Here is a 114,125-nt window from a genome sequence, read left to right on the forward strand (position 1 = left end):
TACCGATTGCAGACAAACGTTCTGCACGGTCAGCTCATGGGTGGAACGTTGATTAGTTGGCATCTTCGGTCTGATGGTTCTCGAGTACTGCTTCGGCGTGGAAAGAGGAGACGGATGAACGGAGATGCTTGGCACGTTGTTGGGTCCTGAAGGTACGGCCGTAAGGTCATGTCTTCAGTGCCGGCCCCAGTGAAGCATTCCTTAGGGAGTGTGTGATGGGTGGCTGGTCGTTGTTTGAGAACTACACAGTGGACGCGAGCATCTGTGGCCAAGTTTTTAAGGGCGCACGGTGGATGCCTTGGCACCAGGAACCGATGAAGGACGTGAGAGGCCGCGATAGGCCCCGGGGAGCTGCCAACTGAGCTTTGATCCGGGGGTGTCCGAATGGGGAAACCCGGCAGTCGTCATGGGCTGTCACCCACTGCTGAACACATAGGCAGTGTGGAGGGAACGAGGGGAAGTGAAACATCTCAGTACCCTCAGGAAGAGAAAACAACCGTGATTCCGGGAGTAGTGGCGAGCGAAACCGGATGAGGCCAAACCGTATGCGTGTGATACCCGGCAGGGGTTGCGCATGCGGGGTTGTGGGAATGAGCTTGATCGGTCTGCCGGCCGGTCGGCGAGTCAGAAACCGTTGATGTAGTCGAAGGACATGCGAAAGGTCCGGCGTAGAGGGTAAGACCCCCGTAGACGAAACATCAGCGGCTTGCTTGCTCATCTCCCAAGTAGCACGGGGCCCGAGAAATCCCGTGTGAATCTGGCGGGACCACCCGCTAAGCCTAAATATTCCCTGGTGACCGATAGCGGATAGTACCGTGAGGGAATGGTGAAAAGTACCGCGGGAGCGGAGTGAAATAGTACCTGAAACCGTGTGCCTACAAGCCGTGGGAGCGTCGCTCATTGGGTTTACCCAATGGGTCGTGACTGCGTGCCTTTTGAAGAATGAGCCTGCGAGTTAGCGGTGTGTAGCGAGGTTAACCCGTGTGGGGAAGCCGTAGCGAAAGCGAGTCCGAATAGGGCGATTGAGTTGCACGCTCTAGACCCGAAGCGGAGTGATCTAGCCATGGGCAGGTTGAAGCGGAGGTAAGACTTCGTGGAGGACCGAACCCACCAGGGTTGAAAACCTGGGGGATGACCTGTGGTTAGGGGTGAAAGGCCAATCAAACTCCGTGATAGCTGGTTCTCCCCGAAATGCATTTAGGTGCAGCGTCGTGTGTTTCTTGCCGGAGGTAGAGCACTGGATAGGCGATGGGCCCTACCGGGTTACTGACCTTAGCCAAACTCCGAATGCCGGTAAGTGAGAGCACGGCAGTGAGACTGTGGGGGATAAGCTCCATGGTCGAGAGGGAAACAGCCCAGAGCATCGACTAAGGCCCCTAAGCGTACGCTAAGTGGGAAAGGATGTGGAGTCGCAGAGACAACCAGGAGGTTGGCTTAGAAGCAGCCACCCTTGAAAGAGTGCGTAATAGCTCACTGGTCAAGTGATTCCGCGCCGACAATGTAGCGGGGCTCAAGCGTACCGCCGAAGTCGTGTCATTGCAGCAATAGGGCCAACGCCCGCTGTGATGGGTAGGGGAGCGTCGTGTGCCGGGTGAAGCAGCAGCGGAAGCTAGTTGTGGACGGTTCACGAGTGAGAATGCAGGCATGAGTAGCGATACACACGTGAGAAACGTGTGCGCCGATTGACTAAGGGTTCCTGGGTCAAGCTGATCTGCCCAGGGTAAGTCGGGACCTAAGGCGAGGCCGACAGGCGTAGTCGATGGACAACCGGTTGATATTCCGGTACCCGCTTTGAAACGCCCAATATCGAATCAGGCGATGCTAAGTCCGTGAAGCCGTTCCGGACCCTTCGGGGAAAGGAAAGTGGTGGAGCCGACGAACCAGACTTGTAGTAGGTAAGCGATGGGGTGACGCAGGAAGGTAGTCCAGCCCGGGCGGTGGTAGTCCCGGGGTAAGGGTGTAGGCCGAGGGGTAGGCAAATCCGTCCCTCATTAAGGCTGAGACCTGATGCCGAGCCGATTGTGGTGAAGTGGATGATCCTATGCTGTCGAGAAAAGCCTCTAGCGAGTTTCATGGCGGCCCGTACCCTAAACCGACTCAGGTGGTCAGGTAGAGAATACCGAGGCGTTCGGGTGAACTATGGTTAAGGAACTCGGCAAAATGCCCCCGTAACTTCGGGAGAAGGGGGGCCATCACTGGTGATAGCACTTGCTGCTTGAGCTGGGGGTGGCCGCAGAGACCAGCGAGAAGCGACTGTTTACTAAAAACACAGGTCCGTGCGAAGCCGTAAGGCGATGTATACGGACTGACGCCTGCCCGGTGCTGGAACGTTAAGGGGACCGGTTAGTGACCTTTCGGGGTTGCGAAGCTGAGAACTTAAGCGCCAGTAAACGGCGGTGGTAACTATAACCATCCTAAGGTAGCGAAATTCCTTGTCGGGTAAGTTCCGACCTGCACGAATGGCGTAACGACTTCTCGACTGTCTCAACCATAGGCCCGGTGAAATTGCACTACGAGTAAAGATGCTCGTTTCGCGCAGCAGGACGGAAAGACCCCGGGACCTTTACTACAGTTTGATATTGGTGTTCGGTTCGGCTTGTGTAGGATAGGTGGGAGACTTTGAAGCAGCCACGCCAGTGGTTGTGGAGTCGCCGTTGAAATACCACTCTGGTCGTGCTGGATGTCTAACCTCGGTCCGTGATCCGGATCAGGGACAGTGTCTGATGGGTAGTTTAACTGGGGCGGTTGCCTCCCAAAGGGTAACGGAGGCGCCCAAAGGTTCCCTCAGCCTGGTTGGCAATCAGGTGTTGAGTGTAAGTGCACAAGGGAGCTTGACTGTGAGACCGACGGGTCGAGCAGGGACGAAAGTCGGGACTAGTGATCCGGCGGTGGCTTGTGGAAGCGCCGTCGCTCAACGGATAAAAGGTACCCCGGGGATAACAGGCTGATCTTCCCCAAGAGTCCATATCGACGGGATGGTTTGGCACCTCGATGTCGGCTCGTCGCATCCTGGGGCTGGAGTCGGTCCCAAGGGTTGGGCTGTTCGCCCATTAAAGCGGTACGCGAGCTGGGTTTAGAACGTCGTGAGACAGTTCGGTCCCTATCCGCTGTGCGCGTAGGAATATTGAGAAGGGCTGTCCCTAGTACGAGAGGACCGGGACGGACGAACCTCTGGTGTGCCAGTTGTCCTGCCAAGGGCATGGCTGGTTGGCTACGTTCGGGAGGGATAACCGCTGAAAGCATCTAAGCGGGAAGCCTGCTTCAAGATGAGTATTCCCACCTCCTTGAGAGGGTAAGGCTCCCAGTAGACGACTGGGTTGATAGGCCAGATGTGGAAGCCCGGTAACGGGTGAAGCTGACTGGTACTAATAGGCCGAGGGCTTGTCCTCAGTTGCTCGCGTCCACTGTGTTAGTTCTGAAGCAACGAACAGTTGCTGGTTTCTAGAGCTAGAACATAACTACAAAGTGTGCTTGTTCGCTCGAAACCGATAGGGTTTCGGTGGTCATAGCGTTAGGGAAACGCCCGGTTACATTCCGAACCCGGAAGCTAAGCCTTTCAGCGCCGATGGTACTGCAGGGGGGACCCTGTGGGAGAGTAGGACGCCGCCGAACAATCTTTCAAAGGACCCTTGGTCCAGCGTTCAACGCTGGACCAAGGGTCCTTTTTTGTTTTTCACCTCTTTACGCCGAAGCGCGGCCATGGGTTGGTTGCGCGAGAATGACTAGCGGTACCCCGAAGACAGGAGTCACACCCATGTCCAACTCTCCCGACGATCGTCCGGAGCGCGAGCCTCGTCGCAACGACGGCGGTGACAGGGGCGGCTACCGCGGGGGCCGTGACGACCGTGGCGGCGACCGTCCCCCGTTCCGTCGTGACGACCGTGGTGCCAGTGGCCGGCCGTCCAGCAGCGGTGGCGGTTTCCGTCGCGATGACCGTGGTGGCCGTCCCTCCGGTGGTGGCGGTGGCGGTTTCCGCCGTGACGACCGCGGTGGCGACCGTCCCTCGTACCCGCGCCGCGATGACGACCGTGGTGGCCGTCCCTCCGGTGGTGGCGGTGGCGGTTTCCGTCGCGATGACCGCGGTGGCGACCGCCCCAGCTTCCCGCGCCGCGATGACCGTGGTGGGGACCGTCCCTCGTACCCGCGCCGCGATGACGACCGTGGTGGCCGTCCCTCCGGTGGTGGCGGTGGCGGTTTCCGTCGCGATGACCGCGGTGGCGACCGCCCCAGCTTCCCGCGCCGCGATGACCGTGGTGGGGACCGTCCGTCCTACCCGCGCCGTGACGATGACCGTGGTGGGTTCCGTGGCGGTCGTGACGACCGTGGCGGCGACCGTTTGTCTTACCCGCGTCGCGATGACCGCGGTGGCGACCGTCCGTCCTACCCCCGTCGTGATGACGACCGTGGTGGGCGTCCCTCCGGTGGTGGCGGCGGCTTCCGCCGTGACGACCGTGGCGGCGACCGTCCGTCGTACCCGCGCCGTGACGACCGCGGTGGCGACCGTCCGTCGTACCCGCGTCGTGATGACGACCGTGGTGGGTTCCGTGGCGGTCGCGATGACCGTGGCGGCGACCGTCCGTCGTACCCCCGTCGCGATGACCGTGGTGGGGACCGTCCCTCGTACCCCCGTCGTGACGATGACCGTGGTGGGTTCCGTGGCGGTCGTGACGACCGTGGCGGCGACCGTCCGTCGTACCCGCGCCGTGATGACCGCGGTGGCGACCGTCCGTCGTACCCGCGTCGTGACGATGACCGTGGTGGGTTCCGTGGCGGTCGCGATGACCGTGGCGGCGACCGTCCCTCGTACCCGCGCCGTGATGACGACCGTGGTGGGCGTCCCTCCGGTGGTGGCGGCGGCTTCCGCCGTGACGACCGCGGTGGCGACCGTCCGTCGTACCCCCGTCGTGATGACGACCGTGGTGGGTTCCGTGGCGGTCGTGACGACCGTGGCGGCGACCGTCCGTCCTACCCGCGCCGCGACGACCGCGGTGGCGACCGCCCGTCGTACCCCCGTCGTGACGACCGCGGCGGCGACCGCGGTGGTTACCGTGGTGGCCGTGACGATCGCGGTGGTGACCGTGGTGGCTACCGTGGTCGCGATGACCGCGGCGGCGACCGCGACTTCCGCGCGGACCGTGACCGGGACCCGGTCAAGCGGCTTCCGATCGACGAGGACGTCACCGGCTTCGAGATCGACGCCGATGTGCGTCAGGAGCTGCTGAGCCTGCCCAAGGGCCTGGCCGAAGAGGTCTCCAAGAACCTCGTCATGGTCGCGCGGCTGATCGACGAGGAGCCCGAGCAGGCGTACGCGTACTCGCGCATCGCCCTGCGGCTGGCCTCCCGCGTCGCCGCTGTCCGCGAGGCCGCCGGCTTCGCCGCGTACGCCACGCAGAAGTACAGCGAGGCCCTCGCCGAGTTCCGCGCCGCCAAGCGCATGACCGGCTCGGTCGAGCTGTGGCCCGTCATGGCCGACTGCGAGCGCGGCCTCGGCCGTCCGGAGCGGGCGCTGGCCATGGCCGGCGAGCCCGAGGTGCAGAAGCTGGACAAGGCCGGTCAGGTCGAGATGCGTCTGGTCGCGGCCGGTGCCCGGCGGGACCAGGGGCAGCTCGAAGCGGCCATCGTGACCCTGCAGAGCCCGGAACTGGCCTCCAACTCGGTCCAGCCCTGGACGGCACGCCTGCGGTACGCCTACGCCGACGCCCTGCTGGCGGCCGGACGTGAGGACGAGGCGCGCGAGTGGTTCGGCAAGACCCTCGAAGCGGACAAGGACGGGGCCACCGACGCCTCCGACCGTCTCGCCGAGCTCGACGGTGTCGAGTTCGTCGACGCCTCGACCGACCTGTCCGACCTCGCCGAGGACGAGGACGACGACGATGAGGACGACGAGGACGCGGCGGAGATCGCCGCGGCCGAGCGCGCCTCCGACGTCGCCGAGTACTACGACGAGGACGACGAGGAGTACGAGCCGCTGGAGCAGTCCGAGGCCGACGCCGACGCCGATGCCCAGGGCGACAAGGCCTGAGGCACGGTGACATGAAGAAGGGCGGTACCCCGACCGGGGTACCGCCCTTCTTCATGTCCGGAAATGGTCAGCCCAAGCCGCGCAGGACCAGGCCGGTGGCCGGTTTCGGGCCGAAGGACGTGGACTTGCGGGGCATGGTGACGCCCTGGCGGGCCAGGTCCCGTACGACTTCCTCGCGTACGGGATGCAGCAGGACCGCCGTGCCGCCGTGCCGCTCGGCCATGGCCACCGTGGACGCGGCGTCGTGGATGTACGTGATCTGGTCCGGCGCGTCCGGGACGTGCCAGAGGGCGTCGAGCAGGGTCGCGTGCAGGACGGTGGCGTCCAACCGGCGCCAGGCCTCGGGGCGGTCGTGGCGCACCGTGGTGTCGAGGAGCGCCAGGTCGGGGTCGGTGACCAGGTGGAAGGCGCCGTCGCCGGCGATCAGGAAGGCGTTGCCGCGTTCCGAGGCGTCCGCGAGGGTGTCCAGGGCCAGCGGGAGCGGTCCGGCGACCGGGCGGACGCGGAAGTGACCGTCGAGGGCAGCGAGGGCGTCCGCCACCGGGAGGCGGCGCAGCATCCGGTGGATGGCGCGGACCTGCAGCGGATAGCGGGCGGTGTCCACGAGGAGGACCAGGCCGAAGTCCCAGGCGGTGGGGGAGTCGTGCTCCTCCTGGAGGCGCAGGTACGTCGCCCAGCGGTGGTGGCCGTCGGCGATGAGCGCCTGCCGGTGGCTGAGGTCCGCCATCACGGTGGCGAGCTCGGCCGGATCCGTGATGGCCCACAGACGGTGCTGGAAGCCGTCCTCGGTGGTGGTCGACAGGAGCGGGGCGAGCTGGGCGGTCCGTTCGACGACCGCGGCCGCTCCCGTGCCGGGGTCGTCGCCCCGGTAGGTGAGCAGGAGGGGCTCGAGGTTGGCGGAAGTGGCCCGCATCAGACCGGCCCGGTCGGTGACCACGTCCGGCATGACGTCCTCGTGCGGCAGGACGATGCCGGCGTCGGCGGTGGACAGGGCGAGGGCGCCGATGAGGCCGCGCTGGAGCAGGCCGGCCCGGCGCTGCTCGTACACGTAGAGCGCGGGCTCGGGGTCGGCGCTGAGGATGCCCTGGGCGAGCCAGTCGTGCAGGGTGCGCGCGGCCTGCTCGTTGCGCGCGGCCGGGGTACCCGCCTGCGGGAGGATCAGGCGGACGATGTTGTGCGGGTCGGCGGATTCGAGGTGGTCGACTCCGTCGGGACGCACGACCACGTCGTACGGCGGCGAGGTGACGGCGGCGAGGCTGCCGACACGCTCGGGGACGTAGCGCAGGCCGTGGAACGGGATCAGGCGCAGCCCGTGCTCCGCAGTACCAGATGTGGTCATTGGTGCATGGTAAAACGCGTCTCGCCATGCGGGATGATCGGGGCAGTACGGAATCGGACAAGGTCGATCTCCCCCCAGCTACCGCTGGGAGTGGCCCCAAGAGGAGCGGACAGGATGACCCGGCAGAGCAGGACCAGTCCCGCGGCGAGTGAGCAGAGCCTGCACCAGGCGTACGACACCGCCCTGCTGGATCTGGACGGGGTGGTGTACGCGGGCGGCGTGGCCATCGCGCACGCGGTGGAGTCCCTGGCCACGGCCCGCGCGGACGGGATGCACCTCGCGTACGTCACGAACAACGCGCTGCGGACGCCGGACGCGGTCGCGGAACACCTGGGCGAGCTGGGCATTCCGACCGAGGCGGCCGAGGTGATCACCTCGGCGCAGGCGGTGGCCCGGCTGATCGCGGAGCAGGTGGAGCCGGGGTCGAAGGTGCTGGTGATCGGTGGGGACGGACTGCGGGTCGCGCTGCGCGAGCGGGGTCTGGTGCCGGTGGAGTCGGCCGAGGAGGAGGGGCTCGCGGCGGTCGTCCAGGGGTACGGGGGTCCCGACCTGCCGTGGGGGCGGTTCGCCGAAGCCTCGTACGCGATCAACCGCGGGGTGCCGTGGTTCGCGTCGAACACCGACCTGACGATTCCGGGTGCGCGGGGGATCGCGCCGGGCAACGGGGCCGCGGTGGAGGTCGTACGGATCGCCACGGGTGCGGAGCCGCAGGTGGCGGGCAAGCCGCTGCCCCCGATGCATCGGGAGACGGTGCTGCGCACCGGGGCGGAGCGGCCGCTGGTGGTGGGGGACCGGCTGGACACGGACATCGAGGGCGCCTTCAACGGGGAGGTGGACTCGCTGCTGGTGCTGACCGGGGTCACGGACGCGGAGCAGCTGCTGCGGGCCGAGCCCCGGCACCGCCCGACCTATGTGGACCGGGATCTGCGGGGGTTGCTGGCCGGGCAGCCGGAGGTGGAGCCGTTCGCCGAGGGGTTCCGCTGCGGTGGCTGGACGGCGGTCGCGACGAACGGCGGCGTGCTGGAGCTGCGCGAGGCCGGAGAGGCCGGACTGGGCGGGGAAGCCGGGGAAGCGGGGGATCCGCTCGACGGGCTGCGGGCGCTGTGCGCGGCGGCCTGGACGGTGGCCGGGGACGGGGTCTGCACCCTCGATGCGGCGAAGGCGCTGGCCAGGCTGGGTCTTTAAGGGCCGTCCGGGGGATCCGCCCGTGCGGAAGGTAGGTTAGCCTAACCTGCGTGTTGGTCGAGAGTCCCCCTGAACCCGAACGGAGCGCGGCGCCCGACGAGGGCGCCGACGCCGCCGTAGCCCGCCCGCGCCATGCCGCGCGCGCCGCCGGTCTGCTCGCCGCTCTCGCGGTGCTGGCACTGATCGCCGTCGTGAGCATCGCCGTGGGCGCCAAGCAGATGTCCCTGGACGAGGTCTGGCACGGCCTGTTCGCCTACGCGGGTACGCCCTCCGACGTGGTGGTGCGGGATCTGCGGATCCCGCGCACCCTGCTCGGGCTGATGGTCGGGCTCGGACTCGGCCTGTCCGGTGCCGTGATGCAGGCGCTGACCCGCAACCCGCTGGCCGAGCCCGGAATCCTCGGCGTCAACGCGGGTGCCGCGGCCGCCGTGGTCTCCGCGATCAGCTTCTTCGGCGCGAGTTCGCTGAACGAGTTCGTGTGGTGGGCCTTCCTCGGAGCCGCCTTCGTCTCGGTCCTCGTGTACGTGCTCGGCGGTAGCCGCAGCGCGACCCCGGTGCGCCTCGCGCTCGCCGGTACGGCGGCCAGCGCGGCGCTCGTCGGCTACATCAACGCCGTGCAGCTGATGGACAGCAAGGCGCTGGACAAGCTGCGCTTCTGGACGGTGGGTTCGCTGGCCTCGGCCAACATGGACACCGTCCGGCAGGTGGCCCCCTTCCTGCTCGTCGGCGCGGTGCTCGCGCTGGTACTGGGCCGGCCGCTCAACGCGATGGCGATGGGCGACGACACGGCGCGCGCGCTGGGCGCCCACCTGACGCGGACCCGGATCGGCGCCATGGTCGCCATCACCCTGCTGTGCGGTGCGGCGACCGCCGCCTGCGGTCCCATCGTGTTCATCGGGCTGATGGTCCCGCACCTTGTCCGGGCCTTCACCGGTCCCGACATGCGCTGGGTGCTCGCGTACTCGGCCGTTCTGTCGCCGGCCCTGCTGCTCGGCTCCGACATCATCGGCCGCGTCGTCACCCGGCCCGCCGAACTGCAGGTCGGCGTCGTGACCGCGCTCATCGGCGGCCCGGTCTTCATCTACCTGGTTCGGCGCAAGAGGATGGCCCAGCTGTGACCGCGACCGCGACCACGACCGTGACCGCGCCCGACACCCCCCGCAAGGGCCGTCGGTCCGGCCCCCGTCCGCTGCGCCTGCCCGGCGGGCTCTCGTTGCGCGTCGAGCGGCGCGCCCTGACCGTCGGGGTGCTGCTGACCGTTGCGGCGCTCGCGATGGCCGTCTTGCTCATCGGCACCGGCGACTTCGAGATCGCGCCGTGGGACGTCGTACAGACCCTGCTCGGCAACGGCACCCCCGCCACCGACTTCATCGTCAACGACCTGCGGCTGCCGCGGGTCCTGGTCGCGCTGCTCGTCGGCGCGGCGCTCGGCATCTCCGGAGCCGTCTTCCAGTCCGTCTCCCGCAACCCGCTGGGCTCCCCGGACATGCTCGGCTTCGGCTACGGCTCGGCGGTCGGCGCTCTCGTCGTCATCATCCTGTTCAAGGGCGGCGCCACCGAAGTGGCCGTCGGCGCACTGGTCGGCGGTCTGCTGGCCGGAGTCCTCGTCTACCTGCTCGCCTACAAGCAGGGCATCCAGGGCTACCGGCTGGTGCTGGTCGGCATCGGCGCCTCCGCCGTCCTGATCGCCGTGATCCAGTACCTGATCACGAAGGCCCAGCTGATCGAGGCCACCCGTGCCATGGTCTGGTTGACCGGCTCGCTGGCCGGCCGGGACTGGGCGCAGGTGTGGCCGCTGCTCGCGGTGTGCGCGGTGCTCTTCCCGCTGGTCCTCGGGCAGGGCCGGGCCCTGCGGATGATGGAGATGGGCGACGACGCCGCGTACGCGCTCGGGGTGCGGGTGGAGCGGACGCGGATGCTGCTGATGCTCGCGGCGGTCCTGCTCACCACCGCGGCGAGCGCTGCGGCGGGGCCGATCAGCTTCGTCGCGCTGGCCGCGCCGCAGCTGGCCCGGCGGCTGACCCGCTCGCCCGGCGGGAACCTGGTGAACGCCGCCCTGATGGGCTCGGTGCTGCTGATGGTGTCCGACTGGGCGTCGCAGCGGGCCTTCGGCTCCGACCAGCTGCCGGTGGGCGTGGTGACCGGCCTCGTCGGCGGTGTCTACCTGCTCTGGCTGCTCGTCACCGAGCGCAAGGCGGGACGTATATGAACCTGATGAGGAGTACCCAAGTGCAGCGGCTGACCGCGGAGAACGTGACCCTCGGCTACGACCAGCGGGTCATCGCCGAGAACCTGTCGGTGGAGATCCCCGACAACTCCTTCACGGTGATCGTCGGCCCCAACGCGTGCGGCAAGTCCACGCTGCTGCGGGCCCTGTCGCGGATGCTGAAGCCGTCCGCCGGACGGGTGCTGCTGGACGGGCAGGCCATCGGGTCGATGCCCGCGAAGAAGGTCGCCAAGACCCTGGGCCTGCTCCCGCAGTCCTCGATCGCGCCCGACGGCATCACGGTGGCCGACCTGGTTTCGCGCGGCCGGTACCCGCACCAGGGGCTGCTGCGGCAGTGGTCGGCCGAGGACGAGCGGGTCGTGAACGAGTCGATGGCCTCGACCGGGGTCGCCGAGCTCGCCGACCGGGCCGTGGACGAGCTGTCGGGCGGGCAGCGGCAGCGCGTGTGGATCGCGATGGCGCTGGCCCAGCAGACGCCGTTGCTGCTGCTCGACGAGCCGACGACGTACCTGGACATCCAGCACCAGATCGACGTGCTGGACCTGTGCGCGGAGCTGCACGAGACGCAGGGGCGGACGCTGGTGGCGGTGTTGCACGATCTGAACCATGCGGCCCGGTACGCCACGCACCTGATCGCGATGCGGGGCGGGGAGGCCGTCGCGGAGGGGCCGCCGGCCGAGGTGGTGACGGCGGAGCTCGTGGAGAAGGTGTTCGGGTTGCGCTGCCAGGTGATTCCGGATCCGGAGACGGGGACGCCGCTGGTGGTTCCGGCGGCGCGCAAGGCCCGTGTGGTGGCCCGGGCGGAGTAGCCTCCGGCCGGGCCGTGGCGGAGGCCGGGTGCGGCGCCGTTGCCGGGGGCGCTGTCCCCGGACCCCCGCGCCTCAAACTCCCCCAGCTACCGCTGGGAGGTATCCCCTGGCGGGGCTGAAAGAGCTGGGGCTCCGCCCCAGACCCCGCGCCTCAAACGCCGGCGGGGCTGGAGGGTGCCGGCGGGGCTGGAGGGTGTCGGCGGGGCTGGGTGGGGGCTAGAGCATGCTCTTGAGGCGGAGCAGGTCGCGGAAGCCTGCTTCCAGGCGGACGCGGCCCGAGGTCCAGGCCTTTGCGAACTTCAGCTCGCCCGCGACCAGGGCCACGAGGTCGTCGCCCGTCATCGCGAGCCTGATCTCGGCCTTCGCCGCGGGCGGGCCCGGGGCGACCGCGTCCACCCGGATCCGGCCCGCGTCGAGGCGGCCCGTGAACGTCTGGTCCAGGTCGGTGATGTGGCAGCTCAGGGAGCGGTCGAACGCGGCCGCGCCGCGTACGCCGCCGTCGGCCCGTGCGAGATTGCCGGAGAGGTTGTCGAGTGCTTCGCGGCACTCCTGGATCGTAGCCATCGTGATCACGACCGTACCGCAGAGCCATGCGTGGTCGCGGGGCGCTTCGAGGTAGCGTCGGGGCATGACCGACGAAGCCGCCGACCCCCGAGTCGATGCCGCCGCAGAACCTGTCGGGCCCGCCGGGCCCGTGGCGCTGGGCATCGTGCGCACGCCCACCGGCCACGCCGGCGTCGACGCGCACCTGGCGCGGCTGGCGGACGCGGACCACCTCGAGGCGGACGGACACGTCGAGGTGTACGAGGATGTCCACCGGGGGCTGCGCGAGGCGCTGACCGCGCTGGACGCACCGCCCGTCCCCGGACCGTACGAAAACAGGAGCTGAACCGAACGTGGCAGGAGTGGCACGCCGCCGCCTGGACGCCGAACTGGTACGCCGCAGCATGGCCCGCTCGCGCGAGCACGCCGCGCAGCTGATCGCCGCGGGCCGGGTGACCGTGGGCGGCACCACCGCGACCAAGGCGGCCACCCAGGTGGAGACCAGCGCGGCCCTGGTGGTCCGCAAGGACGACAGCGACCCCGACTACGTCTCGCGGGGCGGCCACAAGCTGGCCGGCGCGCTGGCGGCCTTCCAGCCGCAGGGGTTGGCCGTCGAGGGCCGCCGCGCGCTGGACGCCGGCGCCTCCACCGGCGGGTTCACCGACGTGCTGCTGCGCTCGGGCGTGGCCCACGTGATGGCCGTCGACGTCGGCTACGGGCAGCTGGCCTGGTCGCTGCAGAGCGACGACCGGGTCACGGTCAAGGACCGTACGAACGTGCGCGAGCTGACGGTGGAACAGCTCGACGGGGTCCCGGTCGACCTGGTCGTCGGTGACCTCTCGTTCATTTCCATCGGTCTGGTGCTGCCGGCGCTGGTGCGCTGCTGCGCGCCGGACGCGGACCTGGTGCTGATGGTCAAGCCGCAGTTCGAGGTCGGCAAGGACCGGCTGGGCAGCGGCGGCGTGGTGCGCAGCCCGGAGTTGCGGGCCGAGGCCGTACGCGACGTCGCGGCGCAGGCCGCGAAGCTGGGGCTGGGCGTCCTCGGGGTGACGGCGAGTCCGCTGCCGGGGCCGTCGGGGAACGTCGAGTACTTTCTGTGGCTCCGGGCGGGGGCACCGGCCCTCGACCCGGCGGATGTTGACCATGCAGTAGCGGAGGGGCCGCAGTGACAGATTCAGCGGGTTCGGCGGGTACAGCGGGTTCACGTATTTCAGGGGAAGGGCGGACGGTCTTCCTGCTCGCGCACACCGGGCGGCCTGCGGCCATCCGCAGCGCCGAGCTGGTCGTGCAGGGTCTATTGAGGTGCGGACTGGGCGTCCGCGTCATGGAGCACGAGGCGGTGGACCTGCCGCTGCCCCCCGAGGTGGAGCTGGTCACCGAGTCCACCCCGGGGGTGCTCGACGGGTGTGAGCTGCTCATCGTCCTCGGCGGGGACGGGACCCTGCTGCGGGGCGCGGAGTTCGCCCGCGCCTCGGGGGTGCCGATGCTGGGCGTCAACCTGGGCCGGGTGGGGTTCCTCGCCGAGGCCGAGCGCGACGACCTGGACAAGGTCGTGGACCGGGTGGTGACGCGCTCGTACGAGGTCGAGGAGCGGATGACGCTCGACGTGATCGTGCGGACGAACGGCGACGTGGTCCATCGGGACTGGGCGCTGAACGAGGCCGCGGTCCAGAAGGTGTCCCCGGAGCGGATGCTGGAGGTGGTCCTGGAGATCGACGGGCGCCCGGTGACCGGTTTCGGCTGCGACGGGATCGTCTGCGCGACTCCTACGGGCTCCACGGCCTACGCCTTCTCAGCGGGCGGGCCGGTGGTCTGGCCGGAGGTCGAGGCGCTGCTCATGGTGCCGATCAGCGCGCACGCGCTGTTCGCGAAGCCGCTGGTGACCTCGCCGACCTCGGTGCTGGCGGTGGAGGTGCAGAACGGCACTCCGCACGGCGTGCTGTGGTGCGACGGGCGGCGCACGGTGGAGCTGCCCGCCGGGGCACGGGTCGAGGTGCGGCGCGGTGCGGTGCCGGTGCGGCTCGCCCGGCTGCACCACGCGTCCTTCACGGACCGGCTCGTCGCCAAGTTCGCGCTGCCGGTGTCGGGGTGGCGCGGCGCGCCGCACTGACGGGATCAGGGGGCGGCGGGTGACCGCGGCCCTTCGAAGCGGCCCCGGGCGAACACGCCGTGCGGGTCGAGGGCGTCGCGCAGCCGCCGGTGCAAGACGCTGTGCGGGGCGGGCAGGGGATGGTCGACGTCCGGCCGGTACGGCAGCCAGCCCCGCGCGGCGAAGGCCGTGTGCAGCTCGTCCAGGGTGCGGTGGGCCCGCCGGGCGGCGACCGGGTCACCCGGGGCGAAGCCGATGGTCACCACGTGGTCGACGGTGTCGGCGTCCAGCACGTTCATCGTGATGCCGGGTGCGGCGGCGTCCCCCGCCGCACCCCGCACCAGTCCGGCCGCCTCCGCCACCACCCCCATCTGCGCGCCACCGTCCTCGACCTGCCCCGGGTCGCCGCGATGGCCCGGGAGAAGGTGGCCGGCCTCGGGCTCTCGGAGGTGATCGAGGCGCGTGACGGCGACTTCCTGCACGACGAGCGACTGCCCGAAGGGCACGACGTCATCCTGCTGAGCATGATCCTGCACGACTGGGACGAGGGGACCGGGCGGCGGCTGCTGGACAAGTGCTTCGCCGCGCTGCCCCCGGGCGGCGCCGTGATCATCTGCGAGCTGGTCCTCGACGACGACGAGCGCGGGCCCGCCCCGGCGGCCCTGATGGGCCTCAACATGCTGGTCGAGACCCGGTCCGGGCACAACTACACCTACGCCGAGTACCGCGGCTGGCTGGCCGACGCCGGATTCGGGCCGGTCACGGTCCTGCCGCTGGACGCGGCGGGCGCGAATGCCGCACTCGTCGCCCGCAAGCCGAATTGAGTCCGAACCGGTTCCGGGCGCCTATCCCCGTCGCACGATGGGGAGTTCGGCCGAGAGAGCATTAATAGCACGTGCGTTCGGAGAGCTCGGGGCGGGTGACGTCACATGGCACCCATGAAACCTCGGTATCGTCGTCCCGTGCTTGAGGAGATGCGGATACGGTCGCTCGGGGTCATCGACGACGCGGTGGTCGAGCTGTCGCCCGGATTCACCGCGGTGACCGGCGAGACCGGCGCGGGCAAGACGATGGTCGTCACCAGCCTCGGGCTGCTGCTCGGCGGTCGCGCCGACCCGGCCCTGGTGCGGATCGGGGCCAAGGCCGCGGTGGTCGAGGGCCGCATCGTCATGCGCCCCGACGCCCCCGCCGCCGTACGCGCCGAGGAGGCCGGGGCCGAGCTCGACGACGGCGCCCTGCTGATCAGCCGGACCGTGTCCGCCGAGGGGCGCTCGCGCGCCCACGTCGGCGGCCGCTCCGTGCCCGTCGGCCTGCTCGCCGAGCTCGCCGACGACCTGGTCGCCGTACACGGGCAGACTGACCAGCAGGGGCTGCTGCGCCCCGCCCGGCAGCGGCAGGCGCTCGACCGGTACGCCGGGGACGCCGTCGCCGTCCCACTGGAGAAGTACGGCTCGGCCTACCGCAGGCTCCGTGCCGTCGCCGTCGAGTTGGAGGAGATCACCACTCGGGCCCGGGAGCGGGCCCAGGAGGCGGACCTGCTGCGCTTCGGGCTGGACGAGATCGCGGCCGTGGAACCGGTGGCCGGCGAGGACGCCGAACTCGCGGCCGAGGCGGAGCGGCTCGGGCACGCCGAATCACTGGCCTCGGCGGCGCAGCTGGCGCACGCCGCGCTCGCGGGCAACCCCGAGGACCCGGAGGCCATCGACGCGAACATGCTCGTCGCGGGCGCACACCGGGCCCTGGAATCCGTACGGTCCCACGACCCGGCCCTCGGCGCGCTCGCCGAGCGGATCGGGGAGCTCGGCATCCTGCTGTCCGACGTGGCGGGGGAACTGGCGGGCTACGCCGACGACCTGGACGCCGATCCGCTGCGGCTGGCCGCGGTGGAGGAGCGGCGGGCCGCCCTGACGCAGCTCACCCGCAAGTACGGCTCCGCGGGCACCGTGGACGCCGTGCTGGAGTGGGCCGAACAGGGCGCGGCACGGCTACTGGAACTGGACGGCGACGACGAGCGGATCGCCGAGCTGACCGCCGAGCACGACGGACTGCGCGGCGAACTGTCCCTGCTGGCACAGGCGTTGACGGACGCCCGGGTGGAGGCCGCGACGCGCTTCGCCTCCGCGGTGACGGCGGAGCTGGCCTCGCTGGCGATGCCGCACGCGCGCGTGACCATCGACGTCCGGCAGGCCGAGGACCCCGACGGAGTGGACGTGGACGGCCGCCCGGTCGCCTACGGCCCTTCGGGCGCGGACGAGGTCGAGCTGCTGCTGGCCCCGCACCCCGGCGCCCAGCCGCGGCCGATCGCCAAGGGCGCCTCGGGCGGTGAGCTGTCCCGGGTGATGCTGGCCGTCGAGGTCGTCTTCGCGGGCTCCGACCCGGTGCCCACCTACCTCTTCGACGAGGTCGACGCGGGCGTCGGCGGCAAGGCGGCGGTCGAGGTCGGCCGGCGGCTGGCGAAGCTGGCCAAGTCGGCGCAGGTCGTGGTCGTCACGCACCTGCCGCAGGTGGCGGCCTTCGCGGACCGACAGCTGCTCGTCGAGAAGACCAACGACGGATCGGTCACCCGGAGCGGGGTCACCGTCCTGGAGGGCGAGGACCGGATCCGCGAGCTGTCGCGCATGCTGGCCGGCCACGAGGACTCGGTCTCGGCGCGGGCCCACGCCGAGGAACTGCTGGCGGCGGCGCGCGCGGACGCGTGAGGCGCCCCGGCGAAGGTCCGGAACGCACGGCGCGTTCCGGGCCTTCGCCGCGCCCGCGCCGGCCCGGAGATAGCCCGTGTGGGTGAGGATGAAGGGCGTCCTGCACCATCTCGTACGGGATCCGCACCCGTATGGTCCCGGAACGCGCGTGCGGACTGGCATCCTTGGCGACGTCTCTGACTCCCTCACCCTGGAGCTTCGGCCCGTGAGCAGCTCCCCGGTTTCCACCTCCCTGCCGGCCCAGCCCTACGGCCGGCCGCCGCTGCGCACCGTGCAAGTACTGGGCGGCGGTGCGGGCGCGAGCAGCAGCGCGCACGTGCGCTCGCTCGCGACCGGCCTCGCCGCGCGCGGGGTACGGGTCACGGTGTGCGCGCCCGTCCAGGCGGAGGGGGAGTACGACTTCACCGGCGCCGGGGCGCAGTTCGCGCCCGACGCGGTCAGCGTGTTGCGGGCCGCCTGCGCCGGGGCGGACCTCGTGCACGCGCACGGCGTGCGCGCCGGAATGCGCGCCGCCCTGGCCATACGGGGGCGCCGGGTGCCGCTGGTGGTGACCTGGCACGGCGAGGGCCCCGCGGCGGCCGGTGCGCTCGGGCGCCTGGGCCGGATGCTGGAACGACACGTGGCGCGGGCCGCGGCGGTGGTGCTCGGGGCCTCCTCGGACCAGGTGGACGCCGCACGGCTGCGGGGCGCCAGGGACGCGCGGCTGGCCCCGGTGGCCCTACCGGTGGGCCCGACGGGTCCGGAGGCGGCGGCCGACCCCGGCAAGGTGCGGGCGGAACTGGGCGCGGTGGAACGGCCGCTGCTGATCGCCGTCGGCAGCCTGGTGCCGCACCGCGGCTACTCCGTACTGCTCGACGCGGCACGGGAGTGGCGCGGTCTGGACCCGACGCCGCTCCTGGTCATTGCGGGGGAGGGGCCGCTACGGGCGGAGCTCGCCCGGCGGATCGAGGCGGAGGGGCTCCCGGTACGGCTGTTGGGGCGCCGCCGGGACGCGGCGCAGCTGCTGGCGGCGGCGGACCTGGCGGTCCTGCCGAGCCGGTGGGAGGCGCGGGCGCTCCTGGCGCAGGAGGCGCTGCGGGTGGGCGTGCCACTGGTGGCCACGGCGGTGGGCGGTGTTGCGGAGCTGGTGGGGGACGGTGCGGTACTGGTCCCGCCGGGGGAGGCGGGCCCGCTCGCCTCGGCCGTGACCGGCCTGCTGGCCGACCCGGACCGCCGGGCCGCGCTGGCGCTCGCGGGACGCGTCCAGGCCGCGACGTGGCCGTCGGAGGACGACACGGTCGCGCAGGTCCTGTCGGTCTACGACGAACTGATGGAACGAACCCGCCGCTAGCCTCCCGGCGGGGCTCAAATCAAGCCCCGCCGGCGATTGAGGCGCGGGTCCGGGCAGAGCCCGGGGAACGGTGGAAGGGCGGGTAGGGGACTGCCCCGCAGGGCACCGGTCCCGTGCGAGCGGCGCGTCAGGAAGCCGTGTGGCGGCGGGCGCGGAGGGCCAGGCTCAGGGAGAGGACCGTCTCGGGGTCGTCCAGGTCCGTGCCCAGGAGTTCCGAGATGCGGGCCAGCCGGTTGTACAGCGTCTGCCGGTTCAGATGGAGCTCGCGCGCCGTCTCCGCCTTGCGGCCCGCGTGGGCCAGGTACGTCTCCAACGTGGGCAGGAGCGGCGGCCGCGACGTCGTGTCGTGCGTGCGGAGCGGCCCGATCGCCCGGTCCACGAAGGCGGCCAGGTCGGGGTGTTCGCGCAGCCGCCACAGCAGCAGGTCGATGTCCAGGCGGCGCGCGTCGTACCAGGGGCGCGCCGGTAGGCCGTGTGCCGCCGTCGCGGTCTCCGCGGCGTGGCGCAGGCCCGCCGAGGCCGCCGCCCAACCGCCCGCCACGCCGACGACCACGGCCGGCGGGGCGTCGGCCCGGTCCAGGCCCGCGCGTTCGACGCCCGCCCGCAGCGCGGCCGAGACCCGGTCCGCCACCGCCGTGCGCTCCGACTCCGCGCGCAGGGAGACCAGCAGCGGCACCCGGCCCTCGACCGGGCGGACGCCCAGCAGGACCGGGACCCCGACGGACGACAGCTCCTCCAGCACCGCACGGGCCAGGACGGCCCAGTTCCCGGACGGTCCGAGGTCCGCGGCCAGCCGCATCACCACCGGCAGCAGCGGACCGCCGCCCGGCTTGAAGCCCAGGACCCGGGCCTGTCCCGGTGCGTCCTCCGCCGAGATGCGGCCCTCCGCCAGGTCCGTCAGGAAGTCGCCGCGGCCGCGCGCCGCCAGCTCCTCCTCCTGGCGGGCCTGCATCAGCACGACGGCCAGGACGCCCGCCGTGCGTTCGGCCGCCATCCGGTGCACCGGGAGCAGCGGGGCCGAGACGCCGACCAGGACGAGCCGGGCCCGGACCGAGCCGGTGCCGTGGCCGCCGCCCGGTACGTCGACCACCACCGTGTTCGTGGCGGGTTCGGCCTCGCGCTGGCCCCGCAGGCCCTCCCACACCTGGAGCGGGTCCGCGCCCGTGTCCCCGGCCGCGCTGCCGGCCGCGTACAGGAGTTGACCGTCGGGGGTCTCCAGGAAGACGGGGTTCCCCGTGAAGTCGGCCAGGATCCGCAGGACCTGGGGGATGCCCCCACCGCCCAGCAGGGCCTCCGTACAGCGCCGGTGGACCTCCTCGGCCCGCTGGAGCAGGGCGTAGTGGTGGTTGACGATCTCGGTGTGGACCTCCTCCGTGACCGCCACGAAGGGGACCTCCCGGTGGAGCTGGACCAGGGGCAGCCCCGCCGACCGCGCGGTCTCCACCAGGGTCGCCGGCAGCCGGGTGAAGCGCGGGCCCAGTTCGACCACGAGCGCGGCGATCCCGCGGTCCGCGAGGCGGCGGACGAAGGCACGCTGCTCGGCCGGCCGGGTGCCGAGGCCCAGGCCCGTGGTCAGCAGCAACTCACCGCCCTTGAGCAGGGAGGCGATGTTCGGCACCTCGCCCGCGTGCACCCAGCGGACGGTCCGGCCCAGGCGGTCGGCGCAGGCCACCACCTCCGGCAGTCCGCCGCGCAGCCCCGGCAGTTCCAGCGCCCGCTGAACCGTGATCCCGCCCTGGTTTTCCATATCGCGGGACGCTACCGGCCGACCCGTCTCCATCGTCAGGCGGGCTGGATGTTGTGGTTGAAGCGGAAGATGTTGTCGGGGTCGTACTGGCGCTTGAGCGCGCCCAGCCGCTGCATGTTCTCGGCCCCGAGGCCCGAGACGACCCGCTCCACGCCCTCGTCCCCGGTGAAGTTGAGGTAGACCGCGCCGGTGCTCCACGGCCGGGCGTCGGCGCGGACGTCCTTGACCCACTGCCGGCAGCGCTCGTCGTCGGCCGCGTCCTCCCAGATCCCGAACGGGTGCACCGCCCACGGCGAGTCGCGGTACGGCACCGGGTAGTCGGCCGGGCCGGAGGCCACGGCGCCGCCCTGCGGGAAGACCAGGTGCTGGGTGCCGGTCGGTACCGGCATGGCCTCGGCGCGGGCGCAGAAGACGTCCACGAACGCGTCGGGGCAGCCGGTGAGGTACTCGGCCGACCAGTAGTTCCGCATGCCCGGCGGGTCGTCGATCATGCATTGGAGGTCGGCGTACGGGATGGCCGTGACGATCTCCGACTCGTGGGGGATCGCCAGCAGCGGCTCGGCCAACGCCCGCATCTCGTCCTCGGGGCCCGCGTACGTCAGCAGCGCCCCGGCCAGCAGCCGCCCGACCAGGTGCTGGGGGACGAACTCCTCGGGCGGGCCGGTGAGGTAGAGGGCGGCGCCCGAGGCCTCGGGCGGCGCGGCCTCGATGACGTCCCGGTACGTACGGACCACCTCGGGCCCGCGCTCCGGCAGGTACAGCAGGAACGCGATCGACATGGCGGGCAGTTCGTACAGCCGCAGGGTCAGGGAGGTGGCGATGCCGAAGTTGCCGCCGCCGCCGTGCAACCCCCAGAACAGCTCCGGGTGCTCCTCGGCGGTCGCGTGGACGAGCTCGCCCTCGGCGGTGACCAGCTCCGCGCCCAGCAGGTTGTCCACGGCCAGGCCGAACTTCCGGTCCAGCCAGCCGCTGCCGCCGCCCAGCACGTAGCCGCCGACGCCGGTGGTGGAGGCACGGCCGCCGGTCGTCGCCAGTCCGTAGGGCTGGCAGGCCCGGTCCAGGTGGCTCATCGTGGCCCCGCCCCCGACGTGCGCCGCCCCGGCCGCCGGATGGACCGTCACCTCGTGCATCCGCCGCAGGTCCACGACGAGGCCGCCGTCGTTGAGGGACATCCCGGCCACGCTGTGCCCGCCGCCGCGCACGGCGATGTTCAGGTCCAGTTCCCTCGCGAACCGCACCGCGGTCACCACGTCGGCCGTGCTCTCGCACTGGGCGATGACGGCGGGTCTGCGGTCGATCATGGCGTTGAAGAGGGTCCGGGCCTCGTCGTACCCCGGATCCTCCGGAGCGAAGACCTCGCCTGACAGATCCTCGCGGAGCGCGGTCAGGGCCGCGCCCGCCTTCGACAGGGGAGCCATGGCTGCCCCTTCCACCGGAGGGAGGGCATAGGACACTTCCAGCGTAGACGCGGACGATCACCGGGGCGCGGCGAGAAAGTCCGCGGCCCCGGCGGGTCGACCGGTATCAGCCGCCGTACGCTCCGCTGGCCGTCAGCCGCAGGGCCGTGTCGATCAGCGGAACGTGGCTGAAGGCCTGCGGGAAGTTCCCGACCTGTCGCTGGAGCCGCGGGTCCCACTCCTCCGCGAGCAGGCCCAGGTCGTTGCGGAGCGACAGCAGCCGTTCGAACAGCCGCCGCGCCTCGTCCACCCGGCCGATCATCGCCAGGTCGTCGGCCATCCAGAACGAGCAGGCCAGGAAGGCCCCCTCGTCGCCCTCCAGGCCGTCCACGCCGGCCTCCTCGCCGGCCGTCGGGTAGCGCAGGATGAAACCGTCGGGCGTGGACAGCTCCCGCTGGATCGCCTCGATGGTGCCGATGACCCGCTTGTCGTCCGGCGGCAGGAAGCCCATCTGCGGGATCAGCAGCAGGGAGGCGTCCAGTTCCTTCGACCCGTACGACTGGGTGAAGGTGTTGCGCTCCTTGTCGTAGCCCTTCTCGCACACGTCCTGGTGGATCTCGTCGCGCAGCTCGCGCCACCGCTCCAGCGGGCCGTCCGCGTCCCCGCTCTCGATCAGCTTGATCGTGCGGTCCACGGCCACCCAGGCCATCACCTTCGAGTGCACGAAGTGGCGGCGCGGGCCGCGCACCTCCCAGATGCCCTCGTCAGGCTGGTCCCAGTGGGTCTCCAGGTAGCGGATCAGCTTGAGCTGGAGCAGCGAGGCGTAGTCGCTGCGGGCGAGCCCGGTCATGTGGCCCAGGTGCAGGGCCTCGGTGACCTCGCCGTACACGTCGAGTTGGAGCTGGCCCGCGGCGCCGTTGCCGACGCGGACCGGGCGGGAGCCCTCGTAACCGGGCAGCCAGTCCAGCTCGGTCTCGCCGAGCTCCCGCTCGCCCGCGATCCCGTACATGATCTGCAGGTTCTCCGGGTCGCCGGCGACCGCGCGCAGCAGCCACTCGCGCCAGGCGCGGGCCTCCTCGCGGTATCCGGTGCGCAGCAGCGAGGAGAGGGTGATGGCCGCGTCCCGCAGCCAGGTGTAGCGGTAGTCCCAGTTCCGGACTCCGCCGATCTCCTCGGGGAGGGAGGTGGTGGGTGCGGCGACGATCCCGCCCGTGGGGCCGTACGTGAGGGCCTTGAGGGTGATCAGCGAGCGGATCACGGCCTCCCGGTAGGGCCCGTGGTAGGTGCACTGGTCGACCCACTCGCGCCAGAAGTCGGTGGTCGATTCCAGGGCCGCTTCGGCGTCGGGGGTCTCGGGCGCGTCGCGGTGCGAGGCCTGCCAGCTGATGCTGAAGGCCCGCCGGTCGCCGGGGCCGACGGTGAAGTCGGAGTACGTCGTCAGGTCCTCGCCGTAGGTCTGCGCGTCGGCGTCCAGCCAGACGGAGTCGGGGCCGGCCACGGCCACGGTGCGCCCGTCGACCCGGTGCACCCACGGCACGACCCGCCCGTAGCTGAAGCGCATCCGCAGGGCCGAGCGCATCGGCACGCGCCCGCTGATGCCCTCCACGATGCGGATCAGCTGTGGCGCGTGATCCTCTCGGGGCGGCATGAAGTCGATCACGCGGACCTTGCCGCGCGGGGTGTCCCACTCCGATTCCAGCACCAGCGAGTCGCCGCGGTAGCGGCGGCGGGTCGCACGCGGAGCCTCGGTGCCCGCCGGGAACGACGGGCCGATCCGCCAGAACCCGTGATCCTCGGTGCCGAGAATGCTCGCGAACACGGCATGCGAGTCGAAGCGTGGCAGGCACAGCCAGTCCACGGCTCCGTCCCGGCAGACCAGTGCTGCGGTCTGCATGTCCCCGATCAGTGCGTAATCCTCGATGCGCCCGGACACGTGCATCTCCAGTCGAACGGCCACGTCCGCCCCGAAGGGCGCTTGCATTGCGCGGTTGCGCGGTCTCCTGTGTGCAGGGATCTCCGCGTGAGCCCATGATTCCGTATATCGGCTCGGTTAGGCCGTCTGACGGACTGCCCGGCGGTGATGTGTGCAATATCCGAGCAGGATATGACGGCACCCTAGTGATCTCCGTGATCCTGTGGAGAATGCGGTTGGGCCGAACGGGTGAGCAGCGGCGATGCCGCCCCGGCGCACTTCGCCGCCCCCGTGCCGGGCGCGTGCGCCGCGTGCCCGGAGGCGGACCGCTCCGGGCGCTGATAGGCTGGTACCCCGTGGACCGGTGGTCTGCCTGTGCGAATCAGGAGCCCCGAAACCGCAGCTTCGGCGCCCCCTGAGACCCTTCCGGATCGACGGTGGCCGGCGCCGGACGCACCTCACTTCGCGACCACGGGAGCCCCCTCTTGGCGATGCCGCCCAAATCCATGACGACCAAGCACATCTTCGTCACCGGGGGTGTCGCTTCCTCCCTCGGCAAGGGCCTGACGGCCTCCAGCCTGGGTGCGCTGCTGAAGGCGCGCGGTCTGCGGGTCACGATGCAGAAGCTCGACCCGTACCTGAACGTCGACCCCGGCACGATGAACCCGTTCCAGCACGGCGAGGTGTTCGTCACCAACGACGGCGCCGAGACCGACCTGGACATCGGCCACTACGAGCGCTTCCTCGACGTCGACCTCGACGGCTCGGCCAACGTCACCACCGGCCAGGTCTACAACACGGTCATCGCCAAGGAGCGCCGCGGCGAGTACCTCGGTGACACCGTGCAGGTCATCCCGCACATCACCAACGAGATCAAGCACCGCATCCGCCGCATGGCGACCGACGACGTCGACGTCGTCATCACCGAGGTCGGCGGCACCGTCGGCGACATCGAGTCGCTGCCGTTCCTGGAGACCGTCCGCCAGGTCCGCCACGAGGTCGGCCGCGACAACGTCTTCGTCGTGCACATCTCGCTGCTCCCCTACATCGGCCCCTCCGGTGAGCTCAAGACCAAGCCGACCCAGCACTCGGTCGCGGCGCTGCGCAACATCGGCATCCAGCCCGACGCCATCGTGCTGCGCGCCGACCGTGACGTCCCCACCTCCATCAAGCGCAAGATCTCGCTGATGTGCGACGTGGACGAGGCGGCCGTGGTCGCGGCGATCGACGCCAAGTCGATCTACGACATCCCGAAGGTGCTGCACACCGAGGGCCTGGACGCGTACGTCGTGCGCAAGCTCGACCTGCCCTTCCGCGACGTCGACTGGACGGTGTGGGAGGACCTGCTCGACCGGGTCCACAACCCCGACCACGAGGTCAAGGTCGCGCTCGTCGGCAAGTACATCGACCTGCCCGACGCCTACCTGTCGGTGACCGAGGCGCTGCGCGCCGGCGGTTTCGCCAACAAGGCCCGGGTCCAGATCAAGTGGGTCACCTCCGACGACTGCAAGACCCCGGCCGGTGCCGCGGCGGTGCTCGGCGACGTGGACGCGATCTGCGTGCCCGGCGGCTTCGGCGACCGCGGCGTCAACGGCAAGGTCGGCGCGATCACGTACGCCCGCGAGAACAAGATCCCGCTGCTCGGCCTGTGCCTGGGCCTGCAGTGCGTGGTCATCGAGGCCGCGCGCAACCTCGCGGGCATCGAGGACGCCAACTCCACCGAGTTCGACGCCTCCACCCCGCACCCGGTCATCTCGACCATGGAGGAGCAGCTGGCCTTCGTCGAGGGCGCGGGCGACCTGGGCGGCACCATGCGCCTGGGCATGTACCCGGCGAAGCTCGCCGAGGGCTCCATCGTGCGCGAGGTCTACGGCGACGAGGCCTACGTGGACGAGCGCCACCGCCACCGCTACGAGGTCAACAACGCCTACCGCGGCGAACTGGAGAAGAAGGCGGGCCTCGTCTTCTCCGGCACCTCCCCGGACAACAAGCTCGTCGAGTACGTCGAGTACCCGCGCGAGGTGCACCCCTACCTGGTGGCCACCCAGGCCCACCCGGAGCTGCGCTCGCGCCCGACGCGCCCGCACCCGCTGTTCGCCGGCCTGGTGAAGGCGGCCGTGGAGCGGCAGCAGTCCGCGAAGTGAGGGCCTGACCGCATAACGTAGGCAGCCGGGGCACGGATCGTGCCCCGGCTGTCGCGTTCTCGGGGAAGGTATCGGCCATGGCCATGGGCAACGACATCGTGGACACACCGGAGTCGTGGGAGGTCGTCGCCTCACGGACCCCGTTCGAGGGCGCCAAGACGGCCGTCCGCTCGGACCAGGTCCGGATGCCCGACAGCTCGGTGGTGCGCCGGGACTACCAGGTGCACCCGGGCTCGGTGTGCGTCCTCGCCCTCGACGAGGAGCAGCGGGTGCTGGTCCTCAAGCAGTTCCGCCACCCGGTGCGGCACCGGCTGTGGGAGCTCCCGGCCGGGCTGCTGGACGTACCCGGCGAGAACCCCCTGCACGCGGCCCAGCGGGAGCTGTACGAGGAGGCGCACGCCAAGGCGGGCGAATGGCGGGTGCTGGCCGACTTCTTCACCTCGCCCGGCGGATCCGACGAGGCCGTCCGGATCTTCCTCGCACGGGACCTGGCAGAGGCCGAGGGGCAGCGGTACGAGGTCTCCGAGGAGGAGGCGGACATGGAGATCGCCCGGGTCCCGCTCGCGGACCTGGTCCGCGGGGTCCTGGCGGGCGAACTGCACAACCCCGGGCTGGTGACCGGGGTACTGGCCCTCGCGGCGACCCTCGCCTCCGAGGGCGGCATCGAGGCCCTGCGCCCGGCCCTCGCCCCCTGGCCGGCCCGCCCGTACGAGGCGTAGGGCACGTCCGCGGAGTCCCTGCCGCGCGCGCCGCGCGAGCGGCGCGTGAAAAATAGGTCCATCTGCTGATCCGATCGGGGGATTTGTCCGCCACGCTCCACCCGGGTCGTCGCTCTGCGTGAACTACGCTCGCAATCCGGTGGCAGGGAGAGGAGCGGATCCGTGGCGGATTTCGTCGGGCGGCGGCGTGAGCTCAAGGAGCTGCGCGAGGACATCGCGCGGACCGGGCTCGACACCCTCTCCGGCCGCAAGGCCAAGGCGCCACGGGCCCGGGTCCTGCTGGTCGCCGGGCGACCGGGCTCCGGGCGCACCGCCCTCGCCGAGGCCTTCGTGCACGAGGTCGCCGAGGAGTACCCCGACGGAGTGCTCCGCACCCGGCTCACCGCCCCCGGCGGGGAGACCGTGGCCACCGAGCGGGCCGTCCGGAGCCTGCTGGAAGGACTGGGGCTGCCCACCCCGCCCGGGGCCGGTGAGGACGAGCTGAGCTCCGCGCTGCGCACCGCCCTCGAAGGCCGCCGGGCGATCATCCTGGTCGACGACGCCGCCGATCCGCAGCAGGTGGACGCCCTGCTGCCGGACACCCCCGAGTGCCTCGTCGTGGTCACCGCCGAGGGGCCGCTCACCGGGATCCCCGACGTGCGGCCCTGCACCCTCGGCGGACTCGACACCCCCTCCGCCGTGGAACTGCTCGCCCAGCGCATCGGCGACACCCGGGTCACCGCCGACCCCCGCGCCGCCGAGGCCCTCGCCGAGGAGTGCGGGGGCCAGCCCGCCGCGCTCGTCCTCGTCGGCGGGTGGCTCGCCGCCCACCCCAAGGCCGCCGTCGCCGACGTGGCCAAGCAGCTCCACGACATGCCCGCCACCACCGGCGGCCCGCTCGCCCGCGGTTTCCGGCTGGTCTACGAGTCCTTGCCGCAGCCCGCCCAGCGGACCCTGCGGCTCCTGCCGCTCGCCCCGGCCGGCATCGTCGACTCGCACACCGCCTCCGCCCTCGCCGGCTGCTCGGTGGCCGCCGCCCAGTCCACCCTGGACGACTTCGCCGGGCTGGGCCTCGTCCGCCCCTCCCGCGACGGCCTCTTCCTGCTGCCCGGCTGCCTCGCGCCGCTGCTCCAGGCCCTCCTGGAGGCCAAGGAACGCCCCGCCGAGGTCCAGCTGGCCCGGGCCCGGATGCTGGAGCGCACCGTACGGCTGCTGCACTCCTGCCGGGCCATGGCCGAGGCCGAGGAGCCCGGGGTGGACGCCGCCGTCGACGACGACCTCCGCGAGCTGCTGGACGGCCTGCCGCGCGCCCTGCGGTTTCCCGACCGGCGGGCCGCCACCACCTGGCTGGACACCCGGCTGCCCGCGCTCACCGCGGCCGCCTCCCTGGCCGTGGCCGACGGAGGGCTGGACACCCTGGCCCGCCGGCTGGTCGCGGCCCTCGTGCGGGCGCTGGCGGACCACCGGGGCACGGCCGGGGCCGCCCCCGAGCTGTACGGGCTGCACCGGCTGGTCCTGGACGTGGCCGAGCGCCGCGGCCTGCACCGGGAGCAGGCCGCCGCGCTGCTGAACCTGGCCGACCTGGACGCATCGACCGGCCGTACCCACGAGGCCCTGGAGCGCTACCGGGCCGCGCTGGACGCCGGACGGGCGGCGAACGATCCGTACGCGACGGGCCGCGCGATGGAATCCGTAGGAGGCGCTTACCAGGAACTGGCGGACTGGCACCGGGCCTCCGACTGGTTCGGCCGGGCGCTCTCGCAGGCCCTCGCACGGGGCGAGCGCGCGGACGAGGCCCGGCTCTACGGGCGGCTCGGGAACGTCCACACCTACGCGGGGCGGTACGGGGACGCGCTGCGCAGCTGGCGGGCGGCCGCCGCGGGCTACCGGAAGCTGGCCGATGTGCCCGGTCAGGCAAAGGCGTTGAGCGAGATGGCGCGGGTCCAGGAGTACGCCGGTCGGCCCGAGGAATCGCTGCACACCTGCCGAGAGGCGGTGGAGCTGGCCCGTAGGGCGGGCGACCAGCGACTTCAGGCCGCACTGCAGGTCCGACTGGCCGACACGCTGGACAGGCTGGGGGACCCCGCAGCTGCCAGGCTGCACCGCTCCGCAGCCGACAGATTGCTGGGAGATGACCCCGCAGCCTGCGAAATCCGTAGTGCTTCCGACTGAGATTATTGGTTTGCAAGGCTAGACAGCGACTCATCCTTCATTAGACTGGGTTCACCGCGGCATCCCGTGGTGCATCCCGTTGCGCGTTCTTGTGGGCGGGTATGTATGGAAGTGCCCCGTAATATCCCCTGAGCCAAGGACCGTGATCGACGATGAAGGTCGGCATCCCCCGCGAGGTCAAGAACAACGAGTTCCGGGTCGCCATCACGCCCGCCGGCGTGCATGAGCTGGTCCGCAACGGCCACCAGGTCTTCATCGAGCAGAACGCCGGTGTGGGCTCCTCGATCACGGACGCCGAGTACGTCTCGGCCGGCGCCGAGATCCTCGGTACCGCCGACGAGGTCTGGGCCACCGCCGACCTGCTGCTCAAGGTCAAGGAGCCCATCGCGGAGGAGTACCACCGCCTCCGCAAGGACCAGACGCTCTTCACCTACCTGCACCTGGCGGCCTCCCGCGAGTGCACGGACGCCCTGCTGGAGTCCGGCACCACCGCCATCGCGTACGAGACGGTCGAGCTCGCCAACCGCGCGCTGCCGCTGCTCGCCCCGATGTCCGAGGTCGCGGGCCGTCTGGCCCCGCAGGTCGGCGCCTACCACCTGATGCGCTCGGCCGGCGGCCGCGGCGTCCTCCCGGGCGGCGTCCCCGGCACCCACGCCGGCGAGTGCGTCGTCATCGGCGGCGGCGTCTCCGGCTGGAACGCCGCGCAGATCGCCATCGGCATGGGCTTCCACGTGACCCTGCTGGACCGCGACATCAACAAGCTCCGCGAGGCCGACAAGATCTTCGGCACGAAGATCAAGACGATCGTCTCCAACGCCTACGAGCTGGAGAAGGCCGTCGTCGAGGCCGACCTCGTCATCGGCGCGGTGCTGATCCCGGGTGCGAAGGCCCCGAAGCTGGTCACCAACGAGCTCGTCGCCAAGATGAAGCCCGGAAGTGTCCTTGTCGACATTGCGATCGACCAGGGCGGCTGCTTCGAGGACTCCCGTCCGACCACTCACGCCGAGCCGACCTTCCAGGTCCACAACTCGGTCTTCTACTGCGTCGCCAACATGCCGGGCGCGGTTCCGAACACCTCCACCTACGCGCTGACGAACGCCACGCTGCCCTACATCGTGCAGCTCGCGAACCTCGGCTGGGTCGAGGCGCTGCGTCGTGACCCCGCGCTCGGGCTCGGCCTCAACACCCATGACGGCCAGGTCGTTTACGGTCCCGTCGCCGAGGCCCACGGCCTCGAGACCCTCGAGCTGAGCACGCTGCTCGGCTGACACGTCAACGACTGACGTCAATCTCACGTATCCGGCCGGACCTTGCCCGCAAGGTCCGGCCGGACGCGTTTGCGCGGTGCCCCAAGACCCCGCTCAACTCGCCTCGAACGTAACCCTTTAACCCTTTCGCACACCCGCGAAACTTCGTAGCGACAGCTCGTGCGCCCTTGACAGAGCGGTGTTCGGTTGCCGACACATCGTGCCGGGTCCGGCGGATTGTGTTGCCGCTGGGCGGTGACACGCCATAGAGTCGCCAACCGTCGGCATGGTGCCACGCTGACCTATCGATAAGTGTCCTGGTCACGTCCGAGGAGGTAAGACGACTTGTGAATGAGTCGACATTTGCTCCTGGGGGTGGTCGAGCAGGGATGCCTGAGCGGGGCCAGGGCCCTACCGGGCTCGAAGCTGTCGGCTCCGTCGCAGTACGCACCTTCGCAAACCACCAGCACATGACGACGCCCCAAAAGAGCATGGACGGCCTAGACGTGAACTCCAGGGCCGGCGACCTGAGCGGCGAAAAGCCCGTGGGTTTCGCCGACTACGACAATGTGCCCGAGGGGCACTTCTACGACCCCGACGCGGAGTACGAACCGGACCCCGAGTACGCGGCCACTCTCGCCCCCGACGCTGCCCGTCAGCGCCGTGAGCGGATCGGCCCGACCGGACGCCCGCTCCCGTACTTCCCGATCCCGGGTCCGCTGACCGACCACGGTCCGGCGAAGATCATCGCGATGTGCAACCAGAAGGGCGGCGTGGGCAAGACCACGTCGACCATCAACCTGGGTGCCGCGCTCGCCGAGTACGGGCGCCGCGTGCTGCTCGTCGACTTCGACCCGCAGGGCGCGCTGTCCGTGGGTCTCGGCGTAAACCCGATGGAACTCGACCTGACGGTCTACAACCTGCTCATGGAGCGGGGCATGTCGGCCGACGAGGTGCTGCTCAAGACGGCGGTCCCCAACATGGACCTGCTGCCGAGCAACATCGACCTGTCCGCTGCCGAGGTGCAGTTGGTCAGCGAGGTCGCGCGCGAGTCGACCCTGCAGCGGGCCCTGAAGCCCCTGATGGCCGACTACGACTACATCGTGATCGACTGTCAGCCCTCGCTCGGTCTGCTGACCGTGAACGCCCTGACGGCGGCTCACAAGGTCATCGTCCCGCTGGAGTGCGAGTTCTTCGCGCTGCGCGGCGTGGCACTGCTGACCGAGACCATCGAGAAGGTGCAGGAGCGGCTCAACCCCGAGCTGGAGCTCGACGGCATCCTCGCCACGATGTACGACTCCCGTACGGTGCACAGCCGCGAGGTGCTGGCGCGCGTCGTCGAGGCCTTCGACGACCACGTCTACCACACGGTCATCGGCCGCACGGTGCGCTTCCCGGAGACCACGGTCGCCGGTGAGCCGATCACGACGTACGCGTCCAACTCCGTCGGCGCCGCCGCCTACCGCCAGCTGGCCAGGGAGGTGCTCGCCCGGTGTCACGCCGAGTGAGTCTGCCCGGAGCCGACGAACTGTTCCGCACGACCGGGGGGATGGCGCTCCAGCCGTCCTCGCCGCGGCGCGGGGTCGAGGAGACGCCCGCCGCAGAACACTCGGCCACTTCGGCCGAGGGCACGGCGAGCGAGGGCCGTGGCCGGGAGGCCGCGGACACCGGCGGGCCCGTCGTGGGGCAGCCCAGGCGACCGCAGGAAGGTTCTGTCGGACCGGCCGGCGGCGTGGGGTCGGCCCCGGCCGGCGCGGGCCGCCGGAGCAAGGGGCAGGGCCGGGGCGCGAACCGGCGCCCCAGCGGCCGCGAGCGCCACGACGAGAAGATCACGGTCTACGTCTCCGCCGAGGAGCTCATGGACCTGGAACACGCGCGGCTGGTGCTGCGCGGGGAGCACGGACTGGCGGTGGACCGGGGCCGCATCGTCCGCGAGGCGGTCGCGGTCGTCCTCGCCGATCTGGAGTCCCGCGGCGACGCGAGCATCCTCGTACGGCGCCTGCGCGGCCGCTGACCGCCCTTCGGGCCCGCTCTCCCGGTGCCGGGCCCGTCCGGGCCGCGCACGTGCCCTGGCTCGACCTGCGGCCCGCCTTCCCGCCGCCCGGGGCCAGGTCCGGGCCGCCTGCGCGCCGCTCGGCCCGCGGCGCGCGCTCCCGGAGCCGGGCCCCGGCAGGCGTCCGCCCGGCGACCGGGCCTCCGGACGATCTGCGGCCCGCCCCCCGGAGCTCCGCCCCGTCGCGGGGAGCCGCCCGCATGGGGCCCGTACGGGCGGGGGAACGCCGGTCCTGCGGTGCGGCGCCGTGCCGGGCGCTGGTCCACCGGGGAGTGCGGGGGAGCCCGTAGGCTGCTGGTGGCCGCGGCCACGGCGCCCGGTCCTCCACGCCGCCCCCCATGCACCTCCTGGACATCGATGCCCCTCCCCGCCGAATCCGGCCGACCGACCCGGCGCGTCCTGGGGCGCGGCCCCGGCGCCCCCGACGCGGCCGGGCGATCGGACGGGCACGACGCAGGAGCGGGGCTCGAAGCCCCTGAGGCGCCCGCTGCGCGCCCCGCGCCGACAGCTGGCGGTACCGAGCCGGAACGTTCCCCCGGGCCCGCAGACGGGCAGCAGGAGCATCCTGAGCCCGGTCCGGCCCCGCACGCCGAAGCCCGGGAAGCCGAGGTCCCTGACGCCGAAGCCCGGGACGCCGAGGGCTCGGCCGATGCTCCGCACCCGCACGCCCCGCGGGCCCGCGAGGCGGCGGCCGGTGATCCTGGCCAGGGCACCGACACCGCGCCCCCCGCGAGCGGCGACGGCCGGTTCACCCTGCGGCTCGCCAACTTCGAGGGCCCCTTCGACCTGCTGCTCCAACTGATCTCGCGGCACAAGCTCGACGTCACCGAGGTCGCGCTGTCCAAGGTCACCGACGAGTTCATGGCGCACATCCGGGCCATGGGGCCGGACTGGGACCTCGACCAGACCACCGAGTTCCTCGTCGTCGCCGCCACCCTCCTCGACCTGAAGGCCGCCCGGCTGCTGCCGGTCGCCGAGGTCGAGGACGAGGCCGACCTCGCCCTGCTGGAGGCCCGGGACCTGCTCTTCGCGCGCCTGCTCCAGTACCGCGCGTACAAACAGATCGCCGAGATCTTCGAGCGGCGCGCCGAGGCCGAGGGCAGGCGGTACCCGCGGACGGTCGGGCTGGAGCCGCACCACGCGGACCTGCTGCCCGAGGTCGTCATCAGCATCGGGCCGGAGGGGTTCGCCCGGCTGGCCGTGAAGGCCATGCAGCCCAGGGCCAAGCCCCAGGTGTACGTGGACCACATCCACGCCCCCCTGGTCAGCGTGCGCGAGCAGGCCGGGCTGGTGGTGCGGATGCTGAAGGCGCGCGGGGAGGCCACGTTCCAGGAGCTCACCGAGGACGCCGGGGACACCCTCACCGTCGTCGCGCGCTTCCTGGCCCTGCTGGAGCTCTACCGGGAGAAGGCGGTCGTCCTCGACCAGGAGGAGGCGCTGGCGACCCTCACCGTGCGCTGGAGCGGCGGGGACGGCGACGGCATGCCGACCGTGACCGACGAGTTCGACCAGATCGTGGAGGCGAAGGATTGAACGGCGACGTGAGCGCGGTGGCGGCGCTGGAGCTGAAGCCGGCCCTGGAGGCCGTGCTCATGGTCGTGGACGAGCCAGCCACCGAGGCGCACCTGGCCAAGGTGCTGGAGCGCACCCCGCGCGAGGTCGGTCAGGCGCTGCGGGAGCTCGCCGACGAGTACACGGCCGCGCGCCGGGGCTTCGAGCTGCGGCTGGTCGCCGGCGGCTGGCGGTTCTACACCCGGGCCGCCTACGCGCCGGCCGTGGAGGGCTTCGTACTGGACGGCCAGCAGGCCCGGCTCACCCAGGCGGCCCTGGAGACCCTGGCGGTCGTCGCGTACCGGCAGCCGGTGAGCCGGTCGCGGGTTTCCGCGGTCCGCGGAGTCAACTGCGACGGGGTCATGCGGACCCTCCTCCAGCGGGGTCTGGTGGAGGAGGCGGGGACGGAACCCGAAACAGGTGCGATCCTGTACAGGACGACGAACTACTTTCTGGAGCGGATGGGCCTGCGCGGCCTGGACGAGCTCCCGGAGCTCGCGCCCTTCCTCCCCGAGGCGGACGCGATCGAAGCCGAGACGCAAGAAGGTGTGCCGTCGTTCGATCCGGACGCACCGGACACCGATGAAGACGACAAGACGACGGAACTTTGATGCGAAGCAGCGGCAACGGCAACGGTGGCGGCAACAGGAACAGCGGCGGCGGCGGAGGCGGCGGGCGCGGTAACGCCCGCGGCGGCTCCTCCAGTGGCGGCGGTGGCTACCGCGGGAGCGGCTCCGGCGGTGGCAGCGGCTCCGGCGGCTCCCGTGGCGGTAGCTCGGGCGGTTACCAGGGCGGCTCCCGCGGCGGCAGCTCCGGCGGCTCCCGCGGCGGTAGCTCGGGCGGTTACCAGGGCGGTTCGCGCGGCGGCAGCTCCGGCGGCTCCCGCGGTGGCAGCTCGGGCGGTTACCAGGGCGGCTCCCGCGGCGGCAGCTCCGGCGGCTACCAGGGCGGCTCCGACTCGCGCGACCGCGACCAGCCGGCCCCCCGCATCCGCAACCCGCGTCCCGAGGAGCGCCGCTACGACGTCGGCCCCGAGGGCGAGCGCAGCGGACGCAGCGGCCCCAAGGCGGGCGGCGGCGGTGCCCGCGGCGCCGCGGCGCGCGGTGGCGCCAAGGGCGGTCCCCGGACCTCCAAGACCCCCGGCATCGGCGGCGCCGGCGGCCCGCGCAGCGGCCCCGGCAGCCGGAGCGGCCAGTCCCGCCCCCGCGAGCTGGACGCGCGGATCGAGGAGCGCGTGCGCGACCGGTACGCCGACAAGCCCGTGGTCAAGACCCCGAAGACCTTCCCGGGTGCCGAGGAGGAGGGTGAGCGTCTGCAGAAGGTGCTCGCCCGCGCCGGCATGGGTTCGCGCCGCGCCTGCGAGGAGCTCATCGAGCAGGCCCGCGTCGAGGTCAACGGCGAGATCGTGCTGGAGCAGGGCAAGCGCGTCCTGCCGAAGGACGAGATCAAGGTGGACGGCCTGACGGTCGCCACCCAGTCGTACCTGTTCTTCGCTCTGAACAAGCCCGCCGGTGTCGTCTCCACCATGGAGGACCCGGACGGCCGTCAGTGCCTCGGCGACTACGTCACCAACCGCGAGACCCGTCTCTTCCACGTCGGCCGGCTCGACACCGAGACCGAGGGCATCATCCTGCTCACCAACCACGGTGAGCTGGCCCACCGCCTCACGCACCCCAAGTACGGCGTGAAGAAGACGTACGTGGCGGCCATCACCGGCCCGCTGCCGCGCGAGATCGGCAAGCGGCTCAAGGACGGCATCGAGCTGGAGGACGGCTACGCCCGCGCCGACCACTTCCGCGTCGTCGACCAGGTCGGCAAGAACTACCTGGTCGAGGTCACCCTCCACGAGGGCCGCAAGCACATCGTCCGCCGCATGATGGCGGAGGCCGGCTTCCCGGTCGAGAAGCTCGTCCGGACCTCCTTCGGTCCGATCGAGCTGGGCGACCAGAAGTCCGGCTGGCTGCGCCGCCTGACCAACACCGAGGTCGGCATGCTGATGCGCGAGGTCGGCCTCTAGTACGCAGACCGGTCGCCGCGCAGGCGGCCGGTCCGATCGCAGAAAACCCGCGGTGCCCCAGGGCGCCGCGGGTTTTCTGCTTGTCGGGGACCCGCGCCACTGTTTATAGTCAGTCTGACCATTAAACAGTGAGGGGGTCGCCATGAGTTGGAGCATGAGCTGGACCGAGGTGCTCGGCTTCGCCACCGGCGCCCTGTGCGTCTGGCTGGTCGCCCGGCAGCACGTGGCCAACTGGCCGATCGGGATCGCCAACAACGTCTTCTTCATCGTGCTCTTCGCCCAGGCCGGCCTCTACGCCGACGCCGGGCTCCAGATCGTCTTCATCGCCCTCGCCGCCTACGGCTGGTGGTCCTGGACCCACGGGGGTGGACCAGGATCCGCCGAGGCCCTGCCGGTGCGCCGCACCACGCGCACCGAATGGGCCGGGCTCGCCGCGGCGGGGGCGGTGGGGGTGCTCGCGCTCACCCTGCTGCTGGGCCGGGCCACCGACTCCACCGTCCCCTTCTGGGACGCAGCTACCACCGGGCTCTCGCTCGTCGCCACGTACGGACAGTGCCGCAAGCTCGTGGAGTCCTGGTGGCTGTGGATCGCCGCCGACCTCGTCTACATCCCGCTCTACGCCCACAAGGGCCTCTACCTGACCTCCGCGCTCTACGTGGGCTTCCTCGCCCTGTGCGTGGTCGGACTCCTCGGCTGGCGGCGCACCCTGCCCGCGCGGGAGACCCGTACGGCGGCGGAGGCGACGGCATGAGGCGCCACGGGCACGGCCTGGTCCTCGGCAAGTTCTACCCGCCGCACGCCGGGCACCACCACCTCGTGCGCACCGCCCAGGACCAGTGCGAGCGGCTGACGGTACTGGTGTGCGCGGCCTCGGTGGAGTCGGTCCCGCTCGCCGACCGCGTCGCCTGGATGCGCGAGGCGCACCCCGGGGCCGAGGTCGTCGGCGCGGTGGACGACATCCCGGTCGACCTGCACGACCCGGAGATCTGGGAGGCGCACATGGCCGTCTTCCGCGGCGCGGTGCCCGGGCGGGTGGACGCCGTGTTCACCTCGGAGGAGTACGGGAGCGAGCTCGCCCGGCGGTTCGGCGCCGAGGAGGTCCTGGTGGACCGGGAACGGACGCTGTTCCCGGTGTCCGGTACGGCGGTGCGCAGGGACCCGGCCGGCTCCTGGGAGTTCCTCGGGCCGGCCGTGCGGGCCGCCCTGACCCGACGGGTCGTCGTCCTCGGCGCGGAGTCCACCGGGACCACCACGCTGTCGCGGGCCCTGGCGGACCACTACCGGCGGCGCGGCGGCGTATGGGCCAAGACGGGCTGGGTCGCCGAGTACGGGCGCCGGTACAGCGAGGAGAAGCTGGCGGCGGCCCGCGCCGCCGACCCGGCCGCCTCCTGGGCGGACGTCTCCTTCACCTCGCAGGAGTTCCCGGTCATCGCGCGCCACCAGGACGCGGACGAGGAGCACGCGGCCCGGCTCGGCTCCCCGGTGCTGTTCTGCGACACCGACTCGTTCGCGACCGGGATCTGGCACGAGCGGTACATGGGCGGCCGCAACGCGGAGGTCGAGCGGATCGCGGACCTCACCCGGCGGGACCTGTACCTGCTCACCGACCACGCCGACGTGCCCTTCGAGGACGACGGACTGCGGGACGGGGAGCACCTGCGGCCCTGGATGACCGAGCGGTTCCGGGCGGAACTGGAGCGCACCGGGAGGCGTTTCCTCGTCGTGCGCGGCGACCGGGCGGTCCGGCTGGAGGCGGCCGTCCGGGCCGTGGACGCGCTGCTGGCCGAGGGCTGGCACTTCACCGACCCCCTTCCGGAGAACCGATGACCGCCGGCTATGACCCGTACGCCTTCGAGCCGTTCGCGGTGACCGTCGACCTGGCCGTCTTCACCGTGCGCGGCGGAGCCCTGCACGTCCTGCTGATCCGGCGCGGCCAGGAACCGTACGCCGGTGCCTGGGCGCTGCCGGGCGGGTTCGTCCTGCCGCGGGAGTCCGCCGAGACCGCCGCCCGGCGCGAGCTGGCCGAGGAGACCGGCCTGCCGGACCGGCTCGTGGCCGAACTCCACCTGGAGCAGCTGCGCACGTACAGCGAACCGGACCGCGACCCCCGGATGCGGGTGGTGTCGGTGGCCTTCACCGCCCTCGTCCCGGACCTGCCGGAGCCGGCGGCCGGGGGCGGCGGGGACGCGGCGCACGCCCGCTGGACCGCGTTGGACGAGGTCTCGGAACTGGCCTTCGACCACGCGGTGATCCTGGCGGACGCACGCGAGCGGATCGGCGCCAAGCTGGAGTACACCTGCCTGGCCACCGGCTTCTGCCCGCCCGAGTTCACCCTCGGCGAGCTCCAGTCCGTCTACGAGACCGTCTGGAACACCAGCCTCGACCGTCCCAACTTCCGCCGCAAGGTCCTGGCGACGCCGGGGTTCGTCGAGGCCGTGCCGGGCGCGGCCCGGCTGACCGGCGGCCGCGGCAAACCGGCCGCCCTCTACCGGCCCGGTCCGGCGACCACCCTCCACCCACCCCTGCTGCGACCGGAAGGATCCACCCGATGACCAAACGAGCCGCGACCGGCGCCATGATCGGCCTGGCCCTGGGCGACGCCCTCGGCTTCCCGACCGAGTTCAACGACGTGCCCTCGATCCTGGCCAAGACGGGCCCCTGGCGCGAGATGAGCCTGCCGCGCCCGGCGATCGTCACGGACGACACCCAGATGACCCTCGCCCTGGCCCGCGGCATGCGCACGGCGGCCGGGCGCGGCCCGGTGGGCCCGCTGCGCCTGACCCGGCCGGTCCGCGAGGAGTTCGTCGACTGGTACCACTCCCCGGAGAACAACCGGGCCCCGGGCCGCACCTGCATGACGGCCTGCCGGCTGCTCGACGCCCCGGACCGGGACTGGCGCGACGCCAGCCAGATCGGCTCCAAGGGCTGCGGCGCCAACATGCGGGTGGTCCCGGTCGGGCTGGTGCCGGACTGGACCGAGGAGGAGCGGGCGGGCGCCGCGCAGCTCCAGTCGGCCCTCACCCACGGGCACCCGACGGCGCTCGCCGCCTCCGACCTGACCGCCCGGGCCGTGTACCTGCTGGCCGAGGGCGCCGAGGTGACCGGGCTCGTCGGGCGGCTGCGCTCGTACGCCCTGGAGAACCGCACCCGCTACCACGAGCGCTGGCTGGGTGACCTGTGGATGCGGACCGCGTCCGACGCCTCTGCGGAGTCCTTCATCGCCCGGGGCTGGGACGAGTGCCTGGCCGTGCTGGACCGGCTCGCGGCCGCCCTGCGGTCCCCCTCCCCGGAGACCGACCCGTGCCTGGCCACGGGCGACGGCTGGATAGCCGAGGAGGCCCTCGCCACCGCCCTGCACTGCTTCCTGCTCTTCCCCGACGAGCCGCTGACCGCGCTGCGCCGGGCCGCCTGTACGCGCGGCGACTCCGATTCCATCGCCTGCCTCGCGGGCGCCTTTGCCGGAGCCCACCTCGGCGCCGACGTATGGCCCCGCGAGTGGGAGGGCCGCATCGAGTACCGGGACGAACTCCTGGCCTTCGGCACCCTCTGGGACGCGTGACCCGTGCTGGACGCACTGAGCATCGACCTGACCCCCGTCGTGGCGGAGCAGCCCGACCCGCTGCTCTTCGCCACGGTCTCCGGCGCGCACCTGTACGGCTTCCCGTCCCGGGACTCCGACATCGACCTGCGCGGCGCCCACCTGCTCCCGGCGCAGGACCTGCTGGGCCTGCGCGAGCCGGAGGAGACCCGGACCCGCATGTGGGACCGGGACGACGTGGAGATGGACCTCGTCACGCACGACCTGCGCAAGTTCGTCCGCCTGATGCTGAACCGCAACGGCTACGTCCTGGAGCAGCTGCTCTCCCCGCTCGTGGTCCACACGACGGCGGCGCACGAGGAACTGATCGCGCTGGCCCCGGGCGTGTTGACCTCCCACCACGCCCACCACTACCGGGGGTTCGCGGGCACCCAGTGGCGGCTCTTCGAGAAGTCCGCCGAACTCAAACCGCTGCTCTACGCGTTCCGGGCGCTGCTCACCGGCATCCACCTCATGCGGTCGGCCGAGGTGCAGGCGCACCTGCCGACCCTGCTGGCCGAGGTGCCGGAAGCGCCCCCGTACCTCGCCGCCCTCGTCGAGGCCAAGGTGGCCGCCGAACACGGGGGCTACGAGGGCCCGCCCGTCGGCGGCGTGCGCGCGGACCTCGAGGCGCTGCACGCCGTGCTCGACGCGGCTCAGGCCGCTTCCGCGCTGCCCGAGCAACCGACGGCGTACGACGCGCTCGACGCGTTCGTCGTACGGCGGCGCGTGCTACGCGGCTGACGCGCGGCGGGTGCGGACCAGGAAGTCCTGCACCCGGGCGTGGTCCGGCTCCGCCGGCAGCACGGTCGAGTCCAGGGCGCGCTCCGTCTCCTCCTGGAGGCGGGCCATCCAGGCGTCGACCTCCTCCCAGGTCAGCTCGCCGCGGCGGACCGCGAGCAGGCGGTCGCGGTGCGGGCCGGCGTCGATGGTCAGCCGTCCGGTGCGCAGCAGGTCACGGCAGGACAGCAGGAGGCGCAGCAGGTGCATGGCGTGCTTCCAGCGCGGTGCGCCGTGGACCCGGACGTCGGCGAGGAGCTTGCCGCGCTGGGAGGCCGCGTACCGGCTGAAGCTGGTGTGGGCCCGGCGGGAGAGGAAGGCCCCGCGGAGGGAGAGGAGTTCCTCGCCGACCGGGGTGACCTCGTGCACCAGGGGGGAGTGCAAGCACTCCAGGATGTTCGGGTTGGCCCGCAGGGCCAGTTCGCAGAAGCGCTCCAGCTCCCAGGAGAACTCCTCGTCCCGCGGGCCCTCCACGTGGGTGGGGGGCTTCTCGAACCGCCAGAACAGCGGCGTCGGGGCGAGGTAGACACCGCGCAGGTCGGTGTCGCTCGCCTCCGTCGCCAGTCCGAACGCCCGGGAGCCCATCACGCACCGGTAGACGGTGTGGTCCCGTACCAGCGTCAGATCGTCCATCCGGGGAGCTTAGGCGTCTGACCTGCCGCTATGCGAGCGAGATATTGCCGTCCGTCGCGACCTTGATCTTCTTCTCCGCCAGCCCCTTGGTGGCCGGGCCCTTGGTCACCGCGCCGTCGGCGACCGCGAACTTGCTGTTGTGGCACGGGCAGTCGATGCTGCCGTCCTCCACCTTGTTGACCAGGCAGCCCTGGTGGGGGCAGACCGCCGTGAAGCATTTGAAGGTGCCGGCCTTGGGCTGGGTGACCACGACCTTCTCCTCCTTGAAGACCTTGCCGCCGCCCACCGGAATGTCCGCCTTCTTGGTGAGGGCCTTGCCGGCCGCGGCGCCCGTGTCCGCCGAGGTGGCGGGAGCCGGGGCGGCGGGCTCGGCGGGCTGGGCGGGAACCTCGTTCGGTTCCCCCGGGGCGGCCTTTTCACCGCCGTCGCTGCCGCAGGCGGTGATCGCGCCGCCGGCCAGGGCGGCCGCGCCGATCGTCAGTACCGTGCGCCGGGCGGTGTGCGTGAGGTCGCTCATGAGTCTCTCCTCGCTTCGTGGCCGGATGGCGTCAGCATCCTGGCCTGCGGCGGGCCTCAGGTGAAGCCTGCCGCGCCGGTTCATCGGCCCGGTTCCCATGGGGCCAGTGAGGCAGGGCTGCCGGGTGTGCGTACGACCTCCCACACGTGGATCACGGCTTCCCGGTTCAGCGGGCCGTGAACATGCGGGTATCGGCCGCCGGAATCACTCTCCCGGCGGACCTCGGCGGTCAGCACGCCCTCGTCGAGCTCCACCGCGAGCAGGATCCCGGGTACCGACCGGTAGTGCGCGTCGACGATCGCGAGTGCCGTGGGACGGTCCGCGGAACAGTGGACGAACCCCTCGGCCTCCAGCGAGGGCGGGGCGTAAGGGAGCTCGGGGGAGACGGCCCAGTCGGCGAGCGGGACGATGTGGAAGATCATGAGGATGGTTCTACCGCAGGGGGCACGGACGTGTGCGCCAGGTGGCGGCACGGTCCGCTATGAGTGACATTGTCCGTGTCTCGAAGCCGGGTGCGGCGCTGTCCGCGCGCCCCGGTCCCTCTGCGAAAGGCACGACGATGGCGGGTAACGACCTCGGCTCCCTTCTCGGCGGTCTCCTGGGCGGGAGCGGCGGTCAAGGCGGGAGCGCCGGCGGGGGTGCCGGCGCCGCCGGCAACGTCCTCGGTGCGCTGCTCGGCGCCCTCATGGGCGGGGTCGGCGGTTCCCAGGCCGGCGGGAGCAACCCGCTCGGCGGGCTGATGGACATGCTGACCAAGTCGGGCCTCGCCGACCAGGCCCAATCCTGGATCGGCACCGGTGACAACCAGGCGGTCAGCGGCGCCCAGATCGCCGGGGCGCTGCCCGACGAGGCCCTGCAGAAGGCGGCCGCGCAGGCCGGCGTCAGCCCGCAGGAGGCCGCTGACCAGATCGCGCAGGCGCTGCCGACGGCCGTCGACAAACTGAGCCCGGAAGGACAGCTTCCGACCGGTTCGCTGGAGGAGATCATCCGGGCGCAGAAGTTCTGACCGACCGAGAGCGCCGCACCAGGGCCCGGCCGCCGTCCCACGGGATGGGCGGTCGGGCCCTCGTGCCGCAGGTGCTGGATACCCTGGCCGGACAGTCCGTCAGCTCGCCTTTTCGCCCCTGGGAGTACCTCGTGAGAACCGCCGTCGTCATCGGAACCGGACTGATCGGCACCTCCGCGGCGCTCGCCCTGTCCGCCCGGGGGATCACCGTCCACCTCGCCGACCACGACCCGGACCGGGCCCGTACGGCGGCCGCCCTCGGGGCCGGCACGGACGAGGCCCCGAAGGAGCAGGTCGACCTCGCGATCGTCGCCGTACCGCCGGCCCACGTGGCCGCCACCCTGGCCGACCTGATCGGGCGCCGGGTCGCGCGCGCCTACGTGGACGTGGCCAGCGTCAAGGGCGGACCGCGCCGGGAGCTGGCGGCGCTCGGCGTGGACGTCACCGCGTACATCGGGACGCACCCGATGGCCGGCAAGGAGCAGTCGGGTCCGCTCGCCGCCACCGCGGACCTCTTCGAGGGCCGCCCGTGGGTGCTGACCCCCACCCGGGACACCGACCACGAGGTGCTCAACCTCGCGCTGGAGCTGGTGGCCCTGTCCCGGGCCGTACCGGTGGTGATGGACGCGGACGCCCACGACCGCGCGGTGGCGCTCGTCTCGCACACCCCCCAGCTGGTCTCCAGCATGGTCGCGGCCCGGCTGGAGGAGGCCGACGAGACCGCGGTCCGGCTGTGCGGGCAGGGCATCCGCGACGTGACCCGGATCGCGGCCTCCGACCCGCGGATGTGGGTGGAGATCCTGTCGGCCAACCCGGGACCGGTGGCCGACGTCCTCGCCGGGATCGCCGCCGACCTGGAAGAGACCGTGGAGGCACTGCGGGGCCTGCAGTCCGCCGACGTGGAGAAGCGGCGCGGCGGCGCCGCGGGCATCGAGGACGTGCTGCGTCGCGGCAACGCGGGCCGGGTCCGGGTGCCGGGCAAGCACGGCGCGGCGCCCACGGTCTACGAGACGGTGGCCGTGCTCATCAGCGACCAGCCCGGCGAGCTGGCACGGATCTTCGCCGACGCGGGACGGGCCGGGGTCAACATCGAGGACGTACGGATCGAGCACGCGACGGGTCAGCAGGCCGGCCTCGTCCAGCTCATGGTGGAGCCGCGGGCGGTGGCCGGCCTGACCGCCGAGCTGCGCGAGCGGGGCTGGGCGCTGCGGCAGCAGTAGCGGGGCGGCCGGGCGGCGGGCGGGGGCGCGCCCCGGGGGCCGGCCGGCCCCCGGAAGATACGGCGGGGACGGGGGCCGCCCGGGGCCGGTAACCTTGGGGAGGGGCGCTTTGCCGCGCCCGGACACGTACGCGCAACCAGGAAGGTGCCCGCACCGTGGAAACCGCAGCTCCGTCCGCCGTGATCGTCGCCATCGACGGTCCCTCCGGCACGGGCAAGTCCAGCACCTCCAAGGCCGTGGCCGCCAAGCTCGGGCTGCGCTACCTGGACACCGGCGCCCAGTACCGGGCCATCACCTGGTGGATGATCACCAACGGCGTCGACACCGACGACCCGCAGGCCATCGCGATCGCGGCCGGCAAGCCCACCATCGTGTCCGGCACCGACCCGGCCGCCCCCACCATCACCGTGGACGGCCTCGACGCCGCCGGTCCCATCCGGACCCAGGAGGTCACCTCGAAGGTCAGCGCGGTCAGCGCCGTCCCCGAGGTGCGCACCCTGATCACCGACCTGCAGCGCTCCATCGCCGCCGAGGCGGCCCAGGAGGCCGACGGGATCGTCGTCGAGGGCCGGGACATCGGCACCACCGTCCTGCCCGACGCCGACCTCAAGATCTTCCTGACGGCTTCCGCCGAGGCGCGCGCCGCCCGGCGCAGCGGCGAGCTCCGCGGCAAGGAGGCCACCGACCTCGCGGCCACCAAGGAAGCGCTGATCAAGCGCGACGCGGCCGACTCCGGCCGCAAGACCTCCCCGCTGGCCAAGGCCGACGACGCCGTCGAGGTGGACACCACCGAACTCACGCTCGACCAGGTGATCGAGTGCGTCGTGACGCTGGTGGAAGAGAAGCGGGTGGGCCGCAAGTGAGCCAAGCGCCCTCCCTCAAGGGTGCGGCGGTCGGCAGGCGCATCGGCATCGGGCTCATGTACGGGCTCTGGAAGCCGCGCGTACTGGGGGCCTGGAAGGTGCCCGCCTCGGGCCCCGTCATCCTCGCCGTGAACCACTCGCACAACATCGACGGCCCCATGGTCATGGGCACCGCGCCCAGGCCGCTGCACTTCCTGATCAAGAAGGAAGCGTACGTGGGCCCGCTCGGCCCCTTCCTCGAAGGGATCGGGCAGGTCAAGGTCGACCGCGGCGGCCCCGACCGGACGGCGATAGGCCGCGCCCTCGGCGTGCTCGACAATGGAGGGGCCCTGGGGATATTTCCCGAGGGCACCCGGGGCGAGGGCGACTTCGCCTCGCTGCGCGCGGGCCTCGCGTACTTCGCGGTCCGCAGCGGCGCCCCCATCGTCCCCGTGGCCGTCCTGGGCAGCGGAGACACCCCGGGGCGGGTCGTCAAGGGCCTGCCCGCCCTCAAGAGCCGGGTCGACGTCGTCTTCGGCTCGGCCTTCGACGCGGGTGACGGCAGTGGCCGCCGTACCCGTACCGCACTGGACGAGGCCACCGTACGCATCCAGGACCGGCTGACCGCCCACCTGGCCGACGCCAAGCGCCTCACCGGGCGCTGAGCGAGACTTGAAACCAGTAGTGGAACCGCGCTGCGCGGGTACCACCGATCACCACGAACGACGAGGAACGGACTTCATGAACGACCAGCACGACCACGGAGCACTTGGCGATGCCGAGTACGCGGAGTTCATGGAGCTCGCCGCGGAAGAGGGCTTCGACCTCGAAGAGGTCGAAGGCGCGATCGAGGAGGCCGGTCACGGCCCGCTTCCCGTCCTCGCCGTCGTCGGCCGCCCGAACGTCGGCAAGTCGACCCTGGTGAACCGGATCATCGGCCGCCGCGAGGCGGTCGTCGAGGACAAGCCCGGCGTCACCCGCGACCGCGTCACGTACGAGGCCGAATGGGCCGGCCGCCGCTTCAAGGTCGTCGACACCGGCGGCTGGGAGCAGGACGTCCTCGGCATCGACGCCTCCGTCGCCGCCCAGGCCGAGTACGCCATCGAGGCCGCCGACGCGGTCGTCTTCGTCGTCGACTCCAAGGTCGGCGCCACCGACACCGACGAGGCCGTCGTACGGCTGCTGCGCAAGGCGGGCAAGCCCGTCGTGCTCTGCGCCAACAAGGTCGACGGCCAGAGCGGCGAGTCCGACGCGGCCTCCCTGTGGTCGCTCGGCCTCGGCATGCCGCACCCGGTCTCCTCGCTGCACGGCCGCGGCACCGGTGACATGCTCGACGCCGTCCTGGAGGCCCTGCCCGAGGCCCCCGAGCAGACCTTCGGCGGCGCCGCCCCCGGCGGCCCGCGCCGCATCGCGCTGATCGGCCGCCCGAACGTCGGCAAGTCCTCGCTGCTCAACAAGGTGGCGAAGGAGGACCGCGTCGTCGTCAACGAGCTGGCCGGCACCACCCGCGACCCGGTCGACGAGCTGATCGAACTCGGCGGCATCACCTGGAAGTTCGTCGACACCGCCGGTATCCGCAAGAAGGTCCACCTGCAGCAGGGCGCCGACTACTACGCCTCCCTGCGCACGGCCGCCGCCGTCGAGAAGGCGGAGGTCGCGGTGATCCTGATCGACACCACCGAGACCATCAGCGTCCAGGACCAGCGCATCATCACGATGGCCGTCGAGGCGGGCCGCGCGATCGTGATCGCGTACAACAAGTGGGACGAGCTCGACGAGGAGCGCCGCTACTACCTCGAGCGCGAGATCGAGACCGAGATGCAGCAGGTCGCCTGGGCGCCCCGGGTGAACGTCTCGGCGCTCACCGGCCGCCACATGGAGAAGCTGGTCCCGGCGATCGAGACGGCGCTGGCGGGCTGGGAGACGCGCGTCCCCACCGGCCGGCTGAACGCCTTCCTCGGTGAGGTCGTCGCCGCCCACCCGCACCCGATCCGTGGCGGCAAGCAGCCCCGCATCCTGTTCGGTACCCAGGCGGGCAGCAAGCCGCCGCGGTTCGTCCTCTTCGCCTCCGGCTTCCTCGAGCACGGCTACCGGCGCTTCATCGAGCGCCGCCTGCGCGAGGAGTTCGGCTTCGAAGGCACCCCGATCCACATCTCGGTGCGGGTGCGCGAGAAGCGCGGCGCCCAGTACAAGAAGAAGAAGTAGTCCCAGCCTGATCAAGCCCCCCACCTGCATCTTCTCCGCAGGCGGGGGGCTTGACGCTTGTCCCGGGCCGTCTGCGGGCCGTCAGGACAAGCGACAAGCAGTCCCGGACCGGTTAGCCGCAATGCCGTTGACGTAGGGCCGGTTCCCGCACCCGCCTCCGCCGCCCGTACGCTCTCCTGGAGGTCAGACGACACGGGGCGGGGACATGGGCGAGGGCCGGGAAGTCGACGGAGGCGGCCGGGACGGCCGCCGTCGGCGCAGGGGGACGGCCGCCGGCGCGGTGGCTGCACTCGTCGGGGCGGCGGGGGTCGTCACCCTGGGGGTGAAGGCCGGCCTGCCCTGGTGGGTGCTGGTTGCCGCGGCCGTGGTGACGGCGGGCTTCGCCGGCTGGTCGGGGGCCCGGATCGCCCTGCGGGAGGACGCCCGCGACGCGATCTTGGAGCCCGGGGAGAACGTGGTCGGCACCTACACCGTCCGGTCCCCGTACACCGAACACACCCCGCCCTCTCCGCACGAGGGCCCGCGCTACCAACTGCGCGTGACCAGCAGCGGGATGCAGATGTGGGAGCGTTGCGTCCTGCTGTGGCGGCACCCGTGGTCGGAGCTGCGCGTGATGACCGACGGGCCCCGGCTGCGCGTCCACCACCAGGGCCAGGAGGCCGGCACGATGCTGCTGGAGCCGCCGGGCGCCGTGCAGGAGGTCCGCCTCGTCGCCCGTCGGTACGGGGCCGGCTAGCCGTGGTTAGCCGGCCCCGTACCGGGCCGTCCGTGGGCCGTCGAACGCCTCCCAATGCTCCGAGGGGTCAATAGCCCCGGCGCGGGGCGGGCGGTAGGGCCGCCGGGATGTGTGCCATCCCGGTCTGGTGCTGTCGCCCGTCGGCGTATCCGGGGCTGCCCGCGTACGAGTACGCCGGCAGCGGCTGCGGTGTGTACGAGGGCTGCCAGCCGTCGACGCGCTGCCAGGCGGAGCCGTTCCAACCGCTGCCGTACGAGGTGCCGCTCGTGTACGAGCCCCCGTAGGCGAAGGCCGTGAACCCGTGGTCCTCCTCGCCCGTACGGTCGCCCGGCAGCGCCCGGAAGGCGCGCAGGTACTCCGAGTACAGCGTGTCGTAGATCGGGGTGTGCGAGACGGCCGGAGGGGTGTCCCGGTCCCGTGCGGGACGCATCGAGGGGACGGTGCTCGGATAGGACGGGGCGCGGGAGGAGTCGTATGCATGCACGTATCAGCCAACGAAACCGGCGCGCTGCGGATGCGGGGTGACAGGGGAGGAAACACAGATCGCCGGGGGTGTGCGGGACGGACCGCACACCCCCGGCGCACGCCGCCCGACCCCCACGGCAGGGGGCTGGGCGGCCGTTCTCGTACCGGCGGGATCAGGCGCCGGGCGTACCCGCCAGCGGCATCGCCGCGGCCACGAGCTTGCCCGCGGCGGCGGCCTTGTCCAGGGCGTCGCGCAGCAGGTCCTCACGGGGCTGCTGGCCGATCGAGCCGACCGGGGCGGCGTAGATGAGCACGCGCTGGGTCTTGTTGACGGCGGCCCGCCAGCCGTCGGTGACCGACAGCGCCTGGTGCGCCTGCCACCAGGCGACCTGGCCGGCGCCGTCGTTGCCCGGCTGCAGGACGGCGTGCAGCTGGCCCGCGGCGAGCAGGACCGACCAGCCGCCGAGGAGGGTGGGGACCTCGGAGGTGTCGGTGACCGGGATGAACCCCTGCTCGATCAGGAGCGGCAGGAAGTCGTCGCCGGGGCCGTCGCTGCCGGGGCGGGCGATGGGCGCGGTCGGCTCGACGACCAGGGCGGGGTGCAGCTCCCCGGCGATGAGGATCAGGCCGCTGGTGATGCCGAGGACGGCCTGGCCGCCGGGCACGTTCTGCGGGGCGGCGCCGGGGCCACCGGCGGAGGCCGGGCTGTCGCCGGTGATGCTGCGGACGGCGCCCTGGAGCTGTTCCTCGGAGACCGAGACCACCTGCGAGGGGATGCAGGTGGCGTGGGCGAAGGCGAGGACGGCGGTCTCCTCGCCGACGAACAGCACCGTGCTGGTGCGGTCGTTCTCGGGGTCGCCCGGGGTGCGGCAGGAGGTGCAGTCGTAACTGCGCGGCGCGTCTTCGCCGACGAGCAGCCTGTCGGCTTCTTCGTCACCGATCTCGGCACGTACCTCATCACTGACGTCGAGCATGCGCGGCACGGGGTGGCTCCTCGGCATAGGTGCGGGTCCGGGAGGCTCCCGGCTCGCCGGGCTCAACGGCCGAGCGGCGGCGGGGGTCACGCCATTTGAGGGAACGGATTCGAACCTGGCCCCCGGAAGGGTGAACCGTCCGACCTTAGCTTCGCTTCCGTGCCAACTGTTCTTTGTTTGTGCTCAGTTGGTGCCCAGGTGTGGTCGTTTGGGGCGGTGGTGGCGGTCGGCCGACCGGGTGGGGTGCGGTGACCTGCCGCGTGGCGGGCCGAAGGGGGTCGCGGGCGGCTGCGTAGCGTGACCCGATGCCCCCTCACCGGACCTGTCGGGCCGTCTCCGGCGGCGCCGTCGCGCTCGCCGCCGTGCTGGCGCTCGTACTGCCCGGCGGAGCCGCGGCCGCGGCTCCGCCGCCACCCGCGCCCGGGCCGGCCGGGGCGGCGCACCCCGGCTCGCCCGGTGTGATCGGGGACGGGCCGGGGGACTGCGGACCGGGCGGGGAGTGGCCCTGGGACTGCGTGGCCGACTGCGAGAGCGGCGGGCGTTGGGCGGTGAACACCGGCAACGGCTTCTACGGCGGGCTGCAGTTCTGGCAACCGACGTGGGAGGAGTACGGCGGGCTGGCGTTCGCGAAGCGGGCCGATCTGGCGAGCCGCGTGCAGCAGATCCGGGTCGCGGAGGACGTCCTCGGCGCGCAGGGCTGGAGCGCGTGGCCCGTGTGTTCCAAGCGGTACGGGCTGGCCGGGCGGATGCACGCGGTGCGCGACGGCGACACGCTGGTGTCGATCGCCCGCAAGCACCGGGTCCGGGGCGGGTGGCGGGCCCTGTACGAGGCGAACCGGGAGCGGATCGGGCCGGAGCCGGAGGCCCTCGTGGTGGGCATGCTGCTGGTCGTCCCCACCGCGGAGCCCGCCGCCCCGCCGCAGGTCCCGCCCGTGCCCGTGCCGGCGTCCGTGCCAGCGCCCGTGCCGGTCACCGCTCCGACCGCTCCGCCACCGGCCCCGCGCCCCTGACCGGGGCGCCCGGGCCGGCCGCGCGTTGCGCGATGCCCTGAGGGCGCTGACCCTGGAAACGACGAGCCGAACGGCTCGGACACCGGTGGTGAGCCAGATGGTCCTGAGCAGACGCCCTCGCGCGCACCCGCGCGCACCCGCACGTGCCGCGGCCTGCACGGCGGCCGCGGTCCTGCTGGCCCTACCGGCGGCCGTGGGATGGTCCTCGCCCGCAGTGGCGGCGGGAGCCCCCGGCACACCGCCCACCGCGGCCCTGGTCCTACCGGCCGCCCCCGGGCCCGCGGACCCCGAGGCGGCCAAGGCGCAGATCGAGAAGAACTGGACCGCGTTCTTCGACCCGAAGACCCCGACCGACGAGAAGGCCGAGCTGTTGGAGCACGGCGACCTGCTCAAGGTGCTGCTGGACGGCTTCTCGGCCGGTGCCGAAGCGGCCAAGACCTCCGTCAAGGTCACCGACGTCACCTTCACCTCGCCCACCGGGGCCGAGGTGACCTACGACCTGAAGGTCGGCGACGAGACGGTGCTGCCCGGCAGCAAGGGGACCGTGGTGTTCGAGGACGGGGTCTGGAAGGTCTCCCTGAAGACCCTCTGCGCGCTCGTAGAGCTCAGCGGCGCCGAGGCGCCACCGCTGCTCTGCTGAGGTCCGGCCGGTCACGGAGCGCTGGCAGACTCTGGGGATGCTCGATACCTCCGCACGACTGCTGCGCCTGCTGTCCCTGCTGCAGGCCCACCGCGAATGGACCGGGGCCGATCTCGCGGACCGCCTCGGGGTCACCGCGCGGACGGTCCGGCGCGACGTGGACCGGTTGCGGGAGCTCGGGTACCCGGTGAACGCCAGTCCCGGGACCGGCGGCGGCTACCAGTTGGGCGCGGGGGCCGAGCTGCCGCCGCTGCTGCTGGACGACGAGGAGGCCGTGGCCGTCGCCGTGGGCCTGCGGACCGCCGCCGGCAACGGGATCGAGGGCATCGGGGAGTCCTCCGTACGCGCCCTCGCGAAGCTGGAGCAGGTGCTGCCGTCGCGGCTGCGCCGCAGGGTGTCCGCGCTCAACGAGTTCACCGTGCCCATGCTGCGCGGCGCCCAGCGGTCCACCGTGGACCCTTCGGTGCTGACCGAGCTGGCCTCGGTCTGCCGGGACGGCGAGCGGCTGCGCTTCGGGTACCGCGACCACGAGGGGAACGTCACCCGCCGCACCGTCGAGCCGCACCGACTGGTGTGCACCGAGCGGCGCTGGTACCTGGTCGCCTGGGACCTGGACCGGGAGGCGTGGCGGACCTTCCGCGCCGACCGGATCGAGCCCAGGCCTCCGCACGGACCGCGGTTCCCCCCGCGCCCGGCGCCCGCCGAGGACCTCGCCGCCTACGTCTCCGAGGGCGTGTCGCAGCGGGTGTACGCGACCCGCGCGGTGGTGCGGCTGAAGGTTTCGGCGCAGGAGGCGGCACGGATCGTCGGGCCCAGCGACGGGGTCCTGGAACCCGTCGACGGGCAGAGCTGTCTGCTGCGCACCGGGGCGGTGAACCTGGACGTTCTGGTGATTCACGTCATGCTGCTCGGTTGTGAGTTCGAAGTGGTCGAGCCGCCGGAGCTGACGGATCGGATCAGAGCCGCGCGGGATCTCTTGGGCAGGGCCGTGGAGGCCGGAGAAGTGAAGGGAATGTAGGGGAGCTGAGGGGGATTCAACTGGTCTGGTCCAAGCGGATCATGGCAATCCCGGACACGAATTCGGCCGTGTTCGACACAAATTCCAAACCGTCTGAACCCCGGGCGTGTCGCGGACCGGTAAACAATTTGCGGCTGTTGATATTCTGTGACACAAGCGTGACCCGGGACGGACGAACGTCCGGGCGTGGCGCTGACGAACGGCGAAGGCGGGCCGGGTCCGAGGACCCGGCCCGCCTTCGTGTGTCGCGGGGAGAGGTGGTGCGTACCGCCCCCGCGGTGGGATGGTCAGCCGCCGGCGACCGGACGGGCCGCGGCCCCCCGGGCGGTGGCCCGTTCGGTGTGCGCCGGGCGGCGGCTGCCGTTCGGCGTGACCGGTGTCCGCTCGGAGCGGATCACGTGCGGGCGGCCGGCCGGGTGCACGGCGGGCCGGGCGGTGGGGGAGTGCGCGGTGGCGGTGGTCGGCGCGGCCGCAGTGGTCGTGACGGGCTGCGGGACCGGCTCCTCGGCGGTGGCGGTGGCGGCCTCGGTGGGGCTCCGCAACTGCCACTTGCCGCCCGCCGAGAGCAGCGGGGTGAGCGCGGAGACGACCGGCGCGGGCATCCGTCCGGTCTCGGCGCGGCGGCGCAGCAGCTCGCGCACGTCGAAGACGTAGGCCTCGGTCCGGGCGATGAGCGGCTCGAACCAGGGGAGGGCCAGCAGGATCAGCAGGCCCGCGGACCACCCGAGCAGGACGTCGCTGACCCAGTGGGTGCCGAGGTACACGGTGGTGGCGCCGACGCTCAGCGAGACGACCGCGGACACCACGGACAACACCCGACGGGTGACCCCGGTGGAGGCCAGGTAGGCCAGGATCCCCCAGGTCACCACGGCGTTGGCGGTGTGACCGGAAGGGAATATATCGCCCCCGGCGAAGAGTTCGGCGGATCCGATCTCCGTGGCGTAGTGCGGACCGAGCCGGCCGAGGCCGAGCTTGACGGACCCGACGGTGATGTTGAGCAGCAGCAGCGCCACGCCGAGGGTGATCAGCGGGCGGAGGGTGTGCTGCCGCCAGGAGCGCCAGCCGAGCCAGGCGGCGACCATGACCGCGGTGGGTCCGCGCTGGCCCAGTACGACCAGGTAGTCGAGGAAGGCGTGCAGCTGCGGCCACTGCTCGTAGGGCCGGAAGAACATGATCTGCCAGTCCAGGCGGACCAGCCAGGAAGTGGTCAGTACCGCGACCACGATTGCGAGATAGAAGGCGAGGGTCGATCCCAGGAGTACGACGCGGTGCCGGCTCATCTGCGGGGTTTGCAGATGAGCCGGTCGCTCTGGTTCCCGGTCCAGCCGGGCGAACACCCGCTCCAGACGGGTCAGGATTTGGTCGGTACGCACTCAATCGACGTTACCGCCCGCCGCTGGTCGGCCCGGGCGAATCGAGCGCTTTGTGATGACCATGTGATGTGGAGTTGGTCTCACGCGAGGCTTAATTCCCGCTATTTCGACAGTGGTTGGTCGCCTCTCGATCCGCGACCTCGGTGAATTGTTTCGGTCGCTTATCCGGACTTTATTGCCGCGCGGGCCATTTCTTTTGCTGAAAGATGGACCGGAATGATCCATTCCGTGATGTGGGGGTCCTATGGAGGACCCGAGCCGTTCAGCCAGAACGCCCCGTAGACCGCCGAGGCCAGCGCCAGCGCGCCCACCACCGAGGCCGCCCGCCCGGTCCGCCAGCGCGCCAGCGCCACCGCCGGCGGCAGCATCAGCGGGAAGGCCGGCAGCAGCAGCCGCGGCTTGGAGCCGAAGTACCCGGACGCGCACAGCGCCAGCGCCACGACGATCCCGCAGTACACGAGCAGCGGCACCGGCTGCCGCTGCCGGACGCACTTCCCGTACAGCCAGAGCACCAGCACGACCCCCGCGATCAACCCCACCCCGGCGAGGAACGCGGACGAGGCCAGCTTCGCCCCGACGAACCGCGCGAACGCCCAGCCGCCGTCGAAGCCGTTGCCCCAGCCGCCCTGCACGTCCAGGTAGCCCAGCAGGCCGCCCCCGGTGCGCGCGCCGACCCACAGCACGTACGCCGCCGCGCCCGCCGGAGCCAGCACCGCCCCCGCGACCGTCCGCCAGGACCGCTCCCCGCGCCGCCAGGCCGTCGCGGCGGCCACCCACACCGCCGCGACCACCGCCGCGCCGACCGGGCGGGTCAGCCCGGCGCCGGCCGCCAGCAGTCCCGCCGTCAGCCACCGTCCGCGCAGGGCCCCGTAGAGCGCCCAGGCGGCCAGGGCCGTGAACAGCGACTCGCTGTACGCCATGGACTGCACGATGCCGACCGGCAGCGCCGCCCAGACCGCGACCGCGAACACCCCGGCCCGGCGGCCGTGGACCAGATCGGCCACCGCGAAGATCCCCCAGGCCGCGGCGAGCCCCGCGACCACCGACACCACCAGACCCGCGGAGCCGTACGAGAGCCCGGTCGGGGCGGACACCACCCGCTCCAGCCACGGCAGCAGCGGGAAGAACGCCAGGTTCGAGTGGACGTCCCCGTTCGGGAGGAGCACCTCGTACCCGTACCCCTCCGCGGCGATGCGGGCGTACCAGAGCGAGTCCCAGCGGGCCGACAGCAGCGTGTGCGGGCTGCTGCCGACCGCCGCGCCCCACACCGCGAGCACGGTCAGCCCGAGCAGCCGCACCGCCGCGCAGGCGGCCAGTGCGGGTGCGGCCCGGCGAAATCCAAGATCTTCCACAGGCACGATTATCGGTGGCGGCGGCCGTACCCCCCCCCAAGGGCCGGAGCCGGGGCGGAAAGCGCGGTGGCGCAGAAACCACGGGCCGTGAGCGCGCGTGTACACGGGGGAAGGATGACGGCGAAGGGAGTGGCATACGCCACACGGGGGCCTCCGCCGGGATGAGAGCTTGACCACGTGTGGGGCAGACGAACTCGCGTACGCTGACCGTTCACTCGCGTGTCGATGCCGGACCCCGTTGGACGCCGCACAGCGCACCACCCCCCGTGGCTCCACAAGACGCTGGTCCGCCGAGCCCGAGGGATCACCTGGGAGGTACATGCATGTCGGGGACGAACGCGGCCGGGGTCCGGACCCCTTCCCCCTGGCAGCGGCTGGGCGCCGCCTCCGGTGGGAGCAACCGCTGGGTCGTCCTGGCGGTGCTCTGCGTCAGCCTGGTCCTCGTCGCGCTCGACGCGACGATCCTGCACGTCGCCGTCCCCTCCGTCACCGAGGACCTGCGCCCCGGTTCGATCGAGCTCCTGTGGATCGTCGACGCGTACCCACTGGTCTGCGCCTCGCTGCTCATCCTCTTCGGCACCCTCGGTGACCGGGTCGGCCGACGCCGCATCCTCCTCCTCGGCTACGGACTCTTCGGCGTGGCCTCCGCGATAGCGGCCCTCGCCGACAACGCCCAGGTGCTCATCGCCGCGCGCGCCCTGCTCGGCATCGGCGGCGCCATGATCATGCCCGCCACCCTGTCGATCCTGCGGCAGGTCTTCCCCGACCGGCGCGAGCGGGCGCTCGCCATCGGCATCTGGACCGCAGTCGCCGCCATCGGCGCGGCCAGCGGCCCGGTGCTCGGCGGCTTCCTCGTCCAACACTTCTGGTGGGGATCCGTCTTCCTCATCAACATCCCGCTGATGGCACTGATCCTGCCGCTCGGCCGCTGGCTGCTGCCGGAGTCCCGCGGCTCCGCCGACGGGCCGTGGGACGTGCTCGGCGCACTGATGGCCGCCGCCGGTGTACTCGGCACGGTGCTCGGGATCAAGCGGCTGGGCGCCGAGCGGCGGCTCCTCGACGCCGAGGCGCTGCTCCCGCTGCTGATCGGCGTGGCGCTGCTCGTGTTCTTCGTACGGCGGCAGAAGCGGCGCGAGCACCCGCTGATCGACATGCGGATGTTCTCGCGCGCCGCCTTCTCCACCTCGGTCGGCTGCATCGTCCTCGCCATGCTGGCCCTGGTCGGCCTGGAGCTGATCGCCGTCCAGTACCTCCAGCTGGTGCTGCACCTCAGCCCGCTGGAGACCGGCCTGCGCCTGCTGCCGCTGACCTTCGCCGCCATGGCCGCGGGCGCCACCGGCTCCTACACCCTGGGCCGGGTCGGGCCCCGCTTGATGGTGTCGCTGGGCTTCGTCCTGACCGCCTGCGCCGTGCTGCTGCTGACGCTCATGGGCCAGCAGGACCGGCCGCTCCTGCTGACCGTCGGCTTCATCCTGCTCGGCTTCGGGTTGCAGACCACGCTGTTCGCCGCGTACGAGTCGATGCTGAGCGAGGCCCCGGCGGCCACCGCGGGCGGCGCGGCCTCGATCGGCGAGACCTCGTACCAGCTGGGCGCGGGCATGGGCATCGCGCTGCTGGGCAGTGTGATGAACGCGGCGTACCGGCCGGGGCTCATGGACGTACCGGGGGTGTCGGCGGCGGATTCGGCGGGCGCGGCGAATTCTCTGGGCGAGGCCTACCAGATCGCCGCGCACCTCGGAGGGCCGGCGGGGGCGTCGCTGCACGCGGCGGCGCGGCAGTCGTTCGTGCACGGACTGCACGTGACGTTGCTGGTGAGCGCGGTGCTGTTGTTCGCGGGCGCGGTGATGGCGTTGAAGCTGCCGCGTGCGATGGAATGCGGGGCGGCGGAGGACGAGGCGGCGGAGGTGCGGTTGCCCGCGCAGGCGAAGGGTGAGGTGCGGGCGGCCCCGGCCTCGGTCGAGCAGGCGGGCTGACGCCGTCCGGTGCCGCCGGGTGCGGCGCCGTTGCCGGGGGCTCCGCGCCTCGAGCTCCGGCGGGGCTGGAAGGGTGGGGGCTGGATTTGCCCGGCCGGGGCGAATAGCTTCGGGCGAGCGCAAAACTTGCGCTGCTAGGTTCTTTCTCAGGCCGCCGGGAGGCCCCGTGTCCGCGTTCCTGCCCCATGATCCGCTCGGGCTCGACGAGCTCCTCGGACCCGAGGACCTCGCCGTCCGGGACACCGTCCGCGCCTGGGCCGCCGACCGGGTGCTGCCGAACATCGCGCAGTGGTACGAGAGCGGCGAGCTGCCCGGGATCCGCGAGCTGGCCCGGGAACTCGGTGGCATCGGAGCGCTCGGGATGTCCCTCCAGGGCTACGGGTGTGCCGGCGCCAGCGCCGTGCAGTACGGGCTCGCCTGCCTGGAGCTGGAGGCCGCCGACTCCGGGATCCGCTCGCTCGTGTCGGTGCAGGGATCGCTCGCCATGTACGCGATCTGGAAGTACGGCTCCGAGGAGCAGAAGCAGCGCTGGCTGCCCGGCATGGCCGCCGGCGAGCTGATCGGCTGCTTCGGGCTGACCGAGCCCGATGTGGGGTCGGACCCCGCGGCGATGCGGACCTACGCCAAGCGCGACGGCACCGACTGGGTGCTGAACGGCCGCAAGATGTGGATCACCAACGGTTCCGTCGCGGCGGTCGCCGTGGTGTGGGCGCAGACCGACGAGGGGATCCGCGGTTTCGCGGTGCCCACCGACACGCCCGGTTTCTCCGCGCCGGAGATCAAGCACAAGTGGTCGCTGCGGGCCAGCGTCACGAGCGAGCTGGTGATGGACGACGTACGGCTGCCCGCCGACGCGGTGCTGCCGCTGGTCACCGGGCTCAAGGGGCCGCTCGGCTGCCTCAGCCACGCGCGCTACGGGATCATCTGGGGATCCATGGGCGCGGCGCGGGCCAGTTTCGAGTCCGCGCTCGACTACGCGAGGACGCGGGAGCAGTTCGGCAAGCCGATCGGTGGTTTCCAGCTCACCCAGGCCAAGTTGGCGGACATGGCCCTGGAGCTCCACAAGGGCATCCTGCTCGCCCACCACCTGGGCCGGCGCATGGACGCGGGCACCCTGCGGCCGGAGCAGATCAGCTTCGGCAAGCTCAACAACGTCCGCGAGGCCATCGAAATCTGTCGCACCGCGCGGACCATCCTCGGCGCCAACGGGATCTCCCTCGAGTACCCCGTCATGCGGCACGCCACCAACCTCGAATCGGTGCTCACCTACGAGGGCACCGTCGAGATGCACCAGCTGGTGCTGGGCAAGGCACTCACCGGTCTGGACGCCTTCCGGTGAGGATCCCCCAGCTACCTCCCCCGGACTCCGTCCGGGAGGGACCCACCAGAGGTGCCCCCGGGCTCAGCTCTGGTTGAAGAAGTCGCGTGAACGGCCGCCCGCTTCGCCGCTGACGATCTGGGTGTCGGCCGGGGTCAGGAGGAAGACCCTGGTCGCCACCCGCTCGATCGAACCGCGCAGCCCGAAGGTCAGTCCGGCCGCGAAGTCGACGACGCGCTTCGCGTCACCCGGGTCCATCGACGACAGGTTGACGATCACCGGGACCCCGTCGCGGAACAGCTCGCCGATGCCCCGCGCGTCACGGAAACCGTCCGGGGTGACCGTCGCGATGCGACGGCCGTGCTCCACGGCCGACTCGGAGGCCACCCGGACCCGGGGGTCGGTGACCCACTGCTCGCCGGGGCCTGCCACCGAACCCTGGGCGGCCTCCGCGTAGTCGTCGTCGTAGTAGCGATCGTCGTCGCTGTCCTCCACGAGACCCAGCCAGGCACTCGCCTTGCGCACCGAACCCATGGACTGCCTCCTTTCACCGCGGTCAGTCTGTCTTCTCTCCGCTGCCCCTATGCTCGTCCATGATGCTGACAACGCGCCAAGTGGATAGTCGCCGCGCACGGGTTTCGTGACGGTACTGGTGCAGAACATCCGTTGCACGTCCAAGGATCCTGGCCGTTACCACTGCTGACTGAGTGAAAATACGACCGCTGCGGCCTTACGGGTGAGCGACGCGGACGTACGGGTGAAACGCGCGGGTCGATACGATGCCCGGCAAGCACGCGTACGACACACGGGGGAAGCAGCTTGTTCGGCATCGTGAGACCTTGCACGCACCGGCTGGGAGAGCGGTTCAAGGCGGAGTGGATGGCCCATCTGTGCGGGCTCTGCCTGGCACTTCGGGGCGATCACGGACAGTTCGCCCGGATCGTGACGAACTATGACGGGCTGCTCGTCTCCGTTCTGACGGAGGCTCAGTCGGGTACCGCGCCCGAGGCCCGGCGCACCGCGGGCCCCTGCCCGCTGCGCGGAATGCGCACCGCCTCCGTGGCCCAGGGCGAGGGGGCGCGGCTCGCCGCCGCCGTCTCGCTGGTGCTCGCCTCCGCCAAGGTGCGCGACCACGTGGCCGACCGGGACGGGCTGTTGGCCCGTGCTCCCATAGCCGCCGCCGCGCGCAAGGTGGCCCGCGGCTGGGACCGGGCCGGAGCCCGCACCGGGGCCTCGCTCGGCTTCGACACCGCCGTGCTCGTCGACGCCGTGGACCGGCAGGCGGGCATCGAGACGCTCGCGGGCCTCGGCACCCCCGTGCTCGTGGTGACCGAGCCGACGGAGACCGCGACGGCCGCCGCCTTCGCGCATACCGCGCAGCTGGCCGGACGGCCAGGCAACGCCGCCGCGCTGGCCGAGGCCGGCCGGTACTTCGGTCGGCTCGCGCACCTGCTGGACGCGGTGGAGGACCAGGGCGCCGACGCCGTCGCGGGCGCCTGGAACCCGCTCACCGCCACCGGGACCCCGCTCACCGAGGCCCGCAGGCTCTGCGACGACGCCCTCCACGGCATCAAGCTCGCGCTGCGCGAGGTCGAGTTCACGGACGCGGGGCTCGCCCACCGGCTGCTCGTGCACGAGCTGCGCACCTCGGTGGACCGGGCCTTCGGCACCGGCACCTGCGGCCACACGGCGACGGCCTCCGCCGGACAGGGCGGCAACCCGTACGCGGGCCAGCCGTACGGTGGCCAGGGCCAGAACCCGTACGGCCAGAACCCGTACGGCGGGGCTCCGTACGGCGGGGCTCCGTACGGTGGGGGAGCGGGTGGCCCCGGGATGCCGCCCACGGGCCCGGGCGGATTCGGGGGCGCGCCGCCCCCGCAGCGGCCGCGCCGCGGACTGCTCGCCGGCTGCGCGGTGGCCATCGGGCTGTTCTGCACCTGCCAGATGTGCTGCACCGAACACGAGGGGCCGTGGTCCCGGAAGAAGCGGGACCCGTGGTGCGACGTCTGTGAGTGCTGCGACTGCTGCAACGGCACCCAGGGTTCCGGCGGCAGCGGCGGCGGCAGCGGTGGGAGCGGCGGTGGCGGTGGCGACGGTTGCTGCAGTTGTGACTGCTGCGGCTGCGACTGCTGAGGTCCTTTCAGATTTCACAGGTCCGGACGGCGTACGCGGGGATTCCCGCCCGGACCGGTGTGGAAGGGTTGAGCGGGATGAGCGACGACGCAGACGACCCGCACGCCGCGTGGCGGCAATGGCACGAACGCAGGGCGGCAGCCGTGTCCGCGCCCTACGGCCCCCTCGCGCTGACCGGAACCTTCTGGCTCGCCGACTACCCGGAAGGTCGAATTCCGGCCGTTCCGGGGCACTGGCGCCGGTCGGAGGGCGGCGCGGCGCTGACCGCCACCGCCGGGGACTCCGTGCGCCTGGACGGCGAGCCCTTCACGGGTGACGTCGTCCTGACCGCCGACGAGGCCCCGCCCGCGCACTCCCGGCTCTCTGCCGGGGAGCTGCGGATCGTGGTGATCCGGCGCGAAGGGGAGTGGGGCGTCCGCGTCTACGACCCCGACTCCGAGGCCCGCCGGGCCCACGCCGGCGTCGAAGCCACCCCCTACGACCCCGCCTTCGTGCTGCCGGGGCGATTTCGGCCGTACGCCGAGGACCGGAGCGTCCAGGTGGAAAACGCCGACGGGCGGGCGCGCGGCCTCGACCTCGGCGGAGAGCTGGTCTTCTCCTTCGGGGGAGCCGAGCACGCCGTCCAGGTCGCCGTCGACGCCGACGACGGCAGCCTCTGGGCAGTCTTCGGCGATGCCACCGGCGGGCGCTCCAGCTACCGCTTCCGCTTCCTGAAGCCCGGCATACCCGACGCGCGAGGCGCGATCGCGGTGGACTTCAACCGCTCCCTGCTGCCTCCCTGCGCCTTCGCGGACCACTTCATCTGCCCTTTTCCGCCGCCCGGGAACACGCTGCCCTTCGAGGTGGCGGCGGGCGAGCGGAGGCTGAAAGCCGCCCTTGCTAGCGGTATCTGACGACAGGACACTCCCGACAGCGCTTGTCAGGGGCACGGCCAAAGTTCGTGCGCCCGCCGTGCCCCCGGCTGCGCCTCACGGGCTCTGGCACCCCCACAACCGCCGTGCCCCCGACCCTCTCCAGGAGGACGAGAAGTGAGGATCAAGCGCATGACCCGTACCAGGCTGCTCGCGGTGGCCACCGGCCTGGCCGCCGCCGCAGCGCTCGCCGTCCCCACGGCTGCGAGCGCGGACCCGCGGGACGGCGGATTCAGCGCCGACCAGCTCGCCTCGGCCGGCGCATCCGTCCTGCGCGCCGACGTGGCGGGCACCGCCTGGCACACCGACCCCGCCACCGGAACCCTCGTGGTCTCCGCCGACTCCACGGTCTCCGACGCCGGTATCGCCAGAATCAAGCGCGAGGCCGGAGCCGACGTCGGAGCGCTGCGCATCGAACGCATCCCCGGAAAGCTCACCAAGCTGGTCTCCGGCGGCGACGCCATCTACGCCACGAGCTGGCGCTGTTCGCTGGGCTTCAACGTGCGCAGCGGCAGCAACTACTACGCCCTGACCGCCGGGCACTGCACCGACGGCGCGGGCACCTGGTGGAGCAACTCCGCCCGCACCACCGTCGTGGGCTCCACGGTCGGATCCAGCTTCCCGACCAACGACTACGGCCTCATCAAGTACGCCAGCAACACGCCGGTGCCCCCCGGCACCGTCGGCAGCCAGGACATCACCAGCGCCGTGAACGCCACGGTCAACATGTCGGTGACCAGGCGCGGGTCCACCACCGGCATCCACAGCGGCCGGGTCACCGGGCTCAACGCCACCGTCAACTACGGCGGCGGCGACATCGTCTACGGCATGATCCGCACCAACGTGTGCGCCGAACCCGGCGACAGCGGCGGCCCGCTCTACTCGGGCACCCGCGCCGTCGGCCTCACCTCCGGCGGCAGCGGCAACTGCTCCTCGGGCGGGACGACCTTCTTCCAGCCCGTGGTCGAAGCCCTCAGCGCCTACGGGGTCAGCGTCTACTGACGATGACTCACGCGCCCCCGTCGCACCCCTGGACGTCCTCCCGCCTTCTGGGAGGATGTTCGGGGCGGCCGTGTCCACGGGGGAGGCTGGTTTCTGCATGAAACGCATCGGCGTGACCGGGCACCGAGCCATTCCCGACTCGGTGCTCGGCCATGTGGAGGACGGTCTGCGGGCAGTCTTGGGCGGCCACGAAGGACCGTTGGAGGCCTTCTCCAGCCTCGCCGAGGGAGCGGACCAGCTGTTCGCCGCCATCGCCCTCGAAAACGGTGCCGACCTCACCGTGGTGATCCCCAGCGGGGACTACGAGGACGCCTTCGAGGGCGCCGAGGCCCTCGCCCGCTACCGGGGCCTGAAGAACAGGGCCACCCAGGAGGTCCGGATGGACTTCGCCCGCTCCACGGACGAGGCCTACTACGCCGCCGGCACCTACATAGCCGACTCCTGTGACCGGATCGTCGCCGTCTGGGACGGGCAGCCCGCCCGCGGGCACGGCGGCACCGCCGAGATCGTCGCCTACGCGCGGGCGCTCGGCAAACCGGTCACCGTCATCTGGCGCGAGGGCGTGACCCGGGACTAGGGACGGCCCGGTCACGCCCTCCCGCCCTCAACTGCTGTGCCGGGCCAGCCAGTCCGTGTGCTGCGGAGACACGTACCGCTCCGTCTCGTACACCGACGAGGGCCACTGCGATTCGGTGATGGTCGTCTGCATCACGACCATCATTGCCGCCAGGTCCTGCTCGATCAGCGTGTGCGCCTCGATCAGCGGATGGTGGCGGCGCACCTCGTTCCAGGCGATCCCGGCCGCCGCCGCCGCGCTCAGCAGCGCGGTCAGCCTCGGCCCGGGACCCGAACCGAACGACCCCAGCAGCGCGAACAGCAACGCCAGGCAGGTCAGCAGCACGATCGTCCACGACCACAGGTTCGTCGCCCGCCGGGACACCTCCGTGCGCCGCCGGTACCAGTTGCGCTGCTCGATCAGCCGGTCCCGGACGTACGTCTCGCGCCGCGCCTGGTAGTCCATCCCGCGCAGTCGCTGCATCGCGCCGGTGATCTCCCCGCCCTCCGGCACCGTCCCCGCGGCCCGGGGATCCTCCCAGCCCATCTTCCGCAGCTCGGCCAGACCCGCCTCCAACCGGGTGCGGTACGTCGCCTCGGGCGCGGCGACCTCACTGCCGAACGGCGCCCCGTGCACCGCGTACCGCCAGGCCAGGGACTTGATGAACTCCGCCGCACTGCGGTTGAGCTGCCACTGCGGGCGGGCCCGGCGCCGCGTCGCCCGCATGCCCACCCCCAGCACCCCCACGTACGAGAGCACGCTCAGCAGCCCGAAGAGGTACATCGAGCCCAGCTTCGGCCCGGCGGGCAGCGCCGCGGCCGCCGCGGCCGCGACCAGCAGCAGCAACTGGGCGCGGGTGGCCTGGGTCGACTCCCGCTGCCGGGAGATCGCCGCCTGGTCGGTGTGGTGGAAGAGGGCCGGCAGGTCCTCGTTTCGAAAGGTCATGCTGTCGGTCACAGCGCCCCCCTGCTGTCGGGTGGCGGGCGGCGGGGCCCCGCGGTCGCGGAGCTCCCGCCGCCCGCCGTCGGATCAGACGGCGAGAGGCTCCAGGTCGCGGTGGACCCGCCGCTCGTCGCGCGCGTACCGGGTCAGGCTGTGGTCCTCGCCGAGCAGCCGGGTCAGCTCGGACACCGCCTCCGCCCGCAACCGGGCCGCCTCTTCCTTGCGGCCCATCGAGTCCAGGCTGACCGCCATGTTGGAGCTGCTCGCCAGGGTCTCGGGATGGTGCGCCCCGAGCGCCTCGCGCAGCCGCATCACCGCGAGCCGCTCCAGGTCCAGAGCGCCTTCCGGATCGCCCAGGTCGGCCCGCGTGTTGGCCAGGTTGAGGTGGGCGAACACGGTGTGCGGGTGGTTGTCGCCGAGCACGTCCCGCATCCCCCGAATGGTCTGGCGCAGCATCGCCTCCGCCGTCTCCGCGGCGCCCGTGCCCCAGTGGAAGACCGCCAGGTTGTTCACGGCCGCCAAGGTGTACGGGTGCCGCTCGCCCGGCACCTTCATGTACTCGTCCACCACCTCCTGCGCCAGGTCCCGCGCCCCGCCCGGGTCCCCGGTCGCGAACAGGTCCGAGGCCAGGTTGAGCTCGCAGGACAGCAGGTCCGGGTTGACGGAGGTGTACTTGGCCCGGTAGCGGGCCCGGGTGGCCGTGGTCAGCCGGAGGGCGTCCTCCAGCTGGCCGGCCCGGCGCAGCGACACCGCCAGGTTCTTCGCCGCCGAGAGGGTGCCGGGGAACGCGCGTCCCAGCGTCCGCTTGTAGGTGTCGTACGTCCGGCTCAGCAACTGCACCGAGTCCTCGTACCGGCCCACCTCGCGCAGGTCGCGCGCCAGGTTCTGCGCCGAGGACAGGGTGTACGGGTGCTCCGGCCCCAGCACCTCGGTGCGCAGGTCGTGCACCTCCTGGTCGATCTCGCGGGCCCTGGTGTACTGACCCACGAGCCGCAGGTTCAGCGCCAGGTTGTTCGCGGCGGCCAGCGTGCGCGGGTGCGCCTCGTGGAAGATCTGGCTGAAGCCCTCGTGCGCGTCGGTCGCCAGCTCCATCGCCTGCCCGTAATGACCCAGTGCGCCCAGCGTGTTGGCCAGACCGCTCATGGTCATGTACGTGTGCGGGTGCGAGGGGCCGAGCACCGCCTTCTGCCGCTCCAGCGTGACCTCGTCCAGCTCCTTGGCCTCCACGAACCGGCCCTGCGAGCGCAGGATGTTCGACAGGTGGAAGCGCAGGTACAGGTACTGCAGGTCGTTGTTGCCCAGCATCTCCTTCCACGCCTCGCGCAGTTCCTCGCCGAGGGCGTACGCGGCCTTGAAGTCGCCGCGCTTCCACAAGTAGCGCACCCGGTCGATCAGCAGCCGGCGCGTCTCCGGTTCCTTGCAGTACCGGGCCTCCGACGGGGTCAGGTGCGACCAGATGGTGTTGAACCGCGGCCACGTCTCCGGATTGTCGATCGGCTCGTCGTCGTCCGGCCGGGCCCCCGCCAGGATCCGGTGGACCGCGTGCCGCGCCTCGCGCTGCTCCTCCTCGCTCAGCTGGGCCCGGATCACCGCCTGCACCAGCCGGTGCACCTGGATGCTGTTGCTGACCTGGTCGACCTTGGCCAGCGCGAACCGGCCGATCTCCCGGATCACCCGGCCCAGCACCAGCTTCTCCTGCAGCGAGGAGTCGTAGGGCTTGAGGGCGTCGATCATCTCCTTGCTGTAGAGCAGGTTCGCGGAGATCGGCTCGGGCGCGAGGAAGGCACAGAGCTGGAGCAGCCGGACGGCCGCGGGGGACCGGGACTGCAGCCGCTCGATGGAGATGTTCCAGGTGGCGGCCACCGGCTCCGGGTAACCGGGCGGCTGGTTCAGGGCCAGGACGCGGGCGGCCTGCTGCGCCAGCTGCTCGATGTACACGGACACCGGCGTCGCCGTCTCCGCGATCCAGGCACCCGCCTGCTCGACGGCCAGCGGCAGGTCGCCCACCGCCACCGCCACCTGCTCGGCGTCGTCCTTGCTGAGCCCGGGGGCCCGGCGCTGGAGGTGCTCGATGGACTCCTCCCGCAGGAACACGTCCACCGGCAGCGCGTCACCGTACTGCGACCAGGACTGGTTGCGGGAGGTCACCAGGACGTGGCCCGGCCCGCCCGGCGGGAAGAACCGCTTGAGCGTCTCGGGATCGTCCGCGTTGTCGAAGACCAGCAGCCAGCGGGAGGAGGGAACCCCGCGCCGCAGCAGGTCGATCGCCTCCTGCGAGGCGGCCGCCATGTCCTCGCCGGTCTGCGCGCCCAGCCGCACCGCCAGCTCCGCGAGGGCCGCGACCACGTCGTCGGTCTGCTCCGAGGAGATCCACCACACCAGGTCGTAGTCGGCCATGAACCGGTGCACGTACTCCAGTGCCACCTGGGTCTTGCCGACGCCGCCGAGCCCGAACAGGGTCTGCGGCTGCGGGAGCACCACGGCCATGCCCCCGCCGAGCTGGTCGCGCATCCGCTCCAGCACGATGCTGCGCCCGGTGAACCCCGGGTTGCGGGGCGGCGCGTTCCAGATCTTCGGGACGGTCCCCGGGAAGCGGGGACCGGGCTGCGAGGCACTGTTGACGCTGTCGGGCAGGGCCATGGGCCGCTCCACCGCACGCAGCAGGGCGGTGGTCGCGTGCACCTCGTCGAGCCGGAAGAGGTCCACCGGGTTGCGGTCGATGTACGGCGTGGAGAGCCGTACGTCACCCACCCTCAGCGGCACCAGCTGGCGCCGGCCCCCGGTCGGGTCCTCGGCGGCCGCGCGCTCCCACACGTCCACGGCCCGGGCCGACTTGAGGTAGGCGGTGGAGAGCAGCACCACGGTCCGGGCGGCCGTGTCGATGCTGATGCCCGCGCCCCCGAGGGTGTCCCCGGCGACCGCTCCCGGTGCCTGCTCGGCCGAGACGTCCTTCGGCACGACCCGGAAACCGGCCCGGGTGAGCACCGACTCGATCCAGTCGGCCCACATCCGGTTCTCGGCGACGTAGGACAGGAACAGGTCGGCGGGCAGGGCCGGGCGGCGCCGGGTGAAGGCGTCCCTGATGCGCAGCCGGACCTCCTCGCCGATGACCGGCATGGAGGTGATGTGGCCCTCGGTGACCACGGCGGTGAGCCGTTCGAAGGCGGAGAGCAGGGAGTTGGTGAGCCCGGCCTCGTCACCGAAGGTGGCCAGGGTCTCCTCGTAGGCGTAGTAGGGGCGGTACGGGATCTCCACCGCGCCCCAGTAGGAGGTGAGCTCGTCCCCGACCAGGCCGTTCGGGAAGCGGTCGAACTTGATCCGGGCCAGCGCCCGGCCGGCGTCGGCCTTCTCCTTCTCGCCCTCGTCGATGCGCATCGGGACCGGGTAGATCTTGATGCCGCGGTCGTTGAACCGCTCGTCGATCTGGCGGGCGACGGACGCGGCGCCGTCGATGGACTGGTCGGACAGGGTGAAGCAGTCCACGAGGACGTCCGGCAGGTGCACGGTGCAGATGTCGGCGATGTCGGACAGGCCGGTGCGGCTGTCGATCAGGACGTAGTCGTAGTTCCGCTTCATGTCGGCGCGCAAGGCGTCGAAGAAGAGCCCGCCGCCGAGCCGGTCGTAGAAGTTGTCCCAGTCGAAGGTGGAGACGGTCGCCGAGTACTCGCGGTTCTGCCGGCCCGCCGAGACGAAGTCCAGGGTGCCCCCGTCCGGGAACTCCCAGCCGTGGGTCTCCGGGGTGAGCGAGACGGCATGCGGCTGTATCCGCGCGTAGTCCTTGTGCCAGTCGTCGGGCCGCTGCACCGGGCTGGTCGCCGCCCACGCGTACTCGCTGATCAGATCGATGACCCCGGTGGTGGCCCCCAGCGTGGAGGGGTCCAGGAAGGGGTGGAAGAAGCGGTGCAGGCCGGGCGCCTCCAGGTCCCAGTCCACGGCGAGGACCCGCTTGCCGTTGGCCGCCAGGATCCAGGCGGTGTTGGCCAGCGCCATGGTGCGGCCCGTGCCGCCCTTGTACGAATAGAAGGTGACGATGCGTCCGTCACGGCTGTCGCTGTCGCCGCTGCTGTCACTGCTCGCTGTCATCCGCGTCCCCCCGGTCGGTGTCGTTGTCGTCGTGGTCGTGGAGGCCGGCCCCCGCCGGCCCGGTCCGGCGCCGATCGGAGTCGGGCGGGAAGGGGACCCGGGGCGATGGCGGCCCTGGCGGCCCGTTCATCCCCATCGGCCCCAGCAACCGGGGCCGTTCGATGGAGGTGTCGCCCTTCGGCGGATAGGGCTGTGCGTGTCTGAGGAACTGCTGGGCGGCCGCCTCGACCACCTGCGGCAGGATCTGGCCGAGGGTCTCCACGTTGGCCACGCCGTTCGCGGCGGCCCGGCAGGCGGCCCGGCCCTGGCTCATGGTCTTGGGCATGGTGGTCTCCAGCCGGTCGGCCAGCTCGTTCTCCTTCGACCGGCTCTGATGGTCGTACCGGTTCCACGGCACGACCACGTTGACCCACGGCCGTGGCTCCCGGTCGAAGGCGGCCAGGCGCCGGCGCCGCTGCTCGTCCTCCACCGCCCACCGGTCGACGATCAGGATCTCCGGCCGGGTCGGCAGCTGCTTGCTGTCGAGGTGCCCGGCCTCGTCGTCGAAGGAGGACATGGTGGTCTGGTAGTTGAGGTTCTTGACCAGGTCCTCGGCGACGTAGGCGATCGGCCGCTGGGCGACCGGATGGTACGGGTTCCACTCCAGGGCGGTGTCCCCGTAGTACTCGGGGGTGCGGCCCTCGGGCAGATCGTGCCGGGAGGAGGCGGCCACGGTCACGTGCAGGGTGCGGGCCGGGCTGCCGCTGGAGCCGAAGGCGCTCGGAACGTTGCGGTAGTCCAGCGGGCGGATGGGGTCCAGGTGGGCGGTCTCGGCGACCTGGACGATGCGCCGGGCGAGCTCGTACACGGCCTGCTCGTACTGGTCGGCGTAGCCGCGCAGTTTGATCAGCCCGTACAGGCCGTCGGTGACGTAGCGCTCGCCGAAGGTGTTGTGGTTGAACTGCAACCGCTCGGCCGGGCCCGGGAGTTGCTCCGGAGGCACCGGCACCCATAACGCGGGCACGATGGCCTCGGCCTGTTTGTTGCTCATCGCGCCGTGCTGGACGGCGCGCTGCGCGAAGGCGAACCACTCCTTCCCGCACATCTCGCTGGCGAAGTACCGCGGCGAGAACAGGGGAACGAAGACGCGGCAGTTGGCGAGTGCCCGGGCGAGCCGTTCGGACCAGCCCTCGCCGCTGCGTATCTCCCGGTCCATGAAGCCGACGTCGTACCCGGCGCGCAGGTCCGTCAGCGCCATCACGTGCCCGCAGAGATCACGGAAAAGGCGCTCGACCCACATGTCCGGGTCGGGGCCCCCGGCCCCGAACCTCGGTGTATGTGCGTAACTGAGAAAAAAGTACGGCTCCCCTGATGCGGGCACACGACCCCCGTCCCGAAGATGCGAAGCGAAGAAACATCATTCCGGAGCTGCTTCGCCACATCCCCTCATCGTTCAGTCAATCAGCGTCTGTTTTCGGTCATCCAGTCAAGGGCGTGATCGACGGCATCCGGGAGGGAGAAGAGCATGGTCGACGCGCCTCCCACCCGCCCCCTGCGCACCCGTGAATCCGGGAACGCGTCACCGATCTCCGCGAAATCGCCGTCGTCCAGCGCGACGTCCTCGTATGCGGTCCACTCCCCCTCCTGCCGGTGTCTTTGCGACCCCGGAAGGTTCACCTTCACCACACACTCGTACATGCGCAAGGGGGGCTTCGGAATTCGGTACTCCGCGAGATGGAAAGCGGTGCAGACCGAAAACCCCACATTGATCATGAGTACCTGCCCGCCCTCCCAGCACAGCTTTCCCAGGGGTGACTCTTCCCCCAGATGGCTCTCGAGGCGGTGCCCCGAGCACAGCCGCTCCGCGTCCGCCCCGAGGGCCGCGAACGAGGTCTGCGGATGGGCGCTGCGCGCGGCGCCCGGCACGGTGCGGACGGCCTCGGCCAGGGAACCCATGCCCTGGCTCGGGGTGCTCGCCGGGTCGAAGGGGGACATCCGCTCGCGGAAGTTCCGCACCCCGGCCTCGTCCAGACCGCGGATCCGCTCCAGGTGGGCGGTGGAGGTCTTGGAGTTCTCCGGGGTGAACGCCGGGACCACCAGGGTGCCGCGCGGCCCGAGGACGCCCGTCAGCGCGTCGCGCAGCAGCTCCGCGCGCAGCCCGGTCCCACCGAGGGAGGAGTGCACCAGGAGCCGCATGCCGGGGCGGACCCCGGCCAGCCGCAACTGCACGGCGAGCTGGAGCCTGCCGGGCGCGGTCACGCGTCGACCGTCTTCAGTTCGTAGCGGAGCTCCGCGACCAGGCTCTTTCCGGTGACGGTCAGCTCGGCCGCCTCCGAGAGCCGGTCCAGGGCCCGGTGGATCCGGTCCGAGCCGCCGGGCTCGGGCGTCGCCGTGGCCCGCCGGTACGCCTCCACCGCCACCCGCTCGTGCACGTCCGCCAGCAACCGGGACACCGGTACCGGCCGCTCCCGCCACGGCGAGCGGTGCTGCCACTGACCGTCCAGCGCGTACAGGTCGGTCACCTCGGTCAGCGCCCGCAGCCGGGTCCGCCGCCGCCCGGTCAGCAGCGCCAGCGCGGTCTCCCGCACTCCGGCCGCGTACGGCACCCCGAGCGCCCCCGGCCCGTGCCGCCCGGCCTCGCCCCAACCGCCCGCCCGAGGGCCGCCCGCGAGCGGGGTCAGGGTGGTCAGCCCGGTGGCCGCCGCCCGCGCGAACTCCGGCACCGCCTCGTGCAGCAGCGCCCACGCCCGGTCCAGCCTGCCCCGCCACTCCTCGGTCTCCCCGGCGCCGAGGCGGAGCCTGGGCGGGCGCGGGAAGCAGTTGCGGTACGGGTCGAGGTCCTCCAGGGCCACCGGGGCCGCGTCCGGCCCGGGCGACCAGGTGCGCACGGGCTGCCAGCGGGCGTCCCCCGCCGTGGGCCCGAAGCGGTGCTCGGCGCGGCCGTCCCGTACGGCGTACCCCTCGGCGGTGACGTGCAGCGCGGCCCGGCCCTCCGTGCCGGGTTCCCCGAGCCGCAACAGTCCCAGCGTCGGCAGGTACACCTCGCCGTCCCGGTAGGCCACCTCGGCCGGCAGGTCCAGCCCGCCGCGGAGCACGGCCGCGGCGGCCAGCGCGGTCAGCCTGCGCGCCGCCTCCGGGGCGTCCTGCTCGCCGTCGCGGGCTGCGTCCAGGGCCGCCAGCACCCAGGTCCGGGTGAAGGGGTGGTCCAGTACGGCGTCCAGCGCGTCCGTGCCCGCTTCCCCGGCCCGCTCCACGGCGGCCAGCAGCTCCCAGGCGTGCGCCCAGCCGGGGTCGGCGGCGAGGTCCGCGTGCAGCCGGGCCAGCAGGATCCGGGTCAGTTCCTCCTGGGACCGGGCGAGTTCGGCCGGGTCGGTGAGCTGCGGCGCGGTCTCCCGCGCTGCGGTGCGGCCCTCGACCCCGTCCACGAGCTCGCGCAGGTCGGTGCAGTAGACGGAAGGGTTGTCGAAGCCGTTCCGGTCGCGGTAGCGGTGGGTGTAGAGCCCGCCCCCGCACGAACGTACGACGGGGCACCGGCGGCACGAGTCGCTGACGCCCGCGAGGCCCAGCTGCCGGGCGCGGACCCCGGGATGGGCCGCGACCTGGTCAAACGCGTGGTCGAAGACGTTGAAGCCGGTGGCCGCGGCCCCCTCGAAGGCGCTCTTGAGGGAGTCCACCTGCTCCAGGGTCCCGTCGGTCTCGACGACGACGAGGTCGGTGGGCGCGAGGCCGAGCGATTCGGTGAGGCTGGGGCCGCCGCGCAGGGTGGAGAGCAGGGACTCGAAGAGCCGTACGGGTACCGGGCGCCCCAGCCGGTCCCAGTGGTCGAAGACCCGCAGCAGCCAGCGCGCGTAGGCGTCGGGGGCGCCGTCGGGCCGGGCCGGGGGCGTCTCCCAGGTGGCGTGGGGGAGGAGGAAGTCGACCCGTGGGGGCTCCAGTTCGACCAGCGCGTCCAGTACGGCGACGGGGTCGTTGGCCACGTCCACGGTGCAGAGCAGACCTTGGTAGAGGTGGCGGTACGGCTCGGAGCGCAGCAGTGCGACGGCGGCCAGGACCAGCGGGTGGCTCGTGCGACCGTCGGCGAAGCGGCGGTGACGGTCGTTGGCGGCGCGGTCCCCGTCGAGGGAGATGCCGACCCGGACGCCGTATTCGTCGAAGAGGTCGAGGTAACGGGAGCTGAGTTGGAGCCCGTTGGTGTGGATCCGCAGGTCGAGGGCGGCGATCCCGCTGAGCGCCCGGGTGAACTCCTCGCACACGAGGCGGAGTCGGGCCGGGCCCGCCAACAGGGGTTCCCCTCCATGGAGAATCACCGTGACGGAGGGGAGTGCATGGTCACGGGCATGTTCGGCGAGCCTGGACGCGGTATGCGAAATAACCTCGGGGGAGATCACTTTCGGCCGGGCCCGCCAGCTCTGATCTGCATGTTCGTAGACGTAGCAATGATCACATGCAAGATCGCATCTGCTGTGAACTTTTAGGACGATCTCGCGAAATGCGATCAGGCCGGTCATTCCACCAGTCTAGGGCGCAGAGTTCGGGTCAGAGCGCGGAGTTGAAGATCGGTGCCTGAACCGGACGAGCAGATTCGGCCGGCAGTACGCGACCGAGCGTCGTCGCCGCGGACGCGGTGTGGACGTCGATCTTGCCGAGCGGGACCCGGTGGGCCTTGACCGAGCTGGTCGCGGGGGATGCTGAAGTGTTCACGGCACCGTCCTTGGGGAAGCCATGTGGAATGGGCATGTGAATGACAACGGCCACATGCTGCTGTCAAGCAGGGACTTTACTAGGACACTCCCCCTTGGCAACACGAGACATGACGCCTGGTCAAGACTTCCATGCAATGCCCGGCGGATTTCTCAAGAGGGCGGATTCGGCCGTTTGCCGCAAGGAAAGATCCTTTTCATGGGAACGGGTCTCGGCGGCGGCCCCGTCCGGACCGGGCCTAGTCCGGCAACACCGCGCTGACCTGGTGCGATGTGAGGGCGTGTCCCGTCGGCCGGGGGGCGGGCTCGGCCGACGCGGAACCGCCCCCGCCGAACAGCAGGAAGAGAGCGGTGATCACCGCGGCGGCGGCGCCGATCGCGCCGACGGCGTCCCCCTCGGAAGCGGCGCCGGAGGCGGCCCTGGTGTGCTGGTAGCCGGCGTGGCCGACGAAGAGCCCGACGGCGAGGATGAGCAGGCCGACGTCGTCGATGTGCAGGGTCATGGGGCAATCTCCACGGCTCGTGGGGCCCGCCCGTCGAGTGGTGGGTGGGGCCCTTTGGGTCGCGGACCCTACTCGGCCACACCCCCTTGCGAATGCGGCACTTGTCGAGGTTCAAGTGGGCGCGGTCGGCTCGAGTGGGCGGTCAACGATCCCTACGCGGGCTGCTGTTCGCTGAGATCAGGTGTCGGGAGGTCGCGCAGCAGCCAGTTCAGTACGTCGGGCAGCGCGCGCAGGGAGGCGAAGTGCGCGGCGGCGGGAACGATGTTGGTCGTGGCCCCGGGGATCCGGCGGGCCAGCCAGCGGGAGTGGCCCACGGGGGAAAACACGTCGAGCTCGCCGTGCCAGATCAGCACCGGACAGCGGATGTCCGCCGGGTCGAAGCCCCAGGGGCGGCTGAAGGCGAGGACGTCGTCGATCCATCCGTACGCCGAATGGCGCAGCCCCTCGCGGTAGTTCCGCAGGAGCATCGACCGCAGGCCGGCGTCCGAGACGATCAAGCGGTCGTTGTCGGTCAGCTCCCGGCGCAGTTCGTCCAGCAGCCGGCCGGGGTCCTTGCGGATGCCGTCGGCGCGCGGGATCAACCGGGCCGCCAGCTCCTCGGGGTCGGTGGTGGCGGTGGTGTACTCCCGCACGTTCGACGCGGCCATCCCGGCGAACCAGTCCAGGTCCTCCGCGTCCCGGGGGGCGAGGCCGACCATCCCCGCGGTCCGGGTGACCCGGTCCGGGAGGAGGGCGGCGCAGGCCAGTGCGCCGGCGGCGCCGCCGGAGCGGCCGGCGACCGCGAAGGTGTCCAGGCCGAGGGCGTCGGCGATGGCGGCCACGTCCTGGGCCACGTCGGCGACGGTGCGGCCCACGTGGCGGTCGGAGCCGCCGTAGCCGGGTCTGTCGTAGGCGATGAGCTGCATCCGGCGCTGGTAGAGGAGCATGCCCCGGGGGGCCGGGCCGAGGCGGCTGCCGGGCATGCCGTGCAGCAGGAAGACTGGTTTGCCGTCGGGATCGCCCCAGCGCTCCACGGTCAGAGCGCGCCCGTCCGCTGTGCGCACCTGATTGCGCACGCGCTCCCTCCTTCACGGTCGGTGTGAGTCGTCACCGCGATTGTGCGCGCTGGGGGAGGAGTGCGGTAGGGCGCACTTACAGCGGAATTCTTGTGAATGCCTTCACGACCCCGAGAGGGTCTTTGTTCCCCTTGCATATGCCCTGGTCAAGGGGGCGTACTGCGGGAGTGAACGGGCGTGAACAGGCGTGAATGGGTGCCCGGTCGCCGCGAAAGGCCTTTTCTGATGCGGCGCCTTCCGCTTTTGGTCGCCCAATTGACGGAAAAGGGGGGAGTTCTTGACCCTCCGGCGCGAGGAGCGCCGACCGGGCCCCGTCTCAGGTGCGGGGTACGAGCAGGGCCGCCGCCGAGCGGGCCTGCTCCAGGGCGCGGGCGCGGTCCGCGCCGCGCTGCCCCAGGACGACCCGGGTGCTCAGGCCGTCCAGCAGGGCGAGCAGCTCCGAGGCCCGCTCGGGCACGTCCATGGGCGCGAAGCGGCCCTGGTCCACGCCCTTGGTCAGCAGGGCCTCAAGGTCCCGCTGCCAGCTGTCGTCGATCTCCTCCTGGGCGGCCTTCAGCGGCTGATTGGAGGCGGTACGGGCCCACAGCTCGATCCACAGCGTCCAGCGCGGGTCGCGGGGGCCCTCGGGGAGGTAGAGCTCCAGGAACTGGTCCAGCTTGCGCGCTGCCGTCACCCTGCGGCCCAGCAGTGCCCGGCGTTCCCCGGTGAGCTGCTCCTCGCTCCAGCGCAGGGCCTCCAGCAGGAGCCGGTCCTTGCTGCCGAAGTAGTACAGGATGTGGCCCCCGCTGGTGCCGAGGCGTTCGGCCAGCGCGGACATGGTGAGCGCGGCCAGTCCGTCCTCGGCGATGGCCGCCATGGCCTCGTCCAGCATCCGCTCCTGGGCGATCTGCCCGTCGCGCCGCCGCGCTGCTCCCGCCACCGCTCCCGCCCTCCGGATCTTCCTGGTCCGACCTTATCCCGGACAGGGTCTTGACGGGGTCGAGGTCCACCCTTCATCTTGAATGCCATTCAAGAAGTTAGAACGTCATTCAAGATCGCTCAAGGTCAGGGGTCCTCATGGGACAGCAGGAGACAGCCGACGTCGACGAGGTGTTCCGGGTCGAAACGCACGGGATCGACCCGATTCCGGACGCCGAACGCCACGGCAGCGCCAAGGACCTCTTCTGGCTCTGGTTCGGCTCCAACCTCACCTTCACCTACGTGATCAACGGCGCCCTCGCGGTCGCCTTCGGGCTCTCCTTCTGGCAGGCCACCGCCGTGGTCGTGATCGGCGGACTCTCCTTCTTCGCCATCAGCGCCGCCGGACTCAGCGGCATCCGCACCGGCACCGCCACCCTGGTCATCTCCCGCGCCACCTTCGGGGTGCGCGGCAACTTCCCGGCCGGCGTCCTCAACTGGGTGGTGAGCATCGGCTACACCATCGTCAACACCGTGGTGGGCACCCTCGCGCTGGAAGTCTTCTTCACCGAGATCGGCTGGCAGGGCGGCACGGTCGGCCGCGCCGTCGCCCTCCTGGTCACCCTCGCGCTGACCTTCGCCGTCGCCATGTGGGGCCACGCCACCGTGCAGTTCGCCGAACGCTGGATGGCCTACGTCCTCGCCGCCGGCTTCGGCGTCCTGCTCCTCTTCGTCCTGCCCGGCACCGACACCGCCGCCCCGGCCGCCGCCCCCGGCCCCTCCGGCTGGAGCCTCGCCTTCGTGGTCATGCTCGCCGGACCCTTCTCGTACCTGCCCATGCCCGCCGACTACACCCGCTACCTGCCCCGGACCACCTCGCTGAAGTCCATCACCTGGACGGGCGCCCTCGGCGGCTTCCTCTCCTCGGTGGCCCTCGGCGTCGCGGGCGTCGCCGCCGCCACCCAGACCGACATGACCGACGCGGTCGCCGGAGCCGAGAGCCTGCTGCCCGGCTGGTTCCAGCCGCTGTTCCTGGCCCTCGTACTCGGCGGCTCGGTCACCAACTCGATCATCACGCTCTACTCCTCCAGCCTGAACCTCCAGGTCCTCGGCATCCCGTGGAGCCGTGCCCGGGCCATCGTCATCAGCGCGGCCGTCACCGCCGCCGGCTCGCTCGCCGCGCTCTTCCTCACCGACTTCACCACATCCCTCCTCTCCTTCCTCTCCCTGCTGATCATCGTGTTCGCCCCCTGGGGCGGAGTCTTCCTCGCCGACATGCTGCTGCGCCGCTGCCACTACGACGCCGACGCGCTGCACGCCGGCAGCGCGGGCGCCTACTGGTACCGCTCCGGCTACCACCCCGCCGGCATCACCGCCCTGCTCACCGGAATGACCTTCTCCGCCCTGACCTGCGACTCCGAGCTGTGGACCGGGCCGCTGGTCGCCCCGCTCGGCGGCGCCGACCTCACCCTGCTCGGCTCGGTCGTCTCCGGACTCACCTACGGGGCCCTCACCCGCCGCCGGGTCGCGGCGTACGCCCCGGCCGCCTGAACGACACCGCACACGCAATGGAGCACCCCCACATGGCACGCCACCCCTTCCCCGCCGACCTGCTGCTCACCGGAGCCCGGATCCACACCGTCGACCCCGACCTGCCCGAGGCCGAGGCCCTCGCCGTCCACGACGGACGCGTCGTCTGGGTCGGCCCGGACGCGGGAGCCGCCGCCTGGGCCGGCCCGGACACCCGGCGGATCGACGCCGGCGGCAAGCTCGTCCTGCCCGGCTTCATCGACGCCCACAACCACGTCCGACTCGGTTCCGACGCGGACTGCGTCCAGCTCGCCGGGGTACGCACCCTCGAAGGCATCCACGAGCGGATCCTGGCCTGGCGGCAGGCCAACCCGGACGCCGGCTGGATCGAGGCCGAGGCCTTCGACTACTCCGCCATCCCCGGCGGGCGGATGCCGTGCGCCGCCGACCTGGACCCGGTCACCGGCGACACCCCGGCGATCGTGCTCTCGTACGACGTGCACACGGCCTGGCTGAACACGGCGGCCATGCGGCGGCTCGGGGTCTCCCGGGACCGCACCGACCTCCCCTTCGGCACGGCGGCGGTGGACCCGGAGACCGGCGAACCCACCGGATTCGTGAAGGACTTCGCCATCAAGGGACTCTCCCGCGACGGCCACCGGGCCCTGCGCGAGCTGGGCGTGCCGTGGGCCTCGACGGACCGGCAGTACGGGCGGCTCGCCAAGAGCCTCGACGACGCCATCGGCTTCGGCATCACCACGGTGGTCGAACCGCAGAACTCCCTCGACGACCTCGAACTCTTCGAACGGGCCCGCTCCGAAGGGCGGTTGCGCTCAAGGATCGTCGCGGCGCTGTTCCACCCGCGCGGTACCGGCGACGCCGAGCTGGACGAATTCGCCGACGCGGCACGGCGGTTCGCCGGCGACCGGCTGCGGGTCGGCCCCCTGAAGCTGTACATCGACGACGTGGTGGAACCGCGTACGGCCGCCCTGCTGGAGCCGTACACCGGATGCGGCGCGCACCGGGGCGAGACCTTCTACCCGGCGGAGGAGTTCGCGCAGCTGCTGGCGAAGCTGGACGCCCGCGGCTTCCAGTGCTTCGTGCACGCGACCGGCGACCGGGGCATCCGGACCGTCCTGGACGCGGTGGAGCACGCGCGGACCCTGAACGGCCCGCGCGACGCCCGCCACCAGGTGGTCCACGTGGAGTGCCTGGACCCGGCGGACGTGCCGCGCTTCGCGGAGCTCGGCGTGATCGCGTGCATGCAGCCGAGGCACTGCGCGCCGGAGATCGCGGGCCCCGGCCAGGACTGGGCGCAGAACGTGGGCGAGGACCGCTGGCACAAGGCCTGGCCGATGCGGAGCCTGCACGAGGCGGGGGCGGTGCTGGCCTTCTCCAGCGACTGGAACGTGGCGGAGATGGACCCGATGGTCGGCATCTACACGGCGGTGACGCGCCGCCCGCTGTCCGGCGACGGACCGGCCTGGCAGCCGGCCGAGACGGTGGACGCGGCGACGGCCGTGTACGGCTACACGATGGGCTCGGCCCACGCCAACTTCCTGGAGCAGGAACGCGGTTCCCTCACGGTGGGCAAGGTCGCGGACTTCGTGGTCCTGTCCCGGGACATCCTCACCGTCCCGGCGGACGAGATCCCGGGCACGGTCGCCGAGACGGTCGTGGTGGCGGGCGAGGTGGTCCACACCGCCTAGCGGGCTCCGCCCGGGCCCGCCGGATCACTCCTGCCAGACGAGCACGGCGTCCTGCGCGCGGGCCGCCGCGGTGAAGAACTCCACCAGCCCCTCGTACAGGTGGCGGGCCCCGGCGAGGGTCGCGGCAGCGTCATGGCCGGGGGCGCACAGGCCGGCCCGCGTCATCTCGTCGAGGTCGGCGCTGGCCGCGAGCCGGTCGTACGGGAGGTCGGCCAGGGCGTCGGCGGCCACCCGGACCCGCTCGGCCGTCAGGTACCCGTACCCGCGCTCCGAGGGGTCCTCGTAGGAGAGCCGCTCCTCGCCGTGGCTGACGTCCACGGGGAAACCGGCGCGGCGCAGCAGCAGGTCGTACAGGGACCGCTCCACGTAGGTGTGGTGGTAGCGGGCCTCGGTCGGCGGAGGCTCGGTGAACTCCTCGCCCTCCCGGACGTCCTCGATGTGGTTCCAGGCCCACGTCGGGTCCTGCCCCGCCCGCTCCAACTCCTGCGCCGTCAGACGCAGGTACTCCCCGATGTCGCTCATGGCCGCATGCTAGGGGGCGTCCTGCGGGCCGGGCGGGGAGGGGGCTCAGCGCTTGGGCCAGTACCAGAGGGGCTCGTCCAGGGGGCCCTCGCGGCCCGCGACCTCCGTCCGGCCGAACTCCTTGACCAGGGTGATCGTCTGCAGGTCCACCCGGTGCCGGCGGCTCCCGGCCGCCAGGGCCTCGGCGAGGGGGTCCGCGTGGGTGACCACCACCGTCTGGGTGTCCCGGCTCACCGTGAGGATCAGGTCCGCGAGCGGGGCCAGCAGGTCCGGGTGGAGGCTGGTCTCCGGCTCGTTGAGGACCATCAGGGCGGGCGGCCGCGGGGTCAGCAGGGCCGCCGTCCAGAGCAGGTAGCGCAGGGTGCCGTCGGAGAGCTCGGCCGCGCCCAGCGGGCGCAGCAGGCCGTGCTGGTGGAGCTCCAGCTCGAAGCGGCCGTCGCGGTCGGTGACGGAGACCCGGCTGCCGGGGAAGGCCGCGGAGACCGCCTCGTCCAGTGCCGCGTGGTCGCCGATCTCGCGGATCGTCTGGAGCGCGGCGGGCAGGTCGGAGCCGTCGGCGGCGAGCACCGGCGTACGGGTGCCGATCCGCGAGGTCCGGGCGGGCGCCCCGGCGTCGGTGCGGACGTGGTCGTAGAACCTCCAGGAACGGATCAGCTCGCGCAGGGCGAGGAGGTCCGGGGCCAGTTGGGGGTCGGCGAGCTCGCTGAGCATGGAGTCGTACGGGCGCAGGGCGTTCTGCGTACGATGCCAGCCGCCGTCCGCGGTGCGGGTCCGTACGGCCGGCCCCGCGCGGTCGGACAGCAGGGCCGCCGGGCGCAGCACCGGCCCGGCCCAGGTGCACTCGCGCTTGATCTCCGGGTCCAGGGCGAAGAGGGAGCCCGCCACCGGTACGGGATGCCCGAAGTCCACCGCGTAGCCGAACTCGTCGCCCGAGAAGCCCAGGCGCAGGCTGACCGGCTCGCTGCGGACCGTGCCCTGGAGCGGCTGCTGCCCTTCGCGCACGGCGCGGGCGAGCTTCTCCGGCCCGGCCCACAGGGTGGAGGGCAGCCCGCCCTCCCGGGCCAGGGCCGCGATCGCCCCGCCCCGGGCGGAGTCGGCGAGCAGGCGCAGCGAGCGGTAGAGGCTGGACTTGCCGGTTCCGTTCGCACCCGTCACGACGGTGAGCCGTCCCAGTGGGACGACCAGTTTGCGCAGCGAGCGGTAGTTCTCGACGGCGAGCGTGGTGATCATGTGACGACCGTAACCGGCGGCTCGGCGGTCGGCGTGTTTCCCCCGTGCCGGGGTCGCCCCAACCGCCGGCGGGGCCGGGTCCCCTGCGGGGGGCTCGGCGGTCGGCAAAGGGTGGGGCGGTGCCCCGCACGAGGATCTCCTCGGCCCGCGCCTACGCGCGGGTCCGCATTTTCAGCCCCGCCGGCGTTTGAGGCGCGGGTCCGGGCGGAGCCCGGTACGGGTCCGGCCGCGCCGGACGCCGCCGAGCGGCCCCACCATCCAGCCCCGCCGGCGTTTGAGGCGCAGGGTCCGGGCGGAGCCCGGTGGGGATCCGGGCGCGCCGTACACCGCCGAGCAGCCCGCAGGGTAAATCGCACGAGCATTCGAATTGCTCTATGGTGGAGAGCGGGGGAGGTGTTCATTCGAGCGAAGCAGGAGGCCGCGGGTGCCTGGTTTTACGCATCTGCACACCGTTTCGGGGTTCTCCATGCGCTACGGAGGCGCACACCCGCAGCGGCTGGCAGAGCGCGCCGCCGAGCGGGGCATGGACGCCCTCGCCCTGACCGACCGCGACACCCTCGCGGGCGCGGTCCGGTTCGCGAAGGCGTGTGCGCGGGCGGGCGTCCGGCCGTTGTTCGGAGTGGACATGGCGGTCCCGCCCGCGACGGGCCCGGCCGGGTCGGGGGGCCCGACCGGGCCCGGCGAGGCCTCGTACCGGCGGCGCACCCCCGTCAAGGGCGGGGCCTTCGTGGACGAGTCCGCCGCGCGCGCCGTCTTCCTGGCCCGGGACGGGGCCGCCGGCTGGGCCGAGCTGTGCCGGATGGTCACCGCCGCCCACGCGGGGGCCGCCGAGGTCCCGCTGGTGCCCTGGGAGGCCCTGCGCGGGGAGGGCGTCTTCGTCCTGCTCGGGCCCGGCTCCGAGGTGGGGCGGGCCCTCGCCGCGGGCCGCCCCGACCGGGCCGCCCGGCTGCTCGCACCCTGGCGGGAGATCTACGGCGACTCCCTGCGCCTGGAGGCCGTCCACCACGGCCGCACCGGCACCGGGCCCGGCTCGCTGCGGCTGGCCGCCCGTACCGTCGGCTTCGCCGCCGAGCAGGGCGTTCCGGCCGTGCTGACCAATGCCGTCCGCTACGCCGACCCCGGCCAGGGCCCGGTCGCCGACATCCTCGACGCGGCCCGCCGGCTGGTCCCCATCGACCCCCGCAACCCCGCGTACCCGCTCGACAGCGGCGAGCGCTGGCTCAAGGGCCCCGCCGCCATGGCCGAGGCCGCCGACCGGATCGCGCAGGCGGCCGGCCTGCGCCCCGCCGACGCCAGGCGCCTGCTCGCGGAGACCCGGCGTACTGCCGAGGCCTGCTCCGTGGACCCCGAGGACGACCTCGGCATGGGTTCCGTGCACTTTCCCGAGGCCCGGCTCGTCGGCGCGGCCCACCGCAGCGCCCAGCGGGTCCTCACCTCCCGGGCCTCGGCGGGCATGGTGGTGCGCGGCTACGCGGGCGACCGCGCCTACTGGGAGCGGATGCACCAGGAGCTCGACATCATCGCCTACCACGGCTTCGCCTCGTACTTCCTGACGGTCGCTCAAGTGGTGGACGACGTGAGGGAGATGGGGATCCGGGTGGCCGCCCGGGGGTCCGGCGCGGGTTCCCTCGTCAACCACCTGCTCGGGATCGCGCACGCCGACCCCGTCGCCCACGGCCTGCTGATGGAGCGCTTCCTCTCCAAGCGGCGGCGCGTCCTGCCCGACATCGACATCGACGTGGAGTCCGCCCGCCGGCTGGAGGTCTACCGGCGGATCATGGACCGGTTCGGCACCGAGCGCGTCGCCACCGTCTCCATGCCCGAGACCTACCGGGTCCGGCACGCGATCCGTGACGTCGGCGCCGCCCTGTCCATGGACCCGGCCGTCACCGACCGGCTCGCCAAGGCCTTCCCGCACATCAGGGCCCGTGACGCCCGTGCCGCGCTGGAGGAGCTCCCCGAACTGCGCGACGTACGGGGGGAGTCGTACGGGCGGCTGTGGGAGCTCGTCGAATCGCTGGACGCGCTGCCGCGCGGGATCGCCATGCACCCGTGCGGGGTGCTGCTCTCCGACGACTCGCTGCTCGCCCGTACGCCGGTGGTGCCCACCAGCGGCGAGGGCTTCCCCATGTCGCAGTTCGACAAGGACGACGTGGAGGAGCTCGGGCTCCTCAAGCTGGACGTGCTGGGCGTGCGGATGCAGTCCGCGATGGCGCACGCGGTCGCCGAGATCCGTCGCGGCACGGGGCGGGAGCTCGACCTGGACGACCCGGCGCAGGTGCCGCCGGGCGACCGGGCCACGTACGAGCTGATCCGCTCGGCCGAGACCCTGGGCTGCTTCCAGATCGAATCGCCGGGCCAGCGGGACCTGGTGGGGCGGCTGCAGCCGGCCACCTTCCACGACCTGGTCGTCGACATCTCGCTGTTCCGACCGGGGCCGGTGGCCGCCGACATGGTGCGGCCCTTCATCGAGGCCCGGCACGGGCGGGCCCCGGTCCGCTTCCCGCACCCGGACCTGGCCGACGCACTGCGCGAGACGTACGGGGTGGTGGTCTTCCACGAGCAGATCATCGAGATCGTGCACGTCATGACCGGGTGCGGGCGGGACGAGGCGGACCGGGTGCGGCGCGGACTGTCCGACCCGCAGTCGCAGCCGCGGATCAAGGTCTGGTTCGCGGCCAAGGCGGCCGAGCGCGGCTATCCGGTGGAGGTGATCGCCCGTACCTGGGAGATCGTGGAGGCCTTCGGGTCGTACGGCTTCTGCAAGGCGCACGCGGTGGCCTTCGCGGTGCCCACCTACCAGTCGGCCTGGCTGAAGGCGCACCACCCGGCGGCCTTCTACGCCGGGCTGTTGACCCACGACCCGGGGATGTACCCGAAACGGCTGCTGCTGGCGGACGCGCGGCGGCGGGGCGTGCCGGTGCTGCCGCTGGACGTGAACCGGTCGGCGGCCGCCCATCGCATCGAACTGGTGTCCGATAACGGAGGAGTGTGGGGGCTGCGGCTCGGGCTGTCCGACGTCCACGGCATCAGTGCGGCCGAGGCGGACCGGATCGAGGCGGGACAGCCGTACGCCTCCCTGCGCGACTTCTGGGACCGGGCGCACCCGGGCCGCCCGGTCGCCGAACGGCTCGCGCAGGTCGGGGCGTTGGACGCCTTCGGCGCCAACCGGCGGGACCTGCTGCTGCACGTGTCCGAACTGCACGGCGCACAGCGGGCCGCAGGCGTGCGCGGTCCTCAACTCCCCCTGGGGGGCGGCAGGTCCACGGCTTCCGTCGGACTGCCCGACCTGACCGAGGCGGAACGGCTCAGCGCCGAGCTGGGCGTCCTCGGCATGGACGCCTCGCGGCACCTGATGGGGGACCACCACGCCTTCCTGGCGGAACTGGGAGTGATCCCGGCGCGTCGGCTGCGGGACACCGAGCACGGACAGACCGTGCTGGTCGCAGGGGCCAAGGCGGCCACCCAGACCCCGCCGATCCGCTCCGGGAGGCGGGTCATCTTCACGACGCTGGACGACGGGACGGGCCTGGTCGACCTGGCCTTCTTCGACGACAGCCACGAACGCTGCGCGCACACCGTCTTCCACTCCTTCCTGCTGCTGGTACGGGGTGTCGTGCAGCGGCGGGGCCCGCAGAGCCTGAGCGTGGTCGGGGCGGCGGCGTGGAACCTGGCGGAGCTGGTGGAGCTCCGGGCGGCGGGCGGCCTGGACGCGGTCGCGGCCCGCCTCGCCGAACCGGCGGCCGAACCGCCCGCTCCAGGTGCCGACGGGGAGCCGGCGGCGCAGGGCCCGCAGGGTTCCGGCCGCAAGATCCGCATGTCCACGGGGTACGAGATGAACCCCTGGGCCGACCTCCAGCCGCCGGGCACCGGCCCCGCGACCGGCCGCAAGCTGTGGCACTCCAGCCCGGGGAGCGCGGGATGACCGCCGGGACGGTCGGGGTCGCCGGGACGGCCGGGACCGCCGCGCCCGCTGCCGAGCGGGTCGTGATGTGCCTGCGCCCGTACCCCGCCGACGGGAGCCCGCTCGGGGCGCGGGAGTACGCCGGGGTGCTCGCGTTGCTCGGGGGCATCACCCCGGCCGTGCAGGCCCTGGCGCCCGACACCGTCCTCGCCGAAGTCCGGGGCGCGCTGCGGTACTTCGACTGCGACGCCACCCGGCTGGCCGCCGTGATCCGGGTCCGGGCCCTCGCCCTGTACGGGGTGGACGCCGCCGTCGGCGTGGCCGGCAACCCCATGCTGGCCCGGGCGGCGGCCCGCGAGGCCCGGCCCGGGCAGACCCTGGTGATCCCCGGGGAGCCCGCCGCCGTACGGGACTTCCTGGCGGGCAAGCCCGTCACCGCCCTCGACGGGGTCGGGCCGAAGGCCGCCCGCACCCTGTGCTCCTACGGCCTCGATTCCGTCGGCCGGGTCGCCGCCGCCCCGCCCGCCGCACTGCGGCGGATCCTCGGCGCCCGGCTCGGCCGCGAGGTGCACGAGCGCGCCCTCGGGATCGACCGGACCCCCGTCCGGCCCGGCGCTGCCGCCCGCGCCGTCGCCGCCGAGCGGCTCTTCGATCTGGACGAGCTGGATCCCGTACGGCACCGGCGGGCGCTGCTCTCGCTGACGGAGGAGCTCGGCGCGAAGCTTCGTACACAGGAACGGGGCCGGGGGCAGGTCTGCCGCGCCCTCTCGCTCACCGTCCGCTGTGCCGACCGCACCACGCTCACCCGGACGCGCACCCTGGCCGAGCCCACCGCGCACTCGGCGGCCCTGACCGCCACGGCCTACGCCCTCTACGAGAGCCTCGGCCTACAGCGGGCCCGGGTCCGCGCGCTGTCCCTGCGCGCCGAGGACCTGACCTCGGCCGAACGGGCCGCGCGACAGCTCAGCCTCGACCCCGAGGACGAGAAGGCCCGCCGCCTCGAGGCCGTCACGGACCGGGTCCGCGCGCGCTTCGGGCCGCACGCGATCGCCCGCGGCACGCTGGCGGCCTGACGGTCCGTCCGGCGCCCTACCGGTAGTCGCCCGGGCGACGCGCGAGTTTTTACTGACGCGTAACTTCCCTGTATTGCTACTCACCCGTAATTTAGCGGCAGCAGCTCCCCCTTGTGATCCGGATCACGGGACGAACCCCCACGCTCATCCCCCTGAGTCGACCCGCGAGGAGATCACCCGATGCTGCCCTGGAGACGCCTGCTCCGCCCACTCGCCGTCCTCACCCTCACCGCCGCCGCACTCGTCGCCCCCACCGGCGCAGCGCAGGCCGCGGCCGCCCCCAGCAGCGGCTGGAACAATTGGTCGTGCAAGCCGTCCGCCGCGCACCCGCGCCCCGTCGTCCTCGTGCACGGCACCTTCGGCAACTCCTGGGACAACTGGCTCGGCCTCGCCCCGTACCTCGTGCACCGCGGGTACTGCGTCTACTCGCTCGACTACGGCCAGCTGCCCGGCGTGCCCCTCTTCAACGGGCTCGGTCCCATCGACAAGTCCGCCGGCCAGCTCGACGTCTTCGTCGACCGGGTCCTCGCCGTCACCGGCTCCGCCAAGACCGACATCATCGGGCACTCGCAGGGCGGCATGATGCCGCGCTACTACCTGAAGTTCCTCGGTGGCGCGGAGAAGGTCAACGCGCTGGTCGGGCTCGCTCCCGACAACCACGGCACCACCCTGCTCGGATTCACCAAGCTCCTGCCGTACTTCCCCGGGGCCGAGGACCTGATCAGCACCGCGACCCCGGGCCTCGCCGACCAGATCGCCGGATCCGCCTTCCTGCAGAAGCTGAACGAGGGCGGGGACACCGTGCCCGGCGTGAAGTACACGGTGATCGCGACCAAGTACGACGAGGTGGTGACGCCGTACCGGAGCGGCTTCCTGGACGGGGCGAACGTACGCAACGTCGTGCTCCAGGACCTGTGCTTCCTGGACCTCTCGGAGCACGTCGCCATCGGCCTCACCGACCGGATCGCCTGGCACGAGGCGGTCAACGCCCTCGACCCGGCCAACGCCGAACGGACCACCTGCGCCTCCGTCTTCGACTGACGGGGCGCAGGCGGTCCGGCACGGACGGCCTAGCGGCCCTGGCGGCCCGTCGTCGTACGCGCGGTGCGGCGGCGGGCGGCTGCGAACAGCGCGGCCGCGCCGACGGCCAGGGCGGCGGCCCCGGCGATCGCGATCGTCGGGGTGGCGCTGTTGCCGCCCGTCTCCGCGAGGTTGTCCTTGGCCGAGGCCGGCGAGGGGGAGCCGGCCGCGATCGGGACGACGGCGGAATCCTTCGTGCCGTTCGTCTTCGGGTCGTTGTCGCCGTGGCCGTCGTGCTCCACCGTGGACTTGCCGGCACCGTCGGAGATCTGCTGGTCGGTCGGGGCCGAGGGCTCGTCCGCCGGCTTGTCGGACGGCTTGTCGCCGGGCTTGCCGCCCGGCTTGCCGCTCGGCTTGGCACCCGTACCGGTGGTCGGAGCGGTACCGGAGCCGCCACCGTTGCCGTTCCCGCCGCCCGCGCCCCCGTTGTCCTTGCCGAAGACCACGTCGGAGCAGGTGTAGAAGGCCTCCGGGCTGTCGGAGCGCTGCCAGATGCTGTAGATCAGGTGGCGGCCCGACTTGTTCGGGACGGTCCCGGAGAAGACGTAGTCGCCGTTCTGCATGCCCGGGTCGGTGACCTTCGCGAACGGGGCGGGCTCCAGGTCGGACCAGGCCAGGGGCTTGGTCGGGTCGTAGCCGTCCTTCGTCACGTACAGCTCGAAGGAGCCCTTGTGCGGGGCCGTGCCCTTGTAGCGGAAGGTGTGCGCGCCGGCGGCCATCGGGCTGGCCGGCCAGTCGGCACGGGCCAGGTCCAGCCCCCGGTACTTGTCGTTGCCGGCCGAGCAGAGCTGGCCGTTCGGGATCAACGACCGTTGGTTGCCGGCAGCGTTGGCGATGTTCACCGCGTTCCAGTCGTAGAACGGCTGCGTCCCGGCGGCCGCGACCGCCGCCTTGCACGGCGCCGACTTCGGGGACTCCGGTCCCTCGGCGTAGCACGCGGCCACCCGGCTGACCGGGTCCGTCATCGAGCCGTGGGCGACCGCGGGAGCCGCCGCGTACGCGGCCAGCGCGAGCGGGGCCAGGCCGGCGGAGGCGATACGGGTCAGCGTGACGGCGGTGCGGCGGCGGCGTGCGGGCATGGGTGAACTCCTTCGGGCACAAGGCAGGGGCGTGCCGGCGGAATCGGGCTCCGCGGTGCGCCGCCCCCCGGCGGCGCGACAACGGGCCCTTCCTGTCCTGGCCCGGCCAAGCTAGCCGCCCCGACCACGCCTTTTGCCCCCTCGAGCCCACCGGAGCGAATCCTTAGGACCCCCTTAAGCCAGGGACAAGCACCGCCTCAGGAAGCGGGCTCAGCGGGATGGTCACCCGTCGGTGGCGGCCGTGAGGAGGTTCCTCACCTGTGCGGGCGTCCAGTTGCCGGCGGCGCCGGGGCAGGCCGCGAGGTAGCCGGCGATGTCCTGTTCCTCCCAGGGGCCGGACTCCAGGAGGCCGGCGGCCAGGTAGCGCAGGTAGGCGCCCGACGGGTTGAGCACCTCGACGTCCTGGAGGCTCCACGGCGCGGTGAAGGTCAGCATGGGGACGCCCTCGATCGTGCCCGGGCAGATCAGGGTCTCGTACCGCCCCGGGCCCAGCTCGTCACGGCCGTCCCGTAGGGCCGCCGTCAGGTCCAGGTCCGCCCCCGGCTCCTCGTACATCTCCTGGGCGGCGATGTCGGACATCTGGCCCACCGTCACCAGGTGCGCGCGTCCGCGCGTGCGCCCGGGGGCCGTGGGGTCGTAGAACGCCCGGCCCCCCGTCCACACCGGAGACTCCGTGGCGAAGTACAGGCGGCCTTCCAGCTCGACCGCGATCGAGCGTTCGGGCGCCCTGTGGTCCCGGCAGCCCGGGTACGTGCGTGCGGCGCCCGGCGGGGTCCCGCCGGCGATGTACGTGGCGAGGCGGTCCATGTGCATGTTGGACCCGTAGGAGGCGTACCAGACCCTCTCGGGCGTGGGGATCGACCCGGCGAGCGGGGTGGCGGTGTGGACGGACACGCTCAGCTCCTCGCGGCCGGGGTCAGGGGATCGGGGATCCGGAATCTCCCCTGTCATATGCCTATCGGGTCGCTGGGGCCCGTGCGTATGGTGTGGCCCCGGACCATCCCGGGCCCGGCGCCCTCCCGGCTCCCCACGGGAGGGCCGCCGCGCGCCCCGCCTCCCGGCGCCGGCACCACCGGACTACGGGAGGAGCGCGGAAAGGCCGGCCGCGGACCGGGCCTGGTCGTCCAGCGCGTCGAGGGCCCGTACGGCCTGGGCCGCGGCCTCCGGGTCGCTCTCGGCGAGCCCGCTCTCGGCGAACTCGTCCTCGTCCAGCCGCAGCACGGAACTCCCGTCCGCCGAGACCCACAGGTCGAGGTCCAGGTCCTCCACGAGGATCTCCCCGCTCTGCACCAGAGCCGGGCGCGTGACGTCGCAGTACCAGCCCTTGAGGGCACCACCCGCGGTCCACACTTCCTTGACCGCGTACCAGCGGGTCCGCCAGAAGTGTTCGACGAACACGTCGCCCGGCTCGAAGCGCACGAAGCCGAAGTCCCGTACGCCGTCCGCCGCCCAGGGGGCGCGCACGGAGATCCGGTCGCCGTCGTCGGCGACCTGCGCTGCCGGGTAGCGGATCTTGGTCCGTCCGGCCTTGGTCAGGACGACGGTCAGCTGTGCGGTCACAGGGTCTCCAGCTTCTTCGTGTAGCGCATCTCGGTCGCGCAGATCTCGTAGCCGAACCATTCGTTGATGGCGAGCATCGGATCGTTGCCCGCGTCGTTGCCGGTGAAGGCCTCGGTGTACCCGGCCGCGCGGGCCCGGTGCAGGGAGGCCGTCTTGGCGAGCTTGGCCAGCCCCCGGCCGCGGAAGGCGCGCAAGGTGCCGGTCATCGCCGAGGCGTAGCGGGTGGCGCCGTCGGTCTGCGCCGCGGCGAAGGAGGCCACCACGCCGTCGACCAGGGCGACGGTGGTCAGCTCCTTGTCGAGGGTCGGGCTGTTCCAAGTGTGCGCGAGCCAGTCCTCGTAGTCGTCGAGCTCGGCCGGCACGTCGCCCGGTTCGTCGGAGGTCGTCTCCGCGTCGGCCTCGAACAGCGGCCGCGGGTCGGCGGCGAAGGCGGAGCCGGGGCGCAGCTCGACCCCGGCCGGAAGGTCCCGCGGGAGGTCGGGCAGCGCGGCCGCCGCCAGGTCCAGGCGCAGGAAGTGCGCCGACCGGCTGGGGAGGTACCCGCGCCGCTCGGCGAAGGCGCGGGGGGCGGGCTCGTCGAGCACCCAGGCGTACGCGTCCACCGCACCCCGCGCGACGAGGTGCTCCTCGGCGGTGCGGAGCAGGAGGGCGCCGGCGCCGAGGCCGCGGTGGGCGGGATCGACGTAGGCGTTGACGTACGACTGGCCGGGCTCGGGGCTCTCGTACGCGATGCCGACCTGGGCCGCGCCGATGACGCGGCCGTCCGCGGTCTCGGCGACGAGGATCCGGTGGTGCTTCGCCGGGTGGGCGGAGGAGAGCTCGAAGGCCACGCTCTCGGCAGTGATGATCATGAACGGCAGGGCGGCGCGGCGTACCCGCGCGACGGACCCCGCGTCCGAGGAATCGCCGGGGCGGAGATCACGGATCGATACGGTCATGGGGCAGACGCTACGTGCGCCTTCGCGGCGGGCGCCTCCCAATTAACCGCCGATGGGGGACAATCACCCGCGTGACCTCGACAAACCTGAAGATCACCATCGACGGCTCGGCCGGGTCGGCCGCCCCGTACGAACAGCTGCGCGCGCAGATCGCCGACCGGGCCCGGTCGGGGAAGCTCCCGGCGGGCTTCAAGCTGCCGACGGTACGGGGCCTCGCGGAGGAGCTGGGACTGGCCGCCAACACGGTTGCGAAGGCGTACCGGGCGCTGGAGGCGGACGCGGTGATCGAGACGCGGGGCCGGAACGGGACCTTCATCGCGGCGGCGGGGGAGGGCGCGGCGCGCGAGGCCGCGTCGGCCGCGCAGGCGTTCGCGGAACGGGTGCACCGGCTCGGGCTGACGGAGGCCGAGGCGGTGGCGGCCGCCGCCGAAGCCCTCCGGGCCCGGTACGCAGTCAAGTAGCCCCCGGGGCGCCGCCCCCGGACCCCCTACGGCGCTCCGCGCCCGCGCCTCAAACGCCGGCGGGGCTGAATTCAGCCCCGCGGCAGGCGACACGGACCGCATCTGCAGCGCAGCTACAGGTACAGCCCCGCCTCCGAGCTGTGCGGCTGCGGCGGCAGGATCGCCGCCGGTCCCGTGCCGCGGCGCAGGGCGAACAGTTCCGCCAGGCTGGCGCCCTCGCGGGAGACGCCCTCGTCCGTGCCCAGCCAGTCCACCGCCTCCCGATGGGTCAGCCGGCCGACCTCGATGCGGGCCAGGCAGCGCCCCGGGCGGACCACCGCAGGGTGGAGCCGCTCCAGGTCCTCGTTGGTGGTGACCCCCACCAGGACGTTGCGGCCCTGCCCCAGCAGTCCGTCCGTCAGGTTCAGCAGCCGGGACAGTGCCTGCCCGGCCGTGTGACGGGCCTCGCCCCGGATCAGCTCGTCGCAGTCCTCCAGCAACAGCAGCCGCCAGCGGCCCTTCGCCGTGCCCTCGTCCTCGCCGATCGCGATGTCCATCAGGTAGCCCACGTCGTTGAACAGCCGCTCCGGGTCCAGGACGCAGTCCACCTGGCACCAGTCGCGCCAGGACCGGGCCAGCGTGCGCAGCGCGGAGGTCTTGCCCGTGCCGGGCGGCCCGTGCAGCAACAGCAGCCGGCCCGCGATGTCGTCCGGGGTCACCTTCATCAGCCGGTCCATCGCCCCGGCCACCTGCGCGGTGTAGTTGGGCCGCACCTCCGCCCAGGTCCCGGCCGCGATCTGGCGGGTCGTCCGGTACGGGCCGCGGCGCGGGGAGACGTACCAGAAGCCCATCGTGACGTTCTCGGGCTGCGGTTCGGGCTCGTCCTGCACGCCTTCCGTGGCCTTGCCGAGCACGCCGGCGGCGAGTTCGTCGCTGACCGCCGTCACGGTGACGTCCGCGCCCCGGCTCCAGCGCGAGACGAGCACGGTCCAGCCCTCGCCCTCGGCGAGGGTGGCGCTGCGGTCGCTGTCGCGCGCCGAGCGCAACACCGTGGCCTCCGGCGGCAGGAGGGTGGCCTCCGCCTTGACCCGCTCGATCGACACGCTGTGCGAGTACGGCTGCTCGCCGGACGCGAACCGGCCGAGGAAGAGCGCGTCGACGACGTCCGACGGTGAGTCGCTGTCGTCGACGTTGAGCCGGATCGGCAGCGCGTCCTGCGGGTTGGCTGACATGGCGCCCATGATCCGGCACGCGGTGGTCCCGTGCACCCGTGTTTCGCCGGATCGGGTGCCCAAGTTCCCTCTTCAAACGCATTCGGAGTGAAGGTTCGGGCCGCAACTCTGCTCCGAACATTCTTGGCATGGCCACTTCCAGCCAACCTCGGCTGCTTGTACCACGGACTCAGGAGTAACCCCCACAAGGAGCCGCACACATGAGCATGAGTCTGTCGCGCTTCGCTGCCCTGACCTCCTCCCTCTTACTCGCCGCGGGCGCCACCCTGTTCGGCGCGGGCCAGGCGGCCGCCACCGCCCGGGCCGACTTCGGCTACGTCGCCCTCGGCGACTCGTACTCCTCCGGCGTCGGCGCCGGCAACTACGACGGCGCGAGCGGCAACTGCAAGCGCACCACCCGCGCCTACCCGGCCCTGTGGGCCGCCGCCCATTCCCCCCAGACCTTCTCCTTCACCGCCTGCTCGGGCGCTCGTACGGGTGATGTCCTCGCGAGCCAGCTCGCCCCGCTCAACTCCGGCACCGATCTGGTCAGCATCACCATCGGTGGGAACGACGCCGGGTTCTCCGACGTCATGACGACCTGCGTCCTCCAGTCCGAATCCACCTGCATCAGCCGCGTGAACCAGGCCAAGGCCTACGTGGACTCCACCCTCCCCGGCCAGCTCGACCAGGTCTACGACGCCATCGACAGCCGCTCGCCCGGAGCGCACGTCGTCGTCCTCGGCTACCCCCGCTTCTACAAGCTGAACGGCACCTGCACCACCGGCCTGACCGAGGGCGAGCGGGCCGCCATCAACGGCGCCGCCGACTACCTCAACGCCGCCATCGCCAAACGCGCCGCCAACCACGGCTTCACCTTCGCCTCGGTCGCAGGCGCCTTCACGGGTCACGAGATCTGCTCCGGCAACGCGTGGCTGCACAGCGTCAACTGGCTGAACATCGGCGAGTCGTACCACCCGACCGCGGCCGGACAGTCCGGCGGCTACCTGCCGGTCCTCACGAACGCCGCCTGATCGGCCCGGCCCGGTTCGCCGGTCTCGGGAGTCGCCGGAGTCGCCGGAGCCGCCGGAGTGCTCGCCGGCGGCGAGGCCGGTGACGGACTCGGTCCGGGGGAGGGGGCCCCGCTCGTCGGGGTCTCCTCCTTCCGGCACGTCACCGAGGTGGCCACCCACTGGGTGGTCACCTCGGCCGCTCCCCGCACCTCCAACCGGACCGCGTCCGCGAAGACCCCGTCCGGATCGTGGGTGAGTTCCGTGTGCTCCAGCCGCCGGCTCTTCGGCCCGCCCTCCTCGTACGTGAGGGAGCGCCAGTCGGGGCCGGACGTCCGCCCGCTCCGCGTGGCCCAGCGGTACTCCAGTACGACCGGGGTGCGCTCCACCTCGACCGTGGCCGTGAAGGCGGGCGCGTGTCCGGCGGGCGGCGGGCAGCTGCCCGTGTAGGAGGAGCGCACCGTGTCCACGTACACCGAGACGCGTTGCCCCGGCGTGGCCCCGGTCGACACCGACGCCGAGGGCGACGGAGCCGTCGAAGGGGTCTTCGTGACGCTCTGGGCGGTGGTCGCCGAGCCGGTCGGTGCGCCGCCGCTCCCGCCGCCCGTCCCGCCCGTGTCCGCACGGTCCTTGAGCAGCATCCAGCCCACCGCGACCAGGGCCAGCAGCATCACCACGATCCCGACCGTCAGCACCAGCCCGGCGCGGCCCTCCCGCGCTCCCGGCCCGGACGCGGGTAGGGGCGGCGGCGTCCCGTACGGAGCCGCGTGCGGTGATCCGTGCTGTGATCCGTGCGGTGTCCCGTACGGATCACCGTGCGGTTCGCCCGCCCCCTGCCCGTGGTGCGCCGCCGTGGTCGTCGGCGCGTCCGGCCCCGACACCGGTCCGCCGGGGGCCCGTACGGTCCCGCCCGCGCCCACCACGCGCAGCATCCGGGCCGCCTCCGCCGCGGGCAGTCGCTCGGCCGGGTCCTTGCGGAGCAGCCCCTCCAGTACGGGCTCCAGCGCCCCGGCCCGGCGCGGCGGCGGCAACTCCGCGTCCACCACGGCCCGCAGCGTGTCCAGCGCGGTGGCCTGCCGGAAGGGCGAGACCCCCTCGACGGCGGCGTAGAGCGTGATCCCGAGCGCCCACAGGTCCGACGCGGGTCCCGGATCGCGCCCCAACGCCCGTTCCGGCGCCAGGAATTCGGGCGAGCCGACCACCTCGCCCGTCATGGTGATCGCCGAGGAGCCCTCCAGGGTCGCGATCCCGAAGTCGCCCAGCACCACCCGGCCGTCGTTGGCGATCAGGACGTTGCCGGGCTTCACGTCCCGGTGCAGCACCCCCGAGTCGTGCGCGGAGCGCAGCGCGGCGAGCACCTGTTCCCCGATGTGCGCGGCCCGCTGAGGGGTCATCGGCCCCTCGGCCTCCAGTACGTCCGCCAGCGAGAGCCCGCGCACCAGCTCCATCACGATCCAGGGGCGCCCGCCCTCGGACGCCACGTCGTAGACGGTGACGACCCCGCGGTGCGAGACCCGGGCCGCGGCCCAGGCCTCCCGCTCCAGCCGCCGGTACAGCCGCTCCAGTTCGGTGGGTTCCAGCCCGGCCGGCGCCCGTACCTCCTTGACGGCGACCTCGCGGGCGAGCACCTCGTCCCGGGCCCGCCACACGACGCCCATCCCGCCCCGGCCGATCGGTTCGAGCAGCCGATAGCGGCCCGAGATGACACGATCGGAGTTCGATTGGTCACTCACGCGCGCCCCCGAGTGTGCTCCCGTGCGCCCGTGTGTCATCGGGCGATCACTCCAAGTTAGCGCAGTGCGAGCCGTGTGGCCCCTGTCGTGACGGGACTCATGTAGAGGCCTTTCGCAGCGTGACGTCTGTGCGGAGAGTAATCGGCAACTCCGTTGAGTAACCGTCAACTCCCCGTCGCAGCAGGGGTAATTCACACCACCGGGATACCCGGGGGCGACGCGGGGGCGATAGGGTTAACCTGCCCGGGCCGGGTGCCCTCGTACGGGTGGGGAGAGATCATGGAACAGATAGCAATGCGCAGCAGGCCGCCACGCGTGCCTGCCATCACCTGTGGCAGCAGTGCGACCAGCTCGCGCCTCGACCGCCACCTCGCCGTGCTGGGCGGTCCCGCCGTCCCGCACCGGGAGGCCGCCGAGGCGACGCTGCTGATGCGCGAGCTCACCTCCCGCGACCACACGCACCGTCTGCGGAGCCGGAGCGCGCGCGTCTCGCTCTTCGCGCCGCTGCGCCGTCTGCGTCGCACGCTCTTCGGCAGCCGCCGCTCGTAACCTTCCCCGTACCGCAGCCGTCGGCCCCCGGGCCACCGGCTCCCCGGCCCTACCCGATCACACCGTCCCGGCGCAGTTCCGAGATCTGTGCGTCCGCCATCCCCAGGACGCGCAGCAGGGACTCGGTGTGCTCGCCCAGCGCGGGCACCGCACCCATGTGCGGTGCCGCGCCGCCCGGCAGTCCGATCGGCGGCAGCAAGGCCCGCAGCGGACCGACCGGTGAATCCACCTCCCGCCAGCGGTCCCGGGCCGCGAGTTGCGGATGCCCGGCCAGTTGGGCCACCGAGTTCAGTCGCGCGCACGCGATGCCGGCCGCCTCCAGCCGCCCGATCGCCCGGTCCGCGCCGAGCCGGCCCAGCGCCTCCGCCACCACCGCATCGGTCTTCTCCCGGTTCGCGGTGCGCGCCGCGTTCGTCGCGTACGCCGGATCCTCTGCCAACTCGGGCCGTTCCAGAACCTGTTCGGCCAGCCGCCGCCACTCGCGGTCGTTCTGCACCGACAGCAGCACCCGGTCCCCGTCGGCCGTCGCGTAGGCGTCGTAGGGCGCGATCACCGCGTGCGCGAGGCCGGTGCGCACGGGCTGCTCCCCGCCGTGCATCGTGTGGTGCAGGGGGTGGCCCATCCACTCGGCGAGCGCGTCCAGCATGGACACCTCCACCCTGCCCCCGCGCCCGGTGACCCCGCGGCGCAGCAGGGCGGCCAGGACCCCCGAGAAGGCGTACATGGCCGCCGCGATGTCCGCCGCCGGAATGCCCGCCTTGACGGGCCGCTCCGGGGTGCCGGTCACCGACACCAGGCCGGCCTCGCACTGGACGAGCATGTCGTAGGCGCGCTTGTGGGCGTACGGGCCCTCGGGGCCGTATCCGGAGACGTCCACGGCGACCAACCGGGGGTAACGCGCGCACAGCGCGGCTGAGTCGAGCCCGAGGCGGGCCGCGGCTCCCTGCGCGAGGTTCTGCACGAAGACGTCGGCCCCGGCCAGCAGTCCGTGCAGGACCTCCCGGCCGCGCGGGTCCTTCAGGTCGAGCGCGATCGATTCCTTGCCCCGGTTGGCCCACACGAAGTGCGAGGCGAGGCCGTGCGCGGCCGTGTCGTAGGCACGGGCGAAGTCGCCGCCGTCGGGGCGTTCGACCTTGATCACCCTGGCGCCCAGGTCGGCGAGTTGACGGGTGGCGAAGGGGGCCGAGACGGCCTGTTCGACGGCGACGACGGTGATGCCGTCCAGGGGGAGCGGTTCGGTAGCCATGGGCCCTGCCTACCGGGTCGGACGGCCGCTGTCACCACACCGGCGGCGATGCGCGTCATTGATCACACGGGGCGGCCGCCGCGCGGGTGGTCACCGGCCGCGCGCGAACCGGCGGGTCGCCAGCGGCACGAACAGCGCGAGCAACAGCCCCGACCACAGCAGCGCCCCGGCCACGGGATGGGCCGCGGGCCAGGCGGCGCCCGCCGCGGCCTCGCCCCCGGCGTTCCCGCACAGCGCCCGCACGGCGGTGGCGACGGCGCTGATCGGGTTCCACTCGGCGATCGTCCGTAGCCACCCGGGCAGCCCCGCGGTCGGCAGGTACGCGCTGGAGAGCATCGGCAGGACGAAGGTGGCGCTGCCGAGCTGGCCGGCCGCCTCCTCGCTGCTGCTCACCAGGCCGAGGTACGTGCCCACCCATGCGGTGGCGAAGCGGAACAGCAGCAGCACGCCCAGGGACCCCAGCGCGCCGGGCAGGCCGTTCTCGATGCGCCAGCCCATCAACAGCCCCACCAGCATCAGCGGCACCATCGATACGCCGGTGGTCAGCAGATCGGCGGCCGTCTGCCCGAGCGGTACGGCGGTGCGGCTCATCGGCAGGGTCCGGAACCGGTCCATCACCCCGCGGTGGGCGTCCTGCGCGGCCGTGAACATGCCGGTCATCAGACCGTTCGCGGCGGTGGCGGCCAGCAGCCCGGGGACCAGGAACTCCCGGTACTCCGCCCCCGGCATGGCGAGGGCGCTGCCGAACACGTAGCCGAAGAACAGCAGCATGGTGATCGGCATGGTCTGGGTGAGGATCAGCAGCGCCGGGGCGTGCCGGGCCTTTTGGAGCTGGCGGGTGAGGACGGCTCCGCCGTCGGACAGCAGGGTGCTCATGCGGCGTACTCCTGATCGGTGGCGGGGGCGTCGGGGATGTCGGGGGCGTCGGCCGGGGCGCCCGCGGCGGCGGCCGCGGGGGTGTCGGCACCTTCGTCGGCGTCGAGGGAACGGGCCCGGGTGAGGCGCAGGAACACCTCGTCGAGGGTGGGCGGGCGCAGGGCCGCGTCCGTCACCGGGACCCCGGCGGTGTCGAGTTCCCGGATGATCCGCGGCAGGGTGAGGGCGCCGTCGAGGACGGTGACCCCGACGGTCAGCCGCTCCTCGTCGAGGGCGGGTCGACCGCCGGTGAGCTGGTCGAGTACGGCGGCGGCGCGGGCGAGCGCCCCGCGCTCCGCGACCGTGACCTCGGCGCGGGCGCCGATCCGGGCCTTCAGCCCGTCCGGGGTGCCGGTGGCGGCGACCCGGCCGCGGTCGACGACCACGATCTCGCCCGCGAGCCGGTCGGCTTCCTCCAGGTACTGGGTGGTGAGCAGCACCGTGGTGCCTCCGGAGCCCTTCTCGACGAGTTCCCGCACCGCCGTCCAGATCTGCTCGCGGGCCGCCGGGTCCAGGCCGGTGGTGGGCTCGTCGAGGAACAGCACCCGGGGGCGGGTGACCAGGCCGGCGGCCAGGTCCAGGCGCCGCTTCATGCCGCCGGACCAGGTGGACGCCATCCGGTCGGCGGCCTCGCCGAGTCCGAAGCGCTCCAGCAGCTCGTCCGCGCGCGCCCGGCCCGCGCGGCCGCGCAGTCCGGCCAGTCGGGCGAAGAGCCGGAGGTTCTCACGGCCGGTCAGGTCCCCGTCGACGGAGGCGTACTGGCCGGTGACGCCGATGGCGCGGCGGACGGCCGCGGGATCCCGGGTGACGTCGTGACCGGCGACGAGGGCGCGGCCGCCGGTGGGTGCGGTGAGCGTGGTCAGGATCCGGACGGCGGTGGTCTTGCCCGCGCCGTTGGGGCCGAGGAGGCCGCAGACCGTGCCCTCGGGGACGGCGAGGTCGAGGCCGCGCAGGGCGCGGACCTCCCCGTAGCTCTTCTCCAGACCCTCACTAAGTACAGCGTACGTAGTAGTCATGTGCGCCACCGTACCTCACTAAGTACGCTGTACGTAACTAAGATGGTGGGGAGACGACGAGGTGATCTGAGCCATGACAGCCGGCGGGCGACCCGCTGAACCCGAAGTGATCTGGTCCCGCCCCCAGCGGGCCGGCCGCGGCCCCAGGCCCGCGCACAGCCGCGAGTCCATCGCGTCCGAGGCGGTGCGGATCGCCGACGAGGAGGGGATCGAGGCCGTCTCCATGCGGCGCGTGGCCGCCGGGATCGGCGCGGGGACGATGTCCCTCTACAACTACGTGCCGCGCAAGGAGGACCTGTACGAGCTGATGGTCGACGCGGTCAGCGGGGAGTACGAGTTCCCCGCGCCGACCGGCGACTGGCGGGCCGATCTGCTCGCGCTCGCCCGCGGGACGCGCGCGCTGATGCACCGCCATCCCTGGCTGCCGCGCCTGCTGAGCCCCGTCTACGGCTTCGGCCCGAACGCCCTGCGCTACCTGGAGTACAGCCTGGACTGCCTGGCTCCGCTCGACGCGCCGGACGGCGAGAAGCTGGAGCTCGTCGCCGCCGTGAACGGGACCGTCGCGACCTACGTGGCCAGTGAGCTGGCGCTGGCCGAACGGGCCCGTTCGCTGCCCTGGGGCGAGGCGGAGGAGCAGCGCGTGCGCACGGCCTGGCTCGGCTCCCGGCTGGCCACCGGGGAGTACCCGAGGCTGGCCGCGGCCCTCACCGGCGGCGGCCCGGTCCCGGGAGCCGGGCTCGACATGTCCGAGGTCTTCGACCGCACGGTGTCCCGGCTGCTGGGGGCCTGGGGAGCGTAGGCCCGACCTTCGACCGACCCGGCTCAGAGGAGGGCGAACTGCCCGCCCGGGCCCTCCTCCTGGTGGTCCAGTACCGAAGCCGGGCGCCGGGCCCAGGTCGGCGGCGGCAGCACCCCGGCCGTGCGCAGCGCCTCCACCGACAGCCCCGGCCCCGGTTCGAACGCGGCCCGCTCGGGAGCCAGTTCGGCCAGCAGCGCCAGCGTGGTCACCAGGGCCAGCAGCTCCGAGGTCCAGCTCTGCGGCCACTCGGCCGGCCCCAGCGCGGCCAGGCCGTCGGCGTCCGGACCCCGGTGTGCGGTGCGGGCGGCGAACCAGGCCGGGAGCACCTGCACGCCCTGCGCCTCGTACTCCCAGGCCCCGGCCGGCACGGGGGAGACCGTCCCGCTCCCGAGGCTCAGCGTCTCGCTCTCGGCGTCGTACGCGAGCTCGCGCGGCCAGCCCGCGACCGCCGAGCGGACGTACGGGCGGCGCCCGCCGGGCAGCCGGGGCGGCTCACCGCCGCGCGCGCCGCGCAGCTGCACGCCCAGCAGTCTGTGCCCCAGCTCCAGTCCGGCCCGCCAGCGCTCGGGATCGGCGGCGAGCGGGACCTCGTACCCGCGCGGGCCCGGGCGGCCCGCAGCGAGGATCCAGCCCAGGACGTCCTCGGGGGTGACGCGGACGCCGTGGCGCGCGCCGAGCACGGGCAGCAGGCCGGGGGCGAGATTCGGCTCGGCGCCGCCGGGGCGCCGGTGCAGGGGGCGGATCCGGCCGAGGCGGCCGACCGGGAGGTGCGCGGTGACCAGCGGATCCGGGGTCAGGGCGAGGAACAGCTGGTGCTCGTCCCGCACCCGCCAGAGCTCGGGGCGGGCCGCGTCGATGAGCCGCTGGTCGGGCAGCAGCCACTGCTCGTCGAAGGGCTCGCGGAGCACCCGTACGGGGTCGGGGCAGGGGCCCGGGGCATCGGCGAATCGGGCCGTGGCCGCCGAGCGCTGGCCCGGCAGGGCGGCCGCCCCGGCGTCGGGCCTGCGACTGCGGCTCGGGCGGAACAGCCGCTCCCGCTCGGCGCCTTCGGAGCCGGTCAGGGTGGCCCAGCGGGCGCGCAGGGCTGCCGGATCGGGTGCGGCCACCCAGTCCCGGCCCAGGCGCAGGCCGCCCACGGACCAGGGCATCAGATCGTCGAGCAGCGGTACGTCTTCGCTCACGCCGCCGATGGTAGCGACGGGATCCGATGGCCGGGCTGCGTCCAGGCCGAAGGGCCGGGCAAGAGCTAGGCTCCTTATGTACGCATACGTACGGTATCGACCGGGGAGGCGGTCATGAGCCAGTACGACGAATACACGACCCCGTCACAGGCCGAGGGCGAGCGCCTCGACGAGGACATGGACGAGGTCCAGCGCAAGCAGCGGCACCCCCAGACGATGCGGACCACGCCGTCCCAGGCGGAGGGCGAACGCACCAGGGAGGACGACGAGAAGTAGTCGCGCACGCGGCACCAGAACACCAGAAGGTCGCCGGAGGGGCGTCAGGGGCGTCAGGGGACGTCAGGGGCCATCGGCCGGCCGTCCGCGTGCCCTCCGCGTGCCCTCCGCGCGCCGTCCGTGGGCCGCCACCAAGCCGTCCGCGCGCCGTCAGTGCGCGTCGACCGTCACGGTGAAGGAGAACCGGTCGCCCCGGTAGCGGATCCGGGCCACGTCCACCACCCGGCCGTCCTCGTCGTAGGTGACGCCCGTGTAGTGCAGGATCGGGCTCAGCAGCGGCACCTGAAGCAGCTCGGCCGTCTCCGGGTCGGCCAGCCGGGCCTCCACCGTGTCCGTGATCCGGCTGATGCGCACCCCCACCACGTCCCGCAGGACCTTCGTCATCGGCCAACGCTCGAGATCGGCGAGATCCACCGCCTCGGCGAACTCCGGGAGGACGGCGTTCTCCGCCCAGTTGGTCGGCTCGCCGCTCTCCCGGTCGTGGCGCAGGCGGCGGTACGTGACCACCTCGGCCGTGTCCGGGAAGTGCTCCAGGAGCTCCCCGGACACGGCCGTGCGGCCGTGCCCGAGGATCGTCGTGCGGTCGCCCGACTGCTGGGCCACGATCGCGTCGACCGAACCCAGCAGCCGGACCGGAGTGCTGCGCAGCGCGCCCGGCTCGATGAAGGTGCCGCGCCGCCGGTGCCGGCTGATCAGCCCCTCGCCCTCCAGCTCCTTGAGCGCCTGCCGCATGGTCAGCACGCTCACCCCGTAGTGCCCGGCCAGCTGCTCCTCGGTGGGCAGGCGCAGCGAGGCGTCCGGCGTGCGCCCCAGTATCGAGGCGCGCAGTGACTGCGACACCTGGTACCAGAGCGGCAGCTTCCGGTTCAGTACCAGCGAGTCGGGGGCGAAGGCGGTCACGGGTGGTTCTCCGAAGACTGGACAGGGGGGAGGTGCGGCGCATGCAGGGTACGGCGCATGCAGCGTATGCAGTGCAGGTCAGGCGCGGAAGTGGCGCTGCAGACCCTGCCACACGTCGTCGTAGCCGCGCTGGAGGTGATCGGCGCCGGCCGCCTGCGCGGTGGCGGTGATCGGCCAGCGGGTCTCGAACATGAAGGCCAGGCCGTCGTCGATCTTCTGCGGCTTCAGCTCGGCGGCACTCGCCCGCTCGAAGGTCTCGTGGTCGGGTCCGTGCGCGGACATCATGTTGTGGAGCGAGCCGCCGCCGGGGACGAAGCCTTCGGCCTTGGCGTCGTAGGCCCCCTCGATGAGGCCCATGTACTCGCTCATCACGTTGCGGTGGAAGTAGGGCGGCCGGAAGGTGTCCTCGCCGACCAGCCAGCGCGGGGCGAAGACCACGAAGTCCACGCCCGCCAGCCCCGGGGTGTCGGACGGGGACGTCAGTACCGTGAAGATCGACGGGTCGGGGTGGTCGTAGCTGATCGAACCCAGGACGTTGAAGCGGCGCATGTCGTACACGTACGGGACGTGGCTGCCGTGCCAGGCGACCACGTCGAGGGGGGAGTGGTCGTAGGTGGCGGACCAGAGGTTGCCGCAGAACTTGTTGATCACCTCGGTCGGGCGCTCGGTGTCCTCGTACGCGGCGACGGGGGCCTGGAAGTCCCGCGCGGCGGCGAGGCCGTTGGCGCCGATCGGGCCCAGGTTCGGCAGCTCGAAGGGCTGGCCGTAGTTCTCGCAGACGTAGCCGCGGGCGTCGGCGTCGAGCAGCTCGACGCGGAAGCGGACGCCGCGGGGGATGAGGGCCATGTCGCCCGGGCGGGCGGCGAGCAGGCCCAGCTCGGTGCGCAGGAGCAGTCCGCCGCGCTCGGGGACGATCAGCAGCTCGCCGTCGGAGTCGCTGAACACCCGGTCGGTCATGTCGGCGTTGGCGGCGTAGAGGTGGATGGCCATGCCGGCGCGCTGGGCGGCGTCGCCGTTGCCGCCGAGGGTCCACAGGCCGGAGAGGAAGTCGGTGCCGGGGGCCGGGTCGGGCAGCGGGTTCCAGCGGAGCCGGTTCGGGTCCGCCACGGACTCGGTGAAGGGTGCGGACCGCAGGGCGCCGTTGTCGATCCGGGTGAAGGGCGGGTGCGCCGCTGAGGGGCGGATCCGGTAGAGCCACGAGCGGCGGTTGTGGGTGCGGGGCTCGGTGAAGGCGCTGCCGCTGAGCTGCTCGGCGTAGAGGCCGAGGGGGGCGCGCTGGGGCGAGTTCCGGCCGATCGGCAGGGCGCCGGGGACGGCCTCCGAGCTGTGCTCGTTGCCGAAGCCGGTGAGGTACTCCAGTGCCTCCGCCGTCTTCCTGGCCTGCTCGCTCATGTGCTGCTCCCGCTCCGTCGAAGTAATCCTATGGTCGACAGTAGGATTCCGCGGCCCGCACGTCAACGGCAGGCCCGGGGGAGGGGCGCGGGTCCGGGCGGAGATCGACGGGAAAGGCGCGAAAGTCGGGAAAGGTCGCGCGCGGACCGTGCGGTCGGCGGGCCGGTGGTGGTCGGGTGGATGGCGGTCGGGGCCGCTTCGGGCCGCTTCGGGCCGGACGGGAACACGGATCTCGTCGAGGGGGATCCCAAAAGATGAACAATGCTCTACTCTCACGCGCATGTCGTGGACCCGCAGGTTCCCTGCCGTGCCGGCGGCGCTCCTCGCCGCCCTTCTCGCCCTCCTGTCCCTCCTCGTCGCGGCGCCCGCCGCCAGCGCGCACGAGGAGCGCCCGATCACCCTCCCGGACGGCTCCGGATCGGTACCCGAGTACCGCGCTGCCGAGCCCGACCTGATCGTCTGCAAAACCGACCGGCCCGCCTTCGAGCGCCGGATATCCGCCTTCCCCGAAGAGCTCAAGCAGCGCAACCTCGCCCTGTACGAGCGGTGCGAGAAGAGCGGGTACCGGCACCTGCAAGAGGCCGTCGACGCCGTCGACCGGCCCGGGATGAACATCGCGATCCTCCCCGGCCTGTACGAGGAGGAGCCCTCGCTCCACACGCCGACGGGGGAGTGCGCCGCGCTCAAGGCCCCCCAGTCCGCGCTCGGGTACCAGATCCTGTCCTACGAGCAGCAGGTGCAGTGCCGGCACAACCAGAACCTCGTCGCCATCCTCGGCAAGACCAACCTGCAGATCGAGGGCACGGGCGCGTCGCGGCTCGACGTGGTCGTCGACGCCAAGTACCAGAAGCTGAACGCCATCCGCGCGGACAAGTCCAACGGCATCTACTTCCGCAACTTCACCGCCCAGCGCACCACCTTCAACTCGCTGTACGTGCTCGCGGGCGACGGCTTCGTCATCGACGACGTGCTCACCCGCTGGAACGACGAGTACGGTTTCCTGACCTTCGCCAGCGACCACGGGCTCTACAAGAACTGCGAGTCGTACGGGAACGGCGACTCCGGCATCTACCCGGGCAGCGCCTCGAACATCAACGACGGCCGCGGCTACGAGGTCCCCCGGTACTCCATCGAGATCACCGGCTGCCGCAGCCACCACAACATGGTCGGCTACTCCGGCACCGCGGGCGACTCGGTGTGGGTGCACGACAACGAGTTCGACCAGAACATGGGCGGCGCCTCGATGGACAGCGCCTTCCCCGGCCACCCCGGACTCCCGCAGAACCACGCCAAGTTCGAGCGGAACCTGATCCACGACAACAACCAGGACTACTACGGGTACGTCGCCGACGGCACCTGCGCCAAACCGCCGATCGAGCGCGGCTACGAGCGGGGCGTGGTCTGCCCGCAGATCTCCATGCCGCCGGGCACCGGCATCATCACCGCGGGCGGCAACTGGAACCTCTACGAGGACAACTGGGTGTACGGGCACCGGCGCGCGGGCTTCTTCCTCAGCGCGGTCCCCGCCTTCATCCGCGGTGAGGAGGCGTGGTCGAAGCAGACCGACACCTCCCACCACAACCGGTACGCCGGGAACGTCATGGGCAAGGACAAGTCCGGCGCCGCCCGCCCCAACGGCATGGACGTGTGGTGGGACGGCCAGGGGCGCGCCAACTGCTGGCAGGACGGCCCCGACGGCTCCACCCCCGGCGCGGTCCCGCAGTGCGGTGACCGCCGGGGCGAGGTCTCGGGGGCGTCCGCCCGCCTGGTCGGCGAGCCGGTCAAGCTGGCCCAACTCCTCGTCTGCGCGGACTACAACGTCCAGGCGCGCAAACTCCCGTCCGGGTGCGACTGGTACGGCGCGCGCGGACTCGAGCGGGTGGAGACCCAGCTCGCGCTGGCCGTGGCCGCGGTCCTGCTGCTCGTCGGCGGCGTCCTGTGGCGGCGCCGCCTGCGCGGCTCCCGACTGGGCACGGCCGCCACGCTGGCCGGGCTGGCGGGCCTGGTCCTGGACGTGGCGGGCTCCACCATGCCCCTGACCGCCACCTTCGTACCGGCGCTCGCCCTCCTCCTGCTCGGCCTGTGGTGGACGGGCGCCGGCCTGGTCCTGCGCCCCACCCGCCCCTGGCTGGCCCGCCTGACCCTGCTGTTGGCCGGGCTCACCCTGCTGGACGCCTTCGACAAGGCCGTCCTGATGATTCCCTGGACCCCCCTGAGCCCCGCCTGGGTACGGGCCCTGGTCGCCGTGATCTGGGTCCTGTGGGCGGTGGTGGCCTCGGCCCGCCCGGGCACCCCGGCCCGCCCGTCCGGCCCGGGCGGCGACCCCGCGGGCGACCGTGCCCCGGTCCCCGCCGGCCCCGCCCCGGCGCTGAGCGCGGCCGCCCCCGAGCCCCCGGCGACCCCGGCGACCCCGGACCCCGCGCCGTGACCCCCGCCCAGGCCGCCCCGACCACAGGAGGCCAGCCGTGACCGACCTGCCCGAGGACGACGACCGGTGCGAGGCCTGCGGTACGCCGCCCCGCGCGGCCCGCAGGCTCCGCCGAACCGCCCGCGCCGCGGCCCTGCTCGCCCTCGCCCTGCTCCTCGCGGGCGGCGCGGCGACGGGCTGCGGCGGGCGGGCCACCACCCACCACAAGCCCGGCACCAGCCACGAGCAGGCGTCCGGCGGCGTCGGCACCCTGCTCGCGGCCACCGACGCCACCGGTCACCGGCTCCGCGAGGTCCCGGCCGAGGGCGCGCCGGAGGTCCAGCTGACCGTCCGCCCCGACTCGGAGGACGGCTGGAACCTCCAACTGGCGGTGACGAACTACCGCTTCACCCCGGACAGCACCGGCGGCGCCGCCCTCCCGGGCGCGGGCCACGCCCACCTGGAGCTCGACGGGCGCAAGCTGGCCCGGCTGTACGGCCCCTGGTACCACCTGCCCGCGGCGCAGGTCCCCGAGGGCACCCACACCCTGACCGTCCGCCTCTACGCGGACGACCACACCGCCTGGGCGGTCTCGGGCAAGCCGGTCGAGGGCACGGCCCAGCTCACCGCCACCGCCCCGGGCCAGCCGGGCGGACACAGCCACGGGGACACCCCGCCGCCGGGCCAGACCCCGGCGCCGGAGCAGACCGACCGCACGGTCACCATCACCGTCCGGGACGGCAAGGTCAGCCCGGCCCCCGCCCGCACCGAGCTGCGGCGCGGGGAGCGCGTGGCCCTGCGCGTCACGAGCGACCGCGCGGACACCCTGCACGTCCACGGCTACGACAAGGAACTCGCCCTGCCGGCAGGCCAGGAGGCCACCCTGATCCTGACGGCCGACCGCACGGGCCTCTTCGAGGTCGAGACCCACGAGTCCAGCCTCGTCCTGACCCAACTCCTCGTCCGATGAACCCACCCCGCCCCGAACCCAGCCCCGCGCCCCGACCCGAACTCGGGCCGACGCCCGCGCCTACGGCCCAGCCGGCACTCGGCCCTGTGCCCGCACCCGGCCATGTGCGCGCATCGGGCCTCATGTCCGCACACGACCCCGGGGCTGGGCCCGGGCCCGGCCTTGCGGCTGGGCTCGGACCCGCGCCCGAACCCGCGCCCGAGGCGGTGCGCGGGGCCGCGCGGCTCGGCGGCCCGCTCGCGATCCCGAGCGGCGTCCCGTCCCGGCCGTTCGGACCCGGGCCGGAGTCCGGGCGGCCGGGCCGTGTCGCCGACGGGACCCCGCTCCGGGCGGGGGGACGGTGAGCCCGCTCGGGCCGGGTCTCGCCCCGGGCGCGGGCGAGGTGGGCCACGGCCAGGGCGTGGTCCTTCACCAGGCCGATCCGTTCACCTCGCTCGCGCACGGGATCGGGTCCCAGCACGATCTGCCGATCTCTCCCTTCTACGCTTTCGCCGGCGCCTTCGCCGCGCTGTTCGTCTCCTTCCTCGCACTCGGCCTGCTCTGGTCCACCTCCCGCTTCCGCGGAGCGCGCTCGGGCCTCGCCCTGCCCGCCGCCCTCCAGCGGGTGGCCGACGCGCCCGCCGTCCGAACAGCCCTGCGCGGACTGGGACTCGCCGTCGCGGCAGCCGTCTTGCTCCACCTCCTCCTCGGACCCGACGACCCCGCGCGCAACCCCGCTCCCGGCGCCGTCTACGTCCTCCTCTGGGTCGGACTCGTGCCCGCCTCCCTCCTCCTCGGCCCCGTCTGGCGCCTGCTCAACCCGCTCCGCACCCTGTACCGCCTGCTCTCCCGCTGCCTGCCCCGCCGAGGCCCCGGCCGCCCCCTCCCCTCCCGGCTCGGCCAGTGGCCGGCCGCCGCCGGCCTGTTCGGCTTCACCTGGCTCGAACTCGTCGCTCCTGACCCCGCATCCACCACCACCCTCCTCATGGCCGTCACGGCCTATGCCACCGTCCACCTCCTGCTCGCCGCCCGCTTCGGCGAGCGCTGGTTCGACGACGGCGATGCCTTCGAGGCGTACTCCGCCCTCCTGGCCCGGCTCGCCCCCCTCGGCCGTCGTAGCGACGGCCGCCTCGTTCTCCGTAACCCCTTCCACGGACTCGACGCGACACCCGAGCGGCCCGGACTCGTCGCCACCGTCTGCGTCCTGCTCGGCTCCACCGCCTACGACGGCTTCTCCGACAACCCCTCGTGGATCAATGCAATACAGACCTCCCCCCTTGGCCGCATCCCCACGGCCACACTCGGACTGCTCGGCTCCATCGCCCTCGTCGCCACCCTCTACTGCCTTTGCACCGCCGCCACCCGCCTCGTCAACGGCCCGCACCCCGGCCCGCTGACCGCCTTCGCGCACTCACTCGTACCGATCGCGCTCGGCTATCTCATCGCCCACTACTTCTCCCTCCTGGTAGTCGAAGGACCACGCACAGTAAGCATGGCACTCGGCACTGACAACGCCCCCGAACCCGTGCCACCCCTGGGTCCGGGCGGCCTGGCCGCACTCCAGGTCATCGCCGTCGTCACCGGTCACGTCCTCGGCGTCGTCGCGGCGCACGACCGGTCCGTGCGGCTCTTCCCGCCGGCGAAGGCGGTGGCTGGACAGCTACCGCTGCTGGCGTTGATGATCACTTACACCGTCGGAGGGCTCAGTCTCTTGCTGAACTGAGACCCTCGAAGAACCGAGAAGCGAGGAGCGGCATGATGGACCCCGTGCCTTCCGCCCACTCCCTGCGCCGAGCGCCGATCCAGCAGCGCAGTGCCGACCGGCTCGCCCGGATCCTCGACGCCTGCGCCGAGCTGCTGGACGAGACCGGGTACGAGAACCTCAGTACCCGCGCCGTGGCCCAGCGCGCCGGCGTGCCGATCGGTTCCGTCTACCGCTTCTTCGGGAACAAGCGGGCCATGGCCATCGCCCTCGCCCACCGCAACCTGGATCGCTACGTCGACGGCATCGCGGACCGGCTCACCGACCTCCCGGCCACCCACTGGCGGCCCGTCGTGGACGCGGTGCTGGACGAGTACCTGGCCATGAAGCGCAGCGTTCCCGGCTTCGCGCTCGTCGACTTCGGCGTGCCCGCGCCTCCGGCCGAGGGGCCGGAGGCGGATCCCAACCATCAGGTCGCCGCCCGGCTGACGGAACTGCTTTCCGCGCATCTCGCCCTGACCCCCGACGCCACCCTGGAGCGGGCCGTCCTCGTCGCCGTCGAGGCCACCGACGCGTTGATACAGCTCGCCTTCCGGGCCGATCCGGCCGGGGACCCCGGCATCGTCGCCGAGACCCGCGCGATGATGCACGCGTACCTGGCCCGCGTGCTGGACTGACCCCTTCCGGCTCCGGCTCGGTGCTGGCTCCGCCTCCGCCTCCGCCTCCGCTGCCGCTGCCCGGCCCGGGAGGGGCTGGTCATCGCTCGTATCCATTTGGTCCCGCACGCCCCTCCCCTCCATGCGTACCGGTCGGTATGCTCGATGCACTCCGCGCGCCCGTTCCCGTGCCGCAGACCGCCGCTCCTGGAGGGCCCATGTTCCGCACCGCCCTGCGCATCTGCCCCCTGTGCGAAGCCACCTGCGGCCTCACCCTCACCCTCGCGGACGGCGCGGTCACCGGGGCCCGCGGTGACCGCGAGGACGTCTTCAGCCGCGGCTTCATCTGCCCCAAGGGGGCCGCGTTCGGAGCGCTCGACTCGGACCCCGACCGATTGCGGGGCCCTCTCGTCCGGCGCGACGGCCGCCTTCAGGAGGCCACCTGGGAGGAGGCGTTCGAGGCCGTAGCGGCCGCAGTCCCCGCCGCGGTGCGGGAGTACGGCGCCCAGTCGGTCGGTGTCGTCCTCGGCAACCCGAACGTCCACACCATGGCCGGCGCCCTCTACCCGCCGCTGCTCCTCAAGAGCCTCGGCACCCGCAACCTCTTCACCGCCAGCACCCTCGACCAGATGCCCAAGCACGTATCCAGCGGGCTGCTCTTCGGCGACCCCTTCGCCATTCCGGTCCCCGACCTCGACCGGACCGACTTCCTGCTGCTCCTGGGCGCGAACCCGGTCGAGTCCAACGGCTCCCTGTGCACCGCCCCCGACTTCCCGGGCCGGCTCAAGGCCCTGCGCGCCCGCGGCGGCACCCTGATCGTCGTCGATCCGCGCCGTACGCGCACCGCCGCGCTCGCCGACCGCCACCTGGCGCCGCGCCCCGGCAGCGACGCGCTCCTGCTCGCCGCCCTCGCGCACACCCTGATCGAGGAGGAGCTCGCCGATCTCGGAGCGCTGGAGGAACACTGCGACGGCATCGGGGAACTCGGCGCCGCGCTCGGGAGTTTCACTCCTGAGGCCGTCGCACCCGCATGCGACCTCACCGCTGCCGAGATCCGCACCCTCGCCCGCGAGCTCGCAGCCGCACCCACCGCCGCCGTCTATGCCCGGATCGGCAGCTGCACCGTCGAGTTCGGCACGCTAGCGAGCTGGCTGGTCGACGTACTGAACATCCTCACCGGTAACCTCGACCGGCCGGGCGGAGCTCTCTTCCCGCTCTCCGCGACGGCCCCCGCGGGCCGTCCCGCGGGCCCGGGCAAGGGGTTCACCCTCGGCCGCTGGTCGAGCCGGGTCGCCGGCCACCCTGAAGTCAAGGGCGAGCTGCCGATGGCCGCCCTCGCGGAGGAGATCGAGACTCCGGGGGACGGGCGGATCCGGGTCCTGCTGGCCATCGCCGCCAACCCGGTCCTGTCCGCACCCGACGGCGATCGGCTGGACCGGGTGCTGGCCGGGCTGGACTTCATGGTCTCGGTCGACCCCTACCTGAACGAGACCTCACGCCACGCCCACGTCGTCCTGCCACCGCCGCCGCCCTCACGGAGCGCGCACTTCGACTTCGCGTTCAACGGGTTCGCGGTGCGCAACCAGGCCCGTTATTCGCCCGCCGCCCTCCCGCTGGAGGACGGACGCATGGACGAGTGCGAGATCCACGCGCGCCTGATCCTCGCCGTCTCCGGCTTGCACGGAGCGCCGTCAGGGGCCGTCGACGAGCGCGTCATCGCCGACACCCTGGCCCGGGCCGTCACTGATCCCCACTCACCGCTCCACGGTGGCGACCCGCAGGAGCTGGCCCGCCTGTTGATCGGCCGTACCGGCCCCGAGCGGCGCCTCGACCTGATGCTGCGCACCGGCCCGTACGACCTGATCCTCGAGGATCTGCTGCAGGCGCCGCACGGCTTCGACCTCGGCCCGCTGCGGCCCCGGCTTCCGGGCGTGCTGAAGACCCGTAGCGGCAGGATCGAGTTGCTCCCGGATCCGATCGCGGCCGAGCTCCCCAGGCTGCGCGCGGCGCTCGCCGACCGCCCCGCCGCCCTGGTGCTCGTGGGCCGCCGCCATCTGCGTTCCAACAACAGCTGGTTGCACAACGTCCCGGCCCTCACCGGAGGTTCCAACCGTTGCACCCTCCAGGTCCATCCGCAGGACGCGGACCGGCTCGGCCTCGTCGACGGAGGGCACGCCAGGATCACCGCCGACGGTGGGAGCCTGGAGGTGCCCGTCGAGGTGACCGACGCCATCCGCAGCGGTGTGGTGAGCCTTCCGCACGGCTGGGGACACGATCGCGCCGGCTCGCGGCTGTCGGTGGCCGCCGCGACGCCCGGCGCGAACGTCAACCAGCTGCTCGACGGCACCCGCATGGACCGGCTGTCCGGCACAGCGGTCCTCAACGGCTTCCCCGTCGAGCTCGCGCCACTGCCCTGAGCTGGGGTTTTGCTCGTATTGCTCACGCGTGGACGTCTTGTTGGCGCAAGGAGGCGGCACCTACCTTCCCCACATGCTGACCTTCCTCGGCTTCGCCATGATCGCGACGTTCCTGGTCCTGATCATGATGAAGAAAATGTCGCCCATCGCGGCGCTCGTCCTCATCCCCGCACTCTTCTGCGTGTTCGCAGGGAAGGGCGCGCACCTCGGCGACTACGTCATCGAAGGCGTCGGCAAGCTCGCCCCGACCGCCGCCATGCTGATGTTCGCCATCGTCTACTTCGGCGTGATGATCGATGTCGGCCTCTTCGACCCGATCGTCCGTGGCATCCTGCGCTTCTGCAAGGCGGACCCGATGCGGGTGGTGGTCGGCACCGCCGTCCTCGCCGCGATCGTCTCGCTCGACGGCGACGGATCGACCACCTTCATGATCACCGTCTCGGCCATGTACCCCCTCTACAAGCGGCTCGGCCTGAGCTTGGTGGTGATGACGGGCGTCGCGGCGACGGCCAACGGCGTCATGAACACCCTGCCCTGGGGCGGTCCGACCGCGCGCGCCGCCACCGCCCTCAAGCTCGACGCCGCCGACATCTTCGTCCCGATGATTCCGGCGCTCGCGGTGGGCCTGCTCTTCGTGTTCGTCCTGGCGTACGTCCTCGGCGTGAAGGAGCGCCGCCGGGTCGGCACTCTGGTGCTGCCCGGTCAGGCGGGTCCGGAAGCCGCCGAGGCGGAGCTGGTCCCGGCCGGCCCCGGCGCGGCCACCGCGCCCGGCGCGGCCACGGCCGCCACGGACGTCGCCGCGACGTCCACGTCCGTCAACGGCTCCGCCGGTTCCACGGCTTCCGCAGGCTCCACGGCTTCGGCCGGGTCTGCCGCTTCCGCCGCGGGTGCGGCCGCACCCGAGGACGGTTTCCAGGGCGTGGACCCCGACCGTCCCACCCTGCGGCCCCGTCTCTACTGGTTCAACGCCGGCCTCACCGTGGCCCTCCTCACCGCGATGATCATGGAGCTGCTGCCCATCCCGGTGCTGTTCCTGCTCGGTGCCGCGCTCGCCCTCACCGTCAACTTCCCGCACATGCCCGACCAGAAGGCCCGGATCGCCGCCCACGCCGACAACGTCCTGAACGTCGCCGGCATGGTCTTCGCCGCCGCCGTCTTCACCGGGGTCCTCACCGGCACCGGCATGGTCAAGCACATGGCCGACTGGCTCGTCGGCGCCATCCCCGAGGGCATGGGCCCGCACATGGCGCTGGTCACCGGCCTGCTCAGCCTGCCGCTCACCTACTTCATGTCCAACGACGGCTTCTACTTCGGCGTCCTGCCCGTCCTGGCCGAGGCCGGCGCCGCCCACGGGGTCTCCCCGCTGGAGATCGCCCGCGCCTCCCTCGTCGGTCAGGCCCTGCACATGTCGAGCCCGCTGGTTCCGGCCGTCTACGTACTCGTCGGCATGGCCAAGGTCGAGTTCGGCGACCACACCCGGTTCACCGTGAAATGGGCGGCCCTGACCTCGCTCGTGGTCCTCGCGGCAGGGATGCTTTTCGGCATCATCTGAGATCCGGCGCCCTCTGGCCGGCAAAAACTACCGCCGCTAGTTTGTAGGGTGTTCGCGAGGTCGGATCTACGCGCTCGTGCGTGCTCGGGAGGAATGCCATGAAGGCCCACGACGGGATGTACATCGACGGCGCGTGGCGGCCCGCCGCCGGCAGCGATCTGATCGAGGTCGTGAACCCGGCCGACGGCCAGGTCATCGCCCAGGTCCCGGCCGGTACCGAAGAGGACGTGGACGCAGCCGTACGTGCGGCCCGCGCGGCCCTCCCCGGCTGGGCGGCCACGGCTCCGGCCGAGCGGGCCGCCCTGATCGGCGCGCTCCGCGACGCACTGTCGTCCCGCACGGGCGAGCTGACCGAGACCATCACCGCCGAGCTCGGGTCCCCGCTCGGCTTCTCGAAGGCGGTCCACGTCGGAGCGCCGATCGCCGTGGCCTCCTCCTACGCCGAACTCGCCTCCTCCTACGCCTTCGAGGAGCGGGTCGGCAACTCCACCGTGCTGCTGGAGCCGATCGGGGTGGTCGCCGCCATCACGCCCTGGAACTATCCGCTGCACCAGGTCGTTGCAAAGGTGGCGCCCGCTCTCGCCGCCGGCTGCACCCTCGTCCTCAAGCCGGCCGAGGACACCCCGCTGACCGCACAGCTCTTCGCCGAAGCCGTGCACGAGGCGGGCATCCCGGCCGGAGTCTTCAACCTGGTGACCGGTACCGGTCCGGTCGCCGGCCAGGCCCTGGCCGCGCACGAGGGAGTCGACCTCGTCTCCTTCACCGGCTCGACCGCGGTCGGCAAGCAGATCGGCGCCACGGCCGGCGCCGCCGTCAAGCGGGTCGCGCTCGAACTGGGTGGCAAATCGGCCAATGTCATCCTGCCCGGGGCCGACCTGGTCAAGGCCGTCGCGGCAGGCGTCGGACACGTCATGAACAACAGCGGCCAGAGCTGCAACGCGCTGACCCGGATGCTCGTCCACCGGGACCACTACGAGGAGGCCGTCTCGCTCGCGGCCGCCGCCGTCGCCGACTATCCCACCGGCGACCCCCGCGAGGCCGGTGTCCGCGTCGGCCCCGTCGTCAACGCCAAGCAGCACGAGCGCGTCCGCGGCTTCATCACCAAGGGCGTGGAGGAAGGCGCGCGCCTCGTCGCCGGCGGGCCCGACGCGCCTCTGGAGCAGGGGTACTTCGTGGCGCCGACGGTCTTCGCCGACGTCACGCCCGACATGACCATCGCCCAGGAGGAGATCTTCGGCCCGGTGCTGTCGATCCTCCGCTACGAGGACGAGGAGGAGGCCCTGAGCATCGCCAACGGCACCGTCTACGGTCTGGGCGGCGCCGTCTGGGCCGCCGACGACGCGACGGCCGTCGCCTTCGCGCGCCGGATGGACACCGGGCAGGTGGACATCAACGGCGGCCGCTTCAACGTGCTCGCGCCCTTCGGTGGCTACAAGCAGTCGGGTGTCGGCCGTGAGCTGGGCGCGCACGGCCTGGCGGAGTACCTCCAGACCAAGTCACTGCAGTTCTGATCCCCGACCCGCCCGACCCGCCAGACCCGCCGCACCCGCCCGTACCGGAAAGACGAGATGACGACCATGGTCCGCGCCGCAGTCCTGCCCGCCGTCGGAGCCCCGCTGGAGATACGGGACATCGTGCTGCCGGATCCCGGCCCCGGGCAGGTCCGGGTGCGGCTCGCCGCAGCCGGGGTCTGCCACTCCGACCTCTCCCTCACCAACGGCACCATGCGGGTTCCCGTACCCGCCGTCCTCGGCCACGAGGGCGCGGGCACGGTCCTCGCGGTGGGGGAGGGCGTCACCCACGTCGCCCCCGGTGACGGCGTGGTGCTCAACTGGGCACCGTCCTGCGGAGAGTGCCACCACTGCACGATCGGTGAGGTCTGGCTCTGCGCCACGGCGCTCACCGGGGTCGGGGCCGTCTACGCCCACGACGCGCAGGGCACCGCACTGCACCCCGGGCTGAACGTGGCCGCCTTCGCCGAGGAGACCGTCGTCGCGGCCAACTGCGTGTTGCCCGCCCCCGCCGGGATCCCGCTCGCCGACGCCGCCCTGCTCGGCTGTGCCGTCCTCACCGGCTACGGGGCCGTCCGCCACAGCGCCCAGGTCCGTCCGGGCGAGTCGGTTGCCGTCTTCGGAGTCGGCGGGGTCGGCCTGGCAGCCCTCCAGGCCGCCCGGATCGCGCAGGCGGGCCCGGTCATCGCCGTCGACGTGTCCCCCGCCAAGGAGGAACTGGCCCGTGCGGCCGGGGCCACCGAGTTCGTACTGGCCTCCGACACCACCGCCAAGCAGATCCGCGCGCTGACCGGCGGGCAGGGCGCCGACGTCGCCGTCGAGTGCGTCGGCCGGGCCGAGACCATCCGGGGCGCCTGGGAGTCGACCCGGCGCGGCGGCCGCACCACGGTCGTCGGCATCGGTGGAAAGGAGCAGCAGGTCACCTTCCACGCCATGGAGATCTTCCACTTCGCCCGCACCCTCACCGGCTGCGTCTACGGCAACAGCGACCCCGCCCGCGACCTCCCGCTGATCGCCGAGCACGTCCGCGCGGGCCGTCTCGACCTCGGCACCTTGGTCACCGACCGCATCACCCTCGACGGCATCCCGGCCGCCTTCGACGCGATGCTCGCCGGCAAGGGCGGCCGCTCGCTGGTCGTCTTCCAGCCGTAGGACACCGCGCGGCGTCGCCACGGAGCGCTCACCCGCCCGCCACCGGGAGGGCGGGGTCGCGCGGCCCCAGCCGGTCCCACGCGCCGTAGTCCCGCAACGTGATGTTCTCGGCGGTCCTACGGGCGATCCTGGCCGCCATGTCCTTGCCCGGCAGATACGGCATGACCTTGTAGTAGCGGTTGAGGAGCGTGGCCGTCAGGCGGCTCCCGGGAACCATGAGCCTGGCGACGCCGTCGCCCATCTTCTGGCAGCCCGCCGCGTACTCCCGCAGTTCGGCCTCGTAGCGGGCGAAGGCGGCACGGTGGTCTCCGCGTGCCGCGGCCAGCTCGCCGGCCAGCACGTACGCGCCGACCAGGGCGAGTCCCGTACCCATGCCGGACAGGGACGAGGGGCAGTAGGCGGCGTCGCCGAGCAGGGCGACCCGGCCGCGGCTCCAGGAGTCCATGCGGACCTGCCCGACCGAGTCGAAGTAGAAGTCGGGCGCGGACCGCATGTCCGCCAGCAGCCGGTCGCTCTCCCACCCGTTGCCCGCGAACTGTTCGGCGAGGACGGCCTGTTGCCGCGCGACCTCGCGCCGGTCGAGGTCCAGGAGCGGGGAGGCGAAGTAGAAGACGGCCTTGGCCTCGGTGTTGTGTCGGGCGCTGTACATCGCGACGAGCTTGCCCGCGGTGCGGTAGGCGTGTCCGGTGTGGTCGAGCCCGAGTCGGTTGGCCGTGGTGAAGATCGCGCAGTGGACACCGAGGTGCCGTACGAACCGCTCCTCCGGGCCGAACGCCAGGCGGCGGGTGGTGGAGTGCATTCCGTCCGCGCCGATCACCAGGTCGAACCGGCGCGGCGCGCCACGCTCGAAGGTGACGGTCACGCCCTCAGCGTCCTCGGTGAGCGAGGTCACGGAATCCCCGAAG

At 72.3% G+C, this 114,125-nt stretch carries 96 protein-coding genes, 2 rRNA genes and 1 pseudogene (1 of these 99 running past the window's edge); 61 read left to right on the forward strand and 38 right to left on the reverse strand.

Annotated elements, in window-relative coordinates:
* Positions 1-266 precede the first annotated feature (266 nt).
* From OG386_RS32490 to OG386_RS32505, 4 genes and pseudogenes are all read left to right on the forward strand, one after another.
* Positions 267-3,389 (forward strand): 23S ribosomal RNA (locus OG386_RS32490).
* Between the two features lie 106 nt (positions 3,390-3,495).
* Positions 3,496-3,612 (forward strand): 5S ribosomal RNA (rrf, locus tag OG386_RS32495).
* Between the two features lie 310 nt (positions 3,613-3,922).
* Positions 3,923-5,041 (forward strand): annotated as a pseudogene (locus OG386_RS32500) (hypothetical protein); the annotation flags it as partial.
* Positions 5,042-5,203: 162 nt separating this feature from the next.
* Positions 5,204-6,022: a hypothetical protein gene (locus OG386_RS32505; RefSeq protein ID WP_328793449.1), complete on the forward strand. Its 819-nt coding sequence runs from the start codon at positions 5,204-5,206 to the stop codon at positions 6,020-6,022.
* A gap of 67 nt (positions 6,023-6,089) precedes the next feature.
* Here the strand turns inward: OG386_RS32505 and OG386_RS32510 are convergent, their stop codons facing one another.
* A complete protein-coding gene (locus OG386_RS32510) occupies positions 6,090-7,361 on the reverse strand; it encodes a DUF1015 domain-containing protein (protein ID WP_327386177.1) in 1,272 nt (423 codons plus the stop codon).
* A gap of 114 nt (positions 7,362-7,475) precedes the next feature.
* On the opposite strand from OG386_RS32510, the gene OG386_RS32515 reads away from it, so the two are divergent.
* The 4 genes from OG386_RS32515 to OG386_RS32530 are packed head-to-tail and all read left to right on the forward strand — an operon-like array spanning position 7,476 to position 11,582.
* Positions 7,476-8,546: an HAD-IIA family hydrolase gene (locus OG386_RS32515; protein WP_328791043.1), complete on the forward strand. Its 1,071-nt coding sequence runs from the start codon at positions 7,476-7,478 to the stop codon at positions 8,544-8,546.
* Positions 8,547-8,596: 50 nt separating this feature from the next.
* Complete coding sequence (locus OG386_RS32520) at positions 8,597-9,664, forward strand: FecCD family ABC transporter permease (RefSeq protein ID WP_266598114.1); 1,068 nt, start codon at positions 8,597-8,599, stop codon at positions 9,662-9,664.
* On the forward strand, positions 9,661-10,755 hold the full coding sequence (locus tag OG386_RS32525) for a FecCD family ABC transporter permease (RefSeq protein WP_385285598.1): 1,095 nt from the start codon (positions 9,661-9,663) through the stop codon (positions 10,753-10,755). Before OG386_RS32520 ends, OG386_RS32525 begins: the two co-directional genes overlap by 4 nt.
* A 5-nt stretch (positions 10,756-10,760) precedes the next feature.
* Complete coding sequence (locus tag OG386_RS32530) at positions 10,761-11,582, forward strand: ABC transporter ATP-binding protein (protein WP_443053238.1); 822 nt, start codon at positions 10,761-10,763, stop codon at positions 11,580-11,582.
* Positions 11,583-11,798: 216 nt separating this feature from the next.
* Here the strand turns inward: OG386_RS32530 and OG386_RS32535 are convergent, their stop codons facing one another.
* Positions 11,799-12,146, reverse strand: coding sequence for an SCP2 sterol-binding domain-containing protein (locus OG386_RS32535; RefSeq protein WP_328791045.1), 348 nt, complete (start codon positions 12,144-12,146; stop codon positions 11,799-11,801).
* Positions 12,147-12,210: 64 nt separating this feature from the next.
* Here OG386_RS32535 and OG386_RS32540 point away from each other — a divergent pair, with 64 nt between their 5' ends.
* From OG386_RS32540 to OG386_RS32550, 3 genes are read left to right on the forward strand one after another with little or no spacing between them, the layout of a single operon-like run.
* Positions 12,211-12,471, forward strand: coding sequence for a hypothetical protein (locus tag OG386_RS32540; protein ID WP_328791046.1), 261 nt, complete (start codon positions 12,211-12,213; stop codon positions 12,469-12,471).
* A 7-nt stretch (positions 12,472-12,478) separates the two neighbouring features.
* Positions 12,479-13,294: a TlyA family RNA methyltransferase gene (locus OG386_RS32545; protein ID WP_328791047.1), complete on the forward strand. Its 816-nt coding sequence runs from the start codon at positions 12,479-12,481 to the stop codon at positions 13,292-13,294.
* A 38-nt stretch (positions 13,295-13,332) separates the two neighbouring features.
* Positions 13,333-14,235, forward strand: coding sequence for an NAD kinase (locus OG386_RS32550; RefSeq protein WP_328793452.1), 903 nt, complete (start codon positions 13,333-13,335; stop codon positions 14,233-14,235).
* 5 nt (positions 14,236-14,240) lie between these two features.
* Here the strand turns inward: OG386_RS32550 and OG386_RS32555 are convergent, their stop codons facing one another.
* Positions 14,241-14,585 (reverse strand): hypothetical protein, encoded by a 345-nt coding sequence (locus OG386_RS32555; RefSeq protein ID WP_328791048.1) that lies wholly within the window; start codon positions 14,583-14,585, stop codon positions 14,241-14,243.
* A 39-nt stretch (positions 14,586-14,624) separates the two neighbouring features.
* Here OG386_RS32555 and OG386_RS32560 point away from each other — a divergent pair, with 39 nt between their 5' ends.
* The 3 genes from OG386_RS32560 (at position 14,625) to OG386_RS32570 (ending at position 18,243) form a co-directional block, all read left to right on the forward strand.
* On the forward strand, positions 14,625-15,038 hold the full coding sequence (locus tag OG386_RS32560; RefSeq protein ID WP_328791049.1) for a methyltransferase: 414 nt from the start codon (positions 14,625-14,627) through the stop codon (positions 15,036-15,038).
* Positions 15,039-15,188: 150 nt separating this feature from the next.
* Complete coding sequence (gene recN / locus OG386_RS32565; RefSeq protein ID WP_328793453.1) at positions 15,189-16,913, forward strand: DNA repair protein RecN; 1,725 nt, start codon at positions 15,189-15,191, stop codon at positions 16,911-16,913.
* A gap of 205 nt (positions 16,914-17,118) precedes the next feature.
* Positions 17,119-18,243, forward strand: coding sequence for a glycosyltransferase family 4 protein (locus tag OG386_RS32570; RefSeq protein WP_328791050.1), 1,125 nt, complete (start codon positions 17,119-17,121; stop codon positions 18,241-18,243).
* 127 nt (positions 18,244-18,370) lie between these two features.
* Here OG386_RS32570 and OG386_RS32575 read toward each other — a convergent pair whose 3' ends face one another.
* The 3 genes from OG386_RS32575 to OG386_RS32585 form a co-directional block, all read right to left on the reverse strand.
* Positions 18,371-19,990 (reverse strand): PucR family transcriptional regulator, encoded by a 1,620-nt coding sequence (locus OG386_RS32575; protein ID WP_328791051.1) that lies wholly within the window; start codon positions 19,988-19,990, stop codon positions 18,371-18,373.
* Between the two features lie 35 nt (positions 19,991-20,025).
* Positions 20,026-21,408: an FAD-binding oxidoreductase gene (locus tag OG386_RS32580; protein WP_328791052.1), complete on the reverse strand. Its 1,383-nt coding sequence runs from the start codon at positions 21,406-21,408 to the stop codon at positions 20,026-20,028.
* Between the two features lie 106 nt (positions 21,409-21,514).
* Positions 21,515-23,344: a glycoside hydrolase family 15 protein gene (locus tag OG386_RS32585; RefSeq protein ID WP_327386189.1), complete on the reverse strand. Its 1,830-nt coding sequence runs from the start codon at positions 23,342-23,344 to the stop codon at positions 21,515-21,517.
* 446 nt (positions 23,345-23,790) lie between these two features.
* On the opposite strand from OG386_RS32585, the gene OG386_RS32590 reads away from it, so the two are divergent.
* The 14 genes from OG386_RS32590 to OG386_RS32655 all read left to right on the forward strand — a co-directional run bounded on the left by OG386_RS32590 (position 23,791) and on the right by OG386_RS32655 (position 39,502).
* A complete protein-coding gene (locus OG386_RS32590; RefSeq protein ID WP_328791053.1) occupies positions 23,791-25,443 on the forward strand; it encodes a CTP synthase in 1,653 nt (550 codons plus the stop codon).
* 83 nt (positions 25,444-25,526) lie between these two features.
* Positions 25,527-26,162 carry an NUDIX hydrolase gene (locus OG386_RS32595; RefSeq protein ID WP_328793454.1) on the forward strand — a complete coding sequence of 212 codons (636 nt, stop codon included), beginning with the start codon at positions 25,527-25,529 and terminating at the stop codon, positions 26,160-26,162.
* 162 nt (positions 26,163-26,324) lie between these two features.
* Positions 26,325-28,313, forward strand: coding sequence for a tetratricopeptide repeat protein (locus OG386_RS32600; protein ID WP_328791054.1), 1,989 nt, complete (start codon positions 26,325-26,327; stop codon positions 28,311-28,313).
* Positions 28,314-28,465: 152 nt separating this feature from the next.
* The gene (gene ald / locus OG386_RS32605; protein ID WP_327386192.1) at positions 28,466-29,581 is read left to right on the forward strand and encodes an alanine dehydrogenase; all 1,116 of its coding nucleotides are present in this window, start codon (positions 28,466-28,468) and stop codon (positions 29,579-29,581) included.
* Between the two features lie 368 nt (positions 29,582-29,949).
* The gene (locus OG386_RS32610) at positions 29,950-31,068 is read left to right on the forward strand and encodes a ParA family protein (RefSeq protein WP_078626630.1); all 1,119 of its coding nucleotides are present in this window, start codon (positions 29,950-29,952) and stop codon (positions 31,066-31,068) included.
* Positions 31,053-31,574 (forward strand): hypothetical protein, encoded by a 522-nt coding sequence (locus OG386_RS32615; RefSeq protein ID WP_328791055.1) that lies wholly within the window; start codon positions 31,053-31,055, stop codon positions 31,572-31,574. The genes OG386_RS32610 and OG386_RS32615 overlap by 16 nt, the downstream gene beginning before the upstream one ends.
* A gap of 396 nt (positions 31,575-31,970) precedes the next feature.
* Entirely contained in the window at positions 31,971-33,146 is a 1,176-nt protein-coding gene (locus OG386_RS32620) for a segregation and condensation protein A (RefSeq protein ID WP_328791056.1), read from the forward strand.
* On the forward strand, positions 33,143-33,775 hold the full coding sequence (gene scpB, locus OG386_RS32625; protein WP_266598149.1) for an SMC-Scp complex subunit ScpB: 633 nt from the start codon (positions 33,143-33,145) through the stop codon (positions 33,773-33,775). Before OG386_RS32620 ends, scpB begins: the two co-directional genes overlap by 4 nt.
* Complete coding sequence (locus tag OG386_RS32630) at positions 33,775-35,181, forward strand: pseudouridine synthase (RefSeq protein ID WP_328791057.1); 1,407 nt, start codon at positions 33,775-33,777, stop codon at positions 35,179-35,181. Before scpB ends, OG386_RS32630 begins: the two co-directional genes overlap by 1 nt.
* A 154-nt stretch (positions 35,182-35,335) precedes the next feature.
* On the forward strand, positions 35,336-35,932 hold the full coding sequence (pnuC, locus tag OG386_RS32635; protein WP_328791058.1) for a nicotinamide riboside transporter PnuC: 597 nt from the start codon (positions 35,336-35,338) through the stop codon (positions 35,930-35,932).
* Positions 35,929-37,008, forward strand: coding sequence for an AAA family ATPase (locus OG386_RS32640; protein ID WP_328791059.1), 1,080 nt, complete (start codon positions 35,929-35,931; stop codon positions 37,006-37,008). The genes pnuC and OG386_RS32640 overlap by 4 nt, the downstream gene beginning before the upstream one ends.
* Positions 37,005-37,733 carry an NUDIX hydrolase gene (locus tag OG386_RS32645; protein WP_328791060.1) on the forward strand — a complete coding sequence of 243 codons (729 nt, stop codon included), beginning with the start codon at positions 37,005-37,007 and terminating at the stop codon, positions 37,731-37,733. Before OG386_RS32640 ends, OG386_RS32645 begins: the two co-directional genes overlap by 4 nt.
* Positions 37,730-38,740: an ADP-ribosylglycohydrolase family protein gene (locus tag OG386_RS32650; protein WP_328791061.1), complete on the forward strand. Its 1,011-nt coding sequence runs from the start codon at positions 37,730-37,732 to the stop codon at positions 38,738-38,740. The genes OG386_RS32645 and OG386_RS32650 overlap by 4 nt, the downstream gene beginning before the upstream one ends.
* Positions 38,741-38,743: 3 nt before the next feature.
* Positions 38,744-39,502, forward strand: a complete 759-nt coding sequence (locus OG386_RS32655) for a nucleotidyltransferase domain-containing protein (RefSeq protein WP_327386200.1) — start codon at positions 38,744-38,746, stop codon at positions 39,500-39,502.
* Here the strand turns inward: OG386_RS32655 and OG386_RS32660 are convergent.
* The 3 genes from OG386_RS32660 to OG386_RS32670 all read right to left on the reverse strand — a co-directional run bounded on the left by OG386_RS32660 (position 39,491) and on the right by OG386_RS32670 (position 41,110).
* Complete coding sequence (locus OG386_RS32660; protein WP_328791062.1) at positions 39,491-40,171, reverse strand: nucleotidyltransferase domain-containing protein; 681 nt, start codon at positions 40,169-40,171, stop codon at positions 39,491-39,493. The genes OG386_RS32655 and OG386_RS32660 overlap by 12 nt on opposite strands.
* Before the next feature lie 28 nt (positions 40,172-40,199).
* Complete coding sequence (locus tag OG386_RS32665) at positions 40,200-40,688, reverse strand: Rieske (2Fe-2S) protein (protein ID WP_328791063.1); 489 nt, start codon at positions 40,686-40,688, stop codon at positions 40,200-40,202.
* Positions 40,689-40,768: 80 nt separating this feature from the next.
* The gene (locus tag OG386_RS32670; protein WP_328791064.1) at positions 40,769-41,110 is read right to left on the reverse strand and encodes a DUF952 domain-containing protein; all 342 of its coding nucleotides are present in this window, start codon (positions 41,108-41,110) and stop codon (positions 40,769-40,771) included.
* A gap of 59 nt (positions 41,111-41,169) precedes the next feature.
* Here OG386_RS32670 and OG386_RS32675 point away from each other — a divergent pair, with 59 nt between their 5' ends.
* The 6 genes from OG386_RS32675 (at position 41,170) to OG386_RS32700 (ending at position 46,697) form a co-directional block, all read left to right on the forward strand.
* The gene (locus tag OG386_RS32675) at positions 41,170-41,694 is read left to right on the forward strand and encodes a YidB family protein (RefSeq protein ID WP_405786742.1); all 525 of its coding nucleotides are present in this window, start codon (positions 41,170-41,172) and stop codon (positions 41,692-41,694) included.
* A gap of 131 nt (positions 41,695-41,825) precedes the next feature.
* Positions 41,826-42,914, forward strand: coding sequence for a prephenate dehydrogenase (locus tag OG386_RS32680; RefSeq protein WP_327386204.1), 1,089 nt, complete (start codon positions 41,826-41,828; stop codon positions 42,912-42,914).
* A gap of 155 nt (positions 42,915-43,069) precedes the next feature.
* Entirely contained in the window at positions 43,070-43,777 is a 708-nt protein-coding gene (gene cmk / locus OG386_RS32685) for a (d)CMP kinase (RefSeq protein ID WP_328791066.1), read from the forward strand.
* A gap of 56 nt (positions 43,778-43,833) precedes the next feature.
* On the forward strand, positions 43,834-44,421 hold the full coding sequence (locus OG386_RS32690) for a lysophospholipid acyltransferase family protein (protein ID WP_373041677.1): 588 nt from the start codon (positions 43,834-43,836) through the stop codon (positions 44,419-44,421).
* A gap of 76 nt (positions 44,422-44,497) precedes the next feature.
* Positions 44,498-45,961, forward strand: coding sequence for a ribosome biogenesis GTPase Der (gene der / locus OG386_RS32695; protein ID WP_327386206.1), 1,464 nt, complete (start codon positions 44,498-44,500; stop codon positions 45,959-45,961).
* Positions 45,962-46,241: 280 nt separating this feature from the next.
* Positions 46,242-46,697: a hypothetical protein gene (locus tag OG386_RS32700; protein ID WP_328791067.1), complete on the forward strand. Its 456-nt coding sequence runs from the start codon at positions 46,242-46,244 to the stop codon at positions 46,695-46,697.
* A gap of 67 nt (positions 46,698-46,764) precedes the next feature.
* Here the strand turns inward: OG386_RS32700 and OG386_RS32705 are convergent, their stop codons facing one another.
* Positions 46,765-47,127 (reverse strand): hypothetical protein, encoded by a 363-nt coding sequence (locus tag OG386_RS32705; protein WP_328791068.1) that lies wholly within the window; start codon positions 47,125-47,127, stop codon positions 46,765-46,767.
* 208 nt (positions 47,128-47,335) lie between these two features.
* Complete coding sequence (locus OG386_RS32710; RefSeq protein WP_266598185.1) at positions 47,336-48,145, reverse strand: hypothetical protein; 810 nt, start codon at positions 48,143-48,145, stop codon at positions 47,336-47,338.
* Between the two features lie 296 nt (positions 48,146-48,441).
* Here OG386_RS32710 and OG386_RS32715 point away from each other — a divergent pair, with 296 nt between their 5' ends.
* From OG386_RS32715 to OG386_RS32725, 3 genes are all read left to right on the forward strand, one after another.
* Positions 48,442-49,146 (forward strand): transglycosylase family protein, encoded by a 705-nt coding sequence (locus OG386_RS32715; RefSeq protein ID WP_328791069.1) that lies wholly within the window; start codon positions 48,442-48,444, stop codon positions 49,144-49,146.
* 97 nt (positions 49,147-49,243) lie between these two features.
* Positions 49,244-49,786 carry a hypothetical protein gene (locus tag OG386_RS32720; RefSeq protein ID WP_328791070.1) on the forward strand — a complete coding sequence of 181 codons (543 nt, stop codon included), beginning with the start codon at positions 49,244-49,246 and terminating at the stop codon, positions 49,784-49,786.
* 37 nt (positions 49,787-49,823) lie between these two features.
* A complete protein-coding gene (locus tag OG386_RS32725) occupies positions 49,824-50,804 on the forward strand; it encodes a helix-turn-helix transcriptional regulator (RefSeq protein ID WP_328791071.1) in 981 nt (326 codons plus the stop codon).
* A gap of 287 nt (positions 50,805-51,091) precedes the next feature.
* Here OG386_RS32725 and OG386_RS32730 read toward each other — a convergent pair whose 3' ends face one another.
* Entirely contained in the window at positions 51,092-52,177 is a 1,086-nt protein-coding gene (locus tag OG386_RS32730) for a phosphatase PAP2 family protein (protein ID WP_328791072.1), read from the reverse strand.
* 242 nt (positions 52,178-52,419) lie between these two features.
* Positions 52,420-53,529: a hypothetical protein gene (locus OG386_RS32735; protein WP_328791073.1), complete on the reverse strand. Its 1,110-nt coding sequence runs from the start codon at positions 53,527-53,529 to the stop codon at positions 52,420-52,422.
* Positions 53,530-53,852: 323 nt separating this feature from the next.
* On the opposite strand from OG386_RS32735, the gene OG386_RS32740 reads away from it, so the two are divergent.
* Both OG386_RS32740 and OG386_RS32745 read left to right on the forward strand, forming a co-directional pair.
* On the forward strand, positions 53,853-55,502 hold the full coding sequence (locus OG386_RS32740) for an MFS transporter (RefSeq protein WP_328791074.1): 1,650 nt from the start codon (positions 53,853-53,855) through the stop codon (positions 55,500-55,502).
* A gap of 166 nt (positions 55,503-55,668) precedes the next feature.
* Positions 55,669-56,841: an acyl-CoA dehydrogenase family protein gene (locus OG386_RS32745; RefSeq protein WP_189739730.1), complete on the forward strand. Its 1,173-nt coding sequence runs from the start codon at positions 55,669-55,671 to the stop codon at positions 56,839-56,841.
* Positions 56,842-56,904: 63 nt separating this feature from the next.
* On the opposite strand, the gene OG386_RS32750 is transcribed toward OG386_RS32745, so the two are convergent.
* Entirely contained in the window at positions 56,905-57,354 is a 450-nt protein-coding gene (locus OG386_RS32750) for a cell division protein SepF (RefSeq protein WP_030012752.1), read from the reverse strand.
* 285 nt (positions 57,355-57,639) lie between these two features.
* On the opposite strand from OG386_RS32750, the gene OG386_RS32755 reads away from it, so the two are divergent.
* From OG386_RS32755 to OG386_RS32770, 4 genes are all read left to right on the forward strand, one after another.
* On the forward strand, positions 57,640-58,953 hold the full coding sequence (locus OG386_RS32755) for a DUF5685 family protein (RefSeq protein ID WP_328791075.1): 1,314 nt from the start codon (positions 57,640-57,642) through the stop codon (positions 58,951-58,953).
* Positions 58,954-59,030: 77 nt separating this feature from the next.
* Positions 59,031-59,846: a DUF1684 domain-containing protein gene (locus OG386_RS32760; RefSeq protein ID WP_328791076.1), complete on the forward strand. Its 816-nt coding sequence runs from the start codon at positions 59,031-59,033 to the stop codon at positions 59,844-59,846.
* Positions 59,847-59,981: 135 nt separating this feature from the next.
* Positions 59,982-60,866 carry a S1 family peptidase gene (locus OG386_RS32765; RefSeq protein ID WP_384393795.1) on the forward strand — a complete coding sequence of 295 codons (885 nt, stop codon included), beginning with the start codon at positions 59,982-59,984 and terminating at the stop codon, positions 60,864-60,866.
* Between the two features lie 97 nt (positions 60,867-60,963).
* Complete coding sequence (locus OG386_RS32770) at positions 60,964-61,443, forward strand: hypothetical protein (RefSeq protein ID WP_328791077.1); 480 nt, start codon at positions 60,964-60,966, stop codon at positions 61,441-61,443.
* A 27-nt stretch (positions 61,444-61,470) separates the two neighbouring features.
* On the opposite strand, the gene OG386_RS32775 is transcribed toward OG386_RS32770, so the two are convergent.
* The 9 genes from OG386_RS32775 to OG386_RS32815 form a co-directional block, all read right to left on the reverse strand.
* On the reverse strand, positions 61,471-62,367 hold the full coding sequence (locus OG386_RS32775; RefSeq protein ID WP_327386219.1) for a DUF4231 domain-containing protein: 897 nt from the start codon (positions 62,365-62,367) through the stop codon (positions 61,471-61,473).
* An 84-nt stretch (positions 62,368-62,451) separates the two neighbouring features.
* A complete protein-coding gene (fxsT, locus tag OG386_RS32780; RefSeq protein ID WP_328791078.1) occupies positions 62,452-66,447 on the reverse strand; it encodes an FxSxx-COOH system tetratricopeptide repeat protein in 3,996 nt (1,331 codons plus the stop codon).
* Positions 66,431-67,807, reverse strand: a complete 1,377-nt coding sequence (locus tag OG386_RS32785; protein WP_328791079.1) for a TIR-like protein FxsC — start codon at positions 67,805-67,807, stop codon at positions 66,431-66,433. The genes fxsT and OG386_RS32785 overlap by 17 nt, the downstream gene beginning before the upstream one ends.
* 80 nt (positions 67,808-67,887) lie before the next feature.
* A complete protein-coding gene (locus tag OG386_RS32790; protein WP_328791080.1) occupies positions 67,888-68,685 on the reverse strand; it encodes an aminoglycoside N(3)-acetyltransferase in 798 nt (265 codons plus the stop codon).
* A complete protein-coding gene (gene fxsBH / locus OG386_RS32795; RefSeq protein ID WP_328791081.1) occupies positions 68,682-70,934 on the reverse strand; it encodes a radical SAM/SPASM protein FxsBH, inactivated beta-hydroxylase extension form in 2,253 nt (750 codons plus the stop codon). Before fxsBH ends, OG386_RS32790 begins: the two co-directional genes overlap by 4 nt.
* A gap of 28 nt (positions 70,935-70,962) precedes the next feature.
* Positions 70,963-71,127, reverse strand: coding sequence for an FxSxx-COOH cyclophane-containing RiPP peptide (gene fxsA, locus OG386_RS32800; protein ID WP_094744751.1), 165 nt, complete (start codon positions 71,125-71,127; stop codon positions 70,963-70,965).
* Between the two features lie 238 nt (positions 71,128-71,365).
* A complete protein-coding gene (locus OG386_RS32805; protein WP_328791083.1) occupies positions 71,366-71,629 on the reverse strand; it encodes a hypothetical protein in 264 nt (87 codons plus the stop codon).
* A 152-nt stretch (positions 71,630-71,781) separates the two neighbouring features.
* The gene (locus OG386_RS32810) at positions 71,782-72,684 is read right to left on the reverse strand and encodes an alpha/beta fold hydrolase (protein WP_328791084.1); all 903 of its coding nucleotides are present in this window, start codon (positions 72,682-72,684) and stop codon (positions 71,782-71,784) included.
* A gap of 316 nt (positions 72,685-73,000) precedes the next feature.
* The gene (locus tag OG386_RS32815; RefSeq protein ID WP_328791085.1) at positions 73,001-73,603 is read right to left on the reverse strand and encodes a TetR/AcrR family transcriptional regulator; all 603 of its coding nucleotides are present in this window, start codon (positions 73,601-73,603) and stop codon (positions 73,001-73,003) included.
* Between the two features lie 137 nt (positions 73,604-73,740).
* Between OG386_RS32815 and OG386_RS32820 the strand changes: the two genes are divergently transcribed.
* Together OG386_RS32820 and OG386_RS32825 are read left to right on the forward strand one after the other, a co-directional pair.
* Entirely contained in the window at positions 73,741-75,132 is a 1,392-nt protein-coding gene (locus tag OG386_RS32820) for a purine-cytosine permease family protein (protein ID WP_328791086.1), read from the forward strand.
* 32 nt (positions 75,133-75,164) lie between these two features.
* The gene (locus OG386_RS32825; RefSeq protein WP_328791087.1) at positions 75,165-76,820 is read left to right on the forward strand and encodes an amidohydrolase; all 1,656 of its coding nucleotides are present in this window, start codon (positions 75,165-75,167) and stop codon (positions 76,818-76,820) included.
* Between the two features lie 24 nt (positions 76,821-76,844).
* On the opposite strand, the gene OG386_RS32830 is transcribed toward OG386_RS32825, so the two are convergent.
* Entirely contained in the window at positions 76,845-77,342 is a 498-nt protein-coding gene (locus OG386_RS32830) for a DUF1877 family protein (RefSeq protein ID WP_328791088.1), read from the reverse strand.
* 45 nt (positions 77,343-77,387) lie between these two features.
* Complete coding sequence (locus OG386_RS32835) at positions 77,388-78,572, reverse strand: AAA family ATPase (RefSeq protein WP_328791089.1); 1,185 nt, start codon at positions 78,570-78,572, stop codon at positions 77,388-77,390.
* Between the two features lie 424 nt (positions 78,573-78,996).
* Between OG386_RS32835 and OG386_RS32840 the strand changes: the two genes are divergently transcribed.
* The 3 genes from OG386_RS32840 to OG386_RS32850 all read left to right on the forward strand — a co-directional run bounded on the left by OG386_RS32840 (position 78,997) and on the right by OG386_RS32850 (position 84,590).
* Positions 78,997-82,497: a DNA polymerase III subunit alpha gene (locus OG386_RS32840; protein ID WP_328791090.1), complete on the forward strand. Its 3,501-nt coding sequence runs from the start codon at positions 78,997-78,999 to the stop codon at positions 82,495-82,497.
* Entirely contained in the window at positions 82,494-83,549 is a 1,056-nt protein-coding gene (locus OG386_RS32845; protein ID WP_443053240.1) for a DinB/UmuC family translesion DNA polymerase, read from the forward strand. Before OG386_RS32840 ends, OG386_RS32845 begins: the two co-directional genes overlap by 4 nt.
* Positions 83,550-83,729: 180 nt before the next feature.
* Positions 83,730-84,590 (forward strand): esterase/lipase family protein, encoded by an 861-nt coding sequence (locus OG386_RS32850; RefSeq protein WP_328791091.1) that lies wholly within the window; start codon positions 83,730-83,732, stop codon positions 84,588-84,590.
* Between the two features lie 29 nt (positions 84,591-84,619).
* Here OG386_RS32850 and OG386_RS32855 read toward each other — a convergent pair whose 3' ends face one another.
* The 4 genes from OG386_RS32855 to OG386_RS32870 all read right to left on the reverse strand — a co-directional run bounded on the left by OG386_RS32855 (position 84,620) and on the right by OG386_RS32870 (position 88,206).
* Positions 84,620-85,708, reverse strand: a complete 1,089-nt coding sequence (locus OG386_RS32855; RefSeq protein ID WP_328791092.1) for a lytic polysaccharide monooxygenase auxiliary activity family 9 protein — start codon at positions 85,706-85,708, stop codon at positions 84,620-84,622.
* Positions 85,709-85,930: 222 nt separating this feature from the next.
* On the reverse strand, positions 85,931-86,602 hold the full coding sequence (locus OG386_RS32860) for a histone deacetylase (RefSeq protein ID WP_384830701.1): 672 nt from the start codon (positions 86,600-86,602) through the stop codon (positions 85,931-85,933).
* 183 nt (positions 86,603-86,785) lie between these two features.
* Positions 86,786-87,268 carry a DUF402 domain-containing protein gene (locus OG386_RS32865; RefSeq protein ID WP_328791093.1) on the reverse strand — a complete coding sequence of 161 codons (483 nt, stop codon included), beginning with the start codon at positions 87,266-87,268 and terminating at the stop codon, positions 86,786-86,788.
* Positions 87,265-88,206, reverse strand: coding sequence for a GNAT family N-acetyltransferase (locus OG386_RS32870; RefSeq protein WP_328791094.1), 942 nt, complete (start codon positions 88,204-88,206; stop codon positions 87,265-87,267). The genes OG386_RS32865 and OG386_RS32870 overlap by 4 nt, the downstream gene beginning before the upstream one ends.
* A gap of 71 nt (positions 88,207-88,277) precedes the next feature.
* Between OG386_RS32870 and OG386_RS32875 the strand changes: the two genes are divergently transcribed.
* Positions 88,278-88,667 carry a GntR family transcriptional regulator gene (locus OG386_RS32875; protein WP_328791095.1) on the forward strand — a complete coding sequence of 130 codons (390 nt, stop codon included), beginning with the start codon at positions 88,278-88,280 and terminating at the stop codon, positions 88,665-88,667.
* A gap of 113 nt (positions 88,668-88,780) precedes the next feature.
* Here the strand turns inward: OG386_RS32875 and OG386_RS32880 are convergent, their stop codons facing one another.
* Entirely contained in the window at positions 88,781-89,878 is a 1,098-nt protein-coding gene (locus tag OG386_RS32880) for a DUF5925 domain-containing protein (protein ID WP_327386235.1), read from the reverse strand.
* Positions 89,879-90,084: 206 nt separating this feature from the next.
* On the opposite strand from OG386_RS32880, the gene OG386_RS32885 reads away from it, so the two are divergent.
* Positions 90,085-90,891, forward strand: coding sequence for an SGNH/GDSL hydrolase family protein (locus OG386_RS32885; RefSeq protein WP_328793457.1), 807 nt, complete (start codon positions 90,085-90,087; stop codon positions 90,889-90,891).
* On the opposite strand, the gene OG386_RS32890 is transcribed toward OG386_RS32885, so the two are convergent.
* Complete coding sequence (locus OG386_RS32890; RefSeq protein WP_328791096.1) at positions 90,861-92,600, reverse strand: serine/threonine-protein kinase; 1,740 nt, start codon at positions 92,598-92,600, stop codon at positions 90,861-90,863. The two genes, OG386_RS32885 and OG386_RS32890, sit on opposite strands and share 31 nt — an antisense overlap.
* 279 nt (positions 92,601-92,879) lie before the next feature.
* On the opposite strand from OG386_RS32890, the gene OG386_RS32895 reads away from it, so the two are divergent.
* On the forward strand, positions 92,880-93,149 hold the full coding sequence (locus OG386_RS32895) for a hypothetical protein (RefSeq protein ID WP_172671376.1): 270 nt from the start codon (positions 92,880-92,882) through the stop codon (positions 93,147-93,149).
* A 49-nt stretch (positions 93,150-93,198) separates the two neighbouring features.
* Here the strand turns inward: OG386_RS32895 and OG386_RS32900 are convergent, their stop codons facing one another.
* The 3 genes from OG386_RS32900 to OG386_RS32910 all read right to left on the reverse strand — a co-directional run bounded on the left by OG386_RS32900 (position 93,199) and on the right by OG386_RS32910 (position 96,326).
* Entirely contained in the window at positions 93,199-94,395 is a 1,197-nt protein-coding gene (locus tag OG386_RS32900; protein WP_328791097.1) for a CaiB/BaiF CoA transferase family protein, read from the reverse strand.
* A 90-nt stretch (positions 94,396-94,485) separates the two neighbouring features.
* Entirely contained in the window at positions 94,486-95,271 is a 786-nt protein-coding gene (locus OG386_RS32905) for an ABC transporter permease (RefSeq protein WP_328791098.1), read from the reverse strand.
* Positions 95,268-96,326: an ATP-binding cassette domain-containing protein gene (locus tag OG386_RS32910; RefSeq protein WP_328791099.1), complete on the reverse strand. Its 1,059-nt coding sequence runs from the start codon at positions 96,324-96,326 to the stop codon at positions 95,268-95,270. Before OG386_RS32910 ends, OG386_RS32905 begins: the two co-directional genes overlap by 4 nt.
* Before the next feature lie 73 nt (positions 96,327-96,399).
* On the opposite strand from OG386_RS32910, the gene OG386_RS32915 reads away from it, so the two are divergent.
* Positions 96,400-97,125 carry a TetR/AcrR family transcriptional regulator gene (locus OG386_RS32915; protein WP_328791100.1) on the forward strand — a complete coding sequence of 242 codons (726 nt, stop codon included), beginning with the start codon at positions 96,400-96,402 and terminating at the stop codon, positions 97,123-97,125.
* Positions 97,126-97,148: 23 nt separating this feature from the next.
* On the opposite strand, the gene OG386_RS32920 is transcribed toward OG386_RS32915, so the two are convergent.
* Entirely contained in the window at positions 97,149-98,273 is a 1,125-nt protein-coding gene (locus OG386_RS32920; RefSeq protein ID WP_328793458.1) for a type ISP restriction/modification enzyme, read from the reverse strand.
* A gap of 147 nt (positions 98,274-98,420) precedes the next feature.
* On the opposite strand from OG386_RS32920, the gene OG386_RS32925 reads away from it, so the two are divergent.
* Positions 98,421-98,582: a hypothetical protein gene (locus tag OG386_RS32925; RefSeq protein ID WP_266598284.1), complete on the forward strand. Its 162-nt coding sequence runs from the start codon at positions 98,421-98,423 to the stop codon at positions 98,580-98,582.
* A 150-nt stretch (positions 98,583-98,732) separates the two neighbouring features.
* Here OG386_RS32925 and OG386_RS32930 read toward each other — a convergent pair whose 3' ends face one another.
* Entirely contained in the window at positions 98,733-99,482 is a 750-nt protein-coding gene (locus tag OG386_RS32930) for a GntR family transcriptional regulator (protein ID WP_109780966.1), read from the reverse strand.
* Positions 99,483-99,560: 78 nt separating this feature from the next.
* Positions 99,561-100,874, reverse strand: coding sequence for a homogentisate 1,2-dioxygenase (hmgA, locus tag OG386_RS32935; RefSeq protein ID WP_328791101.1), 1,314 nt, complete (start codon positions 100,872-100,874; stop codon positions 99,561-99,563).
* A 280-nt stretch (positions 100,875-101,154) separates the two neighbouring features.
* Between hmgA and OG386_RS32940 the strand changes: the two genes are divergently transcribed.
* The 8 genes from OG386_RS32940 (at position 101,155) to OG386_RS32975 (ending at position 113,220) form a co-directional block, all read left to right on the forward strand.
* Positions 101,155-103,302, forward strand: a complete 2,148-nt coding sequence (locus OG386_RS32940) for a right-handed parallel beta-helix repeat-containing protein (protein WP_328791102.1) — start codon at positions 101,155-101,157, stop codon at positions 103,300-103,302.
* A gap of 133 nt (positions 103,303-103,435) precedes the next feature.
* Entirely contained in the window at positions 103,436-104,251 is an 816-nt protein-coding gene (locus OG386_RS32945; protein ID WP_328793459.1) for a hypothetical protein, read from the forward strand.
* Between the two features lie 400 nt (positions 104,252-104,651).
* Positions 104,652-105,953 carry a hypothetical protein gene (locus OG386_RS32950; protein ID WP_328793460.1) on the forward strand — a complete coding sequence of 434 codons (1,302 nt, stop codon included), beginning with the start codon at positions 104,652-104,654 and terminating at the stop codon, positions 105,951-105,953.
* 35 nt (positions 105,954-105,988) lie between these two features.
* A complete protein-coding gene (locus tag OG386_RS32955) occupies positions 105,989-106,609 on the forward strand; it encodes a TetR/AcrR family transcriptional regulator (RefSeq protein ID WP_328793461.1) in 621 nt (206 codons plus the stop codon).
* A gap of 197 nt (positions 106,610-106,806) precedes the next feature.
* Positions 106,807-109,005, forward strand: a complete 2,199-nt coding sequence (locus OG386_RS32960; protein ID WP_328791103.1) for a molybdopterin oxidoreductase family protein — start codon at positions 106,807-106,809, stop codon at positions 109,003-109,005.
* Between the two features lie 73 nt (positions 109,006-109,078).
* Complete coding sequence (locus OG386_RS32965; RefSeq protein ID WP_328791104.1) at positions 109,079-110,557, forward strand: CitMHS family transporter; 1,479 nt, start codon at positions 109,079-109,081, stop codon at positions 110,555-110,557.
* 98 nt (positions 110,558-110,655) lie between these two features.
* Positions 110,656-112,068 carry an aldehyde dehydrogenase family protein gene (locus OG386_RS32970; protein WP_328791105.1) on the forward strand — a complete coding sequence of 471 codons (1,413 nt, stop codon included), beginning with the start codon at positions 110,656-110,658 and terminating at the stop codon, positions 112,066-112,068.
* A gap of 66 nt (positions 112,069-112,134) precedes the next feature.
* Positions 112,135-113,220: a Zn-dependent alcohol dehydrogenase gene (locus OG386_RS32975; protein ID WP_328793462.1), complete on the forward strand. Its 1,086-nt coding sequence runs from the start codon at positions 112,135-112,137 to the stop codon at positions 113,218-113,220.
* A gap of 28 nt (positions 113,221-113,248) precedes the next feature.
* Here the strand turns inward: OG386_RS32975 and OG386_RS32980 are convergent, their stop codons facing one another.
* A protein-coding gene (locus OG386_RS32980; RefSeq protein WP_328791106.1) for an FAD-dependent monooxygenase crosses the window boundary here: on the reverse strand, positions 113,249-114,125 show its 3' portion. 371 nt of this gene lie beyond the right edge of the window; only the last 877 of its 1,248 coding nucleotides appear in the window; the start codon falls outside the window, past its right edge; the stop codon is at positions 113,249-113,251.

This window comes from Streptomyces sp. NBC_00273 (assembly GCF_036178145.1).
Classification (GTDB): domain Bacteria; phylum Actinomycetota; class Actinomycetes; order Streptomycetales; family Streptomycetaceae; genus Streptomyces.

Excerpts from the sequence above, each read along its gene's own strand:
- OG386_RS32720 (WP_328791070.1), top strand. The coding sequence starts at position 49,244 with ATGGTCCTGAGCAGACGCCCTCGCGCGCACCCGCGCGCACCCGCACGT.
- OG386_RS32560 (WP_328791049.1), top strand. The coding sequence starts at position 14,625 with ATGGCCCGGGAGAAGGTGGCCGGCCTCGGGCTCTCGGAGGTGATCGAG.
- OG386_RS32910 (WP_328791099.1), bottom strand. The coding sequence starts at position 96,326 with ATGACTACTACGTACGCTGTACTTAGTGAGGGTCTGGAGAAGAGCTAC.
- OG386_RS32925 (WP_266598284.1), top strand. The coding sequence starts at position 98,421 with ATGAGCCAGTACGACGAATACACGACCCCGTCACAGGCCGAGGGCGAG.
- OG386_RS32575 (WP_328791051.1), bottom strand. The coding sequence starts at position 19,990 with ATGGAAAACCAGGGCGGGATCACGGTTCAGCGGGCGCTGGAACTGCCG.
- OG386_RS32775 (WP_327386219.1), bottom strand. The coding sequence starts at position 62,367 with ATGACCTTTCGAAACGAGGACCTGCCGGCCCTCTTCCACCACACCGAC.
- OG386_RS32640 (WP_328791059.1), top strand. The coding sequence starts at position 35,929 with ATGAGGCGCCACGGGCACGGCCTGGTCCTCGGCAAGTTCTACCCGCCG.
- OG386_RS32665 (WP_328791063.1), bottom strand. The coding sequence starts at position 40,688 with ATGAGCGACCTCACGCACACCGCCCGGCGCACGGTACTGACGATCGGC.
- OG386_RS32750 (WP_030012752.1), bottom strand. The coding sequence starts at position 57,354 with ATGGGTTCGGTGCGCAAGGCGAGTGCCTGGCTGGGTCTCGTGGAGGAC.
- OG386_RS32760 (WP_328791076.1), top strand. The coding sequence starts at position 59,031 with ATGAGCGACGACGCAGACGACCCGCACGCCGCGTGGCGGCAATGGCAC.
- OG386_RS32530 (WP_443053238.1), top strand. The coding sequence starts at position 10,761 with ATGAGGAGTACCCAAGTGCAGCGGCTGACCGCGGAGAACGTGACCCTC.
- OG386_RS32920 (WP_328793458.1), bottom strand. The coding sequence starts at position 98,273 with ATGCCCTGGTCCGTGGGCGGCCTGCGCCTGGGCCGGGACTGGGTGGCC.
- OG386_RS32610 (WP_078626630.1), top strand. The coding sequence starts at position 29,950 with ATGCCTGAGCGGGGCCAGGGCCCTACCGGGCTCGAAGCTGTCGGCTCC.
- OG386_RS32850 (WP_328791091.1), top strand. The coding sequence starts at position 83,730 with ATGCTGCCCTGGAGACGCCTGCTCCGCCCACTCGCCGTCCTCACCCTC.
- OG386_RS32535 (WP_328791045.1), bottom strand. The coding sequence starts at position 12,146 with ATGGCTACGATCCAGGAGTGCCGCGAAGCACTCGACAACCTCTCCGGC.
- OG386_RS32895 (WP_172671376.1), top strand. The coding sequence starts at position 92,880 with ATGGAACAGATAGCAATGCGCAGCAGGCCGCCACGCGTGCCTGCCATC.
- OG386_RS32675 (WP_405786742.1), top strand. The coding sequence starts at position 41,170 with ATGAGTGACATTGTCCGTGTCTCGAAGCCGGGTGCGGCGCTGTCCGCG.
- hmgA (WP_328791101.1), bottom strand. The coding sequence starts at position 100,874 with ATGAGCGAGCAGGCCAGGAAGACGGCGGAGGCACTGGAGTACCTCACC.
- OG386_RS32905 (WP_328791098.1), bottom strand. The coding sequence starts at position 95,271 with ATGAGCACCCTGCTGTCCGACGGCGGAGCCGTCCTCACCCGCCAGCTC.
- OG386_RS32515 (WP_328791043.1), top strand. The coding sequence starts at position 7,476 with ATGACCCGGCAGAGCAGGACCAGTCCCGCGGCGAGTGAGCAGAGCCTG.
- OG386_RS32955 (WP_328793461.1), top strand. The coding sequence starts at position 105,989 with ATGGACCCCGTGCCTTCCGCCCACTCCCTGCGCCGAGCGCCGATCCAG.
- OG386_RS32835 (WP_328791089.1), bottom strand. The coding sequence starts at position 78,572 with ATGATCACCACGCTCGCCGTCGAGAACTACCGCTCGCTGCGCAAACTG.
- OG386_RS32960 (WP_328791103.1), top strand. The coding sequence starts at position 106,807 with ATGTTCCGCACCGCCCTGCGCATCTGCCCCCTGTGCGAAGCCACCTGC.
- ald (WP_327386192.1), top strand. The coding sequence starts at position 28,466 with ATGAAGGTCGGCATCCCCCGCGAGGTCAAGAACAACGAGTTCCGGGTC.
- OG386_RS32630 (WP_328791057.1), top strand. The coding sequence starts at position 33,775 with ATGCGAAGCAGCGGCAACGGCAACGGTGGCGGCAACAGGAACAGCGGC.
- OG386_RS32770 (WP_328791077.1), top strand. The coding sequence starts at position 60,964 with ATGAAACGCATCGGCGTGACCGGGCACCGAGCCATTCCCGACTCGGTG.
- OG386_RS32820 (WP_328791086.1), top strand. The coding sequence starts at position 73,741 with ATGGGACAGCAGGAGACAGCCGACGTCGACGAGGTGTTCCGGGTCGAA.
- OG386_RS32880 (WP_327386235.1), bottom strand. The coding sequence starts at position 89,878 with ATGTCAGCCAACCCGCAGGACGCGCTGCCGATCCGGCTCAACGTCGAC.
- OG386_RS32940 (WP_328791102.1), top strand. The coding sequence starts at position 101,155 with ATGTCGTGGACCCGCAGGTTCCCTGCCGTGCCGGCGGCGCTCCTCGCC.
- OG386_RS32805 (WP_328791083.1), bottom strand. The coding sequence starts at position 71,629 with ATGACCCTGCACATCGACGACGTCGGCCTGCTCATCCTCGCCGTCGGG.
- OG386_RS32510 (WP_327386177.1), bottom strand. The coding sequence starts at position 7,361 with ATGACCACATCTGGTACTGCGGAGCACGGGCTGCGCCTGATCCCGTTC.
- OG386_RS32975 (WP_328793462.1), top strand. The coding sequence starts at position 112,135 with ATGGTCCGCGCCGCAGTCCTGCCCGCCGTCGGAGCCCCGCTGGAGATA.
- OG386_RS32590 (WP_328791053.1), top strand. The coding sequence starts at position 23,791 with ATGCCGCCCAAATCCATGACGACCAAGCACATCTTCGTCACCGGGGGT.
- OG386_RS32855 (WP_328791092.1), bottom strand. The coding sequence starts at position 85,708 with ATGCCCGCACGCCGCCGCCGCACCGCCGTCACGCTGACCCGTATCGCC.
- OG386_RS32715 (WP_328791069.1), top strand. The coding sequence starts at position 48,442 with ATGCCCCCTCACCGGACCTGTCGGGCCGTCTCCGGCGGCGCCGTCGCG.
- OG386_RS32580 (WP_328791052.1), bottom strand. The coding sequence starts at position 21,408 with ATGGCTCCCCTGTCGAAGGCGGGCGCGGCCCTGACCGCGCTCCGCGAG.
- recN (WP_328793453.1), top strand. The coding sequence starts at position 15,189 with ATGCGGATACGGTCGCTCGGGGTCATCGACGACGCGGTGGTCGAGCTG.
- OG386_RS32845 (WP_443053240.1), top strand. The coding sequence starts at position 82,494 with ATGACCGCCGGGACGGTCGGGGTCGCCGGGACGGCCGGGACCGCCGCG.
- OG386_RS32900 (WP_328791097.1), bottom strand. The coding sequence starts at position 94,395 with ATGGCTACCGAACCGCTCCCCCTGGACGGCATCACCGTCGTCGCCGTC.
- OG386_RS32830 (WP_328791088.1), bottom strand. The coding sequence starts at position 77,342 with ATGAGCGACATCGGGGAGTACCTGCGTCTGACGGCGCAGGAGTTGGAG.
- OG386_RS32650 (WP_328791061.1), top strand. The coding sequence starts at position 37,730 with ATGACCAAACGAGCCGCGACCGGCGCCATGATCGGCCTGGCCCTGGGC.
- OG386_RS32620 (WP_328791056.1), top strand. The coding sequence starts at position 31,971 with ATGCCCCTCCCCGCCGAATCCGGCCGACCGACCCGGCGCGTCCTGGGG.
- OG386_RS32670 (WP_328791064.1), bottom strand. The coding sequence starts at position 41,110 with ATGATCTTCCACATCGTCCCGCTCGCCGACTGGGCCGTCTCCCCCGAG.
- OG386_RS32870 (WP_328791094.1), bottom strand. The coding sequence starts at position 88,206 with ATGACCGTATCGATCCGTGATCTCCGCCCCGGCGATTCCTCGGACGCG.
- OG386_RS32555 (WP_328791048.1), bottom strand. The coding sequence starts at position 14,585 with ATGGGGGTGGTGGCGGAGGCGGCCGGACTGGTGCGGGGTGCGGCGGGG.
- fxsT (WP_328791078.1), bottom strand. The coding sequence starts at position 66,447 with ATGACAGCGAGCAGTGACAGCAGCGGCGACAGCGACAGCCGTGACGGA.
- OG386_RS32915 (WP_328791100.1), top strand. The coding sequence starts at position 96,400 with ATGACAGCCGGCGGGCGACCCGCTGAACCCGAAGTGATCTGGTCCCGC.
- fxsBH (WP_328791081.1), bottom strand. The coding sequence starts at position 70,934 with ATGACCGGCCTGATCGCATTTCGCGAGATCGTCCTAAAAGTTCACAGC.
- OG386_RS32825 (WP_328791087.1), top strand. The coding sequence starts at position 75,165 with ATGGCACGCCACCCCTTCCCCGCCGACCTGCTGCTCACCGGAGCCCGG.
- OG386_RS32965 (WP_328791104.1), top strand. The coding sequence starts at position 109,079 with ATGCTGACCTTCCTCGGCTTCGCCATGATCGCGACGTTCCTGGTCCTG.
- der (WP_327386206.1), top strand. The coding sequence starts at position 44,498 with ATGAACGACCAGCACGACCACGGAGCACTTGGCGATGCCGAGTACGCG.
- OG386_RS32690 (WP_373041677.1), top strand. The coding sequence starts at position 43,834 with ATGTACGGGCTCTGGAAGCCGCGCGTACTGGGGGCCTGGAAGGTGCCC.
- OG386_RS32595 (WP_328793454.1), top strand. The coding sequence starts at position 25,527 with ATGGGCAACGACATCGTGGACACACCGGAGTCGTGGGAGGTCGTCGCC.
- OG386_RS32540 (WP_328791046.1), top strand. The coding sequence starts at position 12,211 with ATGACCGACGAAGCCGCCGACCCCCGAGTCGATGCCGCCGCAGAACCT.
- OG386_RS32705 (WP_328791068.1), bottom strand. The coding sequence starts at position 47,127 with ATGCGTCCCGCACGGGACCGGGACACCCCTCCGGCCGTCTCGCACACC.
- OG386_RS32645 (WP_328791060.1), top strand. The coding sequence starts at position 37,005 with ATGACCGCCGGCTATGACCCGTACGCCTTCGAGCCGTTCGCGGTGACC.
- OG386_RS32660 (WP_328791062.1), bottom strand. The coding sequence starts at position 40,171 with ATGGACGATCTGACGCTGGTACGGGACCACACCGTCTACCGGTGCGTG.
- OG386_RS32740 (WP_328791074.1), top strand. The coding sequence starts at position 53,853 with ATGTCGGGGACGAACGCGGCCGGGGTCCGGACCCCTTCCCCCTGGCAG.
- OG386_RS32725 (WP_328791071.1), top strand. The coding sequence starts at position 49,824 with ATGCTCGATACCTCCGCACGACTGCTGCGCCTGCTGTCCCTGCTGCAG.
- OG386_RS32970 (WP_328791105.1), top strand. The coding sequence starts at position 110,656 with ATGAAGGCCCACGACGGGATGTACATCGACGGCGCGTGGCGGCCCGCC.
- pnuC (WP_328791058.1), top strand. The coding sequence starts at position 35,336 with ATGAGCTGGACCGAGGTGCTCGGCTTCGCCACCGGCGCCCTGTGCGTC.
- OG386_RS32885 (WP_328793457.1), top strand. The coding sequence starts at position 90,085 with ATGAGTCTGTCGCGCTTCGCTGCCCTGACCTCCTCCCTCTTACTCGCC.